This is a genomic window from Variovorax sp. KBS0712 (assembly GCF_006323185.2).
Taxonomy (GTDB): Bacteria; Pseudomonadota; Gammaproteobacteria; order Burkholderiales; family Burkholderiaceae_C; genus Variovorax; species Variovorax boronicumulans.
Map to the genome: position 1 here is coordinate 54,823 of NZ_VCCD02000004.1, position 111,238 is coordinate 166,060.

The following is a 111,238-nucleotide window of genomic DNA, read 5'->3' on the forward strand; positions in this document are numbered from 1 at the left end:
CCAGTCGAACTTTTCTTCCGGGTCGCCCTTGGCTTCTTCCGTGGCAGGCAGCAGCCAGGCCTGCACCACACGCGCCATTTCGCGCTCGTGCACCGGCATCGAGGCGGTGACGTGCATCACATGCTCGGGCTCGCCGTTCTCGCCCGTGACGATGGTGGGGTCGATGCTCGAGATGTCGAGGCTGAAAAGGCCGGGGATGTCGACCGCGCGCGAGAGGTCGCTGCGCTGGCCGGGGCCGCCCTTCTGCGCGACCGCGCCGGAGGTGAGGCTGAGCACCACGGGGCGCGTCTTCTCGGGAATGGGCAGCGGCTCGGACTGGAGGGTGGCGGTGAGGCGCAGCTTGTCGTAGCTGACGGTGAACTTCTCGCTCGCGCACTTGCCCACGCTGAAGATCGAAGTGCCGCAGGCCTGGTCATAGGTCAGCACCAGGCGCTTTTCGAATTCGGCCGTGTTGACCGGGTGCGAGAAGCGCACCTGGAAGAGCGCGCGCCGCACGTTGGCCTGCACCGGGTCCTGGTAGAACTCCGCGCCCGCGATGCGCGCGTTGAACTCGGGCGAGGTGAACTCGTACTTGCGCTGCTCGATCTCGATGTGCGGCGCGAGCGCGTCCTTCGCCAGCTGCACCTTGTAGGGCTGGCCGACCGGCCAATCCTGCGCGGGAAGAAATTCGAGCTTCTTCTGGCTGCTCCACGACCAGCGCCCCGCAATGGCGGGCTCGATGCTGACGCCGGTCGCCTCCTGGCCGATGCGCGCGATGGGCGCGACCGAGGCGGAGAAGTTGATGACGACCGGGTTCGGCCCCTTGTCGTTCTCGATCTGCGTGCGCGGCGGCGGCACGATCTGCGCGGTGGAAACGACGGGCTCGACGCGGTCGGGCGTGAGGCCGTGCCACCACTTCAGCACCTGCGGGCTGGCGAACCAGCCGGCCAGCACCAGCAGCGCCAGCAGCACCACCCAGGCCAGCCGTTGCTGCAACCACTGCAGCCCGAAGAGAAGAAAGGCGCCCACGATGCGCAGCCACCCCGGGGGTCGCCAGGAACCGATGAGTCCGCGTGCCAGCGGACGCAGGAACCCGAGCACACGGCTGAGGCCGGTGAAGAGCACGTCGCTGAGCGACGCGAGTTTTCGATTGGCAACTTGAAGCATGGACGCTCCCCCGATGTTTTTGTTGGCGCCTGACAGTCTCTGCCCGGTCTGTGAAGCCATGGCGCTGTGTGTGAAGTCTGCGTGAAAACCGCACAGGGCCCGCGCACCGGTCCGTCCCGAACGTCAGAACGAAAGTGCGGGCTTGTTCACCATCAACCAGAACACGATGGCCATGGCCACGAAGGCCGGGTAGCCGAGCAGTTCCCAGTAGCGCTGGTAGCGCAGATACAGCGACGGCAGCGCGGCGCCCTCGCGATGCGCCTGTGCCGCCAGGGCCGCCATGCGGATCTGCAGCCACACCACCGGCAGCCAGCACGCCCCCGCGAACGCGAACAGCCCCAGCGACAACGCCAGCCACGGCGTCGACAGCGGCCAGCCCGCCAGGTGCGCCAGCGCGAAGCCGGTGACCGGCTGCAGGATCACCGTGGGCGTGGTGAACCACCAGTCCGCGCGCACCACCAGCCGGCTCACCACCGCCTGCGCCGGCACGCTGCCGCTGCGGTTGGCAAAGAACATGTAGAAGGCCGACCCCAGCCCCGTGCCGACCATCAGCACGCTGGAGACGATGTGCAACCACTTGAGGACGAGGTAGGTGTTCATGGCGTGGCGCGTCGGTACAAGTGCCAGAGCAGCGCGGCAATGGGCAGGTTCTTGAGCAGCGGGCCGAGCGGGTGCAGCCACAGGCTCGGTTGCAGCACGGTCGCCACGAGCGTCATGGCGAGCATCAGGGCGAAGGCGGCCAGGTAGACGGTGCGGCCGGGTCGCAGCCACAGCGCCAGGCCGACCGCCAGATCGGCCGCCGCGCCGCCGACGATCAACGCCTGCACCAGCCACGGCGGCGAGGCGATGCCCGCGTCGGCCAGCACACGGCGGCTCTGGCCGTCGAGTTCGACGATGCTGGCGACGGCGGTGAAGAGCCAGACGGCGACGAGGCTCAGGCGCAGCAGGCGGTCGTCGCCGTCGGCAGCAGCAGGGCGCGTCATGGCGCGGGCGCCCCTTCGTCGACCACATCCGTCACCATGCCCCAGCGCGCGAACTCGGGGTCGAACTCGGGCAGCGTGAGCAGGCCGGCGCAGGCGTGCGCGCCCACCGGCAAGGCCTCGCCGTGCGCGAGGCGGCGGGCCAGCAGGATGGCGGCCATGCAGGGAATCTCGGGGCCGTGGTTGTCGTCGGCCGCGATGTGCCAGGCGCGGCGCGCGATGGCGCCGTGCGCATCGGTGCCTTCGACCCGCACCACCATGCCGCCCAGCGCGGTGCCGAACGCATCGAACACACCGCCCGTCGCGTGCAACAGCGGCGCCAGCTTCTGCGGTGCGCGCAGCAGGCCTGTGCGACGCAGGAAAGCCAGGAAGGCGAAGGCGTGCTGGGTCAGGCCGACTTCGAGTGCGGCGCGGAACATGACCGACTGCACGCCGGCGTAGCGCGCGGGAAAGAGCTCGAGGTCGGGGATGTCGCACAAGGCGCCGCGGCGCGGCTTCATGCGCGCGAACTGCACCTTCGCGGGATGCGCCCAGCCGGGCTGCTCGGTCCAGCGGCCGCCCTGCCAGACGCGGATCGGCGCACCGCAGTAGGCGAGCACGCCCGCGAGCGTGGCTTCGCCGCGCGGCGCGCCCTGTGCCGGCGCGATGCAGATGTCGATGCTGCGGATGCCTTGCCAGCCGGCGGCGAGGTGATCGACCACCGCCGACGACAGCGCGGGCACAGTGCTGGCGCCGGCCACGGCAATGCGGCCTGCGCGGCGGAAGGCCGCGTCCATCGCGGCGGGAAAGTCGCAGACGAAGCGTCGGCCGTCGGCCAGGTCGATGTAGTGCGCGCCGGCGGCTGCCACGGCCTGCGGCACGCGGTAGTCCTGGCCTTGGAACGGGCCGGCGGTGTGGATGGCGAGGTCGACGCCCAGAAAGCCCAGGCCCTGCGCGAGGTCGGGCGACTGCGCATCGACGCGCACACCGCGTGCACTGCCGCCCAGCGATTGCGCAAAGGCCGTGGCCCGTTCGAGGTCGCGCCCGCCGACCCACAGCTCGACGCCCGGGTCCTGCGCCAGCGCGCGGCTGATGCGTGCGCCGAAGTTGCCATAGCCGCCGAGTACCAGCGTCTTCATGCGACGCTGGCTCCGGCGATGTGGCCGCGTGTGAAGGCTTCCTCGAAGATCGAATAGCCCGACCAGTCCGCGTGCGCGAACGACAGCCGGCCCGCGGCCACGCGGTCGCCGTGCGCGCCGATCTGCGCGAGCAGCCCGGGTCGCGGGATCGACATGGCGTGTCCGTAGCGCGTGATCTCGACGCGCGTGGCGAGCGCGGGCAGGTCGGGGTGCGGCACCGACAGCTCGGCCAGCAGCTCGTCGCGCCATGCGGTCCATGGGCGCTCGAGCAGCAACTGCCGGCCGTCGCCGGTGTCGTAGCCGCTCGGGCCCAGCGGGCGGTACCAGCTCAGCACCGTGCCACGCGGCGTGGGGTCGAGCGTCTGGTGGCGCGCATCGACATACCCGAGGCCGCGCGTGCCGTAGATCACGTTGTCCCAGCTCGGCGCGGCGCCGACGCGGTCGGCCAGCGGGCCGCGCAGGTGCACGTTGGCGACCAGCCAGGGGGCGTAGCGCACGTGCGCGGCGGCGCTGGTCAGCAGCGACGGCGGGTTCTCGACCACGCGCGCGGCGATGAACACGGGTAGCGCGACGATGCAGCGCTCGGCCTGCCAGCGCACCATCGATTTCGACGCGGCATCCCACGCATCGACCTCGACACCCGCACGCCCTTCGGCGATGCGCGTGACGACCTGCCCGGTGCGCAGGCGCTCGCCCAGCGGCGCGGCCAGCTGCTTCGTGAGCCAGCCGTTGCCTTCGGGCCAGGTGAGCACGCCGTCGCGGTCGGGGTTGGTGTCGTTGACGCTCCCGCTCGCATCACCGGGCGCATGAAAGCCGTGCCGGCTTGCGAAGTAGTGGATACCGGCCCAGGCCGACACCTGCGCGATGCCGGCACCGTAGTCGTCGCGGCAGCAGTAGTCGAGGTACCAGCGCAGGTGCGCGTCGTCGAAGCCTTCGCGGTCGAGCCAGCCGGCGAAGGGCAGGGCGTCGAGCGCGAGCAGCTCTGGCGTGACGGCGAAGCGCAGCGTGGGAATGGCGAAGTGGGCGGCGTGCTGCAGCGCGTCGATGCGCTGCGCGAAGCGGCGGTACTGCGCCTGCGTGCCGGCGCCGACGTCGTGCACGGGCAGCAGCCCGTCCTGCCACTCGCCGCGGAAGAACAGACGCTCCTGCGGGCTGTGGCAGAGGTGGCGCTCGTCGTAGGTCCAGCGGCCGGCCACGCGGCGGCGCAGGCCGAGTTCTTCGAGCAGGTCCTGCACCTCGTGCGCGTCGTCGCCGGGCGTGGGCAGGTAGTGCGCGCCGAGCGGGCAGGCGATGCCGCCGACCGAGCCGCCGCGCGCGTTGCCGCCGGCGGTGTCCTCGAGTTCGAGCAGCGCGAAGTCGTCGATGCCCGCGAGGCGCAGCGCGCGCGCCGCCGCCAGGCCCGCGACACCGCCGCCCGCGATGACGACGCGCGTGCGCCTGACGGTGGCCGGGGCCTGCGACTTGAGCGCGCCGTCGCGCATCGCGTGGCCGCGCGCGACATCGATGCCGGTGAAGCCGCCTTCAATGACCGGCGGTGGCGCCTCGCAGCCGGCCAACGCCAGAGCGCCTGCACCGGCAGCGACGCCAAGAAAGCCACGACGCCTCATGGCACACGGTTCCTTCGTGGAACACCGCGGAACCGGCTTTGCCGGGCCGCAGGTGTTGCCCCCGGCAGGGGGTTGGCGAAGCGACACGAAGTGCGCGCAGCCTGGGGGCGAGCCATATCAGTGAGCCATGACCTTGCCCCACTCCTGCTCATAAGTGGTGACCAAGGTCTGGTTCGACAGGCGGTTCACTTCGGTCGGCACGCGTGCCATGTCGAGCGGAAAGTCGAACATCAAAGGCAGCGTTGCCGGCGTCAGAAAGCGCATGCCGCCCGGCAGCGCGTCGGGCTGCCGGTAGGGCCGGTGGCTCGCAATGATGTAGCCCCATTCGCCGAAGCTGGGCACGTGCGCGTGGTACGGCGTGGCCTTCAGGCCGACCGACTCGATGGTGCTCGCCACGGTCCAGTAGCTCTTGCGCGCCACCAGCGGCGAGGTGGTCTGGATCACGGCGTAGCCGCTGGCCGACAGGCGCCGGTCGAGCAGCGCGTAGAAGCTGTTGGTGTAGAGCTTGCCGATGGCGAAGTTGGTGGGATCGGGAAAGTCGACCACGATGACGTCGAAGGTGTCGCCCTCCTGCTGCAGCCACTGGAACGCGTCGGTGTTGACGACCTTCACCTTCGGCGACGACAACGCGTGCCCGTTGAGCGCGGCCAGCGTCTCGTGCGTGGTGAAGAGCTGCGTCATGTTCGGATCGAGCTCCACCAGCGTGACCGACTCGACCGAGGGGTACTTGAGGATCTCGCGCACCGCCATGCCGTCGCCGCCGCCGAGCACGGCGACTTTCTTGGGCGCGCCGTGCGCGGCCATCGCGGGGTGCACCAGCGCCTCGTGGTAGCGGTACTCGTCGCGCTCGGCGAACTGCAGGTTGCCGTTGAGGAACAGCCGGTGGCCCAGCGCGCCGCGCGTGACCACGATGCGCTGGTAGGGCGAGCTGGCGCTGAAGACGATGCGGTCCTGGTAGAACTTGTCTTCCGCCAGCGTGGTGATGTGGTCCGCGCCCCAGAAGGCGCCGATGAGCGCGGCCAGCGTGAGAAAGCAGGCCACCGCGTGCGCGCCGGCGCGGCGCAGCTCATGGCGGAACAGCCACAGCGCCCACACGGCCACCGCGGCGTTCATCACGCCGAACAGCAGGCCGGTGCGGATCATGCCCAGCTGCGGCACGAGGATCAGCGGGAACGCGACCGACACGGCGAGCGCGCCCAGGTAGTCGAAGGTCAGCACCTGCGACACGAGGTCCTTGAGCACGATGTTGCGCTTGAGGATGCGCATCACCAGCGGAATCTCGAGCCCCACCAGCGTGCCCACCACCACCACGAGGCCGTACAGCAGCAGCCGGAACGCGCCCGGCACGTAGGCGTTGGCCAGGAACAGGATCGCCGGCAGCGCGCCGCCGATCAGCGCCACGAGCAGTTCGATGCGAAGGAAGTGCGCCGGCAGCTGCCGGTCGAAGTAGCGCGAGAGCCACGAGCCGACGCCCATGGCGAACAGGTAGGTGCCGATGATGGTGCTGAACTGCAGCACCGAGTCGCCGAGCAGGTAGGAGCTCAGCGCGGCCGCGCTCAGTTCGTAGACGAGGCCGCAGGCCGCGACGACGAACACGCTGGCGAGCAGCGCGATCTCCACGGGTTGCGGCCCCCGCGCATCCGGGGTGCGCGCGGGCAGGGCCGCGTCGCTCAATGGATTGCTGCGGCCACGATGACGCTGATGCCGAGGCACATGGCGGCCACGACGAGCGCCAGCGCCCTGTTCTGCTTCTCGACGATCTCGCCCCACAGGTCATAGGGGGTGATCTTGTCGATGATCAAGAAGCAGATCCAGAAGACCACCACGCCGATCAGCGCATACACGAGCGATCCGAGGACCACGCCCGGTTTCAGCCATTCAATTCCCATGGGGACCTCCAGTCGTAGCAATAAAGAGAGAAACAAGAGAGCGCCTGCGCGCGATCTTCGTCATTTGTGGCCGCCGCCGCTCGAGTAGCCGCCGTACGAACCGCCCGAGCTGCGGTACCCGCTCGAGGAGCCGCCGCTGCAGTTGCTCATCATGATCAGCACGAAGAGGATGACCACGATGACGAGGATGATCGTGCCGCAGCCCATGCCCGACGCGGCGCTCACGGGCAGCGCGTCGCCGCGCGAGAACAGGTCCTTCTTGGCGTCGAGCTTGAAGGCCGTGGCCACCGCGCCGCTGTCGATCTTGCTGCCCGAGGACCAGGTCAGCTCGTTGGCCGAGCGCTCCATCGAGAGCAGCGCGCCGCCGCTGGCGAAGTCGCGGTTGAAGGTCTTCTGCCCGCGCTCGACCTGCCAGTAGAACTCGCCGGCCACGTAGGTGGTCTCGGCGTTGTAGGCGTACTGTTGCTGGTAGCGCTTGTTGAGGTAGGTGGCGGTGGTGCCGTTCTCGGCCATCACGGGCGCGCCGGTGGTCGGCTTGACCATGCTCCAGCCGTCTTCGGCATCGACCAGGAAGCTGAAGCCGCGCTTCTTGTTGTACAGCAGGTACTCGTCCCAGCCGAACTGCTCGTCGTCGCCGGGCTCCTGGCCCATGCGGTGCTGGAAGCCCACCACCTGCCACTGCGCGCCCTGCAGCTGGCCCACGCTGCCCAGCGCGATGAGCGGGCGCACCGGCTCGTTCTGCTCGGCGTGCTTGAGTTCGCCGCCGATGCCTTGCGACAGGTCGATGATGCTGTTGCACGAGCCGCAGGTGATGCTCTTGCTGTCGGCCAGATTGACCGTGACGGGCGAGCCGCAATTCGGGCAGTTGAAGCTGCGGCCCTTCTCGTCCTTCGCGGATTCGTCGCGCAGGCCGGTGAGCTGCAGGTCGTCCAGCTGCACCGAGCGCCCGAGGTACGCGGTGGGCGGGGCGGTGCCGTAGTCGATGCTGAGCACCAGCCCCTTGTCGTTGCGCAGCTCGACCATCGCGAACGCTTGGCCGAGCGCGGGCAGGTGCGACAGTTCGCCCTGCGCGGAGGTCAGCGCCACCTGTTCGTTGGACGCGACGGTGTAGCTCTGGCCCGCGAAGGCGGTGGTGGCGCCCACGCGCAGGTCGGCCGGCGGCGGCGCGGCGCGCTGCAGGTCGAAGGGCAGCGCAAAGACGTAGGCGCCGTTGTCCTCGCTGAGGACGCCGGTGCGGTCGCCGTCGAGCGCGGCGATCCACTCGGTCCAGCGCCCGCCGGGGTAGGTGTACTGCAGCCGGCCGATCAGCGTGAAGGGCTTGTCCTGGATGCGGCCGGCGGCGAACAGCTGCAGCGGGCTGAAGTCGTCGAACAGCTCGGCCATCTTGCCGGTGCGCGCGAGCGTGTCGCCCTGGCGCACGACGGTGCTCTGGCAGTACGGGCAGACCGCGTGTGTCGATTGCGCCGAGCGGAATTCGACCGGCGCGCCGCAGCCGGGGCAGGGCGCGCGGTAGTAGCGTTGGGAGCCGGTTTCCTCAGCCATGGCGCACCGGGTGCGATGGCGCGGCCGGCCACGAATGATTCAAGCCAAAAAGGCCTCTGACGCCCGCTGGGCGGGCGTCAGTCGCTATCGAAAACATTGCGACGAATCAGACGAGCTTTTTCAGCAGTTCGGCCTTCTTGGCGTCGAACTCTTCCTGCGTGAGGATGCCCTTGGTCTTGAGTTCGCCGAGCTTCTCGAGCGTGGTCATCACGTCGGCGGCGCTCACCACGGCCACGGCCGGCTGCTGCGTCGTGGCCGCGGCCTGGGCCGCGGCGTTCGGGCTCAGGCCCTGCGCGAGGTTCTGCGCCAGCACCTGGCCGAGCGCCACGCCGGCGCCCAGGCCCATCGCGTCACCCGCGATGCCGCCGCCACCGGCCGCCCCTTCGGCGAACTTGGGGATGGCCTGCGCCGTCTGGTACTGCATGAACTTGCCCATGTCGTTGCCGACCATGCCCATGCCGATCTTCTGGTCGAGGATCTTCTGCAGCTCTTCGGGCAGCGAGACGTTCTGGACCGTGATGTTCTCGAGCTTGATGCCGATCTTCTCGAACTCGGGCACCAGCTGGGTGGCCAGCGCGGTCGCGAACTGGATCTGGTTGGCCGCCAGGTCCAGGAAGGGCAGGCCGCTGGAGGCGATGGCGTTGCTGATGTTCTGCAGCACCAGGCCGCGCAGCTGGCCGTCGAGGTCGGCCACGGAGTAGATGTCGCGCGTGCCGGAGATTTCGGTGTGGAACAGCTTCGGGTCGCCGATGCGGAAGCTGTAGTTGCCGAAGGCGCGCAGGCGCACGGCGCCGAAGTCCTTGTCGCGGATCGTGATCGGCTGGGGCGTGCCCCACTTCTGGTCGACCTGCTGGCGCGTGCTGAAGAAATAGACGTCGCTCTTGAAGGGGGATTCGAAGAGCTTGTCCCAGTTCTTCAGGTACGTGAGCACGGGCAGCGTCTGCGTCGTGAGCTTGTACATGCCGGGGCCGAACACGTCGGCCACCTGGCCTTCGTTGACGAACACCGCCATCTGCGACTCGCGCACGGTGAGCGAGGCGCCGTTCTGGATTTCCATCTCGGCCATCGGGAAACGCCAGGCCAGCGTGCCATCGCCGGACTCGGTCCACTGGATGATGTCGATGAACTGTTTCTTGATGAAATCCATCAGGGCCATGGTCGTTCCTCTCGAGATGTTGTCGGTTTGTGTCCCAGCCACACATATTGCCACAGGGCCTTGACGGTGCCCCGTGCTTTTGGTCATGCCTGCCACCGGCCATGCGGCGTAGGGCGGTATGGACCGAGGTCTACAATCGGCGCCCCCAGAAGAAGCGCCACCAGGAGCAACGGCACATGTCCGATTCGACCGCATCGTCCCCTTCGACCCCCACCCCGGAAGACAAGCGCGCCCTGTTGCGCCGTGCCGCCCTCGAGTACCACGAGTTTCCCGTCCCCGGCAAGATCGCCATCGCGGCGACCAAGCAGATGGTCAACCAGCGCGACCTGTCGCTGGCCTACTCGCCCGGCGTGGCCGCGCCCTGCGAGGAAATCGTCAAGGACCCGGCCAACGCCTTCAAGTACACCTCGCGCGGCAACCTCGTGGGTGTCATTTCCAACGGCACCGCCGTGCTGGGCCTGGGCGACATCGGCCCGCTGGCCTCCAAGCCGGTGATGGAAGGCAAGGGCGTTCTCTTCAAAAAATTCGCCGGTGTCGACGTGTTCGACATCGAGATCGACGAGAAGGACCCGGTCAAGCTGGTCGAGATCATCGCCTCGCTGGAGCCCACCTTCGGCGCCATCAACCTGGAAGACATCAAGGCCCCGGACTGCTTCTACGTCGAGCGCGAGCTGCGCAAGCGCATGAAGATCCCGGTGTTCCACGACGACCAGCACGGCACGGCCATCACGGTGGCGGCCGCCATGCTCAACGGCCTGAAGGTGGCCGGCAAGAACATCGCCGAAGTGAAGCTGGTCACCTCGGGCGCCGGCGCCGCGGCGCTGGCCTGCCTGAACCTGCTGCTCAAGGTGGGTCTGAAGCGCGAAAACGTGTTCGTCACCGACCTGGCCGGCGTGGTCTACGAAGGCCGCGAAGAGCTGATGGACGACGACAAGCGCCAGTACATGCAGAAAACCGACATGCGCAAGCTGTCGGAAGTGATCGCCGGCGCCGACGTGTTCCTCGGCCTGTCGGCCGGCGGCGTGCTCAAGCCTGACATGGTCGCGAAGATGGCGCCCAAGCCGGTGATCTTCGCGCTGGCCAACCCGAACCCCGAGATCGCCCCCGAAGACGCCCATGCGGTGCGCAACGACGTGATCATGGCTACGGGCCGCACCGATTACCCGAACCAGGTCAACAACGTCCTGTGCTTCCCGTACATCTTCCGCGGCGCGCTCGACTCGGGCGCCACCACCATCACCGACGAGATGGAGATTGCCGCGGTGCACGCCATCGCCGAGCTGGCCCAGGCCGAGCAGAGCGAGCGCGTGGCCGCCGCCTACGCCGGTGAAAAGCTGAGCTTCGGCCCCGAATACCTGATTCCCAAGCCCTTCGACCCGCGCCTGATGATGAAGATCGCGCCGGCCGTGGCCAAGGCGGCCGAGGAAAGCGGCGTGGCGCTGCGCCCCATCAAGGACCTGGACGCCTACCGCGACAAGCTGCAGAGCTTCGTCTACGCCTCGGGCACCACCATGAAGCCGATCTTCGACGCCGCCAAGCGCGCGCCGAAGAAGCGCGTGGCGTATTGCGAAGGCGAAGAAGAGCGCGTGCTGCGCGCCGCGCAGATCGTGGTGGACGAAGGCCTGGCGCGCCCGACGCTCATCGGCCGTCCGGCCATCATCGCCCAGCGCATCGAGAAGTTCGGCCTGCGCCTGAAGGAAGAGCTCGACTACGACGTCGTCAACGTCGAGCAGGACCACCGCTACCGCGACTTCTGGCAGACCTACCACCGCATGACCGAGCGCAAGGGCCAGACGGTGCAGACCGCCAAGATCGAGATGCGCCGCCGCCTCACGCTGATCGGCGCCATGCTGCTGCACAAGGGCGAGGTCGACGGCATGATCTGCGGCACCTGGGGCACCACGCTGATCCACCTGCACTACATCGACCAGGTGATCGGCAAGCGCCCCGGCGGCTGCGCCAGCACCCCGCAGGACGTGCCGGTGTACGCCTGCATGAACGGCCTGCTGCTGCCCGACCGCCAGGTGTTCCTGGTCGACACGCACGTCAACTACGACCCGACGCCCGAGGAACTGGCCGAGATCACGACCATGGCGGCCGAGGAAATGATGCGTTTCGGCCTCAAGCCGAAGGCCGCGCTGCTGTCGCACTCCAACTTCGGCACCAGCAACGAGCCCAGCGCCGTCAAGATGCGCAAGACGCTCGACCTGCTGCGCGTGCAGGCGCCCTGGCTCGAAGTGGACGGCGAAATGCACGGCGACGTGGCGCTGGACAGCAAGCAGCGCGCGGTCGTCATGCCGCACAGCGCGCTCGCGGGCGACGCCAACCTGCTGGTGTTCCCCAACATCGACGCCGCCAACATTTCTTACAACCTGCTCAAGACCGCGGCCGGCGGCAACATCGCCATCGGCCCGGTTCTGCTCGGCGCGGCCAAACCTGTGCACATTCTCACGGCGAGCGCGACTGTTCGCCGCATCGTGAACATGACGGCCTTGACAGTGGCCGACGCAAACGCCGAGAGATAGGCCATTTGGCGAGAGTGGACGCCAACTTAAGGCGTCGCTTTCTGCCCCCGCGACTGCTCAAACTTTGGGCAGTCGCTTGCTATTTTCGCCAGCGTGGTGCACACTCGCGGGCTTGAATTTGCGGGTTAACCCCGAGGTTGAGCGCAATTCAAACCCCCCGCTCTTTTCTTGTGGTGCCCCATGGCGGCTTACGCCTCGATCACGTCCTCTGTCACTAAGTTTGCGCTCACCAGCTTGATGCTGGTGGCTCTGACGACGGGGGCCGAGGCCCGCGGATGGTTCGGCGCCGACAAAACGTCCTCCGAGGCATCGATTGCCCTGACCGATCTGCCGGTCCAGGGCCAGCGAACCTACCAGGCCATCCTTGACGGTGGCCCCTTCCGGTACGACAAAGACGGCACGGTATTCGGCAATCGCGAACGCATCCTGCCAGCGGCACGCCGCGGACATTACCGCGAGTACACGGTGCCAACGCCCGGCGCGCGCAACCGCGGTGCCCGGCGGATCGTTTGCGGTGGCGAGCAGCGCACGGCGCCCGAAGCCTGCTGGTACACGGCGGACCACTATGCGAGTTTCAGACGGATTGCGCCATGAGCGATGACAACGACCTGAGCGGCGCCCCGAAGCGCCCCGACGAGATGATGATGACTATGGAAAGACCAGCGGATATGACCTTATCCCTTCGAGCCGTACGCCCGAACATCGTGCAATCGATCCGCGCGTTCCGCGTGAACGATCTGCAGGATGCCGCCAACGCGGCCGGCCAGCACTTCCTGTACGCCAACCTGGGCAACGCCCAGACCAAGCAGGACGTGCTCGACCTGATTGCCCAGCAGTTCACCTTCCCGGCGCACTTCGGCAAGAACTTCGACGCGCTGTACGACTGCATGACCGACCCGTTGCATAAATCGGGCCCGCAGCCTGGTTTCGTCATCGTGCTCGAACAGATCCCGGCCAACGCCAAGTTCGACAAGGAAGCGCGCGAGCAACTGCTCGACATCTTCCGCGACGCTTCGGACTACTGGGGCGATCGCAAGGTCCCGTTCCGCTGCTTCTATTCTTTTCTGTAGCCCGTTCTGCATCCACCAGCCAAGCAGAACGGGCGAACGAGGCTCAGCCGACCGCTGAAACCCTCGATGGCATCGAAGTCAACACCACCGCCACGGCAGCCGCTGCGGCCACGCCGACCGCCAGCACCGAGCCGGCCGGCGAGAAAATGCCGACGGACAAGCTCGTCGACGTGTCGCCCCTGGCGTTGCGCATGAGCAGCCCCTTCAACGCGGGCTACTGGCTGGCAGCTGCGTAACAGCAGCGCTCACCGCCACAAAAAAGCCCGTCGACGACGGGCTTTTTTCATGGGGGAACGGCTTGCGCCAGTGCGACGTATTCGGCCACCGGCACCTCCTCGGCCCGGCGCTGGATGTCGAACTCGCCGGTGAAGCCGTGCTCCCCGAGCCATTTGCCCAGCGTGTGCCGCAGGATCTTGCGCCGCTGGCTGAAAGCGACCTGCACGATCTCGCCGAGCCGCGCCGCATCGACCGCCGGCGGCTGCGCGAGCGGCACCATCCGCACCACGGCGCTGTCCACGCGCGGCGGCGGGTCGAAGCTCTCGGGCGGCACGAACAGCACGTTCTCCATGTCGTAGCGCCACTGCAGCATCACGCTCAGGCGGCTGTAGTCCGAGGTGGCGGGCCGGGCCACCATGCGGTCGATCACTTCCTTTTGCAGCATGAAGTGCTGGTCGGCGATCAGGTGGGCATAGCCCAGCAGGTGGAACAGGATCGGCGTGGAGATGTTGTAGGGCAGGTTGCCCACCACGCGCAGCGGTTTCGGTTCGGCCTTGGCCGCGAGTTCGGCGAAGTCGACCTTGAGCACGTCCGACTCGATGACATCCAGCTGCGGATGTTCGCGCAGCCGCTTGGCCAGGTCGCGGTCGAGCTCGATGACCGTCAGGCGGCCGAGCCGCTCGACCAGCGGCTGCGTGAGCGCCGCCAGCCCCGGCCCGATCTCGACCATCGCGTCGCCGGGCTGCGGCGCGATCGCCTGCACGATCCCGTCGATGATCCCGCCGTCGGACAGGAAGTGCTGTCCGAACCGCTTTCTTGCAATGTGCTGTGCCATCGCGGCCTAAGACGCTGCCGCGGCCATCAGGACTGCGGCGTCTCGCGGTATTCGACGTAGGCGCGCGCGCGCACTTCCTGCACCCAGGTGGCGAAGGCTTCTTCGACGCGCTGTTCGCGCAGCGCGGCACGTGCGGCTTCGCGCTGCTCCGACTGGCTCAGCTTGGCTTCGCGGCGGCCGACCACCTGGATCAGGTGGACGCCGAAGCGCGACACCACGGGGTCGCTGATCTGGCCCGGCGTGAGCCGGTCCATGGCTTCCTCGAACTCGGGCACGAACTGGCCGGGGCGCGACCAGCCGAGGTCGCCGCCTTCCTTGGCGCTCGCGTCCTGCGAGTTGTCGCGCGCCAGGCCGGCGAAGTCGGCGGTGCCGGCCTGCACGCGGCGCTTGAATTCCTGCAGCTGCGCCACCGCCTGCGCGGTCGTGCGCTTGGGGTCATTCAGCAGCAGGATGTGGCGCACCTGGGTCTGGGTGATGGACGCATCCGACGAGCCCACCTGCGCCTTGGTCAGCACCTTGAGCACGTGGAAGCCGGCGCCCGAACGCACGGGTCCGGCGATGCCGTTCACCGCGGTCGATTGCGTGGCCTCGACGAACACGGGCGGATAGCGGTCGGCGCTGCGCAGGCCGAGCGCGCCGCCATTGGCGCGGTCGGGCGAGTCGGAGTTCTCGCGCACCAGCTTGGCGAAGTCTTCGCCGCTGCGCGCGCGCTGTGCAAGGTCGGTGGCCTTCTTCTGCGCGGTCGCGACCTGCGCCTCGGTGGCGTTCTCGGGCACGGCCACCAGCAGCTGGGCGATGTTGAGGTTGAGCAGGGCGTTGTTCTTGACGGCGCTTTCGCGCTGTTCGCGCAGGTACTCGTCGGCCTCGATGTCGCTGATCTTGACCTTGGACTCGACCTCGCGGTCGCGCAGGCGCGTGAGCAGCAGCTGGTCGCGCAGGTCGTTGCGGAATTCGCGCGGCGAGATGCCTTCGGCCGCCACGCGGCTGCGCAGCTCGGTGAGGCTGATCTCGTTCTGGCGGGCCACGGTCTGCTCGGCCTGGTCGATCGCCACGTCATCGACCTTGATGCCGTTTTCCTTCGCCAGCTGCAGCTGCGCGCGCTCGGTGATCAGGCGCTCCAGCACGAGGCGCGTGAGTTCGGCGCGCGGCACGCGCTCGGCGTCCGGGTTCTCGCGGATCAGCCGCGTGACACGCGACTGCACCTCGGTGTTGGTGATCGGCTCGGAGTTGACCAGCGCCACGATGTACTCGGCCGCGCGCTGCACCGGCGCCGCCGCGGGACCGGCCGGGCGCGCCGCCGGCGGCACGATCCGGGGACCGGCACGCATGATGTCCGTGATGCCGCTGCCGGAACGAAAGCCCTGTGCGCCGGCCGTTGCGGCGATGGCCGCAAGGCAACCCAGGGTGATGAGGGAACGGATGTGTTTCATGGCGTGAACGGTCGTCGTTTCAATCGTAATTGGTGAAGCGGCTCGGGGCTTCGGTCGGTTGACGCAGCGGCTGGTAGCGCTGGATGTTCTGTCGCAGCGCCTGCATCGGGCTTGACCCGATGCTGGAGAAACCGACGAATTCGAGCTGGAACATGATGCGGGTGTTGGCCGTCACCTGGCCGGTGGTGATGCGCTGCAGCACCACGCGGCTGATCCAGCAGCAGCCGTCGTACTCGACCCCGAGCACGCCGTCCGTGAGCTTCTTGTCCTGCAGGCTGTAGTTCAGGCGGCCCACGGCGTACCAGCGTCCGCCGCCTTCGCCCTTGCCCGGCCCGAGGTCCTTGCCCTTGTCGCCCCACAGGTCGTTGAGCGGCCATTGCCAGCCGAAGTCGATCGACTTGTTGCCGTCGGTGGCCGTGGGCGTGCTCGGCGCCTGGTAGCGGAAGGCGGCGCTGAGGTTGCGGTACGGGCCTGGGTTGTAGCGCGCGCTGATCGCGCTGCGCGTGGAACGGCGCGAATCGGGGTTGTACTGGAGCAGCGTGTCCAGGCTCCACTTGGGCGTCCAGTTGATCTGGGCGCCCAGCAGCAGGTCACTGGTGCGGTCGGTGACCGGCGCGACGCCCGGCAGCGTGACCTTCTGATCGGCAAAACGGAAGCGCTGCGCGATGCCGAAGCGCACGGCTTCCACGCCGGTGCCCGGATCGATCAGGCGGGACGTGACGCCCAGCGTGAGCGCGTTGGTGTCCGAGATGCGGTCCGCGCCCGAGAAGGCGTTCTCGGTGTAGATGGTCGCAAAGCTGAAGTCGTTGGCGGCCGAATCGTAGTTCGGCAGCATGCTCTGGTTGCGGTACGGCGTGTACACGTAGTACGCGCGCGGCTCCAGCGTCTGGCGGAAGGCGCGGCCGAAGTAGCTGGCGTCGCGCTCGAAGACCAGCCCGCTATCCAGGCTGAAGGTCGGCACGACGCGGTTCGACGAGGTCGGGAAGAAGTACAGCTGGCTCGGGTTGTACGGCATCCCGTTCACGTAGTCGATGCCATTGACCGACACCTTCGGAATGGACGACTGCGGCAGGTAGTAGTTGTACGAGGTCGCGTGCAACTGCAGCTTGGGGATGACGAAGGAGCTCGGCGTGAGGAACGGCCGGCTGATCGCCGCCTGCGCGAACACGCGGTCACCGTCGGGCTGCGACTGCTGGAGCAGATCGAAGCCAGGCTGGCCGGCCAGGATTGTGTTGACGCGAAAGCGCGAGTAGTCGGTGTTCAGCGAAACGTCGAAGCCGTGCCAGTCGTACTTGGCGTAGTTGGCCGTGATCTGCGGCATGCGGTCGTACGACGGCACGACCGGCGACAGGTTGTACTGCAGCGTCTGGTAGCGCAGGGCACGTACGGCGCCGCTCCAGTCGCCCTTGGTCCAACTCACCGCACCCTCATTCGGCAGCTGGCGCTGCGCAAGCGTCGGCGTGCGCGTGAAGTCGCGCCAGTAGTCGTTGTCGCTGACACGGTTGATCGTGAGGCTGGCCGACAGCGAGTCCAGGCCCAGCGCCTTGGCGTCGAAGTCGTGGCGATGGTTGAGCCACAGGCCCCAACGCTTGCTGCTGTCGGGCGGCTTGCCGAAGTTCAGGTCCTTGAGCGCGATCTCGCCGTTGTTCAGCTTCTGCAGCTGCTCGGCACGCGCCTCGTTGTAGCGCTGGCCCACGAGCCGGTCGCTGCCCATCAGGTCCAGGCGGATGCTGCCGCTGTAGTCCTTCTCGAGGTAGCGGAATTCGCTGGCCAGGTTGAGCCCGCGCTTGCTCATCAGCGTGGGCGTGAAGGTGGCGTCGCGGTTGGGCGCGATGTTCCAGTAATACGGCTGTGCGACCTCGAAGCCGTTGGTGTTGTCCAGCCCGATGGTCGGCGGCAGCAGGCCGCTCTTGCGCTCGTTCGACAGCGGGAAGGTCACGCGCGGGATCGGCGGCGTCGTGATGCCCATGAAGCTCATGCGCGCATCGATGGCGACGCCCTCGTTTTCCTCGGTGTCGGTGGTCAGCGTGGCGGCGGTCAGCAGCCAGGCCGGCATCCAGCCGGGAAAGTCTTCGCGGCGGCAGGTGGTGTAGCTGGCGCGCCGCGCGATCGAGACGTTGGAGTCGACGAAGTCGATGCGCTCGGCCTCGCCGTGGCCGCCGGTCGCGAGGAAGCGGTAGCGCACGTTGTTGAAGAAACCCTCGAAGGTCTCGAGCTTGAGTTCCAGCTCCGGACCTTCGTACACGTTGCCGGCCTGGTTGACCCGCACGTTGCCGGTGGCCTTGGCGCGGTCGTCGGGCTGGTAGTACTCGAGGCGGTCGGCCGTGATGGCGACCGGGCCACGGCGCAGCGTGGCGTTGCCCTCGACCACGGTCTCGAGGTCGGGGCGGCCGGAAATGCGGTCGCCGGTGACGAGGCTGGGCAGCTGGCTGCGTTGCACGGGCGTCAGCGTCTCGGTGAGCAGCGGCGTGCGCTTCAGCGTGAGCGGCCCCTCAAGCACACCGGCTTGCTGGGCAAAGGCGCCATGCGCGTGCAGCAGCGCCAGCGACAGCACGGCCAGTGGCAGCGGCGGGCTCGAACGTCGCAAGGCAGCGCGTGGGGTCGTAGGCATCGATTCGGAACGAAAAATCGTCGGGACGGCGCGGCAAGCCGGCGGGTTGCGGGGTCCGGCAGCCACCCCGCCCGGTCGGATCGACCTCGAGCAGGGGTGCCGCGCCAGGCGGATTTGTAGAATTGATTATCCATGACAGCACCTTCGACCCCGGCGTCCACGACCCCACACCCCGCCCAGGCCATTCTCTGGACAGATCCGCAGCGGGCCGAAGCGTTCCGGGGCTGGCTGGCCGGCATTGCCGACACCCGGCAACTGCGCCCGGACACCGTCCGACTGGCGTCGGCCGACGCGAGCTTTCGCCGCTACTTCCGCCTCGACACCACCGACGGCCGCACGCGCATCGTGATGGATGCGCCGCCCGACAAGGAAAACAGCGCCCCCTTCGTGCAGGTGGCACAGCTGATGGCCGAAGCCGGCGTGACGGCGCCGCAGGTGCTCGAATGGGACCGCGACCACGGCTTCCTGCTGCTCGACGACCTGGGCCGCCAGACCATGCTGGACGTGATCGACCCGGCCCGCCCGGACGCCAACCGGCCGCTCTACGACCTGGCCATCGACGCGCTGATCCGCTGGCAGCTGGCCTCCAGGCCCGGCGTGCTGCCGCCCTATGACCGGGCCCTGCTCGAGCGTGAACTGGCGCTCTTCCCCGAGTGGTACATCGGCAAGCACCGCGGCGTGGCCGTGGAAGGCCAGCTGAAAGAGCGCCTGGACCGCGCCTTCGCGCTGATCGTCGAGAACAACCTCGCGTCGCCGAGCGTCTACGTGCACCGCGACTTCATGCCGCGCAACCTGATGGTGGGCGACGATGCCGGCCAGCCGTTGGGCGCGCTCGACTTCCAGGACGCCGTCTACGGCCCGATCACTTACGACATCGCCAGCCTGATGCGCGACGCCTTCCTCAGCTGGGACGAGGAGTTCGTGCTCGACATCACCATCCGCTACTGGACCGCCGCGCGCAAGGCCGGGCTGCCGGTCGACGAGGACTTCGGCGCCTTCTACCGCGCGGTCGAATGGATGGGCCTGCAGCGCCACCTCAAGGTGGCCGGCATCTTCGCGCGCCTCACGCTGCGCGACGGCAAGCCGCGCTACCTGGCCGACACACCTCGCTTCATCGCTTACATCCGCGCCACCGCCAGCCGCTACATCGAGCTGAAGCCGCTGCTGCGCGTGATCGACGAGGTCGAGGGCACCACGGCCGTCACCGGCTTCGCCTACGGCCGAGTCTGAAGAGAAACTGAAAAAAGCCAAAAAAGAAAATCGCTGTAGCGCCCGTACTACGGGCGCCATCAGCTCCTGATCTCATCGCATGCCCCGTTTTCACTGCTCCGTGCCGCTGACCGCCGGCGCCAGCCTGGCGCTGCCGCCGGGCGCCGCGCGCCATGTGCAGGTGCTGCGCATGCAGCCCGGCGACACGCTCACCCTGTTCGACGGCGCGGGCGGCGAGTACGCCGCGACGGTCGATCGCATGGGCCGCAGCGAGGTCGCGGTGACGGTGGGGGCCCACACGCCCATCGAGCGCGAAGCAGCCCGCGCCGTGCACCTGGCGGTCGGCATGCCGGCCAACGAGCGCATGGACTGGCTGGTCGAGAAGGCCACCGAGCTCGGCGTGACCAGCATCCAGCCGCTGGCCACGGCGCACGGCGTGCTCCGCCTGTCGGGCGAGCGCGCCGAGAAGAAACGGGCGCACTGGGAAGCCATCGCCGTTGCGGCCTGCGAGCAATGCGGGCGCAACCGCGTGCCGGTGATCCATCCGGTGCAATCCTTCGCGGGCTGGCTCGGCAGCGCTGCCGCCGCGGATACGACAGCGACGCGCCTGATACTGAGCCTGGCCGAGGGCACGCGCGCCGTCACCGCCGTGGCCGCAGAGACACCCACCACGCAACCGGCGCTCGTGCTCAGCGGCCCCGAAGGCGGCCTCAGCGCCGGCGAGGAACAGGACGCCATCGCGCGCGGCTTCGCACCGGCCACGCTCGGCGCGCGGGTGCTGCGCGCAGAAACCGCGGCGCTCGCGGCGCTGGTGTCGCTCGTCGGCGCCTGAGCGGTTCGGGGGGTGTTTTCCGCGAGGCGCACACCGGGCGCCTGCGGAACAATGGCCGCTTCGTTTTTCCTTGTTCAATCCGCCTCCCGGAAGGACCGCTCCCCCCATGCCTCGTTCATCCCGCGCGTTTCGTCTCGCCCCCCTCGTCCTGGCCGCGCTGTGCGCCATGCCCGCCGTTCACGCCCAAAGCCAGGCCGTTGCGCCCACACCGGCGCAGGTCAGCCCCGCGGTCGACCAGGCCTACACCCAGCTCATGGCGTCGCCCGCGATCCGCAAGCTGCTGGAATCGGTCAAGGCCGACCACGAACGCACGATCGAGGAGTTGAAGACGCTGACCGAGATCGAAGCGCCGCCCTTCAAGGAACAGAAGCGCGCCGAAGCCTTCCTGGCGCGCCTGAAAGCCCTCGGCCTGCCCGACGCGAAGATCGACGCCGAGGGCAACGTGATCGGCCTGCGCAAGGGCACGGGCAACGGCCCCAAGCTGCTCATTTCGGCGCACCTGGACACCGTCTTTCCGGCCGGCACCGACGTCAAGGTGAAGGAGCGCGACGGCAAGCTCTTCGCGCCCGGCATCGGCGACGACACGCGCGGCCTGTCGGTGCTGCTGTCATGGCTCAAGGTGCTCAACGACAACAAGATCCAGACCGTGGGCGACCTGATGATCGTCGCCAACGTCGGCGAGGAAGAGCTGGGCAACCTGCGCGGCATGAAGGCCATCTTCCGCGACCACCTCGACATCGACGGCATGGTCGGCCTGGAGCCCTCGCCCGACGGCCACGTGCTGGTGCTCGGCACCGCGAGCCACCGCTACGAAGTCACCTTCAAGGGCCCGGGTGGCCACAGCTTCGGCGCCTTCGGGCAGGTGCCCAGCGCGATCCACGGCATGGGCCGCGCCATCGCCAAGATCGCCGAGGTGCGCACGCCGAGTTTCCCCAAAACCACCTTCACCGTCGGCACCGTCGGCGGCGGCACCTCAGTAAACACCATCGCGCCCGATGCGCGCATGGCCATCGACATCCGCTCGGACGACATGGCCTCGCTGCTCGAGACCGAGAAGAAGATCCTCGCCACGCTCGACGAGGCCGTGGCGGAAGAGAACAAGCGCTGGAACGTGACCAGCCTGAGCGTGAGCACCAAGCTCATCGGCGACCGCCCGGGCGGCCGCACGCCGCCCGACTCGGTGATCGTCGAGGCCGCCACGCGTGCCAACAGTGCTTTCGGCCACAAGACGCTGCTGCGCGGCGGCAGCACGGATGCGAACGTTCCCATTTCGCTGGGCATCCCGGCCATCATCATCGGCGGCGGCGGCAAGTCGGGCGGATTCCATTCGCTGGCCGAGTCGATTGACGTGACAGATGCATGGAAAGGCGCGCAGAATTCGCTCGTCACCGTGCTCGGTCTGGTCGGCGTGCAGGGCGTCAGCCCCGCGCTCCTGCCGAAACGCGCAGCACGCAGCAAGTAATTTGTCACGTTGCCAGTTCGAAAGTGGCCGCGCCACTTTCGGCAAGCGGGTCGCCACATTGGAAAATGTGAGCGTTTCTGTCACACACCAAGGAATGGTCATGGGGTTGCTCGATTCGGTACTCGGTCAGGTGCTAGGAGGCGCTGCACAGCAGCAGCAACCGCAAGGCGGTGGCCTCGGGGGATTGGGAGATCTCGGAAGCCTCGCCGGCGCCCTGGGCGGCCTGCTTGCCAACAACGGCGGGCAGGGCGGTCTTGGCGGCATGGTCTCGAAATTCGAGCAGGCAGGCATGGGCGACGTGATCGGCTCGTGGATCGGCAACGGTGAAAACAAGCCGGTGTCGGGCGATCAGTTGCAGAACGCGCTGGGCGGCGACACGATCGCCGCCATCGCCTCCAAACTCGGCATCAACGCACAAATGCTGCTGCCGATGCTGGCCACCATGCTGCCGGCCCTCATCAACCAGCTCACGCCGCAGGGCAAGGTGCCCGAGCAAGGCCTCGGCAACCAGGACGACCTGCTGGGCTCGCTCAGCGGACTGCTGCAAGGCAACAAGCCGACCTGACCTGCCACCCGGCGAATTTCATTCTCAGAATTCCGGCGCCCGCGAGGGCGCTTTTTTTTGGCCGGCGCCTTGCCTTCGTCGCCCAATCGCGTAGAACCGCGCCCCATGAATCGCAATCTGTGGCTCCTGGCCATCTGCCAGGGCCTGCTCCTGACCAACAACGTCACCTTCATCGCCATCAACGGTCTCGTCGGCCTGGGCATCGCACCGCAGGGCTGGATGGCCACGCTGCCTGTGATGGGCTACGTGGTGGGCGGCGCGCTGAGCACGGGGCTGGTGGCGCGCACGCAGCAACACTTCGGCCGCCGCGGTTCGTTCCAGATCGGGCTGGCGGTGGCGGTCGGCTCGGCGCTGCTGTGCGCCTACGCGGCGTCCTCGAAGAACTTCTGGCTGCTGTGCTTCGCGACCGTGGTCGCGGGCTACTACAACGCCAACGCCGGGCTCTACCGTTTCGCGGCGGCCGAACTGGCACTGCCGGCCTGGCGCGAGAAGGCCGTGTCGATGGTGATGGCCGGCGGCCTGATCGGCGCGGTGGCGGGGCCGAACCTGGCGACCTTCACGCGCGAGGCGCTCTCCGTGCCCTTCGCCGGCGCCTACATCGCGCTGGCGGCGGTGGCGATGCTCTCGATGGCGGTGATGCATTTCATCGAATTCCCGCCCTCGCCGACCCGCAAGGAAGCCGGCGGCGGCAGGCCGCTGGGCGAGATCATGCGCCAGCCCGTGTTCATCGTGTCGGCCGCCGCAGGCGCGCTGAGCTACGGCGTGATGAACCTGCTGATGGCCGCCACGCCCATCGCGATGCAGATCTGCAGCCTGCCGTTTTCCGACGCAGCGCTGGTGCTCGAATGGCACGTGATCGGCATGTTCGCGCCAGGCTTCTTCACCGGCCACCTGATCCGCCGCTTCGGCGCGCTGCCGGTGATGGGGGTGGGGCTGGCGCTCAACCTCGGCTGCATCGTGGTGGCGCTGTCGGGCGTGGACCTGCACCACTTCCTGGTCGCGCTGTTCCTGCTGGGCGTGGGCTGGAATTTCCTGTTCACCGGCAGCACGACGCTGTCGCTCACGGCCTACACGGCCGAGGAGCGCGACCGCGCCCAGGGCGCGCTCAACTTCTGCGTGTTCGCGACGCTGGCGCTGACCTCGTTCGCGTCGGGCGTGCTGGTGACCACGCAGGGCTGGCAGCTGCTGAACTACGGCTCGCTGGTGCCGGTGGCCCTGACCGGCGCCGCGCTGCTCTGGCTCGCGCAGACGCAACGCCGGCGTGCGCCGGTGGCCAAGGCCTGAGGCTCAGGCCACGCGCGCGGGAACAGCCGCCGCCGGAAACCGCCGGTCGAGCCAGCGCTGCAGCGTGTCGAACACGGGCTCCGCATCGAGCTCGTTGAAGAGTTCGTGGTACAGCGCGTCGAAGCACTTCGCCTCGACGTTGCCGCTGGGCGCCGCGGCGGTCGCGAAGGCGCGACTGGCCGCCGGCCGCACGAGCCGGTCGTCGCCCGCGTAGATCAGCAGCGTGGGCACCGGCCAGCGCGCCGCGTGCTGCTGCACCGTGGCGCCTTCGTACGCAAGAAAACGCGCCAGCCGGCTGCCGATGCGGTCGTGCGTGAGCGGATCGTCGCGGTAGGCCTGCACCACCACCGGGTCGTGCGAGAGGTAGTTGTCGTCGAGCCCGTTGCCCACGCGCAGGTTGGGCGCGATGCGTGGCAGCACCGCCAGCAGCACCTTCTGAAAACCGTTCAGCCCCGGATCGAGCCCCGGCGACGACAGCACCAGCGCATCGACCGGCCGCACGCCGCGCGCCACCAGGCTCGCGGCGACCAGGCCGCCCAGGCTGTGGCCCAGCAGCACCAGCGGCACGCCGGGGTTCTGGCGGCGCGCATCGTCGATCACCAGGGCCAGGTCGTCGAGCAGCCGCAGTTCGCTGGGCAGGCCGCCGCGCGCACCGGTGGATTCGCCGTGCCCGTGGTGGTCGTGCGCCCAGACCGCGAAGCCCCAGCCGTGCAATTGCTTGGCCAGGCCGTGGTAACGCCCCGCGTGCTCGCCCAGCCCGTGCACCACGACCACCACGGCGCGGGGCCTGCCGGCGGCGGGCAGCCGCCGCAGCGCCAGCGTCTCGCCGTCCGGCGTGGACAGCGACACGCGATTTGGCAAGGGCAGCGCGTCGCTCATGGGTGCACCCTTGGCGCTGCGCGCCTTCCCGCCAAGCGGGAGCGAGCTAGCTTGGGGCGGCCCGGCGCGGCGCTCAAGCGGCCACCGGCTCCGCAGCCGCGGCGCGGTGCGCGACGGGCAGGGCGGCGATGACCTCGGCCACGGCGGCCGTCAGCTTCTTGGCGTAGGGCACGTGCAGGAACTCGTTGGGGCCGTGCGCGTTGCTCTTCGGGCCCAGCACGCCGCAGACCATCATCTGCGCCGTCGGGAAACCGGCGCTCAGCATGTTCATCAGCGGGATCGTGCCGCCCTGGCCGATGTAGCCGCAGGAGGCGCCGAAGTGCGCGCGCGAGGCCTTGTTGAGTGCGTCCTCGAACCACGGCGTGATGGTGGGCGCGTTCCAGCCGGTGGCACCGCCGCCGCTTTCGAAGGTCACGCGCGCCTGGTAGGGCGCGTTGTCTTCGAGCAGGGCCTTGAGCTTTTGCACCGTCTCGGCCGCATCGACCAGCGGGGGCAGGCGCAGCGAGAGCTTGAAGGCGGTGTAGGGGCGCAGCACGTTGCCTGCGTCCTTCAGGGCCGGGAAGCCTTCGGCGCCGGTGACCGACAGCGTGGGCTTCCAGGTGCGGTTGAGCAGCGCCTCGACCGGGTCGGTGGTGGTCGGCAGCGCGAACATGGTCGAGCCGCCGCAGTCGTAGTGCGCCCACGGGAAGCGCTTGTAGACCTCGTCGCCGAGGATGGCCGCGGTGGCCTTGGCCTGCGCCAGCCGGTCGGCCGGCACTTCGCAATGGAAGCTGGCGGGCAGCAGGCGGCCGGTGGCGCTGTCTTCGAGGCGGTCGAGCACCTGCCGCATGATGCGGAAGCTCGAGGGCACCAGGCCCGAGGCGTCGCCCGAGTGGATGCCTTCGGTCAGCACCTCGACCTTGAGCGTGCCGCTGGCCATGCCGCGCAGCGAGGTCGTGAGCCACAACTGGTCGTAGTTGCCGGCGCCCGAATCCAGGCAGATCACCAGCTCGACCTCGCCCAGGCGCGGACGCAGCGCGTCGACGTACGGCAGCAGGTCGTAGGAGCCGCTTTCCTCGCAGGTCTCGATGAGGCCGACGATGCGCGGGTGCGCCACGCCCTGGGCCTTGAGCGCCTGCAGCGCGGCCACGCTGGCGTACACGGCGTAGCCGTCGTCGGCGCCGCCGCGGCCGTAGAGCAGGCCGTTCTCGTACTTGGGCGTCCACGGGCCGAGGTCGTTGCGCCAGCCGGTGAATTCAGGTTGCTTGTCGAGGTGGCCGTACATGAGCACGGTCTCGGCCATGTTCGTGCCGGTGGCCGGCACTTCGAAGAACAGCACCGGCGTGCGGCCTTCGAGGCGCACGATCTCCAGCTTCAGGCCTTCGACCTTCTGCGCCTCGACCCAGGCCGCGGCGTTGCGCAGCACGGTCTCCAGGTAGCCGTTGGCCGACCAGTCCTTGTCGAAGCCGGGCGACTTGGCGGGAATGGCGATGTAGTCGGTGAGTTGCTTGACGATGTCGCCGTCCCATCGGGCGGTGACATCAGAGAGGGCGCGCGTCGCGTCGAGCGTGCCGGCGGGCATTTCACGGTGCAGGGGGGCGTTCATCGAGGGATTCTCCGCGGGGACGAAAAAACGCATTTTGCGCCTCGCGGCGAGCGCGCGTAGAGTGCGGGCGATCTCAAAACCCGGAGCGCAATGTGAGCAAGGCAACATCGACGCGGATCAAGGTCGGGATCGGCGGCTGGACCTACGAGCCCTGGCGCGACAACTTCTACCCCAAGGGCCTCGCTCACGCGAAGGAGTTGAACCACGCCAGCCGGCAGGTCAGCGCCATCGAGATCAACGGCACCTACTACAGCACCTTCAAGCCCGAGACCTTCCGCAAGTGGCGCGACGACACGCCCGACGACTTCATGTTCTCGATGAAGGCCTCGCGCTTCACCACCAACCGCAAGGTGCTGGCGACCGCGGGCGAGTCGATCCAGCGTTTCATCGACAGCGGTGTGGCCGAGCTGGGCGACAAGCTCGGGCCGATCGTCTGGCAGTTCATGCCGACCAAGCAGTTCGACCCCGAAGACTTCGAAGCCTTCCTGGAGCTGCTGCCGAAGAAGGAAGGCAGCCGCGTGCTGCGCCACGTGATGGACGTGCGCCACGAGAGCTTCATCACGCCTGCCTACAAGGCGCTCGCGAAGAAGCACAAGGTGTCGACCGTGTTCACCGACGCCGACAAGTTTCCGTCGTTCGAGGAGCCCGAGGGCGACGTCGCCTACGCGCGGCTCATGATGGCCGACGCATCGCTCGCCACCGGCTACGCGCCCAAGGCGCTCGACACCTGGGCCGCGCGCGCGCAAGGCTGGACCACGACGCCGAAGGCGCGCGACGTGTTCGTGTATTTCATCAACGGCGCCAAGGAGAGAGCACCGGCCGCGGCCGGTGCCTTGCTGCAGCGCCTGGGGTGGGCGCCGCCGGCCGCAGACGCAGCAATGGCCGCCGCCGCGGACAAGCCGAAGCCGGCGGCCAAGAAGGCCCCACCGAAAAAGAAAGCGCCCTGATCGACGGTCGTCAGACCGGGCGCGTCAGGTGCCTCAGGCGGCGGCCTGCAGCGACGGCTTGGCGCCGAAGCTGATTTCGCCGGACAGCTGGCCGCCTTCTTCGATCACGATCTTGCCGTAGCGGATCTTGCCGGTGACCTTGCCGGTCGAGTGGATGACGAGCTTTTCGCGCACGGTGAGGTTGCCGTCGAACACGCCGCGGATCTCGGCGATGTCGATCTCGGCCGAGCCCTTGAACTCGCCCTGTTCGGCGATCTGCATCAGGCGCGAATCCATCGTCGCCTCGACCAGGCCTTCGACCACGAGCGTGTCGCAATCGGTGATCTCGACGCCCTTGAGCTTGATGTTCGGGCCGACGGTGAGCTTGCTGCCGCCTTCCTTGACGGGCGCAGCCGCCGGGGCCAGGCCGGCCTGCGCGGTCAACGAGGAGGGATTGACGGGAGTGCCCGAGAGATTGGTGCCCGAACCAACCAGCGGTGCGGGACGGGACGTCAGCGAGTCGGTGTCACGATCACGCTTGCCGAAAAAGGGGGACTGTGTGGCCAATGGGGAGCTCCTCAAGAAAGGGGACTATCGTAAGAACGCACTCACGGCATGCGGCACTTCATTGCGCAATAAGCGTAACTGAATAAGTCGCCCGGGGCCCCTGACAATGCCCCGCATGACCCGCCTGATCCGACCGAACATCGAAGCCCTGTCCACGCCCGCCGCCACCGACTCGCGGTTCGACAAGCCTGCGCGCGGCTGGCGGCGCACGCTGTTCACCGTGGTCTTCGAGGCCGACACGCCCGCCGGCCTGTGGTTCGACCTGACGCTGATCGCGGTGATCGTGATGAGCGTGCTGGTCGTCATCCTGGACAGCGTGCAGTCGATCCGCGACCAGTGGCGGCCTCTGTTCAATGCCCTCGAATGGGTGTTCACGATTCTCTTCACGCTGGAGTACATCGCGCGGCTGTGCTGCGTGAACAAGCCGCTGCGCTACGCGCTGAGCTTCTACGGCGTGATCGATCTGCTCGCGCTGCTGCCGACCTTTCTCGTGGCCTTCGCGCCCGAGCTGGCGTACCTGATCGACGTGCGCATCCTGCGGCTGTTGCGCGTGTTCCGCATCTTCAAGCTGTCGCGCTATTCGGTGGAGTACCGCGCACTGGTGTCGGCGGTGGCATCGAGCCGCCGAAAGATCACGGTGTTCGTGGGCTTCGTGATGCTCGTGGTGCTGGTGATGGGCACGCTGATGTACGTGGTCGAAGGCCCGACGCACGGCTTCACCAGCATTCCGGTGGCGATCTACTGGGCCATCTCCACCATGGCCACGGTCGGCTTCGGCGACCTCGTGCCCAAGACCGACCTGGGCCGCGCGATCGCCTCCGTGATGATGCTGCTGGGCTGGGGCGTGCTGGCCGTGCCCACCGGCATCGTGACCGCCGAGATGACGCGGCGCGGTGTCGACGACGACCTGGCCGAGCCGATCGCGCTCGCATCGCGCGGCGTGCTCGCCCTGGCGGTGGAGCCGGCCCCGGGCAAGGTGCCGGCGAAGCGGCTCACGCCGTCGGCCAGACGACGCGCCCTTGCGCAGCATCGTCGAGGCGCGCGATGAAGGCGTCGGCCTCGGGCGCGGGCAGCGCGAAGGCCAAGCGCACGTCGTCGCCGTGCTGCACGTCTTCGAGCACCGCACCGATGGCGGCCAGCTCGCGCCGCACCAGCCCCTCGAGCGCGTAGGGCACGGCGCACTGCAGGTGACGCTGGCGCACGAGCGGCACCAGCGTGGCGCCGAGCAGGGCCTGCGCCACGGCGTCGGTGTAGGCCCGCACGAGGCCGCCGGCGCCGAGCTTCACGCCGCCGAAGTAGCGCACCACGGTGGCGAGCGCGCCTTCCACCTGCTGGTGGCGCAGCACCTCGAGCATCGGGCGACCGGCCGTGCCGCCGGGTTCGCCGTCGTCGTTCGCGGCCGACTGTCCGCCGGCCATCAGCGCCCAGCACACGTGCGCAGCGCCCGGGTGTTCGGCGCGCAGCGAGGCGACCACGGCCAGCGCGGCCGCACGGTCGGGCACCGGCTGTACGCAGCCGATGAAGCGGCTTTTCTTGATGAGCAGGTCGCTGTGAACCGGCTGCGCGAGCGTGAAGCTCATTCCGACCCGATGTCCGTGCGGTGCGAGGGCGGCGTGCTCAGCCGCCCCGCTCGAACTTGAAGACCGCCGTGCTGGCGCGCGCGTTGGGCAGCCAGCGCACGTCGCGCCCGTTTTGCAGGCCGAAGGCGTCGAGCACGCGCAGGTTGTTCTTGCCGGCCAGCACCTCGAAGTCCTTGTAGGTGCCGACGCGGATGTTGGGCGTGTCGTACCACTGGTAGGGCAGGCGGCGCGTCACGGGCATGCGCCCGCGCGCCACGCTCAGGCGGTTGGGCCAGTGCGCGAAATTGGGAAAGGCGACGATGCCGAAGCGGCCCACACGCGCGGTCTCGCGCAGCATGACCTCGGCATTGCGCAGGTGCTGCAGCGTGTCGATCTGCAGCACCACGTCGAAGGTGGCGTCGTCGAACATCGCCAGGCCTTCGTCGAGGTTGAGCTGGATCACGTCGACGCCGCGGCGGATGCACTGCAGCACGTTGCCGTCGGCGATCTCCACGCCGTAGCCGGTGCAGCCGCGCTCGCGCTGCAGCAGGTCGAGCAGGGCGCCGTCGCCGCAGCCCAGGTCGAGCACGCGCGAGCCTTGGGGCACAAGCTGTGCAATCAGTCGTTGGTGTGCAAGGTCGCTCATTGGAATTCCTTGGCGACGCGTTCGAAGTACGAGCGCACCACGCCCATGTAGCGCACGTCGTCGAGCAGGAAGGCGTCGTGGCCGTGCGGCGCATCGATCTCGGCGTAGCTCACGTTGCGGCGGTTGTCGAGCAGCGCCTTCACGATCTCGCGGCTGCGCGCGGGCGAGAAGCGCCAGTCGGTCTTGAAGCTCACGAGGAGGAACTTGGCCGTGGCCTGCGCGAGCGCCGTGCTGAGCTGGCCGCCGTGGTGGCGCGCGGGGTCGAAGTAGTCGAGCGCGCGGGTGATCAGCAGGTAGGTGTTGGCGTCGAAGTACTCGCTGAACTTGTCGCCCTGGTAGCGCAGGTAGCTTTCGATCTGGAACTCGATGTCCTGCGTGGAATAGCGGTAGTCGAGCCCCGCCACCTCGCCCTCGACGGCGCTGCGCAGGATGCGCCCGAACTTGGCGTTCATCACGTCGTCGCTCAGGTAGGTGATGTGGCCGATCATGCGGGCGATGCGCAGGCCGCGCTTGGGCACCACCCCGTATTCGTAGAAGTGGCCGCCGTGGAAGTCGGGGTCGGTCACGATGGCGCGGCGCGCCACCTCGTTGAAGGCGATGTTCTCGGCCGTGAGGTTGGGCGCGCTGGCCACCACCACGGCGTGCCGCACGCGGTCGGGGTACTGCAGCGTCCACGACAACGCCTGCATGCCGCCGAGGCTGCCGCCCATCACGGCCGCGAGCGTGCGGATGCCGAGCGCATCGAGCAGCGCCGCCTGGGCGTCGACCCAGTCTTCGACCGTGACCACCGGGAAATCGGCGCCGTAGACGCGGCCGTTGGCGGGGTTCACGTGCATCGGACCGGTCGAGCCGAAGCAGGAGCCGAGGTTGTTGACGCCGATCACGAAGAAGCGGTCGGTGTCCAGCGGCTTGCCCGGGCCCACCATGTTGTCCCACCAGCCCTCGGAGCGGGCCTGGCCCTCGTACACGCCCGCGACGTGGTGCGAGGCGTTGAGCGCATGGCACACCAGCACCGCGTTGCTGCGCTCGGCGTTGAGGGTGCCGTAGGTTTCGTAGGCGAGCGTGTAGCCGCTGATCGAGGCGCCGCTGCGCAGGGCCAGCGGGCCTGCGAACTGCATCGACTGCGGGGTGACGACCAAAGGTGACGACGACATGAATGAAAAAACCCGGCCTCGCCAAAAACGAGCCGGGTTCGGCAGCCGTCTTTAGCAGAATTTATAAAGCGCCCGCAAGCTGAAGCAAATCGGCGCAGGGCAAGTATAGCCCCGTGACTTTTTCCTGCTACCAGCCGACGATCATCACGACGCCCAGCACCAGGAAGATCGCCGCCGAGATGCCGTGCACGAGCTTGATCGGCACGCGCCGCACGATCTTGTCGCCCAGCCACACCACCGGCGCATTGGCCAGCATCATGCCCAGCGTGGTGCCGACGACGACCCAGGCGTAGTCCTGCGTGAAGCGGGCGGCCAGCATGACGGTGGCAATCTGGGTCTTGTCGCCCATCTCGGCCAGGAAGAAGGCGATCACCGTGGTGCCGAAGACGCCGAACTTCGAGACGCCGGGGGCGTCGTCTTCATCGAGCTTGTCGGGAATCAGCATCCAGACGGCCATGGCGATGAACGAGCCGCCCAGGATCCAGCGCAGCACCTCGGGGCCGAGCCAGCGCGTGATGTAGTTGCCGACCGCGCCGGCCAGCGCGTGGTTGATGACCGTGGCGACAAAAATGCCGAGCACGATCGGCCAGGGTTTCCTGAAGCGCGCGGCCAGAAGAAGGGCCAGGAGTTGGGTCTTGTCGCCCATTTCGGCGAGCGCGACCACGCCCGTTGCAACGAGAAAAGCTTCCATGATGGATGTGGGGTTCCTTGGGCCGAAGGACGCAATTGACCGCACAACACCTTCGGCCATATTCCCGAAGTTGTGCGGTCAAAGGTCTCGCCAGGTGTGTTCACTGCACGCGCCATGTCCTCGTGGGGCAAGGACAAGTCTGTTGACGCGGGCCCTTCTCGTATGCGGAAGGCGGCTACTCCCCAATGACCCGCAAATTGTAGCCGCATCGTCAATTCCCCCGGCTCAAACAGGTAGGCGTGCGCTAACTTCTACTAGTTTCGAAAGGTGCTACCTCAAGACGCAAATTCCTGCTTGCTTTTTTGATATTTCACCCATAATGCACGAGCATCCCTCTTGATTTTGGGCGGGAGCAATTCGGTGATCGGTCAGTTTCGCGCGGCTCGGCGGCTCTCGTTTGAGTGATGCTTTCGGGACTCCATCGCTTTTCTTGATGTGTTTATAGGAGTCCCTTGATGGGCAACAAACTCTACGTCGGCAACCTGCCTTACTCGGTGCGCGACGGTGATCTCGAGCAGGCCTTCGGCCAGTTCGGCGCAGTGACCAGCGCCAAGGTCATGATGGAGCGCGACACGGGTCGCTCGAAGGGCTTCGGCTTCGTCGAGATGGGCAGTGACGCGGAAGCACAGGCCGCCATCAACGGCATGAACGGCCAACCCCTGGGCGGCCGCAGCGTGGTCGTCAACGAAGCACGTCCCATGGAAGCACGTCCCCCCCGCAGCGGTGGCGGCGGCTACGGCGGCGGCGGTGGTGGTTATGGCGGCGGTGGTGGCGGTGGCTACGGCGGCGGCGGTGGTGGCGGCTACGGTGGTGGCGGCGGTGGCCGCTCCGGCGGTGGCGGCGGCTACGGCGGCGGCGGTGGTGGTCGTTCGGGTGGCGGCGGCGGTGGTGGCGATGGCGGTTTCCGCAGCCCCTACGGCGCAGGTCCCCGTGGCGGCGGCGGTGGTCGCAGCGGCGGTGGCGGCTACGGCGGCGGCGGCAACGGTGGGTACTGAACCCCGTTCACTCCTTCGCATGCCTCACGGCACACAAACACAAAAGGCTCCCTCGGGAGCCTTTTTCTTTGCCTGCGTGCTGTGCCCGCTGTGCAATCGGCAATGAAGCTCAGGCTTCGCCGCTGCGCTTCTTGCGCGCCCGGCCCTGCACCGCGCGGTCGAGCACGGCATTGGGCAGCAGGCGCATGACCTTGGCGACCACGCCCATCTGCCACGGAATCACGCGGTAGCTCGTGCCAGCCTCGATAGCGCGCAGCGCCTGAGCTGCGAAATCCTCGGGCTGCATGAGAAAGGGCATGCCGTAGCGGTTGCCCTGCGTCAGCGGCGTGTCGATGTAGCCCGGGCAGAGCGTGACGACCTTCACCCCGCTGTTGTGCAGTTCCCCGCGCAGGCTTTCGCAGTACGCGACCACGCCGGCCTTGCTCGCGCAGTAGGCGCCGTGCCCCGGCAGCCCGCGGATGGCGGCGACGCTGCCGATGCCCACGAGCCGCCCGCTGCCGCGCTGCACCATGGCCTGCACGAAGGGATGGAAGGTGGCGGCCAGCCCCACGTTGTTGACGGCGAAGGTGCGCGCCAGCACGTCGAGGTCCGAACGCTCGGCCGTGTCGATGCCGATGCTGATGCCTGCGTTGGCGATCACCACGTCGGGCACGCCCTGGCGCGCGATGCAGTCGGAGCCGGCGGCCACGATGCTGTCGGTGTCCGCCACGTCGGCGCCGTAGACCTGGTAGCGGCCCGCGTCCAGCTGGCGGCCCGTCGCCCAGGTGTCGATCTCGCCCGTGCGCCGCGCGACCAGCGCCAACCGGTAGCCCGCGTCGTAGAAGCACGCGGCCAGGGCCTGGCCGATGCCGCTGGAGGCGCCGGTGATGAAGACGAGCGGTGCGGCGGTGGTCATGCGTGGATCGTCTCCCGGGAACTTGTTCTTGTGTGGCAGCCGCTCAGCGCGGCTTGCCTGCGGCGGCCGACGGCACCAGCACGCCGCGCACGCGGCCCGTGAGGTTGGCCACGCCGCTCAGGTTGTCGTAGTCGAGCGTATCGCCCGTGAACTGGTCGCTGCCGCGGATGAGCGTGACCGGCTTGTTCGACTGCACCTTCTCGGTGTCGAGGAACGCATGCAGGAACTCGCCGCGAAACTCCAGCCGCGGCGTGGCCTTGCCGCTGGCGCTCACCGCCGGTTCGCGGATCACGATCGCGTTGCCGAACAGCTGGATCTCGCTGCCGTCGGAATTCGACAGGCCGCGGTTCGCCGACGAGCGCGTGACCAACCCCTCGGGCGACACCGAGCGCATGCGCACCTGGTCGACCTCGATGGTGTCGGTGTCCGGGTAGTGCCGCCCTTCGGTGCCGTGCAGCTCGCTGCGCAGGTCGCCGTTGGGCAGGAAGTTCTTGATGACGAAGTCCCGCATGAAGTAGTCGGGCTCGTGCGTGGGCGCCGCCTTGACGGTGGGCTCCAGCAGCTTGGGCGCATTGCGCACCAGCCAGTAGGTGCCCAGCGCCACGCCCGCCATCAGGATGATCGGCAGGTAGATGGTGGTGCGGTCGAGCACATCGCGCGTCAGGTTCCAGGCGCGTCGCAGCTGCGGGCTCATGGTCGGGGGCCCAAGGCAGCGTCGAGCAGCGTGCGGTACTGGCCGCAAGCCGTCAACAGCAGGTCGCAGAATTCGCGCGCCGCGCCTTCGCCGCCGCGTGCGGTGGTGACGTAGCGCGCCACCGCGCGCACTTCGGCGTGCGCGTTGGCCGGTGCCGCCGCGAAGCCGACGCGGGTCAGCACGGGCAGGTCGGGCCAGTCGTCGCCGATGGCGGCGGCCTGCGCCCAGGTGAAGCCCAGCTGCTTCAGCATGGCTTCGGCGGCGGGCAGCTTGTCTTCGGTGCCGTAGCGCACGTGCTCGATGCCCAGCGCCTCGAGCCGCACGCGCAGCGGCTTGGAGTCCCGTCCGGTGATCACGGCCGGCGTGATGCCGGCCTTGCGCAGCAGCTTGAGGCCGTAGCCGTCGAGGATGCTGAAGCGCTTGAGCGTCTCGCCGTGCTCGGTGAAGTACACGCCGCCGTCGGTCAGCACGCCGTCGATGTCGAAGAAGACGATGCGCACATCTTGCGCGGCCAGCAGAGTCTCGGCCTGGAAATCAAGCGGCATCAGATGACCTTCGCGCGCATCAGGTCGTTGGTGTTCACTGCGCCGACGATCACCCCCGCGCCGTCGATCACGAACAGGCGGGTGATGCCGCATTGCTCCATGAGTTCGGCCGCCTCCACCGCCAGCGCGTCGACGCGGATGGTGCGCGGGTCGCGGTGCATGATGTCGGCCGCCTTGGGCGTGCGCAGGTCGGCGCCGGCCTCGATCAGGCGGCGCAGGTCGCCGTCGGTGAAGATGCCCAGCGCCCGGCCGTCGGGCTCGACCACCGCGGCGGCGCCGAAGCCCTTGATGCTCATCGCGCGCATCAGCTCGCTGACGGTGGCCGTCGGCGGCACGCACGGCACTTCCTCGCCCGAGCGCATGACATCGCTCACGTGCGTGAGCAGCTTGCGGCCCAACGCGCCGCCGGGGTGCGAGCGGGCGAAATCTTCGGAGCCGAAGCCGCGCGCATCGAGCAGGGCCACGGCCAGTGCGTCGCCCATGGCGATCTGCGCGGTGGTGCTCGCGGTGGGCGCGAGGTTCAGCGGGCAGGCTTCCTTGGCAACGCCGGCGTCGATCACGATGTCGGCATGGCGCGCCAGGGTGGAATCGGGGCGGCCGGTCATGGCGATCAGGGGCACGCCCTGGCGCTTGACCACCGGCAGCAGCACGGTGAGTTCGTCGACCTCGCCGCTGTTGGAGATGGCGAGCACGAGGTCGACCGCCTTGATCATGCCCAGGTCGCCGTGGCTGGCCTCGGCCGGGTGCACGAACATCGCGGGCGTGCCGGTGGAGGCGAGGGTGGCAGCGATCTTGCGGCCGACGTGGCCACTCTTGCCCATGCCCATCACGACCACGCGGCCGCGCACTTCAAGAATCTTGCGCACGGCCTCGACGAAACTCGGGCCGACGCGGGCCTTCAGGCCGAGGACGGCTTCGGCTTCGATGTCGAATGTGACGCGTGCCCGGGCCAGGATGGCGTCGGGGTCGACCACGTGGGTCGGGGCGGGGCGGGAGCTCATCGCCGGATTTTACGAGGCGGGCGCGGTCGGCGATCACATGGCCCGGGGAAGCCCGGGGCACGGACATTGCTCTAGCATCGGCGCCTATGTCTTCGTTCGATCTCACGCTGTTGTATCTGTTGGCCGCGGTGATCGGCGTGGTGGCCTGCCGGTCGCTCAAGCTGCCGCCGATGCTCGGCTACCTGACGGCCGGCGTGCTCATCGGTCCGCATGCGCTGGCGCTGGCGCAGAACTCAGAAGGCATCCGCCACCTGGGCGAATTCGGCGTGGTGTTCCTGATGTTCGTGATCGGGCTCGAGTTCAGCCTGCCCAAGCTGCGCGCCATGCGCAAGCACGTGTTCGGGCTGGGTCTGCTGCAGGTGCTGCTGACCATGGCGCTGGCCACCGTCGGCGCGCTGATCATCGCCACGCAGCTGCCGCCGGCCTGGCAGCTGGGGTGGCAGACCACGCTGGCGCTGTCGAGCGCGCTCACCATGAGCAGCACCGCCATCGTCGTCAAGCTGATGGCCGAGCGGCTCGAACTGGAGAGCGAGCACGGCAAGCGCGTGATGGGCGTGCTGCTGTTCCAGGATCTGGCCGTGGTGCCGCTGCTGGTGCTGATTCCCGCGTTGGGCGCGCCGCCCGAGGCGCTGGCCAAGGCGCTGGGCTTCGCGCTGGTGAAGGCCACCTTCCTCATCGGCGTGCTGCTGTACGGCGGGCCGCGCATCATGCGCTGGTGGCTCACGCTCGTGGCGCGGCGGCGCAGCGAGGAGCTGTTCATCCTGAACGTGCTGCTGATCACGCTGGGCCTGGCCTGGCTCACCGAGCTGGCCGGCCTGAGCCTGGCGCTGGGTGCCTTCATCGCCGGCATGCTGGTGTCGGAAACCGAATACAAGCACCAGGTCGAGACCGACATCCGCCCCTTCCACGACGTGCTGCTGGGGCTGTTCTTCATCACCGTGGGCATGTCGCTCGACTGGCACATCGTGGTCGAGCGCTGGCTGCTGGTGGCGGTGCTGCTGCTGGTGCCGCTGCTGTTCAAGCTGGGGCTGGTGACGGTGCTGGCGCGGGTGCTGGGCGCCACCTCGGGCGTGTCGCTGCGCACCGGCCTGTACCTGGCACAGGCCGGCGAGTTCGGCTTCGTGCTGCTGGCGCTCGCGCAGGACCGCAACCTGCTGCCGCCGTGGCTGGCCAACCCGGTGCTGGCGTCGATGGTGCTGTCGATGCTGGCCACGCCCTTCATCATCATGTACAGCAACGCCATCGTGCGAAAGCTGGTGGCCAGCGACTGGCTGCAGCAGTCGCTGCAGATGACGACCATCGCGCGCAAGACCATCAACACCGCGCAGCACGTGATCATCTGCGGCTACGGGCGCTGCGGCCAGAACCTGGCGCGCATCCTGGAGCGCGAAGGCATTCCCTACATGGCGCTCGACCTCGACCCCGACCGCGTGCGCCAGGCCGCCGCCGCCGGCGATTCGGTGGTGTTCGGCGACGCGGCGCGGCTGCAGGCGCTGATGGCCGCGGGCCTGGCGCGCGCCAGCGCGGTGGTCGTCACCTACCTGGACGTGGGCGGCGCGATGAAGGTGCTGGCCAACACCCGCGCCCACGCGCCGCACGTGCCGGTGATCGTGCGCACCCAGGACGACCACGACCTCGAGAAGCTGCAGGCCGCCGGCGCGACCGAGGTGGTGCCCGAGGCCATCGAGGGGTCGCTGATGCTCGCGAGCCATGCGCTGGCGCTGGTCGGCGTGCCGATGCGGCGCGTGATCCGCGTGGTGCAGGACCAGCGCGACGCGCGCTACAACCTGCTGCGCGGCTACTTCCACGGCGCCGACGACGACAACGCCGACGAGATCGACCACGAGCGCCTGAACAGCTTCACGCTCACGCCGGGCGCACGCGCCATCGGCCAGACGCTCGGACGGATTGCGCTGCCGACGCTGGGTGTGCGGGTGGCCAGCCTGCGCCGCCAGGACGGCCAGGCGCGGGTGCCGGCCGACGACACGCTGCTGTCGGACGGCGACACCCTCGTGCTGTCGGGCAAGCCCGCCGCGCTGGCGATTGCCATCGAGCGGCTGCAGAAAGGCTGAGCCCGCAGGCGCGGACTCAGTTCAAGAGCGACGGGTTGCGCTTTTCCTCTTCGATGCGCTGCTGACGGCGCACCGCCTCGCACTGAGCGTGCGACCTGTACTCGGGCTTCACGCACTGGGCCGCCATGCATTGCGCCTTGGCGATGAAGTTGCGGTCGCCGCATTGGGCCTGCGGGTCGGCCGGCGGGGCCGGAGACGCGGGCGCAGGTGCCGGGGCAGCCGCCACGGGCGCCGCGGCTGCTGGAGCCTGGGGCGTCGGCGGGGGAGGCGTCACCGGCTTGCGCGGCTTCGCGACGGGTGTCGGCTTGGGTGCGGCTTCCGCCGGCTCGGTGATCGCTTCCGCGGGCGGCGCTTCGGCCACGGGCGGTGCAGGCTCGGTCGCGACAGGCGGTGCTTCGACCACCGGCGGCGTCGCGGCGGGCGCTGGCACGGCGACAGGAGGCGGTGCCACGGCCGGCTCGGGCGCCTTGCTGCCGGTCCCATAGCCCAGCCAGCCCGCGACGACCAGCAGCAGCGCGACCGCAAGCAGCCCCAGCCACAGCCCGATGCCGCGCGGGCGCAGCACCGGTTCGGGCGGCTTGATGCGCTTGACCTTGATCCGCGTCTTTGGCCGGTCGGCTCGGGGGGAAGGCGGCAAAGACGATGCGGCGCCCCCGCGCCCCGGCGCGACGATCACGGTCTTTTCATCCGCGGGCGGAGGAGGTGGTGGCGGCTCGGGCCTCCAGCCACTGGAGGCCTGCGACGACGCGTGCTTCGACTCGGCAGGATCGAACAGCGGCGCGGGAATGGTCGGCGCGCGCAGCTGGGCCGGCGCGGTGGTGGCCCATTCGCGGTCGGAAGGACTGGGCGCCGGGGGCGGCACGCGGTCGGCGGCCGACAGCCGGCCGCCGCAGTTCCTGCAGAAATTGGCACCCTCGCGGTTGTCCGCGTCACAGACCGGGCAGATCAAGGCCATGGCTCACCAGCAATTCTCGGGATCGAAAACGAAGACTTGTTCTTGTTGTTGCGGCGGCTGGCAGCGCGCGGCGAGCCGGAAGGCTCTGCTCGCTCAGGTGACGGCCACCCGCTTGGAGCGGTGCGCCATGCGCTTGGCGATCACGGCGCCGAGCGCCATCGCGATGTCCAGCGCCATGTTGGGCTGTCGGTTCGACATCTCGGAGAACCGCACGGCGGTGAGGCGCCACACGCGCCCCGCGCCGGTGACCACCACGTTGGCCGCATGCGGCTCGCGCGAGAAGAACGAGCCTTCGCCCACCACCGAGCCCGGCGACAGCACGGCCAGACGCATCTGTTCCTTGCTGCTGACGCGGTGCACGCTGATGGCGCCGCTTTCGACGAAGAACACCGAGCGGTCGTGCGTGCCCTGCGAGATCAGCACGTCGCCGACACCGGTCTCGATGGGCTGCAGATAACCCGCGAGCGTGTCCCACTGCGCGACGCTCAAGGTCAGCGCGAACGCGTCGGCGCTCAGGTTCTCCGCGATGGCGCGGCTCAGGTTCTGGATGGACATGTTTTTCTCGACCCCCGCAAGTGATCCGAAGTATCCGCGAAGGCCCCGAGGTTCGGCTACAACTGTTTACGCTTTCACCGGCGAAGCGCACGCATGTGTCGCTATTTCCCGATACAGAAGCGCGAAAAGATGACCCCCAGCAGGTCGTCCGCGCCGAACTCGCCGGTGATCTCATTGAGCGCGTTCTGCGCCAGCCGCAGCTCCTCGGCCAGCAGGTCGAGCAGCTGGGCCTGCGCCGCCAGGTGGGCGGCCGCCAGCGCGAGGTGCGTCTCGACGCGGGCCAGCGCCTGGACGTGGCGTGCGCGCGCCAGGTAGACGCCCTCGGGCACGGCCTGCCAGCCGGCCATGGCGAGCAGCTGATCGCGCAGCGCCTCGATGCCCGCACCGGTCTTGGCCGACAGGGCGATGCCTTCGGACGGCGGCGCGGCCGACGCCGCCGCGTCCTGCTTGTTCCACACATCGAGCACCGGCACGCTCGCCGGCAGCTTGCGCCGCAGGCCGGCCAGGATCTCGGCGTCGGCAGCGGCGTAGTCGGGCTGGCCGGCGCGCGTGAGGTCGTGCAGGAACAGCACGGCGTCGGCGCTTTCGATCTGCCCCCAGGCGCGCGCCACGCCGATCTGCTCGACCTCGTCGGTGCTGTCGCGCAAGCCCGCGGTGTCGGCCACATGCAGCGGCACGCCGTGGATCTGGATGGTCTGCGAGACCACGTCGCGCGTGGTGCCCGCGATGGCGCTCACGATGGCCAGCTCGGCACCGGCCAGCGCGTTGAGCAGCGAACTCTTGCCGGCGTTGGGCTGGCCCGCGATCACCACCTTGATGCCTTCGCGCAGCAACGCGCCTTGCTTGGCGCGCTGTTGCACGGCGGCCAGCTGCGCCTGAAGCCGTTGCAGCTGGCCGGTCGCGTCGGCTTTCTGGAGGAAGTCGATCTCTTCCTCGGGGAAGTCGAGCGTGGCCTCGACCAGCATGCGCAGGTGGATCAGCGCATCGCGCAGCGTGTGGATCTCGCGCGAGAAGGCGCCCGACAGCGAGCGCCCGGCGCTGCGCGCGGCCGCCTCGGTGCTGGCGTCGATCAGGTCGGCGATGGCCTCGGCCTGGGCCAGGTCGATCTTGCCGTTGAGAAAGGCGCGCTGGCTGAACTCGCCCGGCTCGGCGACGCGCAGGCCGGGCAGGCGCGGGCGGCCGGTGGCCGGATCGATTTCGGCCGCGGCCTCGAGGCAGCGCGACAACAAGAGCTGCAGCACGACCGGGCCGCCGTGCGCCTGCAGTTCGAGCACGTCTTCGCCGGTGTAGGAGTGCGGCGTCGGGAAATGGATCGCCAGGCCGTGGTCGACCGGCTCGCCCTGCGCATCGCGAAAGGGCAGGTAGGTGGCTTCGCGCGGCTTGAGCGCCCGGGCGCACAGCGCCTCGACCAGCGGCGCCAGCCGGGCGCCCGACACGCGAACGATGCCGACCGCCCCGCGCCCCGGGGCGGTGGCGATGGCGACGATGGGATCGGTGGTGCGGGCGAGGGTCATGACAGCGCGATTCTTTCAGCAAAAAGCAAAGGGCCGCGGATGCGGCCCTTTGCGGGTGGCGAAGGCCGGCTGGCTTACTTGCCCAGCACGCCCAGCCGCTTGTTGATGAACCACTGCTGCGCGATCGACAGCACGTTGTTCGTGATCCAGTACAGCACCAGGCCGGCCGGGAAGAAGATGAACATCACGCTGAACGCGAGCGGCATGATCCACATCAGCTTGGCCTGCATCGGATCGGGCGGCGTCGGGTTGAGCCAGGTCTGGAACAGCGAGGTGGCCGTCATCACGATCGGCAGGATGTACCAGGGATCGGGTGCCGACAGGTCGGTGATCCAGCCGATCCACGGGGCGTGGCGCATTTCAACCGACGACAGCAGCACCCAGTACAGCGCGATGAACACCGGGATCTGGATCACGATCGGGAAGCAGCCGCCCATCGGATTGACCTTTTCGGTCTTGTAGATCCGCATCATTTCCTGCTGCATTTCCTGCGGCTTGTCCTTCAGCCGCTCGCGCATTTCCATGATCTTCGGGTTGATGGCCTTCATCTTGGCCATGCTGGCGTAGGCCTTGGCGTTGAGCCAGTAGAAGGCCGCCTTCAGCAGCACCACCAGCGCCACGATCGACCAGCCCCAGTTGCCCAGGATGCCGTGCAGCTGCGTGAGCAGCCAGTACAGCGGCTTGGAGATGATCGCGAAGATGCCGTAGTCCTTCACCAGGTCCAGGCCGGGGGCGATGGCTTCGAGCTTCTTTTCTTCCTCGGGGCCGGCGAACAGCGCGCTGTTCACGACCTGCGTGGCGCCCGGGGCGATCTTCGGCAGCGTGGCCACCATGGCGACGGTGAAGAGGTTGTCACCCAGGTCCTTCACGCGGAATTCGCGGCGCAGCTGTTCGCTGGCCGGGTCGCCCTTGAGCAGCCAGGCCGACGCGAAGTAATGCTGCACCATCGCGATCCAGCCGTCGTTGGCCGGCGGCGGCGGCTCGACCTTGCCCTTGGCGATGTCCTTGAAGTCGAGCTTGTGGAACTTCTTCTCGTTGGTGTACGCGGCCGGGCCGGTGAAGGTGTTGGTGCCGAACATGGTGCCGGCGGCCACGGTGCCGTGGCGCAGCAGCTGCATGTACAGCTGCGCGTCGCGCGGCTGGTCGCTCACGTTGACCACTTCGTGGCGCACGCCGATGACGTAGTCGTCACGCTTGAACACGTAGGTCTTGATGTACTTCAGGCCACCGACCGGGGCGCTTTCGAAGCTCACCTCGAGCGTGTTCTGGCCGTCGGCCATCGCGCGCGGACCGGCCTTGGGCGTCATGGCCGTCAGGTGGTTGGGGAAGGCGTCGCCGGCCACGGGGTTCAGCAGGCCGGTCTGCGCCACGTAACGCGTGGCGGGCGAGCCGTTTTCGAACAGCACGACGCGCTTGGTGCGGTCGGCTTCGTCGTACTTGAGCAGTTCGAGATGGTTGACCGTGGCGCCTTCGCTGTCGATCGTCGCCTTGAACAGGTCGGAGGTCACCACGACCTGCTCGCGCGGCGCGGCCGGGGCCGCCTGCGTGGGCACGGCGCCCGCGGTGCCGCCGGCTGCGGCAGCCGCGGTCGGCACGCCGTTGTTGGCAGCGCTGCCCGTGGCCGGCGCCGTGGCGGCGGGCTTGGTCGACGGCAGGAAGGTCGGCTTGTTGCCGTTGAAGACCTGCCATTGGTCCCACAGCAGCACGAGCGAGAAACCAAAAATCACCCACAGGATCGTGCGGCGGATATCGTTCATGACGAAGACTTCTTGTCGGAGGAGAGAAGAGACGAAAACAGCGATCCTGACTTGTCAGTGCGACGCTGAGATTTCGGTGGAACCGGATCGTGGCCGCCCTGGCACCAGGGCTGGCAGCGCGCGATGCGGTGCAGCGTCAGGTAGCTGCCCTTGAGCGCGCCGTGCACTTCCAGCGCCTCGATCGAATACACCGAGCAGGTCGGCGTGAAGCGGCACGACTGCCCGAGCCAGGGGCTCAGCAGCAGGCGGTAGCCCTTCACGAGGCCGATCAGCAGGCGTTTCATGCGGAGGCAGGAGCGGGGGAGGCGGCGGCCGGTGCCGGCGGACGCCCGGCGCGCGCCAGCAATTGCTGGAGCTCGGCGCGCACGGCGGCCTTGAGCTTGTCCGAGGAGGCGCTCACGAACGCCTTGCGATCGAAACCGGCGCGCAGACGCACCACGTGCGCGGCACGCGGCAACACGACGCCGGGCGCGGCGCTCACGGCGTAGATCTGGCGCTTGATGGCGTTGCGCGTCACCGCGCGGCGTGCCCAGCGCTTGGGCACCATGGCGCCCAGCCAGACCTCATCGGACGGAAACAGCGAAGCGGCGCCCGATGGGGAAACATCGAGCGCACAGCGGTGCAATGCGAAATGGGCAGTGCGCGCCACGGTGGCACCTGCGAGGACGGCCTGGAATTGCGCGCGGGTCTTGAGCCGCTGCAAGGAAGCCGGGCCGCGGACGTCGCTGCTGGCGGGGCCAGGCGCAGAGGCTGCAGGAGCCTGCGCGGACGTGTCGGCGGCTGACAACGGCAGGTGGGGTGCCGTCAGACGGCCAGGCGCTTGCGGCCCTTGGCGCGGCGTGCGTTGATCACGGCGCGGCCGCCACGGGTCTTCATGCGGACCAGAAAGCCGTGGGTACGGGCGCGGCGGACTTTGGATGCTTGGTAAGTGCGTTTCATGATGGTTTCCTGATTCCCTGTTTGCGCCGGTTTCCGCATGAAGGCATGCAAAAACCCGGCGAGCGCTGGGGGAGCGAGTTTCGGATGGCCCCCGAAAGACGCTGTGAAGGCTTTTCAGGGAAACCCGCAATTATCGCAAACATTGGCCGCCGGAACAATCTTCGACTGGATTTGCGGGCCTTTCCATGTGCAGCGCAGCATGTGGATAAGGTTTTGACAAGTTAGAATGCCCAGCGCCTTCCAGCAGAGAATATCCACAATACCTATACAAGAAATGCCCGAGGGTTCCATCACTTTTTCAAGCGCCCATGTCGACTGACGGCATCGGCGAAAGCCTGTGGCAGGCCTGCGTCGACCAGCTCGCGCAGGAGCTGTCCGAGCAGCAGTTCAACACCTGGATCAAGCCCCTCACCGCGCAGGTCGCCGACGACCTTTCGCGCATGACGGTGTTCGTCGCCAACCGCTTCAAGCTCGACTGGATCCGTGCCCAGTACGCGGGCAAGATCGCGGCCATGGCCGAGAAGATGTACGGCCAGCCGGTCACCATCGAGTTAGCGCTCGCTCCGCGAGAAACCCCCGTCCGTGTTGCACCCATGGCCATCATGGCCGAAACGGATGTGCCGCGCGACGTGGCCGGCCCGGGCGAGGAACCGGCGGCCGCCGGCTTCAAGAACCGTCTCAATTCGGGGCTCACTTTCGACACCCTGGTCGAGGGCACGGCCAACCGCATGGCGCGCGCCGCGGCCATGCACGTGGCCGGCATGCCGGGGCACCTGTACAACCCGCTTTTCATCTACGGCGGCGTCGGCCTGGGCAAGACCCACCTGATGCACGCTGTGGGTAACCGGCTGCTGGCCGACCGGCCCGATTCCAAAGTTCTCTACATCCACGCCGAGCAGTTCGTGTCGGATGTGGTCAAGGCCTATCAGCGCAAGACTTTCGATGAGTTCAAGGAACGCTACCACTCGCTCGATCTGCTGCTGATCGACGACGTGCAGTTCTTCGCCAACAAGGACCGCACGCAGGAAGAGTTCTTCAACGCCTTCGAGGCCCTGCTGGCCAAGAAGTCGCACATCGTGATGACCAGCGACACCTACCCCAAGGGGCTGGCCGACATCCACGAGCGGCTGGTGTCGCGCTTCGATTCGGGCCTCACGGTGGCGATCGAGCCGCCCGAGCTCGAGATGCGCGTGGCGATTCTGATCAACAAGGCCCGCGTCGAAGGCACCGAAATGCCCGAGGAAGTCGCCTTCTTCGTGGCCAAGAACGTGCGCTCCAACGTGCGCGAGCTCGAAGGCGCGCTGCGCAAGATCCTGGCGTACTCGCGCTTCAACCAGAAGGAGATCTCGATCGCCCTGGCACGCGAGGCGCTGCGCGACCTGCTGTCGATCCAGAATCGGCAGATATCGGTCGAAAATATCCAGAAGACGGTGGCCGACTACTACAAGATCAAGGTCGCCGACATGTACAGCAAGAAACGCCCGGCCAGCATTGCGCGGCCGCGGCAGATCGCGATGTACCTGGCCAAGGAGCTCACGCAGAAGAGCCTGCCGGAAATCGGCGAGCTGTTCGGCGGTCGCGACCACACGACGGTGCTCCACGCAGTGCGAAAGATTTCGGGCGAGCGCCAGCAGCTCACCGAACTCAACCAGCAGCTGCACGTCCTCGAACAGACCCTCAAAGGCTGAAGCCGAATGTCATCAAGAACGCCCCTCGCGACAGCGGAGAATGGCGTCCTGAAAGCTGATTCAAAGAGATAAGAGAAGAGGAAGAAGACATGATCGTTTTGAAGGCAACCCAAGACAAAGTTCTTGCCGCGCTGCAGTCGGTGGCCGGCATCGTGGAGCGGCGTCACACCCTGCCGATCCTGGCCAATGTGCTGATCCGCAAGACCGGCGGCCAGCTGCAGCTGACCACCAGCGACCTCGAGATCCAGATCCGCACCACCGCCGAGCTCGGTGGCGACGAGGGCAACTTCACGACCACCATCGGTGCGCGCAAGCTGATCGACATCCTGCGCACCATGCCGGCCGACCAGACCGTGAGCCTCGAGTCGAGCGCCAGCAAGCTCGTGCTCAAGGGCGGCAAGAGCCGCTTCACGCTGCAGTCGCTGCCCGCCGAAGACTTCCCGCTGGTGCAGGAAGCCGCCAATTTCGGCCCCGTGTTCAGCGTGCCGCAAAAAACGCTGAAAGACCTGCTCTCGCAGGTCTCGTTCGCGATGGCCGTGCACGACATCCGCTACTACCTGAACGGCATCCTGTTCGTGGCCGAAGGCAAGCAGCTGAGCCTGGTGGCCACCGACGGCCACCGCCTGGCGTTCTCCTCGGCCATGCTCGACGTCGAAGTGCCGCGCCAGGAAGTGATCCTGCCGCGCAAGACCGTGCTCGAAATGCAGCGCCTCCTGTCCGACGCCGAAGGCGCCATCGAGATGCAGTTCGCGAACAACCAGGCCAAGTTCAGCTTCGGCGGCATGGAGTTCGTCACCAAGCTGGTCGAGGGCAAGTTCCCCGACTACAACCGCGTGATTCCCAAGAACCACAAGAACACCGTCACGCTCGGCCGCGCGCCGCTCCTGGCCAGCCTGCAGCGCACCGCCATCCTGACCAGCGAGAAGTTCAAGGGCGTGCGCCTGAACATCGAGCCGGGCACGCTGCGCATCGCGTCGAACAACGCCGAGCAGGAAGAAGCCCAGGACGAGCTCGACATCGACTACGGCGGCGACAGCATCGAGATCGGCTTCAACGTCACCTACCTGATCGACGCGCTGTCGAACATGGACCAGGACATGGTCAAGCTGGACCTGGCCGACTCCAACAGCTCGGCCTTGTTAACCATCCCCGAGAACGCATCTTTCAAGTACGTCGTGATGCCGATGCGCATCTAGACCCTGGAAAACAGAGCGCCTTGCGCACACGACCCGCGGCCCCCCGCGGGTTTGCGCTTTCAAGAGGCGGCGAATTGAGCTTTTGAGAGCCCGAAAAATCACGGGAAACCCGTGAGAGACAGAGGAATATCCGAATGAGTGCAGAAGAGAACAAGCCCGACGTGCCGCACACCGAGCCGGTCTATACCCCCGAAATCCAGATCGTGGCGCCCGAAGGCGTCCCCGCCGACTCCAGCTACGGCGAAGGTGCGATCACGATCCTCGAAGGTCTGGAAGCCGTGCGCAAGCGCCCGGGCATGTACATCGGCGACACCTCCGACGGCACGGGCCTGCACCACCTCGTGTTCGAAGTGGTGGACAACTCCATCGACGAAGCGCTCGCGGGCCATTGCGACGACATCGTCGTCACGATCCACTCCGACAACTCGATCTCCGTCACCGACAACGGCCGCGGCATTCCCACGGGCGTGAAGATGGACGACAAGCACGAGCCCAAGCGCTCGGCTGCTGAAATCGCCCTCACCGAACTGCACGCCGGCGGCAAGTTCAACCAGAACAGCTACAAGGTCTCGGGCGGCCTGCACGGCGTGGGCGTGAGTTGCGTGAACGCGCTGAGCGTGAAGCTGCGCCTCATCGTGCGCCGCGAAGGCAAGATCCACGAGCTCGAATTCAGCCGCGGCTTCGTGCAGAACCGCCTGCTCGAGACCGTGAACGGCTTCGAGGTCTCGCCCATGAAGGTCATCGGCGACACCGACAAGCGCGGCACCGAAGTGCACTTCCTGCCCGACACGGAAATCTTCAAGGAAAACAACGATTTCCACTACGAAATCCTGAGCAAGCGCCTGCGCGAGTTGAGCTTCCTGAACAACGGCGTGCGCATCCGCCTGCTCGACGAGCGCACCGGCAAGGAAGACGACTTCTCCGGCGCCGGCGGCGTGCGCGGCTTCGTGGAATTCATCAACAAGGGCAAGACCGTCCTGCACCCGAACTCGTTCTACGCAGCGGGCGAGAAGCCGGCCGACACCTACGGCGGCATCCCCGGCACGCACATCGGCGTCGAAGTGGCGATGCAGTGGAACAGCGGCTACAACGAGCAGGTCCTCTGTTTCACCAACAACATCCCGCAGCGTGACGGCGGCACCCACCTCACGGGCCTGCGCGCCGCGATGACCCGCGTCATCAACAAGTACATCGAAGAGAACGAGTTCGCGAAAAAAGCGAAGGTCGAGGTCACCGGCGACGACATGCGCGAAGGCCTATGCTGCGTGCTGAGCGTGAAGGTGCCCGAGCCCAAGTTCTCCAGCCAGACCAAGGACAAGCTGGTGTCCAGCGAAGTGCGCGCACCGGTGGAAGACATCGTCGGCCGCCTGCTCACCGACTACCTGCAGGAGCGCCCGAACGACGCCAAGATCATCTGCGGCAAGATCGTGGAAGCCGCCCGCGCCCGCGAAGCCGCCCGCAAGGCCCGCGAAATGACGCGCCGCAAGGGCGTGCTCGACGGCATGGGCCTGCCCGGCAAGCTGGCCGACTGCCAGGAAAAGGACCCCGCCCTGTGCGAGGTCTACCTGGTGGAGGGCGACTCCGCCGGCGGTTCCGCCAAGCAGGGCCGCGACCGGAAGTTCCAGGCCATCCTGCCGCTGCGCGGCAAGATCCTGAACGTCGAGAAGGCCCGCTACGAGAAGCTGCTCACCAGCAACGAAATTCTCACGATGATCACCGCGCTGGGCACCGGCATCGGCCGCGCCGGTGCGACCACCGCGGGCGGCGGCGCGGACGACTTCAACGTCGCCAAGCTGCGTTACCACCGCATCATCATCATGACCGACGCCGACGTGGACGGCGCCCACATCCGCACGCTGCTGCTCACGTTCTTCTACCGCCAGATGCCCGAGCTGGTCGAACGCGGCCACATCTACATCGCGCAACCGCCGCTGTACAAGGTGAAGGTCGGCAAGGAAGAGCAGTACCTGAAGGACGGCCCCGCGCTCGACGCGTTCCTGCTCAAGGTGGCACTGAAGGACGCGAGCATCGAGACCGGCGGTGCCGCCTCGACCACGCTGTCGGGCGACACCCTGGCCGAGCTGGCGCGCAAGCACCAGGTGGCCGAGGCCGTGATTGCGCGCCTGCGCAACTTCATGGACGCCGAAGCGCTGCGCGCCATCGCCGACGGCGTGGCGCTCGACCTCGACACGCCGGCCGCCGCCGAGGCCTCGGCCGTGGCGCTGCAGGCCAAGCTGCGCGAACTCAACACGACCGGCGTGCCGGCCGAGGTGAGCAGCGAGTTCGACGCCCGCACCGACAAGCCGCTGCTGCGCATCAGCCGCCGCCATCACGGCAACATCAAGTCCAGCGTGATCTCGCAGGACTTCGTGCACGGCGCCGACTACGACGCGCTGGCGCAGGCCGCCAACACCTTCCGCGGCCTGCTGAGCGCCGAAGGCGCGCTGGTCAAGCGCGGCGAGGGCGAACGCGGCAAGGAAGAGAAGGTCGACGACTTCCGCCAGGCCATGAAGTGGCTGATCGGCGAAGCCGAACGCGCCACCTCGCGCCAGCGCTACAAGGGCCTGGGCGAGATGAACCCCGAGCAGCTGTGGGAAACCACCATGGACCCGACCGTGCGTCGCCTGCTGCGCGTGCAGATCGACGACGCGATCGAAGCCGACCGCGTGTTCACGATGCTGATGGGCGACGAGGTGGAACCGCGCCGCGAGTTCATCGAGCAGAACGCGCTGCGCGCGGCGAACATCGACGTCTGATCGATCGATCGATGGCGCGGCACCGGCGGTGTCGCGCTGTTCACCAAAGGGCGCCTGCAAGCGCCCTTTTTTTTTGACTCCTCCTACTGCTTGCGCTGCACGAACAGGTTGCGCTTCGCATCCTCCGGGTACGCGAAGGTGATCTGCCCGTTACGCACCACGCCCATCACCAGCATGTTGGGCGACAGCGCGTCCTTGTCGCTTTCCGAGAACGACTTGTCGTAGGTCGTGACCACGCCGTAGTAGGGCCGCTTGGGCTGCTCGAGCGCGGCCTTGATGAACGGGCCTTCGAGCTTGCCGCTGGGCACGTTGAACATCGCGTGGGCCAGCAGGTAGGTGGCGTCGTAGGCCTGCGCGGCGGCCATCGGCACCGGGATGCGCTTGGTGTTGAATTTGCGCGCGTAGTTGGAGAGAAACGACGAGCGGCGTTCGTTGCTCGGCTCGGCGATGAAGCTCTGCGCCATCAGCGCGCCTTCGGACGCTTCGCGGGCGCCCTCGATGAAGGACGGGAAGGACAGCGTCCAGGCACCGACCTGCGGCACCTTCCAGTTCAAGGCCTGCCGGCTGCGCGCGATGACGGCGTTCTCGGGGCCCACGGTGTAGCTGAAGATGATGTCCGCGCCGGCCGCTTTGGCCTCCGACAGCTCTTTCGTCAGGTCTTTCACGCCGAGCGGAAATTTCCCCACGTACACGGGCTTGAGGTGCTTGGCCGCCAGCGCCTTCTCGACGTCCTTGGCGCCCGCCTCGCCGTAGCCGGTGCTGTCGTGCAGCACGGCGACCCGTTTCCAGCCGCGCGCCAGCAGGTCGTCGACCACGAAAGGGGCCTGGATGCTGTCCTTGGGCGAGGTGCGAAATACATAACTCGTGGCCGGCGGATAGGTCGACGTCAATGGCGAGCCGGTGGCGCAAGGCACGATCAGCGGCAATTTCGCGTCATTGAAAACGGCCAATGAATTCATCGCCACGCCGGTGTTGCAGAAGCCGATGGTGGCGACCACTTTTTCATTGACGAGGGCCTGGGATTGCGAGCGGCCGGTGTCCGGATTGGCCTGGTCGTCCTTGATCACCAGTTCGAGCGAGCGGCCCAGATACCCGCCCACGGCATTGATTTCGTCGACGGCCATCTTCACGCCGTTGAGCATGGGCACACCGAAATCGGCCGACGGCCCGGTGAAAGGGCCGATGACGCCGATCCGGATCGGCACCGGCGGCTCTGCGCTTGCCTGGGCGGCCAGTCCCAAACCCATCAGCAAAAAAACGAATCGGCGATTTGAATGAAGCATTTGGTTTGCGCGCTTTGAAAGGAAGCGCCGAGCCTAATTTCTTTGCGCGCCCGCCAATAGCTAGGGAATGCCCAGTCAATTGCGCACCAATTCCGTCTTTTGTTGCCAATTCAGCACAGGCCGCGGGGCCGGCGACGGACCGGAAAGCGCTCGTGCGCGGCGCGCCCGCGAGCCCCGTCTCAGGGTTTCCGATGAAAGACACCCGAAAAGCGGAACTGACGCCCGTCACACGGGCGTCACCAGCTATGAAAACAATAGCATTCACCTGCGCAACGCAGAAGCTTCCTCGTAAACGCTATATCTAGCCCGACTCTTGCTAAGCAAAATTCCTGACGGATTTCCTGTCACGCAAGATCGAGGACACACAGAGCAATGAACCCCAAGCGTTTCCAACAGCCCGTGGCTGCACTGGTTCTGGGCGGCGCATCGATCGCCGCGGCCTTCCTCGTGGCCGTGTCGCCGGCCCATGCGTTCTCGAACCCGCCGATCCAGGTCGCGCAGGGCATCGAATACATGTGCGGCGGCGCCGCCAAGGGCGAAGCCGCCTTCCTGGAAATGGTGGCGCCCCGTTGGGCCGCGACCATCGACTTGCGCGTGAACGACGGCAAGGGCGCGCAGCAGGCGGGCTTCCCGGCCAAAGCGGCGATCCAGATCCGCCAGAAGTACACGGGCCAGACGGTGATGGAAGTGCAGACCCAAGCGCCCTACATGCTCGCGCGGCTCGAACCGGGCGCCTACGACGTCGACGTGACGCTCGGCGGACTCACGCTCACGCAGCAGCTGGTCGTGATCGCCGGCGTCCCGGCGCGGGCCTCGTTCGTCTGGCCGTCGAACTTCGACATGGCCTCGGTCGCGCCACCGCTGCCCCAGGCGCTGGCACAAACCGCCGCGCGCTGACCCGACGCGGGCCACTGCGGCCCGCGCGCAGTTAAGTCTTCCTTAAGTCGTGCCCGGCACAGTGCCTTCCTGCGTGGCGTGTCGCCACTACCGCCCGGAAAGGAAGGCTCCGATGTCTCTCACCACCAACCCCCTGTTTCTGTTCTCGCACGCCCGGCCCGTGGCCGCGGCGGCCGGCGCCGCCTTGCTGGTGCTGCTCGGCGGCGCGCTCTCCGCGCAGCCTGCCCAGGCCGCGATGAACCCGCCGATCCACATGGCGCACGGCGTCGAGTACATGAGCGGCGGCATCGGCCAGGACGAGGCGCAGCTGATGGAAACCGTGTCGCCGCGCTGGCCCGCGAGCTTCGAATTCGCGATCAAGGACGGCCGCCGCGCCGATTTCGCGGCCGGTGTGCACGTCACCGTGCGCGACAGCCACGGCACCGCGCTGCTCGACAACGTGGTCTCGGGCGGACCGTTCATGGTGGCGCGGCTCGAGCCGGGTCGCTATGAAGTGGAGGCTCGCATCGGCGGCCAGACGCTCAAGCAGACGCTGCTGGTGTCGCCCGGTGCGCCGGCCAAGGCGCTCTTCGAATGGCCGGCGGGCACCGACATGGCGTCGGCCGGCACGCGCACGGTGCGGTAAGCGCGGCGCCGCCGCGCCGCAGCCGACACCGAAACGTCACGCCCGCGGCGCCCCAACGCCCGCTATCCGGTTGCCCTGCGCTATAGAAAAAATAGCGACCCAGGCAGCCTTCGACGCCTTGAATGCGCGGCATGCGCCTTGCAGATGACGTGTCCCGGGCAATGCCCGCGTCCCCCCAGTCCTCATGCCGATCCGTCCCCTGAGCGTCCTGACCGCGCTGCTGCACGTCTACATCGCGCTGCGCCTGCTGCCTGCGCTGGCGTCGCTCACGCCTGCGTGGCCGCTGGCGCTCGTGCTGCTGGCGATATCGGCGGTGACGATGCCGCTGCCCTTCGTGTCGCGCAGCCACCGCGCCGACCGCAAGACGAAGCCTGCGGGCGAGACGCTGCACTGGATCGGCCTGATCAGCATGGGCTGGTTCTCCTCGCTGTTCGTGCTCACGCTGGTGCGCGACCTCGGCCTGCTGCTGGCCTGGCTGGCAACCGCGCTCGGCGGCCTGCAGGTGCCGTGGGACACGGTCGCGCCGTGGAGCGCGCTGGCGGTGCTGGCGCTCGCCACGGGCGTGTCGCTGATCGGCTTCATCAACGCGCGCCGCACGGCCGGCGTGAAGCACGTCGACGTGCCCATTCGCGGCCTGCCCGCGGCGCTGGCCGGCTTCACGATCGCCCAGCTCAGCGACATCCACGTGGGCCCGACGATCCGCAACGGCTACATCCAGCGCATCGTCGACGCGGTGAACCGGCTCGGCGCCGACGCCATCGCGATCACCGGCGACCTGGTCGACGGCAGCGTGCCCGAGCTGCGCGATCACATCGCGCCACTGGCAGGGCTGCGCGCGCGCCACGGCACTTTCGTGGTCACGGGCAACCACGAGTACTACGCGGGCGCGCACGCCTGGATCGACGAGCTGCGCCGCCTCGGCCTGAAGGTGCTGCTGAACGAGCACGTGGTGCTGCAGACGCGCAACGTGCGCGGCGCGCAGACCGACGAAGAGCTGTTCGAAAGCGCGCTGGTGCTGGCCGGCGTGACCGACTTCACCGCCGGCCACTTCGACGCCGCGCACGCAAGCGACCCGCACCTGGCGCTGTACGACGCGCCACCGCTGGTCCACACGCGCGTGCTGCTGGCGCACCAGCCGCGCAGCGCGCCGGTGGCGGCCGCGGCCGGCTACCAGCTGCAGCTGTCGGGCCACACGCACGGCGGCCAGTTCTTCCCGTGGAACCTGTTCGTGCCGATGCAGCAGCCGTTCACGGCCGGCCTGCACCGGCTGCACGACATGTGGATCTACGTGAGCCGGGGCACTGGCTACTGGGGGCCGCCGAAGCGTTTCGGCGCGCCGTCGGAAATCACGCTGGTGACGCTGGTCCCGGCGCAGCCCTGAAACGCAGCGGCGTCAGGCCTGCAGTTCGGCCAGCAACCGCCGCGCGTTCGACGTGGCGGCTGCGTGGATCGGCTTGAGGCCTTCGCGCGCAATGCGCGCCGCCACACCCGTGAGCTGACCCATCGTGCTGGCGCCGCGCGCCGTGGCCTGCACGAGCGCATCGCCGTGCGTGGCCGCCTGCGCCGGCGTGAAGCTGCCGGCCAGCGAGAAGAGCGCCGTGGCGCCCTGCAGCCATTGCTGCCATGCGCGCTGGGCCAGCGAGGCCTGGCTGCTGTGCCACTGCCGGGCCATCGCCAGGCCCGACTCGCTCGCCGCGGCGAGCTTTTCGTGGCCCATCAACTGGAACTCCGCAAGGTCGGCCGCGCTGGGCGTGAGCCCGGCTTTGGCGATGCGCTCGGTGCGCATGCGGATCACCGTGCCGGACGACAGCAGGGTCTCGTGGGTCTTGAGGGCCAGGTCGACCCATTGCATCAGCGGGCTGGCCACGCGGGCGGTGGTACTGAAGGACGACATGGGAAGAGGGCACGTAGGGGAACAGAGGGCCACTATAGGCCTGCAAAGTGAAAATTGTTGCAGTGCAACAATTCCTGACCGTCATTTCACCGATCGATTGCTTTCTGCGGGCAATATTTAACGTTTGTTGTGGTTGTTGCCGGCATCCGCGCGCAAACGCCGTGCACGCGCCTCGGTGACGAGGTAGGCGACCAGCGCCACGGCCAGCGGCAGCAGGTAGTACAGCGCGCGGTAGGCCAGCAGCGCGCCCAGCAGCCGGGTGCTGGGCACCTCGTGCGCCAGCAGCGCGACGAACACCGCCTCCAGCACGCCGAGCCCCGCCGGCACGTGCGTGACCACGCCCGCCACGGCGGCGACCAGCAGCACCGCGAGCACCTGCGGATACCCGACCTCGCCCTGCAGCAGCACCCAGATCACGCCGCCGATGAGCGACCAGTTGACGCACGACATCGCCAGCTGCAGCAAGGCCATCGGCAGGCTCGGCGTGCGCAGCGCATGGCCGCGCACGCGCCAGACGTGGCCATCGGAGAACGCACACAGCGCCAGGTAGGCCAGCGACACCATGAGCAGCACCGCGCCCAGCATGCGCAGGCCGCCGCCGTCGATCTTCCAGTCGGGCGGCAGCGCCATCGGCCAGAAGCAGAAGGCCGCGCCGGCCACCACGAGGTAGCCGAGCCAGTTGGTCAGCATGCTGAAGCCCAGCACGCGCGTGATGGTCTCGTTGCCCAGCCCCAGGCGCGAGTACAGCCGGTAGCGGAAGGCCACGCCGCCCACCAGCGAGCCGAAGTTGAGGTTGAAGGCGTAGCTGATGAAAGTCACGCCGACCACGGTGCCCGCGCCGAGCCGGTGCTTCGTGAGGTGGCGCCCGAGCAGGTCGTAGGTGCTGTAGAGCCCGAAGCTGGCGGCGGCCAGCGCGCCGGCCGCGAGCAGCGTGGGCGCCGGCAATGCGCGCAGTGCGGCGAACACCTCGGCCCAGTCGATGGTGCGCGCCTGCTTCAGCAGCAACCAGGCGATGGCGCCGAAGAAGGCCCAGATCGCCACGCGCCGCGCCCACGGCCACCAGGGCCGGTGCGTGAGGGCCAGGGATGCGCTCATGCCGTCTCCGTGCGCGCCGTGCCCTCGTCGCCGCGCTTCTTCTGCTGCGCCATGAGATCGGTCGCCTCGGCCGGCGTCAGGCGCGGCGCGTGACGCGGCAGGCGGTTGAGCCACGACGGGTACCAGCGCAAGAAGTGGAAGACGAAGAAGCTGCGCACCAGCCGCCAGCCACTCCACTCGCTGGCCAGGTCGTGCGTGCCGATCTGCTTGCAGCTGTGCTGCATGAGATGGTCCATGCGCTCCCACAGCACCTTGTTGAACGCGGTGTCGCGCACCACCACGTTGGCCTCGAGGTTGAGCGACAGGCTCAGCGGGTCGAGGTTGCTCGAGCCCACGGTGCTCCAGCGGTCGTCCATGAGCGCGACCTTGCCGTGCAGCGGCCGGTCGCAGTACTCGTAGATGCGCACGCCGGCGTGCAGCAGGTGGTGGTACAGCATGCCGGCGGCCGTCTTCACGATCGGCATGTCGGGCTCGCCCTGCAGGATGAGGCGCACATCGACGCCGCGCCGCGCCGCGCGCCGCAGCTCCTTGATGAGCCGGTAGCCCGGAAAGAAGTACGCGTTGGCGATCACGATGCGCTCGCGCGCGGCGCGGATCGCAGCGCGGTAGTGGCGCTCGATGTCGTTGGTGTGGCGGCGGTTGTCGCGCGTGACGAAGATCGCGTCGGCCTCGCCCGCCGCGGCCTGCAGCTGCGACGCGGGCGGTGCCTTTTTCAGCCTTCGCCGGAACCAGCCCGCGCCCTTGCCGCCGACTGCAATCGCGCGCAGCACGAACTGATGGATCTCGGCCACGATCGGCCCGGCCAGCTCGACCGCGTAGTCCTGCTTGGCCTTGGGCCCAAAGTCGAGCAGGTGGTCCTCGGAGTAGTTGATGCCGCCCACGAAGGCGCGTTCGCCGTCGACCACCACGATCTTGCGGTGCATGCGGCGGAACACGTTGAGCCGCTGGCCCAGGAAGCGCTGGCCCGGGTCGAACACGCGCACCTTGACGCCGGCCGTGGCCAGGCTTTCGAGGTACGCGTGCGAGAGGTCGGGCGAGCCGAAGCCGTCGATCATCAGGTCGACCTTCACGCCGCGCTGCGCCGCCGCGCGCATGGCCGCATGCAGCGCCAGGCCCACCTTGTCCTCGAACAGGATGAAGGTCTCGATGATCACTTCGCGCCGCGCCGCGCCGATGGCCTCGAACACGCGCGGAAAGAATTCCTCGCCGTTCTCCAGCAGGTCGATGCGGTTGCCGCCGGTCCAGTGGCCGGCGCGCTCGGGGGTGTCGCGCATGGGGGCCTCGCTGCTCACAGGTCGATGTCCGCCACCAGCGGGGCATGGTCCGACAGATGCGACCACGGCCGGCGCGGCAGCACCACGGGCGCGTGCGCGCCTGCGTTGCGCACGTAGATGCGGTCCAGCGGCAGCAGCGGCAGGCGCGCCGGAAAGGTGCGCGCGGCGCGGCCGTGGGCATGCACGAACACCTCGCGCAGCGACGCGCCTTCGGCCAGCACGTCGTGCGCTCGGGCGCGCCAGTCGTTGAAGTCGCCCGCCACGATCAGCGGCGCGTCGGCCGGCACCTCGTCGCGCACGATGTGGCACAGCAGCTCCAGCTGCTGCTGGCGGTGCGCCTCGGCCAGCCCCAGGTGCGCGCAGATCGCATGCACGTCGACCGTGCGCCCGGGCAGGCGCAGCACGCAGTGCAGCAGGCCGCGCTTCTCGGGGCCGCTCACCGACACGTCGTGATTGCGGAAATGCACGATCGGAAACTTCGACAACACGGCGTTGCCGTGGTGCCCCTTCGGATACACCGCGTTGCGCCCGTAGGCGAACTGCGGCCACATGGTGTCGGCCAGGAATTCGTAGTGCGGCGCCTCCGGCCAGTTGTTCACCGTGCGCGAATGGCGCGCGTGCGTACCCATCACCTCCTGCAAAAACACCACGTCGGCGCCCACCGTGCGCACCGCGTCGCGCAACTCCGGAAGGATGAAGCGGCGGTTCAGCGCCGTGAAGCCCTTGTGGGTGTTCACGGTCATGACCTTGAGCGAGGCCGGTGCGGCGGCGACGGCGGCCTCGGGCAGCGGGGAAGTGATGGGGGAGGACATCGGTGTTCCCGTTGTACGTGGCCGCGCCCGCGCCGACTGTAGGAACGCGCCACCTTCTTCGCGTGCCTTTCACGCAAGGGCGGCGGGCTCCTACAGGCAGGCCTGCCGCCCCCCCACACAGCGCCCGAAACGAGGCTCCTACGGTGGTTTCAAAGCCAATGCCAACGCGCTCGGCTTTGTGCCTTTTTTCATCTGCAAAGGAGCTTTCCATGATGACCACCCTGCAACGCCTGACGATCCCCACCGCGCTGCTCGCCGCCCTGCTGGGCGCGGGCCTCGCCCAGGCCCAGAAACCGGCGCCCGTCGAACCGATGGCGGGCGACAGCTCGATGCCCGTCTCGCGCGAAGCCGTGAAGGCCGAGGCCCGCGCGCAGAACCGCAACAACGCCAACAGCGTGGTACCCAAGGGCGAGGCCAGCACCACCGTGAACCACCAGCCCAACGCGATGCCGTCGCCCACCGGCGAGCGCTCGCGCGCCGAGGTGCGCGCCGAGACGCAGCACGTGAAGCCGCGCTTCGGCCAGCCGGGCGAACGCCCGGCGGTGCCGACCAACCCGACCGAGAAGACGGGCACGCCGCAGTAACACCGCGCGCCCACGAAAAAGCCCGCGATGCTTCGCGCATCGCGGGCTTTTTCTTGCCCTTTCCTGGAGGCCGGCTCCCTTCAGCCGGCCGCCTGGTCAGCCTCAGCTCTTGGCAGGCGCTGCACCGTGGTGGCCTTCATGCCCACCGCGATGGAAGCGATGGCCGTGGCCCGCGAACTTCGCGGTCTCGGCGTCGAAGGTCTTCTGCTGCTCGGGCGTCAGCGCGGCGTAGAAGGTCTTGGTCGCTTCGGCGCGCTTGGCGAACCGGGCGCTGCGCTCGGCTTGGCGGGCCTGCATGTGCTCCAGGCGCTGCGGCGTGGTCAGCTTGGCGAACTCGGCGCGGTCCATGCGCTGCGGGCGGGCGGCACCGGCCGGCGGCTGGCTGGCTTCGGTGAAGCTGCTCCACGCGCCTTCCTGGGCGCTGGTGAGCTTGAGCTTGTCCTTCAGCGCGGCCAGGCGCTTGGCACGGTGCTCCTTCATGCGCTCCATGCGCTGGGCCGGGTCCATGCGCTTGTGCTGCGCCTTGGGTGCGGCGGTGGCATCGGCGGGGGCCGTGGCGGCCGTGGGCGCGGCGGTCGACGGCGCGGTGGCGGCCGGCGCCTGAGCGAAGGCACCCGAAGAGGCGAGGGCGGCCGAACCCAGCAGGCTGGCCCAGACGATGCGTTGGCGAAGAGAGATCATGAGAGTCGCTTCCTTTCGAAGAAGTCCGCCACCAAAGGGCAGCGGGTGAGACGAAGTGTGGAGCGCCTCTGTAACGCGTCCGTGAGCCGAACGTGAGCGTGCGTAAAGAAGCATGAACCGCAGCGCGGGCCTGCCGCCTGCAGCGTGACTTATTTGGGCCGGGGCGCCTTCAACCCGCGGTCGGGCACCTGCAGCTTGCCGGCGCGCAACGCGGCCACCGCGAGCACCACGGCGCGCGCGACGTTGCGCACCTCTTCCTGCACGTCGGCATCGGCGTCCAGCGCCTCGTGGCTGGTGGCGTAGGGCGCGTAGTAGCCGATGTAGCGATCGAGCCGCGCCTGGGCGCCCGCGTCGACCAGGCCCATCCAGTCGAGCCAGTCCGTGAGGTTGCGGCGCAGGCCCTCGGGGCCGGCCACGTCGCCGTGCACCACCACGCCGTAGACGCGGCCTTCCAGGTGCTTGGGGTAGCCCCAGCCTTCGAGCTCCAGGGCCTTGGCCTCGTCGGGCTTCTTGCCGTGCGTGCTGGTGGGGTCGGGATTGCCGCCGTCCGCGCACACGAGGCGATCGATCATGAGCTTCAGCGGGCTCGCGGCCTGGTACCAGTGCGTGGGCGTGAGCACGATCACGCCGTGCGCGGCCACCCAGCGTTCGTAGATCTCGTTCATCCAGTCGCCGGTCTGGCGCAGCGCGTGGTTGGGGTAGCAGCTGCAGGGCCAGTGGCATAGCGGCATCGCGGTCGAGACGCAGCCCTTGCACGGGTGGATGTGGCGGCCGTAGTCCGACGTGAGCCGGCTCAGGTCGAGCACGTCGACCTCGATGCCGCCGCCTTCGAGCACCTCGCGCGCGCACTGCGTGAGGCGCCAGGTCTTGGAGATTTCGCCGGGGCAGGTGCCGTCGTTGCGCGGCGAGCCGTTGACGAGCAGCACGCGCGAGCGCGTCTCGGGCCGGCCCCAGGCGTCCTGCGCCGCGTCGATGCGCGCGCGGGCGTCGAGCCAGTCGACCGAGAGTTCGTAGTCGGGGTCGGCATAGCCGGGCCCGGCGCGGCGCGTCACGGGCGCCTTGCGGCCTTCGTCGTAGGCTTGCCAGGCGATGTCTTCCAGGCGCTGCAGCGCCTCGGTCTCGGCCCGGAACGCCGGGTCGTGGAAGCTCTGCATGAAGCGGTCGTGGAACTCGGCGCGCTGCAGCATCGGCGGCGCCTGTCCCTTGCGTATCGTGGGAGGCATGACCGCAATTTAGGCCGCGCACCGGCCGGCGCGAACCGCACGCGACGCCGACTTGCGGTAGGCGAGCGACTACAGGCTCAGCCCAGCTTGCCGTTCTGGAAGTCGTGCACCGCCTGCTTGATCTGCTCGGGCGTGTTCATCACGAAGGGCCCGTACTGCGCGATGGGCTCGTTCAGCGGACGGCCCGCGATGAGCAGCGCGCGCGCCGGGCTGTGGTTGCTGGCGCCGGCGCGCAACACCGTGCCGTCGCTGCCGGGGTCGTTCGCCAGGATGGCCATGCGCCGCGTCGGCACCTCGCTGCCCGCGATCCACAGCGATTCGCGGAACACGTAGACCAGCGCGTTGTGGTCAGGCGGCAGCGGCTGCGCGAACTCGGCGCCGGGCGGCAGCGTGATGTCCAGGTACAGCGGTTGGGTGTGCGCGCGCTGCTCCGCGCCCACGACGCCGTGGCTGGTGCCGGCGATCACGCGCACGTGGGCGCCGCTGGCGGTGGTGAACTCGGGGATCTCGCTGCTGCGGATGTCGCGGTACCAGGGCTCGCGCATCTTGTCCTTGGCGGGCAGGTTGAGCCAGAGTTGAAAGCCTTCCATCAGACCTTCTTCCTGCTCGGGCAGCTCGCTGTGCACGAGGCCGCGGCCGGCCGTCATCCATTGCACGCCGCCGTTCTCGAGCAGGCCTTCGTGGCCCGCGCTGTCGCGGTGGCGCATGCGCCCGGCGATCATGTAGGTGACCGTCTCGAAGCCCCGGTGCGGGTGGTTCGGAAAGCCGCCGATGTAGTCGCCCGGGTTGTCGCTGCCGAAGGCATCGAGCATCAGGTAGGGGTCGAGCCGCTTCTGCAGCGGCTGCTGCAGCACGCGGGTGAGTTTGACGCCGTCGCCGTCACTGGTGGAAACACCGGCCACGATGTGGTCGATGCCGCGCGGGGTGGCGACGGGATCGGTGGGGTGGTGGTGGGCGTGGACGTTCGTCATGCCGCCCATGGTGGCACCAAAGGCCCGACCGCGCCACCGGTGGGGATGCCCGCCGCCCGGAGCCGTTCAGCTCAGCGCGGCCACTGCTGGCGCTGCCAATAGCAGTACTGCCAGCGCGTCTCGAAGCCCGCGCGGCGGTACAGCGCCAGCGCCGGCTGGTTCTGCGCATCGACCTGCAGGAACACCCGTTCGACGCCGCGTGCCAGCGCCGCCTGCGCCAGGCCGGCGAGCACGCGCCCGGCCAGGCCGCGCCCTCGCTGCGACTGTTCAGTGCGCATGCCATGCACGCTGGCCCAGCCGTGGCCGAAGGCCATGGCGCCGGCCGCCACGGTGGCGCCGTTTTCGCGCACGCTCGCAAAGAGCGAGCCCGTGGCGCGCGACAGCGAGCGCACGCGGTGCACGCCGTCGACCGGGTCGAAGCCTTCGCCCAGGAACAGCGCGGCCCAGTCCGGGTCGGGCGTCGCGTCGACGTCGGCCAGCCGCACGTCCGCCGCGACGAGGCCGCGCATGCGCCGCGCCGAGCCGGTCTGCACGCAGGTCGGGCTGTCGGCCATGTAGTGCCGGCGCGCGAGTTCGGCGCGCAGCGTGTCGAAGCAGGCGGCGTCGGCCAGCCGCAGCGCGGGCGCGACCTGGCGGCTGTCGCAGCGGTCTTCGATGCGGTCAAGCGTGGCGGCTTCCACCGGGTCGCGGTGCAGCGGCACGGCCGAGCGGGCGCGCTTGACAGTGCCGCGGTCGAAGGGCAGCAGCCAGCCGTCGAGTTCCTCGCAGGCCTCGGGAGCTACCGCCGCCACGGTGGCGCGTTCGATGGCCTCGATGTCGGGCGGGGCCACGCTCGTCGTCACTGCACGGCCTCCGGTGGCGCGTACTTGGCGGCGGCCACGCTCTTGAGCAGCGCCTCGCGCTGGTTGCGGCTGATGCCGCGCACGCTCTCGGCCACCCACTTGGTGCGGTCGGGATCGATCTGGCCGTCGCGCCGCCATTGCTCCAGCACGGCCTGCGGCTTGTGCAGCATGGCCGCGAGCCAGACGGCCTGCGCCGGTTCGAGCGTGCGTGCGCTGCGCTTGAAATAGCGCCGCGCCGCGGCCTCGCCGCCGCAGAGGTTGCCACCCCACGGGGCGTTGTCCAGGTACAGCTGCAGGATGCGGGCCTTGCCCAGCGTCTGCTCCATCTCGACCGCGTAGAGCAGCTCGCGCAGCTTGCGCTCGGCCGTGCGGTCGCTGCCGGTGACCAGCAGCTTGGCCAGCTGCTGCGTGAGCGTGCTGCCGCCGCGCCGGGTCTGGCCGGGCTTCTGGTTGTGGTCGATCGAGGCCAGGATCTCGGTCAGGTCGTAGCCGGCGTGGCTGAAGAAGCGCTGGTCTTCCGCCGCGATGACCGCGCGCGCCAGCCAGCTGTCGTTGGCCAGCTTGGCCGACGGGCCGCAGCTGGTGCGCGCGCCCAGCATGGCCTCGGTGCCCAGCCCTTCGACCGTGAACTGGCCGATGGTCGGCTGCACCGCGAAGGTGGCGTCGGGCAGCAGCAGCTGCGCCTGCAGCGCCAGCGTGCCGCCGATGCGGGCGCGCTGCAGCTCGGGCAGCGCCGGCACCAGCACCGCGTACCAGCGGGCGATGGGCGCGTCCTGCACGCGAACGTCCAGCTGCAGGTTCTTCGGCGCGAGGCGGCCGGTCCAGGTGCCCTGCAGCAGGGCGTTGCTGTCGGCCGCCTGGGGCGTGGCCTCGAAGGTGCCGGCCAGCGTGTTGCCGTCGCGCCGCACGGTGGCCACCAGCCGCTCGACCTTGATGGGCTGCGTGCCCAGCGCCGGCACGTCGGCGCTGCACGGCGCGCAGCGCATCTGCTGCTGGCCGGTTTTCTCGTCCCAGGTGAAATGCACGGTGCCGAAGCGGGTGTCGAGCGCGTGGCCGTTCAGCCGCGGCGCGAACCAGGACGAGGTCGCCAGGCGCACCGCGGTGGGCACGCCGATCTCGAACGAGAGCGGGCCGGCCTTCACCGTGGTGCTCCATTCGCCCGCCGCCGGCGCAAGGGCGATCTTGGCGATCAGGAAGATGGCCACCAGGGCGGTCAGGACGAGGGCCAGCAGCCCGAAAAGCACGAATCGCAGGGTCTTCTTCACAAACACGTTCTCATCACATCGGTCTTGCCACGGTGACAGCTTGCCACGGACCGTGCGACTGGCCGCTGGCCGCCGCCCAGTACCAAGCCGAAGTGTCGGTGAAAGCCGTGCCTTGGGCGTCGACGATGCGCTCGCAGACGCGGAAATTTGCCGTACCGTGCCGTTGCGCCACAAAACAGCGCCACATCCGCGCTTGCGCGTCGCGTTCCAGCCGCGCCTGCTCGATGCGGTAGCCCAGCGCGCGGTAGCAGTCGGCGGCCGGATGCAGCATGCGCGTGGGCCGGTTCACGGCGCGCATCACCAGCGTCTGCTGGCCGTCGGTCATGCGGCCGATGGCGCCCGGGAAGCGATCGGCAAAGCGCTGCTCGACCTCGCTCAGCGCCAGCGGGCGCAGCGGCACGCCGTCCCACTGGCTCGGCCATTCGTGGGAACCCACGGCGTCGGCCTCTTCAGCGGGCGCGCGCAGCGCCGCGGCGGCCGACCAGAGCACGCACAGCAGCATCGCCAGCGCGAAGGCGCTCTTGTGGCCCACGCGGTTGATGAAATGGTTGGCGAACCAGCGCTCAACGAACGGTATCGACACGGCGGCCTCCTTCGGCGGTGATCAGGCCCGGCAGCGGGCGGTCGAGTTCGATGCGCGGCGCCGCGCGCGCCGGCACCATCAGGCGCGCGATGGCGCCGCACACCACGGCCAGCAGCACCAGCCCCAGCGCGTTGTGCGCCCACGGCGCGAGCGCGTGGCCGGCGCCTTCAAAAGCGATCAGCACGCTGTTGCGCACGATGTTGCCGGCCAGCACCAGCAGGCCGACGGCCGGCAGGCGGCGCAGGAAGGCGTGGTCGCCGCGCCGCGCCCACAGCGCGACCGCGCAGGCCGTGAAGTAGCCCAGCCACACCATCTGCACGCCCGAGCAGGGCGCGTCGACGATCACCAGGCGCCCGTCGACCATCAGCGTCGCGCCTTCGCGCGCCACCTCGAAGCCCGGCGCGAGCAGCCAGCGGCTGGCCTCGGCCGTCACCACGCGCAGCGGGTAGCCGGCGTAGAACTGCAGCGACGACAGCAGCGGCAGCGCCAGCACCGACAGCCCGGCCACCGGCAGCGCCGCCACGCCGCGCGGCAAAAAGGCCAGCAGCCCGGCCGCGAGCGACAGCACCGCCACCAGCCCCGAGGCCAGCGGCGGCAGCGCGGGCATGCCACCGAGCCCCGTGCGCAGCAGCGTGGCGAGCACGGTGCCCACGCCGGCCAGCGCCAGCCAGCCCAGGCGCGGCGAGGCCCGCAGCTCGCGCCGGCACTGCCAGGCGAGCGCCGCCAGGGCGACCAGCGCCACGAGGCCCAGCGGATCGTCGGAACCGTCCTGCAGGCGGCGGGCCATCCAGGCCCAGGTGGGCGCGAGCGCGGCGCACTGCAGCGCCAGCCAGCCGAAGGCCGGCGTGCGGTCGATGCGGATGGCCCAGTCCACGACGCGCGGATGGTGGTGGGCCAGGGTTGCCAGAGACATGGTCGTGCGTCCTGTGTTCAGGCGGTGAAACGACGGGGGTCGTTGCGGCGTGCGCGGCGGCGCAGCATGGCCAGCATCGACAGCACGACGGCGATCGCGCCCAGCGTTTCCGGCTCCGGCGTGCTCGGCACCTCGGCGCCCAGTGCCAGGTCGCTCACGCCTTGCGGCATCGGCAGCGGCTGGTTCACGTCCACGCTGTTCTGCGGCGCGACGTTGCGCACCACCTTGTCCACCGCGATGAAGCTGGTGTACTGCGTGAGCAGGCTGTACTTCAGGCCCAGCTCGGTGATGCGGTCCTTGAAGGCGGCGCTGCCTTCGAGCGCTTCCTGGTCGCTCAGGCTCTGGATGCGGTGGCGTGCCCACAGCGTGCGCAGCGCGGCGGTGTCCTGGCGCGTCTGCGGCGTGATGCGCACTTCCTCGCGGTACGGGCCGGTGGCGGCCTGGCCTTCGATGATCACGCGGCCCTTGGCCTCACCGCGCCACTTGCCGAACACGATCACGGGGCGCTCGCCCAGCACGTCGGGCAGCGCCTGCGGCTCCACGTCGTACACGTCCAGGCCGCCGAAGGTGGCCTTCACGTTCGTCAGCACGGGCGACTCCACCATGCGGCGAAAGCGCGCGGCCTGCTCGGGTGCCTGCACCGGGTCGGTGATGATGAAGGGCTCGCCCATGCCGGCGCGTGCGATGCCTTCCATGAGGCTGCGGTTCACCGACGAGCCGATGCCGAAGGCGAACACGTTGGCCTTCGACAGGTTGTTGCGCACCAGCTCGAAGGCTTCGCGCTCGACCGTCACGTAGCCGTCGGTCACCACCACCACGGTGCGCGACACGTTCGCGGCCTTGGGTTCGGCGTACACGCGCTTGAGCGCCGGAATCAGCTCGGTGCTGCCGCTGCCGCTGTAGTTCTTGATCGTGGCGAGCGCCTGCTCGATGTTGGCGCGCGTGGCCGGCACCGACTGCGGCGACAGCATCTTGTTGCTGCCCGAGAACAGCAGCACGTTGAAGGTGTCGCTGGGGCGCAGGCCGCCGATCAGGCGTTCGAGCACGGTCTTGGCGGTGTCCAGCGGAAAGCCGTGCATCGAGCCCGAGATGTCGACCACGAAGATGTAGTCGCGCGGCGAGATGGCGCTGGCGGTCACGGCCTTGGGCGGCTCGACCATGGCGAGGAAGAAGTTCTCGGCGTTGTCTCCCTGGCCCTTGTAGAGCATGAGGCCCGACTCGATCTTCTCGCCCGCCAGGCGGTAGTCGAGCACGAAGTCGCGGTTGTCGGCGGGGCGGCCGTCGGCACCGAGCGTGATGTCCGCGTGCTGGTCTTCGTCGCGCTTCTTCACGTCGATGGTGTGCGTGGCGGAGCGGATTTCCTTCAGGCCCATCGGCGTGTCGATGCTCGCGGTGAGCTTGAAGCTGGTGGCCGGCGCCACGCCGGCGCGCAGCGTGGGTTGCGCCGGCCACTTCGCCTGTGCGTTCTCCGACTGCGGGCTGTTGTAGCGCGGCCCGACCACGGTCGGGAACACGAACTGGTAGTTGCCCGACTGCGGCACCAGCAGCTCGGTGTAGCGCAGCTCGACCTTCACGTCGTCGCCCGGCAGGATGTTGGCGACGTTCATCTGGAACACGTTGGGCAGGTGCTGCTCGAGCAGCGCGGCGGTCTTGCCTTCCTTCTTGGCGGTGTCGTATTCGATCTTGGCCTGCTGCTTCTCGCGGATCTGCGCCGTGATGAGCCGGTCGGCCAGGCGCACGTTGAGGCCGCTCACGGCCGCCTTGGTGGAACCGGGGAACACGTACTTCGCCTCGATGGCGCGCTGGCCTTCGTTGCGGTAGGTCTGCGTGACCGTGACGTCGGCGATCACGCCCGAAATCTTGACCGAGACCTCGGTGCCCTTCAGCGGCAGGCGGTCGACCGAGGGGTCGTCGCTCTTGACGAAGAAATACGGGCTCTCGGTCTTCAGGCGCGGACCGGCAGGCGCTTCCTGCGCGTGGACCGGGCGGGCGCCCATGGCGATGAAACCCACGGTGGCCAGGCTCACGGTGGCGAGCCAGAGCCAACGGCCGGGGCGTGGGGTGGTGGGGGTGTCCATGGCGGGTGTCCTTCTGCGTGCGAACTTGCACGGCCCTCACTGTCGTGAGCGTGCGAGAAGGCAGTTGGAAGGCGCGTTGAAGTCGCCACAACCGGAGGCGCCGCTGTGTGAAGTCTGTGTGAAGTGCGCGGCGCAGCGGCTTCATACGGCCTTCGGATCGGCCGGAGAGCATCGGCGCCTCATCACGAAAAAACCCGCAAAAGAGGGGAGAAACCCATGCTTCAACTGTTGAAGGCCCTGCAGGCTTCGGTGCTGGTCAAGGTGGCCGGCCTGTTCTTCCTGCTGCTGGTGCTGTGCATTCCGCTGGCGCGCATCGACGACCTGAACCGCGCCCGCGGCGAAAGCCAGCAGGAGGCCGCGCGCGAGCTCGCCGAGTCTTATGCCGGGCCGCAGGCCATGGTCGGCCCGCTGCTGCTGGTGCCGTACGTGGAGCGCTGGATGGAGCCGCTGCGCAACGCGCAGGGCAAGGTGATCGGGCAGGCCCCGCAGAGCAAAGAGATGGTGCACGCCGTGTTCCCCGACAAGCTGCACATCGAGGGCGACATGGCGCCGCAGGAGCGCTACCGCGGCATCTTCCGCATTCCGTTCTACACGCTCACGGCCGCGCTCGGCGGCGGCTTCGCGGGCTTCGACCCGCAGGCCGTGCCGCACAGCGAAAGCGGCTCGTCGATCGAGTTCCGCCCGCCGTTCGTCGCCTTCCACGTGAGCGACCTGCGCGGCCTCGACGGCTCGCCCGCGCTCACCGTCAACGGCGAGGCGCTGCGCTTTCGCCAGCGCGTGCCGGGCCTGCCCGACAACGCGACGTACGCCGACGGCATCCACGCGCCGCTCACGGGCGCCGCGCTCGCCGCCTGGCAGACGGGCAAGCCGCTGGCCTTCGACATGAAGCTCTCGCTGGTGGGCCAGGACACGCTCTCGATGGTGCCGATCGCCGAGGAAACCACCGCGCACCTGCGTTCGCCGTGGGCGCACCCCAGCTTCGGCGGTCGCTTCCTGGCCACGCAGCGCGAGGTGACGCCGCAGGGCTTCGACGCGCACTGGCGCGTGTCCTCGCTCGTGACCACGGCGCGCGAGCAGGTGCGTGCCGGCCTGTGGGGCAGCGAAGGCGATGCCGCGCAGAACGCCGCGGCGGCCGTCGTGCGCACAGCGCCCTCGGCGTCCATGTCGCGCCATGTCTCGGGCCCGCTGCAGACCTTCGACGTGTCGCTCGCACAGCCCGTCAACGTGTATTCGATGAGCACGCGGGCCGGCAAGTACGGCGCGCTCTTCATCGGCCTGGTGCTGATGGCGGCCTTCATGTTCGAGCTGTTCCGCAAGCTGCGCCTGCATCCGGTGCAGTACGGGCTGGTGGGCCTGTCGATCGCGCTGTTCTTCCTGTTGCTGCTCGCGCTGTCGGAGAAGTTCGCCTTCTGGATGGCCTACGCGGGCGCGGCCGCAGCCAGCGTGGCGCTGCTGGCCGTGTACTTCAGCGCGGTGCTCGGCGGCTGGCAACGCGGCCTGTCGTTCGCCGCCTTCGTGGCGCTGCTGTACGGCGCGCTCTACGGCCTGCTGGCCTCGGAAAGCAATGCGCTGCTGCTGGGCGCGCTGCTGATCTTCGGCATGCTGGCCGCGCTGATGCTGGTGACGCGCAAGGTCGACTGGTATGCGCTGTCGCGCCGCAGCGACCCCGCCCCGGCCACCCCGGCGGCCACGGTGGACGCATGAGACTGCTGCGCGCCATCCCCGGCGTGCTCGGCTGGCTGTTGCTGGCCGTGCTGTGCGCCTGGGCCTGGCACCTGAAGGACCCGCACCTGCGCTTCCTGCGCGAGGAAGAGCTGCCACTGCTCCTCGCCGCGCTGTGCGCCGCCGCCGCGATCGCCTGGCGCAGCGCGCGCGGTGCGCGCCGTGTCGTGGCGCTGGCCCTGACGGTGGGCGCGACGCTGACGGCGCTGGGCCACGAGCTGGCCTCGCGCCAGCACCGACTGGAAGTGAACGCGGCCTCGGGCCCGGTGGCGCAGGCACTCGGCGCGCGCTTCATCGTCGGTTATGACGACGCGAACGACCTGCGCGAGCTGGCCCGCCGGGGCCTGATCGGCGGCATCTTCGTCACCGGCCGCAACGTGAAGGGCCGCAGCGCCGACACCTTGCGCGCGGAAATTGCCAGCCTGCAGGCGCTGCGGCTCGCGGCCGGCTTGCCGCCGCTGGTGGTGGCGACCGACCAGGAGGGCGGCGGCGTCTCGCGCCTGTCGCCGATGGTGCCCCGCCAGCCGGCACTCGCCAGCCTGCTCGAGGCCGACGTGCCCGCACACGAACTGTTGCAACGTGCCCGCGCCTACGGCGCGCAGCAGGGCGGGGCGCTCGCCGCGCTGGGCATCACGCTGAACTTCAGCCCGGTGGTCGACCTGCGCCCCGGCCGCGCCCCGGGCCGCTGGGACCTGCACACCCGCATCGAGGAACGCGCCATTTCCAGCGACCCCGACGTCACCGCGCAGGTGGCGCTCGCTTACGAGCAAGGCCTTGAATCGGCTGGCGTGCGCGGCACGCTCAAGCACTTTCCCGGCCTGGCCGGCGTGACCGAGGACACGCACCACATGGGTGCCGAACTGCGCACGCCCGTGGCCCGGCTGGCCGCGCACGACTGGAAGCCGTTTCAAGACGTGTCGAAACATTCGGATGCCGCGATCATGCTCGGCCATGTCATCCTTCGGGAACTCGACGCGGACGCGCCGGTCTCTTTCTCACGCAAAATCGTGCGGCAGGTGATTCGAGGCGAATGGGGCTTTCAGGGCCTGCTCGTCACCGACGACCTCACGATGGGCGGGGCCTACAACCGAGGTCTTTGCAACGCCACGCTGGGCGCACTCGACGCCGGGGTGGACCTGCTGCTCATCGCCTACGACCACGACAAGTATTTCGATGCCATGCACTGCGCGCTGGAAGGCGTGCGGCGCGGCGCGCTCGATCCCCGGGTGACGGAACGCCCGCGCGCGCCACGGCTCCAACCTCTTCGCTAGCCCCCATCCCATGTCCCAAGAACCTCGCCCTTCCCAACCCGCCGGTGCGCTGCGCCAGCTCCCGTGGAAACGCATCGCCGGCTGGAGCGCCATCGCGGCCGGTGCCGGCGCCGTCGCGCTGCTGGGCGCCGCCATCGTGGGGGTGGTCGCCATCTACCCGAAGCTGCCCGACATTTCCGAGCTGGCCGACTACCGGCCCAAGCTGCCGCTGCGCGTGTACACGGCCGAGGGTTCGCTGATCGGCGAGTTCGGCGAGGAGCGCCGCAACCTCACGCCCTTCGCCAACATTCCGAAGGTCATGAAGGACGCCGTGCTGGCCGTGGAAGACGCGCGCTTCTACGACCACGGCGGCGTGGACTACAAGGGCTTCGCGCGCGCGGCCGTGGCCAGCTTCAAGGGCGGGCGCAAGCAGGGCGCCTCGACCATCACGATGCAGGTGGCGCGCAACGTCTACCTGAGCTCGGAGCGCACGCTCAGCCGCAAGGCCTCGGAGATCGTGCTGGCCTTCCGGCTCGAGCAGCAGCTCAGCAAAGACCAGATCCTCGAGATCTACCTGAACCAGATCTACCTGGGCAACCGCGCCTACGGTTTCGCCGCCGCCTCCGAGGCCTACTTCGGCAAGCCGCTGCAGCAAGTGACCATCGCCGAGGCCGCCATGCTGGCCGGCCTGCCGAAGGCGCCCGGCGCCAACAACCCGGTGGCCAACCCGCGTCGCGCGCGGGCGCGCCAGCTCTACGTGATCGACCGCATGCACGAGACCGGCTTCATCACCGCCGAACAGGCGGCCGAAGCCAAGAAGGAGGAGCTGCACCTGCGCGACGCCGCCGACCCGAACCGCCTGCACGCCGAGTACGTGGCCGAGACGGTGCGCCAGATGATGTACGCGCAGTACGGCGACAGCATCTACACCAGCGGCATGAAGGTCTACACCTCGCTCGTGGCGGCCGACCAGGCCGCGGCGTACAAGTCGCTGCGCAAGGGCATCATGGATTACGAGCGCCGTCAGGTGTACCGCGGCCCCGAGAAGTTCGTCGACCTGCCGGCCAGCGGCCAGAAGGAGATCGACGAGGCGGTCGACGAAGCCCTGGCCGAGCACCCCGACAACGGCGACGTGATCTCGGCCGTGGTGCTGGAAGCCAGCGCCAAGGAAGTGACCGCGGTGCGCGCCAACGGCGAAGCCTTCGAGATCTCCGGCGAGGGCCTCAAGCCCGCGCAGTCCGGCCTGGCCGCGAAGGCGCCGCCGAACATCAAGATCCGCCGCGGCGCCGTGATCCGCGTCGCGAAGACGCCGAAGAACACCTGGGAAATCACGCAGCTGCCCGAAGTGGAGGGCGCCTTCATCGGCATGGACCCGCGCACGGGCGCCATCACGGCGCTGGTCGGAGGCTTCGACTTCGGCAAGAACAAGTTCAACCACGTCTCGCAGGCCTGGCGCCAGCCGGGCTCGAGCTTCAAGCCCTTCATCTATTCGGCCGCGCTCGAAAAGGGTTTCACGCCCGCCACCGTGGTGAACGACGCGCCGCTGGTGTTCGATGCCGCCGCCAACGGCGGCCAACCCTGGGACCCGAAGAACTTCGACGGCGGCTTCGAAGGCCCGATGCCGCTGCGCAACGCGCTCATGAAGTCGAAGAACCTGGTCACGCTGCGCGTGCTGCAGTCGATCGGCGCGCCCTACGCGCAAGACTGGGTCACCAAGTTCGGCTTCGACAAGGACAAGCACCCGGCCAACCTGCCGATGGGCCTGGGCGCCGGCTCGGTCACGCCGATGCAGATGGCGGTGGGCTATTCGGTGTTCGCCAACGGCGGCTACCGCGTGAACCCGTACCTCGTGACGCGCGTCACCAACCTCAAGGACAAGGTGCTGATGGAAACCGAGCCCCCGGTGCTCGACGAAAGCCGCCGCGCCATTCCCGCGCGCAACGCCTTCATCATGGAATCGCTGCTGCAGAGCGTGGTCAAGGGCGGCTCCGGCTTCAAGGCCTACCAGGCGCTCAAGCGCGACGACCTGTACGGCAAGACCGGCACCACCAACGACTCCTTCGACACCTGGTTCGCGGGCTTCCAGCCCACGCGCGTGGGCATCGCCTGGGTCGGCTACGACACGCCGCGCCAGCTCGGCGTGCGCGGCGAGACCGGCGGCAGCCTGAGCCTGCCGATCTGGATCGGCTACATGCAGTCGGCGCTGCGCGGCGTGCCCGTGACCCTGCCGGCCGAACCGCCCGGCGTGGTGAGCATCGACGGCGAGTGGTACTTCGACGACTTCACGCCGGGCCACAACGTGGCGAGCCTGGGCCTGGAAAGCGCCGAGCAGCCGATCCAGCCGGTGGAAGTGCTGACGGGCGCGCCGGTCGGCGCGCCGCCGCCGCCTGAAGAGCGCAACCGCATCCTTGATTTCTTCAGGTAACGGCACTCCCCCAGGCTACGCGCACTTCGTGTCGCTACGCCAACCCCCTCGCCGGGGGCAACACCAGCGGCCCGGCAAAGCCGGTTCCGCGGTGTTTCACGAAAAGACGATCCAGCAGAAGGAAAACGCGGGCGGTCTGCGGTGCCTACACTCGGTGCCGCGGCCCCCGCGTTTTTTCGTCTCTTCTCTTTTCTCCCCTTTTCTCGCATCCATGGAAATCCTCACCCTGGTGGCCCTGATCGCCGCCGGCTTCTACATCCTCAAGTCCAAGGAACAGCACCAGCGCATCGCGCTGCTCGGTCGCCATCTGGGCCGCTACCAGATCGAGAAGCTGATGGAGAGCCTGACCCAGGGCTACCTGCGCTGCCTCGGCGAAGACGACGCCGAGCGCCGCCAGCAGATCTGGCACCTGCTCGACGCCACCGAGGAAAAGCTCGCCGCCCAGTTCGAGACCTTCGCCGCCGAACTGGCGCGCGAACCCGAAGCCGACACGCGCGTGAGCCGCTTGCCGGTGGCCTTGCCGTTCGCCACCACGCTGTTCCCCGCCGCCAGCTTCGACCTGCGCGAAGCACTGCGCATTCATGCGCGCGGCATCGCGGGCGTGGCGAAGAACGCCGCCGGCCGCTCGCCGAAATCGAAGGCCTTCACGATGTCGGCCGAGCTGTTCCTGATGCAGCACACCTGCCACTGGTTCTGCAAGTCGAAGGCCGTGGCCTCGGCGCGCATGCTGGCGCGGCACCAGACCTCGTACGAGCAGCTGCTCGACGCCGTGAGCCCCGAGACGCGCGAGGCGTATCGCGCTCTCGTGGGTCAGTGATGGGTTGACAGCAGCGGCAGCGTGAGCGTCGCCACGGCGCCGCCGCGCGTCGCGTTGCCCAGGTCGATGCGGCCGCGGTGCAGGGTCGCGATTTCCTTCACGAACGCCAGGCCCAGCCCCGTGCTCTTCTTCTGGCTGTGCGGCCGGGCGAGCGAATAGAACTTCTCGAAGACTTTTTCCTGCGCGTAGTCCGGAATGCCCGGGCCGTGGTCGCGCACGTTGATGCGCGCCAGGCGCGAGGTGGTTTCCAGCGTCAGCAGCACCTCGCTGTCGGGCGGTGAAAAGTCGAGGGCGTTGTCGAGCAGGTTGCTGATCGCGCGGCGCAGCAGGAACGGATCGCCCTCGACACGCGCAGGCTCTCGAATGTTCACGATCAACCGGATGTTGCGTCGAGACGCAGCGGGTTGCGCGCTGGCGGCAATGTCTTCGATGAGCGGCCCCAGCGCCACGGGTTCGGTGCGGTCGAGCGTGCGCCGCGTCTCGAGCGCGGTGAGCTCCATCATGCGGTCGACGATTTCCTGGATGCGCTGGGTTTCGCGTTCGATGTTCTTCAGGAAACGTTCGCGCTGGTCGTGCGGCATCTGCGGCTCCTGCAGCAGCTCGGCCGCGCCGCGGATGGCCGAGAGCGGGCTCTTCACTTCGTGCGTGAAGGTCTGCACGTAGTCGGCCACGTAGTTGCGCCCGGTGAGCGCGTCGCGCATCTCGCCGAAGCCGGTGCGCACCGCGTCGACCGCGCGCCGCGCCATGCGCGACAGGCTCAGGCTGCGCTGCGCGCGCACCCAGGTCCAGTAGTCGCGGATCAGGCCGAAGGGCCGCACGAGCCACACCGAGACGATCACGGTGAGCAGCAGCAGCGCCAGCGCCGAACCCACGCCGACCCAGATGGTGCGCACGCGCGCGTCCTCGACGAACTGGCCGAAGCTCTGCACCGGCTTGCCGACGCTGACCACGCCGACGATCTCGTCGTTCCAGCGAATGGGTGCGCCGACGTACATCACGGAAGTGCGCGGGTCGCCGTCGACATCGCGCGAAGTGCGCGCGCCGTACAGGCCGCCGAGCGTGCGCTTCACGTCGCTCCACTGCGAGTAGTCGTTGCCCAGGTGGCGGCCGAGCGAATCGAACATCACGCGGCCGGTGCGGTCGGTGACGTACACGCGCAGCTCGACCCGGCTCTTGTGCAGGTTGTAGATCTGGGCCGAAAACTCGCGCGTGTAGACGCTGCGAAAAAGCGGCTCCAGCCGCGCCGTGTTGATGGCGCCGGCGATCACGTCCTGCTCGACCAGGCTGGCCATGAGCTGCGAGGTCTCGACCAGCGATTCCTCGGCCGACTCGCGGTAGCGCGGGTCGATGTCGGAAACGACGCGGTACAGCAGGAAGGCGATGCCCGCCGTGTAGATCAGCAGGATGCCGATGAAGATCCGGGTCCGGCGCGTCATTCCCTGCTGGCGGGCAGATCTTCGTGCAGCGCGTAGCCGGTGCCGCGCAGCGTGCGGATCGGCTCCACCTCCGGCGCGATGGTCTTGAGCTTGGCGCGCAGCGTCTTGATGTGCGCGTCGACCGTGCGGTCGAAGCTGTCGCTGGCGTCGTCCCAGACGAGTTGCAGCAGTTCGTCGCGCGTGAACACGCGCCCCGGGCGCTGGACCATGAGTTTCAGCAGGCCGTATTCATAGCGCGAGAGTTCGAGCAGCCGTCCGTAATACCGGATCTGCATGCGCTCGCTGTCGAGCGCAAAGGGGGTTGCGGGGGTCTGTGGCGCCGCTGAAGGCGGCGCCGGCGCGTTTTGATGGGGTACCCCATGAATCGGCGCTGCGGCCGCTGGCGGGCTTCCTGGGCCGTTTCTGGCGCTGCGCCGCAGGATGGTGCGCACGCGGGCGACCAGCTCACGGGGTGAAAACGGCTTGGCAATGTAGTCGTCCGCACCCAGTTCGAGGCCCACCACGCGGTCTATTTCGTCGCTGCGGGCCGTCAAAAACACCATCGGTACCTCCGGGCCGCCCATCGACTGGTTCAGCGCCTGAAGGCGTTTGAAGAGCTCGAAGCCGTTCAGGTCGGGCAATCCGATGTCCAGGATGGCGAGCGCGGGGCGCTCCTGTGCGAACTGCGCGATGGCTTCTTCGGCCGTGGCGCACCAGATCGGCTGGAAACCATCGCTGCTCAGAACGTACTGGAGCGTGTCGGCGATGCCCGATTCGTCTTCGGCAATCAGGATCCGGGGTTTGAAGCTCATCCGGCGATGTTAGCGAGGGCCACGGACGACCCGTGCCCGGTTTTCCGCCCGAGGCGCCGGGGACCGGCGCGGCCTTTCGCGGCTTTTTTTTCGGGCGCGGCTTTTCCTCTTCCTGTCTTCTTATTCTTCTTATTCAAATTAGTAGTAGTAGATAAGGGTCGCACCCGTCTGTGGAAAGGTCGCTTTTTCCTTGACGTGACAACGACTTGTCATGCCCGCGTCACTGTGCGCACCCGCGCTTCCGTGGTGTACCCGCAACTTGGACAACATGGGGTAACCCGCCGGCCCTGTGGATAACCGATGGCTTGTGCAAAAACTCTCCCCAGAGTTGTCCTTTGACAGCCTTCGCCAATTCTGCGAAAGACGGTTTTCGGGTCGAGAAATTCATTGCCTGTTAATTGAGCAGGTTGTAGATTTCCTTTGTAAATCAATGACTTGCAACGCCCCTACAGAGCAGTGCCGGGGTTATCCACAGAGTTGCCCCAGTTTTGTGGGGAGAACGCGTGGAGGAACCTTCGGGCGCCGCGCGGACCCAATCCGCTCCTTCACATGACGAAAAAACTCGAACATGACACCTTCTGAAACAAAAGCGATCGTCACCCTGAGCCTGCTGGCGGCCTTCGTCGACGGCGAGAAGCACGAACGCGAGCGCGCCGAGATCAAGCGCATCGCCGAGGGCCTGTCGCAGGCCGACGGCGTGAACCTGCCGACGATCTACCAGGACGTGCTGATGAAGCGGGTGTCGCTGGCCTCGGTGGCCGGCGAGCTGAAAAGCGCCGAGTCGCGCCAGCTGGCGTACGAGATGGCGGTGTGCATGTGCGACGCCGACGGCGTGCAGTCGGAGCCGGAGCGGCTCTTTTTGATGGACGTGCGCAGCTCGCTCGGCCTGGACGCCTCGGCGGCGCAGTTTTCGCAGCGGGCGGAAGACATTGCCGCCGCGGTGCCAGCGGCGGTCGCGGTGACGGCCGGAGCGGCCGCAGCCCCTGCGGCGCCGCAGGCCCCCGACAGCACCGAGCTCGACCGGGCGATCCTCAACGCCGCCATCCTCAACGGCGCGCTCGAGCTGCTGCCCGAGACGCTGTCGACCATGGCGATCATTCCGCTGCAGATGAAGCTGGTCTACCGCATCGGGCAGGCGCACGGCTACCAGCTGGACACCGGCCACATCAAGGATTTCCTGGCCACCGTGGGCGTGGGCCTGACCTCGCAGTACCTGGAGCAGGCCGGGCGCAAGCTGCTCGGCGGCCTGCTGGGCAAGGTCGGCGGCGGTTTGCTGGGCGGCCTCGGCAAGCAGGCCGTGAGCTCGGGCATGAGCTTCGCGTCGACCTATGCACTGGGCCACGTGGCCAAGCGCTACTACGCGGGCGGGCGCACGCTCTCCACGCAGATGCTGAAGGACGCGTTCTCCAGCGTGGTGAAGGAAGGGCAGGGCCTGCAGACGCAGTACCTGCCGGCGATCCAGGAACGGGCGCGCACGCTGGACACGAGCCAGGTGCTGTCGCTGGTCAAGAACGCCTGATCACAGGCTCGCCCCCAGGCTTCGCGCACTTCGTGTCGCTTCTCCAACCCCCTACCGGGGGCAACACCTGAGGCCCGGCAAAGCCGGTTCCTCGGTGTTCCACGAAGGGACCGCCGGCTAGACCTGGCTGAGGTCGTCGAGGATCGGGCAGTCGGGCCGCGCATCGCCGTGGCAGCAATGCACGAGGTGCGCGAGCGTGCTGCGCATCGACTGCATGTCGGCGATGCGCTGTTCCAGTTCCCCTAGATGCTTTTGCGCGATGCGCTTGACGCTCGAGCTGGCGCGGCGGCGGTTGTGCCACAGGCCGACCAGTTCGGCGATTTCCTCCATCGAGAACCCCAGGTCGCGCGAGCGCTTGATGAAGCGCAGCGTGTGGATGTCGGCGTCGTTGTACTGGCGGTAGCCGCTCTCGGTGCGCGCCACCGCGGGCAGCAGGCCCAGGCCTTCGTAGTGGCGCACCATGCGCGCCGACACGCCCGACAGCCGTGCGGCCTCGCCGATGGCGACCTGGCGGCCGTGGGCGGAGGTCGCCGTCATCATTGAACGGTGTAGCCGGCGTTCTCGATCGCGACCACGATGTCCTGGCGCGGCTGCTGGCTCAACACGTCCACATGGCCGGTTTCGAGATCGACCGTGACCTGCGCGTGCGGGTCGACCGTCTGTACCGCGTCCTGCACCGCCTCCACGCAGTGGTTGCAGCTCATGCCGGAGACCTGGAATTTCTGGCTCATCGTCGTTGCTCCTTGTCGGAATGAATGAAGGGTGGAAGGATTGAACACCCGAATCGGGGACAACGCCAGTTTCAACCCTCTCACGATGTCAACGTCCGGCCAAGGGCTTTGAAGTCACCGCGCTTGACCTTGCCATGGTGTCAGGCTTTAGCCTCGGGACCATGGAACACATTCAGCCTCAACCTTCCGCGGCCGCCGCCACGCTGGACCTCTCGGTCGGCGGCATGACCTGCGCCTCGTGCGTGATGCGCGTGGAGCGCGCGCTCAAGAACGTGCCCGGCGTGCAGAACGTGAGCGTCAACCTCGCGACCGAGTCGGCCCGCATCGTGGCCACCGGCGGCGAGGACATGGCCCTGCTGCTGCGCCGCGCCGTGCGCGCCGCCGGCTACGAGCCGCGCGCCGAAAGCACCGCGCAGGACGAGGCCGCCGCGCTGTCGCCCTGGCACGGCTTCATGCCCGTGGCCATCGGCCTGGCGCTGTCGATCCCGCTGATGGCGCCGATGCTGGGCGACCTGGTCGGCCAGAGCTGGATGCTGCCGCCCTGGGTGCAGCTGCTTCTGGCGACGCCGGTGCAGTTCTGGCTCGGCGCGCGCTTCTACCGCGCGGGCTGGCATGCGGCCAAGGCCCGCACCGGCAACATGGACCTGCTCGTGGCGCTGGGCACCAGCGCGGCCTTCGGCCTGTCGCTGTGGCTGTGGTGGCGCGCCGCCACCGGCGAGCATGCGGGGCACGGCATGGTGCCGCACCTGTACTTCGAAGCCTCGGCGGTGGTGATCACGCTGGTGCTGCTGGGCAAGTGGCTCGAGGCGCGTGCCAAGCGCCAGGCCACCTCGGCGATCCGCGCGCTGCAGCAGCTGCGGCCCGAAGTGGCGCACCTGATCAATGCACGCGGCAAGGAAAGCGACGTGCCGCTGGCCGAGGTGATGGTCGGCGACCGCCTCGCCGTGCGTCCCGGCGAACGTGTGCCGGCCGATGCGCGCGTGCTCGAAGGGCAGTCCGAAGTCGACGAATCGATGCTCACGGGCGAACCGCTGCCCGTGGCCAAGAACCCCGGTGACGCGCTGACCGGCGGCGCCGTGAACGGCGACGGCCGCATGGTCATCGAGGTGCGCGCGGTCGGCGCCGAGAGCGTGCTGGCACGGATCATCCGGCTGGTCGAGGACGCGCAGGCCGCGAAGGCGCCGATCCAGCGCATGGTCGACCAGGTGGCGGCGGTGTTCGTGCCGGTGGTGCTGGTGATTGCGCTGGTCACCTTCGCGGGCTGGATGGTCGCGGGTGCCGGCGTTGAGACCGCGCTGATCCATGCGGTGGCGGTGCTGGTCATCGCCTGTCCCTGTGCGCTGGGCCTGGCGACGCCGGTGGCGGTGATGGCGGGCACCGGTGTGGCCGCGAAGCACGGCATCCTCATCAAGGACGCGCGGGCTTTGGAAATTGCACACCGCGTCGACACCGTGGCCTTCGACAAGACCGGCACGCTGACGGTGGGCCGCCCCGTGCTCACGGCGCTGCTGCCCGCGGCCGGTGCGCTGGCCAACGAGAACGACCTGCTCGCCACGGCCGCCAGCCTGCAAGGCGGCAGCGAACATCCGCTCGCACGCGCCGTGTTGTCTGCCGCTGCCGAACGCGGCGTACAGGCGCCGCCGCTCGGTGCGATGCAGGCGATGCCGGGGCGCGGCGTGCGCGGCGAAGTGAACGGCGCGACCTGGGCCATCGCGAGCCTGCGCTGGTGCCGCGAACTCGATGCGATGCCCGCCGAGGCCGACATCGAGCGCCTGCAGTCGCAGGGCGCCACGGTCTCCGCATTGCTGTGCTTCGACGATGCCGGCTCCGCGCATGTGCAGGCACTGTTGGCCTTCGCCGACGAGCCGAAGCCGCAAGCCGCCGAAGCGATCCGCACCTTGCGTGCGCGCGGCCTGCGCGTGGTGATGATCTCGGGCGACAACCTGCGCGCGGCGCAGGCGATGGCGGCGCGCCTGGGCATTCCGGCCGAGGACGTGCGCGCCGACGTGCTGCCGGCCGACAAGGCCGAGCAGGTGAGTGCATTGCGCAAGAACGGCCATGTGGTCGCGATGGTCGGCGACGGCGCGAACGACGCGCCCGCGCTGGCCGCGGCCGACGTGGGCATCGCGATGGCGCCGTCGGGTGGCGGCACCGACGTGGCGATGGAAGCGGCCGGCATCACGCTGATGCGTGGCGACCTCGCGCTCGTGGCCGAAGCGCTCGAGCTCTCGGGCCGCACGGTGGCGAAGATCCGGCAGAACCTGTTCTGGGCCTTTGCCTACAACGTGGCCGGCATTCCGCTCGCGGCTTTCGGTTTGCTGAGCCCGGTGGTGGCCGGCGCGGCGATGGCGTTGTCGAGCGTGAGCGTGATGGCCAATGCGCTGTTGCTGCGGCGCTGGAAGCCGAAGCACCAACAACATTGATCCGACAGCGGATCAGTCGAACAGCAGCGCCATCAGGTGCTCGTCGATGAAGTCCGCTTCGCCGGCCCGGCGGTAGAACTGGCGCAGCGTGCCTTCCTGCACGAAGCCCAGTCGGGCATAGAAACGAAGGGCCGTGGCGTTGTCGCTTTCGGCCATCAGCTCGACGCGGCGAACGCCTTCGGCCTTCAGCCGCGCGAGCACGTCGGTCACCATGGTCTGCGCGATGCCGCGGCCGTGGAATGCGGGATCGACCGCGAGCGTGCCCAGGCTCGCCACATGCTGCGCGCGGCCCGGGTAGCGTGTGACGCGGTAGAAGCCGGCGAGCTGCCCATCGACTTCGAAGATGAAGAACGCACCGCTGTCGAGCAGGCCCTGGAAGATCGGGCGAAAGTCATCGCGCGGCATCGGGTCGTAGCCCAGGTAGGGCACGACCCGCTCGTGCATGTAGAGATCGAAGACGGCGTCGAAGTCCGAGGGGGCGGCAGGGCGGTGCAGGGGCATGTCGCGCTTCTTCCGTGAGGTCTGCGGGGCAGGATGCGGCCGAGCATAGCAAGGCGGTGCCGACGCCCGCACCGCCTTTTTCTTCCCCCGAAGCTCAATCCTCCGAGATGCGCCGGCTTGCCACGATCACCGCGTTGGTGCCGCCGAAGGCGAAGGAATTCGACAGCACATGGCGCAGCCCCCGCGCCTCGCGTGCCGCGCCGCGCACGAAGTCGACGTTGCCGAACGCGGCGTCCGGCGTGTGCAGGTGGGCGATGGGCGGCAAGGTCTCGCGGGCCAGCGCGCGCAGCGCGGCCACGAGTTCGATAGCACCGCCGCCGCCGAGCACATGGCCGTGGATCGCCTTGGTCGCGCTGACGGGCGCGGCGTTGCCGAACAGTTCGCCGATCGACGCGGCCTCGGCCGCATCGCCCGCGCTCGTGGCCGTGCCGTGGGCGTTGATGTGGCCGATGTCCGAGGGCACGAGCCCGGCGTCGCGCAGCGCGGCACGCATCGCGCGCACCTGGCCGGCCGGGTCGGGGTGGGTGATGTGCGTGCCGTCGCAGTTGCTCGCGTAGCCGCTGAGCACGAAGGGCTGGGCGCCGGCGCCACGGGCGCGCGCATGGGCTTCCGACTCGAGCACCAGTGCCGCCGCGCCCTCGCCGATGGCGAAGCCCGCGCGGTCGCCCGAGAACGGACGGCAGGCGGTGGCGGGCGCATCGGCCGGCGGTGGCGCCATGACGCGCATCGCGTGCCAGCTGGCCATCACGCCGGGCGTGAGCATGGCGTCGTGGCCGCCGACGATGGCGATGTCGATCCAGCCGCCGCGGATGGCGCGCATGGCTTCGCCGATGGCCACGGCCGATGAAGCGCAGGCGCAGGCATAGGCCAGCGCCGCGCCGCGCGCGCCGAAGTGCAGCGCCAGTTCGGCGACCGCCGCGTTGGGCATCACGGTGAGCACGGTGGTGGGGCGCATGCGGCGCTGTTCGCCGTAGAGCGCGCGCGTGGTGGCGTCGAAAGTGCCGGCGCCGGCCAGGCCGCTGCCCCAGAAGACGCCGAGGCGGTCGCGGTCGATGGTGTCGAGGTCGAGCCCGGCATCGACCGCGGCGTCTTGTGCGGCGGCCAGGGCCATCGCGGTGCCGCGGTCCAGCGGCAGGCGCGAGGCGCTGCGCACGCTGCTGGCGTCGAAGTCGCAGGTGGCGGCGGCGATCGCCATCGGGTCCATGCCCGGGATCTCGAGGGTCTGCGCGCGCACCGCGGAGCGGCCGGCGAACAGCGCGTCGTCGAAGGCCTCGATGCTGCGTCCGAGCGGCGTGACGAAGCCGAGGCCGCTCACGTGCACGGGTGCGGCGGCGGTGTGGGCCGTGGCGGTGGCCGCCAGCACGGCATGGGCGGCGCCGCTGCTCATGCGGCGGCTGCCATGGGCTCGGCGCGTGCAGCGACGGCCTCGCCTTCGGCATCGATCACTTCGCACAGCCGTTGCAGCGTGATGCCTGCTTCGCGCGGGTCGAGCCGGTCTTCGGGAATGCGCAGGTGGAAGGCGTCTTCCACCGCGAAGACGAACTCCATGAGCGCCAGCGAATCGAGACCGAGGTCCGACAGCGCGGTGGCCGGCGAGATGTTCGCGCGTTCCACACGGAAATCGGTCTCGAGGATGGTGGCGATGCTGTTGAAGGTGGGAGAGGAAGACATGAGGAGGTTCCTTTCTTTCAGGCGTGAAGGGCAAGTCCGCGGACGCGGAACACGGGTTCGGGCACCGGGCCGTGGGCCACGGTCTCGGCGAAGGCGAGGGTCTCGCGCACGACCTGCTGGCGGTCGTTGTCGATGCTGATCATGTGGTAGCTGTTGTTCAACACCACGGTACGCAGCGAGGCGCAGCGCAGCCCGCGCACCAGCAGGTCGAGGTTGGACAGGCTGGCCACCTCGTCCTCGCGCGCATGCAGCGCCAGCACCTGCTCGCACTGCACGTCGTTCAGGCGGCGCCGCACGTGGCGGATGAGCCGGTCGTGCTCGCGCAGGTGGCTCACGCCGATCACTGCGCTGCCGGCGCGCGAGACCTGGCGATGCCGCAGCTCGCGCTCGATCCAGGTGCGCACGCGCTCGTTCTTCACGCCGTAGGGCGGGCGCTCGCGGTACTGCCAGAGGCGGCCCAGCGGCGTGTAGAAAGCCAGCGGCAGCAAGAAGCGCGTGCGCGGCACGGCCCAGCCGTCGAAGCGCAGCGTGGTCGACATGAGCACCAGCGCGTCCACCTCGCGCCCGCAGCGGATGGCGCCGCCCAGGGCCAGCGAGGCGCCGGCCGAGATGCCGACCAGCATCACGCGGTCGTGCGTGCGGCGCAGCGCCTTCACGTGCGCCTCGAGGGTGTCGAGCCAGCGTTCGAAAGGCACGGCCTGCTGCAGCGGCGCGGCGGCGTCGAACGAGTAGCCGGCGATGCAGAGCGGCTGCACCGCATACCCGTGGCGCTGCAGGGTCGATTGCACGGTCAGCAGCTCGTCAGGCGTGCTGCATAAACCATGCAGCAGAACCACCGCGGTGCGCTGCACGGCGGGGGACACCAGGCTCAAGGGATCGGAGGGATCGCGTGCACTCATCGGAAGGTGTGTCGTATGCTCATGTCGCGTTTATCGCGGTGAGCGACTGACCGGCCGCTGACGCGTCCATCGCCAGGGCAGACCCACAAATCACCCACCACTCATTCACTCACCATGCGAATCCTGCTTGTGGAAGATGACACCGTGCTGCGCGACGTGATGCTGCGCAGCCTCGCCGACGCGGGCCACCGGGTCGACGTGTCGACCAACGTCGAAGATGCCGACCACCTGTGGCGCGTGCAGCCCTTCGATGCCGTGCTGCTCGACCTCAACCTGCCCGCCACCGCCAGCCCCACCAGCGGCCTGGCGAGCGGCCTCACGGCCTTGCGACAGGCGCGTGCGCGTGGCGACCGCACGCCGGTGCTCGTGCTCACGGCGCGCGGGCGCACCGAAGAACGCATCGCCGGGCTCGACGCCGGCGCCGACGACTACCTGGGCAAGCCCTTCGACCTCGCCGAGGTGGAGGCGCGGCTGCGCGCCCTGGTGCGGCGCGCCAAGGGCACCGAAGACATCGTGGTGCTCGGCCAGCTCAAGCTCGACCGCAAGGCGCGGCGCTTCGCGGTCGCGAACGCACCGCTCGATCTGCCGGCGCGCGAGTTCGAGGTGTTGTGGGAACTCATGAGCCCGCCGGGCCGCACGGTGAGCAAGCGGGCGCTGTCGGACAAGCTCTCGGGCTTTGACGAATCGCTGGGCGACAACGCGCTCGAGGCCTTCATCTCGCGCCTGCGCAAGAAGCTGCTCGGCTCGGGCGCGGGCATCCGCACGCTGCGCGGCATCGGCTACCTGCTCGAAGCCGAGGTGTGAGGCCGCCCGTGAGCGAGGCCACCACCCCACCGGTCACGCGCACTGCACCTTCGCTCACGCGGCGCGTGCTGCGCAACGTGCTGGTGCCGCTGGCGCTGACCTGGATGGCTGGTGCGGTGATCGCACTCGTCATCGCCAACTATTTTTCGGAACAGGCCTTCGACCGCGGCATGCTCGACGACGCCTATGCGCTGTCGGCCAACGTGCAGGCCGGCGAACGCGGCATCGAGCTGCTGCTCACGCCGCGCGAGGTGGCGACCGTGCTGTTCGACCAGACCGACAAGGTCTACTTCTCGGTGCAGCGGCTCGACGGCACGCTCATCTCCGGCAGGGGCGACCTGAAGGCGCCGTTGCCCGACGAAGGTTCGCGCTACCGTTTTTCCGACGTCGACTACGACGGCAATGTGCTGCGTGCCGTCGTGCTCGATCATGACGCCGAGCCCGGCCTGCACATGCCCTACCGCGTGATCGTGGCCCAGACCACGCTGAGCCGCGCCGCACTGGTGCAGCGGCTGCTGTTCTATGCCATGGCGCCGCAGGTGCTGCTGCTCGTGCTGCTGGCCGTGTGGCTCTGGCATGGCATCCGACGCGACTTGCGCCCGCTCGGCGAGCTGCAGCGCGCACTCGACACCCGCGACGTGCGCGACCTCTCGCCGGTGACCGTGGCGCAGACCTCGAAAGAGTTGCAGCGCCTGGGCGATGCCGTCAACGCGCTGTTCGACCGCCTGCGCTACAGCGTGCGCGCGCAGCGCGAGTTCGTGGGCAACGTGGCGCACGAACTGCGCACGCCCCTCGCAGGCATTCGCGCGCTGGCCGAGTACGGGCTCGCGCAGCACGACACCGAGGTGTGGCGCGAACAGCTCACGCGTGTGTCCGAACGGCAGGCGCGCGCGAGCCACCTCATCGACCAACTGCTCGCGCTGGCATTGGCCGACGAGGCGCGCACCGACCTGCAGCGCACGCCCGTGTCGCTCGACATGCTGGCCGAGCAGACCGTGCTGCGCCACCTCGCGCGCGCCGATGCACGCGGCGTCGACCTGGGCGCGCGTGGCCTCGACGACGGCGTGACGGTGCTTGCAAACGAAGCGCTGGTGGAGGGCATCCTCGACAACCTGATCGACAACGCGCTGCGCTACGGCGGCCGCACCATCACCGTCGAACTTGCGGGCCGCACGCTGAGCGTGATCGACGACGGACCCGGCATTCCGCTCGAGGCCCAGCGCGACCTCATGCAACGCTGGGCGCAAGGCCCCGCGGGCCAGAAGCTGGGGCAGGGCGCGGGGCTGGGGCTGTCGATCGTGGCGCGCTATGCCGAGCTGCTGGGGGCCGAGCTGCGGCTCGATGCCGCCGAGCCGACCGGCCTGCGCGTGAGCGTGACCTTCGGGGACGACGCCTGATCGTTCACGTGCGTGTCAGTGGCTTGCGCAGATAGACGCGTGTGCGCCCGTCGAGGGATTCGCGCCGGAACTCGACATAGCCGATGCGCTGGTAGAGCGCGAGGTTCTCGGTCATCTTCTCGTTCGTGAACAGGTAGATCGATGCGTGGCCCTGGCGCAGTGCCTCGCGCTCGGCCAGTTCGAGCAGCGCGCGGCCCGCGCCGCTGCCCTGGTGGTCGGGGTGCACGGCGATGACATCAATCAGGAAGCCTTCGTCTGTGACATCGAGCAGCAGTGCGGCGCCGATCTGTTGCTCCGGTCGCTCGGCCACCCACACCTGCAGGTGCGCGATGGCCTGCGCGTAGTCGCGCGTCATCGGCCGCGGCGTGAGGCCCAGGCGCGGGATGTAGGTGCGGAAGGCCTCGACCGCGCATGCTGTGACAGTCGCCACGTCGTCGGCGGTGGCGCGGCGCAGTTGCCAGGGTGCTGCTTTGTCGCTCACGCGTCGAACTCGACCTCGCCCTCGATCTCCACCGGGATGCCGAAAGGCAGCTCCGCCATGCCCACGGCGCTGCGCGCATGGGCGCCGACCTCGGGACCGAAGAGTTCGAGGATCAGGTCGGAAAACCCGTTGATGACCGCCGGCTGCTGCTGAAAGCCGGGTGCCGAAGCGACCATGCCGAACACGCGCGTCCATGCGGTGATGCGGTCCAGATCGCCCAGCGCACGCTGCAGGCTGCCGAGCATCGCGAGGCCGGTGAGGCGCGCGGCAGCGTAGCCCTGCTCGACGGTCAGTTCAGCACCGAGCTTGCCGAGTGGTGCGGCGATGCTGCCATCGGCATTCAACGGACCATGGCCCGAGATCATGGCGCGTCGGCCGATGAGACGGACGAACTGGAAGGGAAGGACGACGCCGGGTGGTGGCGTGACAGGAGGAGGAAGGGCGAGGCCCAACGCAGTGAGGCGATCGGTGATGCGAGGCATGGCGATGGTCGGAGGCGCGTGATGGACAGGCGCAGAGGGTATGCGCGGACGTCCTGGGTGGCAATCCGGAATGAGGACTTCAGCGCTGGGCGCGAGGCTCTAACTCGATGTTCGAGCCATCCATCTGATCGACGCGTCCGAGGGTACTGCCAGCGCGCAAATCGACTTTCTGCTTCACGGCCTGGGTTCCACGCAAATCGAGTTTGCCGGTGATGCTGGTGCTGGAAACCTCCAGATTTCCAATGCGACTGTTTGAAATGTTGGCACGCATGATCTGGTTGTTTGTCAGCACGAAACGCTGGGTGTTGAGGTAGCTTGCGTCAAGCGTGGGGATGGTCGAATTCCTGATGTCGATCGATTGACTGACATTCGAAATCCGGTCGGCGCTCTTGAGCGAGAAGCCACCCGCAATCATCACCGGCTCGGAGGAGAGGTCGCCGCCAAAGACGACCCCGTCGATTTCGATCGACAGAATCCCTCCGGCATAGGCCTCGAAGATCTTCTTGCCGTTGCCCTGAATCTGGCTGTTGCGTACGCGAAGGCTGCGAGCTTGTTTGACATAGGCGTTGATGTAGCCGCCTTTAACTCGCTCCACAACCAAGTCGCCTTTGATGGTGGTGTCGCTCAGGTCCAGACGTTCCAGCAAGGTGTCGCGAACAGTGAGTGAATGCAAAAGTGAGCCGGCCCCCGATAGATCGACGAGGCCCTTCAGTTTGCACTTGTCGATAAGTACGTGGGAGCCGCCATGTTCATGCCAAGGCGCTGCATTCACATCCTCAATGTTGCAATCGACGAGATCGAGCTTTGTGTGACCACGCAAGTTGAACCACTTTGCCTTGCAGGCCAAAAACATGGCTTGGGCATAGCTCCCGACAGAACCCCATTCATTGGGCTCAGCGGAGTTCCCCATGAAGGAACACTCTTCGAAGACGAGATTCTTGCTATCGGATTGCCCTTGTAGAAAGGTGCGCCCCCGGACCTGACATCGCAAAAATTTGACGTCGACCATGTTGCCGAAACTGTGAATTCCGACGAATCGACAATTCTCGAGGAGGGCCTGCTCCAAGCGTTCGAGTTTGGTTTCATAGGCCCCGATGAAATCGCAGTTCACCAGCCTGACTTTTCGCCAGGTCAAGTCCATGAAGTTAACGTCGCTGAACTCCGCGTTCTCGATAGTGAGCACGCTGTCACCGATTTCTCTGGCGCGCAACGTTGGGTCTGCCAAGTAACTGTAGCTCTTGCCAAAGCGCTTGATGTTTGGGTTTTTCATAGAACAAAACCCAGGTGACACAGATGCTCCTCCGGCAAGGGCGGCCGCACTCTCGAGAAAAAAACGACGTTGCATGGCTGCCTCCTCATTGTTTTTTCTCGCTTGCTTTGGCGGGATCGATAGCCTCATCCGCCGGTGTATATCCCTTGCCCGCGTAGTACTTCGCCAAGAACTTCCAATCGGGAACTTCCCCTCGTTCTTCCGCGGGTCTGCGGAAGAACCACTTCGAGCTCCCCGTTGCTCCGTAGGTCATGCCTCCGCCCTTGAGCGCCGTGCCGAAAACGCCGATCTCGAGTGGAAACATCCAAGGGTCGGTGCAGTCCATGTCCTTGCTCCAATCGTCCTTGCCGACCTTAGGTTGCTTGAGCAGCACTTCGCAAAAGGCCTGCGTGGTGATCGAGCCTTCGCCTAGAGCTCGGATCAGCACGGCATGATCTTCCGCTGTGAATGCGATGGAGGGCGCTTTGGTGTCCGGGTTGAATGTGGTTGTCAGCATGTTCCATTGCTTCACGACGCGCTTCTCTTCATCTTTGCCACTTTCGAAAACCCAAAACCTGATCCCCGAAATGCACTCCAGCTTGGCCACGGTTCCACTCAACGTTATCGGCACCTTCCACCCTGCCTGTATGAGCGGTGTGGGCGCAAAGGCCAAGGGCGGATCAATGCCTTTTTCTGGATGCCGGCTCATCACGGCCATGTAGTCGAGTGCCACCGCGAGGCGCGGCTTCTCGTTCAGTGGGGCGCCGGCGCTCTTGCATGAGCGTTGCGTCATGACCTGGGTGATGACGCCCGTCGCAGGGTCCAGGAGCGTGCCCGAGGGCGGACGCAAGGTCCAGCTGTCGAGTTCTCGGTCGAGGTTCTGCTTGCCGACCGGACCGCCGCTGCTGCTGACGATGAAGCGCGTGCGCTGGCGTGCCGGCGCTTTCACGGTCTCCTTGCGGATGCCGGGGTCGACAGCACTGGTGACCTGGACCATGCGCGCGCCACTGGACGGCTGGCACCACGCGACGTCGTAAACGCCGCTGCGATGGCTGTGGCCACTGAAGTGCCAATCCACCGCGGTCTCGGGTGTTGCCTTGCCCGTGCTGCCACCGTCGACGCACACGAAGCGCTCGAAATAGACGTCCTGGTTGACTTCGCACGTGCCGGTGTTGACGTGATTGAATCCGGGTTGCCCGCGAAGAGGGGCGCCCAAGGGACTGCTCGAAGGAATAAAGCGTGCCTGTTCGGGCGTGGCCGAGTAGGGCAGCGGTTCGTCGTAGTTGATGATGGTGAAGTGCGTCGCCACCGTGAGGCTGGCACCCGGGCTTGCGCGTTTGTGGCTCTGGGCCTGCCCCAGCAACTGCAGCTGCTTGTTGCTGAAGGATTGGGTTGCGCGGGGCAGGATGCCGGTTCCCTGGCGGTCGGTCGAGGTGATCAGCAGGCCACTCACCGTGAGGTTCTTGAAGTTCTCCCCTTGCCCCCAGCCCAGCGCCGCGATCACCTGGGTGGTCGGTCCGGGCCGGTCGGGTTCAACGCCCAGCGCGATCAGCACGTCCTCGAGCGGCGTGAAGAGGGCGTAGAACCAGTCGTAATTCTCGGTCCTGTAGTTGTTGCCGGTCAGGGCCTGTGCATAGGTGGGGCCATATGCCAGCGTGGTCTCGTAGATGCTCATGTTGTGGTCGGCCGAGATGCCTTCGTTGGCCTTGTTGTTGTGCCATTGGCTGGCCTTGTCGAAGTCCCGATAGGTTTCCGCCAGATCCCCGATATGGAGGTTCTTGTTGCTGTTGACGACGCGTCGACCGATCTCGGCCTTGATTCCGATCCGGCGGGCTTGGTGCGTACCTGCGTGCGTAGCGACGGTGGTGGTGGGCTCGAAGGTGCGTTCCCTGCCCCAGCCATCGGTGTCGAGTGTGTCGGTGGTGTCCTCGAGCACGCCCATGGCGGCTCCCCAGTCATTGATGCGCGGGCTGATGCCGTAGGGCACCGTGTATGCCTCGTGGTTGCCGCTGGTCATGAACACAGGCAGCTTGAGTTCGTTGTAGGCGTAGCGAACGAGGCTGAAGGCGAGCATGTCGTCCTGCCCGCGTGGGTACAGGCCTGGCGTGTTGAAGTGGTTCAACACGTTGAACTTCTTCCATTGCTCGCCGATGCCGTCGCCGACCTGCCGGGGATCGATGTTGCGATTGAAATCGATCAGGTCGCCGGTGAAGAGCAGGGCCGTGTCGGGCTTCTTGCCGGCACCGATCTTGTCGAAGAGCTCCTTGAGCGCGTTGAAGCTGTTGCACACGCGTGCGCCCACTGCAGGGCCGTCGAAGCTGCTGTTGTCTTCGATGATGCGCGCTGGTGACTTGGCCAGCGCGTTGTGCCGCACGTTGATGTGAACGTCGCTCAGGTGCCCGAGCTTCAGTGGTCCGTCACTGGCCAGTCGGATGACGGGGTGCCACGCCGCCAAGCGCTGGGAGTCGTCGAGGGCCAGCGTGCGGGCTTTCTGTGCCGTTTGTGCGACGTCGTATTCCATCAGGTTGGTTTCCTTCCCTTTGGGCGCGCCGTCGGTGTTGGTGGGCTGGTGCCGGTGCCGCAGGTCGTTGACCTGGGCGGCAAGGAAGGACTCGACCAGCAGGTCTTGAGAATGCACCGTGCTGGCAGCACACAGCGTGGGAAAGCTTTCCTTTTGCTGGCGGGTAGGTTCGACCATCCAGGCGAAGCTCTTGAAGCTGTCGGTCTCGGGCTGGACGGTCAGTTTTTCGATGTCGAGCTCCACTTCGTAGATGTGCCCGCCCGCGAAGCCCGAGGCGGTGTACGCGCTCGCAGCCTGCGGACTGAGGGTGGCGAAGATTTCGCCTTTCTGGTTGTAGATGAGCGCGCCGGCTTCGAACTTGGCGACGCGCCAGACCTTGATGGCGCCCTTGGCCTTGGCGCAGTCTGCGCCGTCTCCGGTCAGTCCACCCACGCGGATGTCGGCGTCGGGTTTGGTGCCCTTCATGCCGACGAGGCGCAGGTGACGCGCCACGGTGGCCGCGGCGGCCTGCTCTTCGTCGCCATCCATGGAGACGACCTCCGCGCGTTTGTCATGCGTGGTTCGTCGGCCAGCGCTGTTGGCCACACCGAGCGTCGCGGTGGCGATGAAGAGGCTGCACTTTTTCTGGCTGGAAGAGATCAGCATCGGCGTGCCGAGGCTGGGATAGAGGATCACGGCCACTTGCTGCGCCGGGTCGCTGCAATCGCACACCGATGCGCCGGTCTTGGGTTCGTTTGCCATGGATCAGAAGGTCTTGGTGTCGGACATGAAGCCACCGCCCGTCGTGTTGAAGGCAGACAGAAGGGCGTTGGACTGTTCGTCGCAGAGGCGAACCAGCATCGCGTCGCGGTCGCACGCCCAGCCTTGCTGCACTGCCGATGGCGTGTGCGCCAAGACATCACGGAGATTCAGCGGAGTGCGTGCAACCGACAAAGCGTCGAGGAAGCCGGGGTGGGCGTGGAAGCGCGCGTGCTTGAGCAAGGCAAGGCGGCATGCGTGTGCCTTGTTGTCCCAACCCGCCAGGCCTGCACGACGGGCGAATGCCAGCGCGGCTTGTGCGATCTTCCGGCGAAGCAATGGATGCATCTGTGCGAGCAGATCGGCCGCGGGGGGATTCGATGTTTCCAGTTCTTCGCAGAGCAGGGCGATGACAAGATTCGCTTCCCCTGCCTTGTCGATGGCCTGGACCCATTCGGCAGTAAGTTCGACTCCCTCGTTCGACGGCGTGATCTCCGTGTCTGCGCCACCCTTGATGTACCGAATGCGAAGGTCACCGTCCCAGCCTGCCCACCAGGCGAGCGGACGGCTGAATTTGCGCTGCACGGGGTCTGACCAGTGCGCGAACATGTCGAAGCCGATGCGGGGATCGAAGTAGCGCAACAGAACGGACGATCCGTCGAGCAATGTGCCGGACAGGAAACCGCGCAGATGCGCGGAAAGCTTCTGCAAGCGCAGCGGGCTGGCCATCAGGGTGAGCGCTTCGGCCGCAGCCTGATGCGCGAGCGCATAGCGCAGCGACTCGGAAGATGAGGTGGGGATCTCGACGAGCCAGGGGCCGATGTCGGCCATCTCCGCTTCGGGTGTCTGCATGAACAAGCGTTCGCAGGCGAGCTCTTGCATCGCGACCATGCGAGCGACGACGCCTTCTTCGCATTGCCCCGCACTGACGAGTGCGTAGCGGTGCATGGGCGTGGCGGTCGCAGCGCCTTCGGCACTGAGCCAGTGTTCGATCTGCGTCGACATGGCTCGATGCAGCGCCACATCGAGTCTGGTTCGTGCAGCGTGTGTGAGGTCGGATGACTGTTGCGCGGTGTGGTTCGGCATGTCACTCCCGAGGTGCAGCCGCGGTCGCGCGGCGCATGGCGCGTTGCATGCACTCCCAGCACACGGTCTGTGCGGTGGGGCCTGGCTTCTTGTCCGGCCCCGGCGTCCCATGCGTCGCGGCATGTTCGATCCATGTGCCCATCGTGCCGTGCCGGATGCCGCCTTCGCTCCATTCGCTGAAGCTGGTGCCGCCGTTGATCGTGACCTTCTTCTTGGCGGTGATGTAGACCGTGTCTTCGGTGCTCACGACGTCGATGTCTTTCAAGGCCGTGGCCTCGATGGCGTCGCTTTGGGCTTCGATGTGGATGTCGCCCTGCGACGCGAAGGCCTTGATGCCGTTCTTGAGCGTAAAGATGCGCATGCCTTCCGCCACGCTGGCGAGGATGCGCTGGGCGGCGCTTAAGGAGGTGTGGCCGGCACTGGTGAGCTGGATATGCGCGCCGGTGTGCGCATGCAGGTGAGTGGTCGCCGTGGCTGCAATGCCTGCGGGGCTGGCGAGCACGAGATGCGGTGTGGCCAGTTCGGGAAAGCGGCCTTCGGTCGATGGGCTGCCGTGGCCTCGCAGGTCTTCGTTCTGCTGCTTGATGGCATGGGCGACGGTGGACTGGTCGTCGTTGCCGTTCTGGGCCTCGGCGGTGCGGGCCGCTTCGGCCAGGCCTTCGATCTGGTCGCGTGCGCTTGTCAGGCGCTGGATGGTCTCGCCCATGTCCTTGGCGTGGCGAGCGGCATCGGGGCGGCCTTCAGTGGTGATGAGCATGCCGTCCTGCGCCCTGAGCACCCCATGGGCGTCAGTCCTCAGCTCGAAGCCCTCACCCCTGGGGTCTTTCCTGCCCGCGTTGTCCTCGATGCGCGTGATCGCCCCCAGGCTCAGGCTGCTGGATTGGTGATCGCTCTTGAGCTGCGCCTGGATTTTTTCGGCCGTGTCATCCAGGATCAGGTGGTTCGACCTGCCCGCCGCACCGTTGCCTCCGCCCTCGGTCAGCTCCCGGCTCCTGAACCCGCTCAATGCGCTCTGGCCAGGGAGTTGCCACGGCGGCAGGTTCACTTGGTTGTGCACTCTTCCCATGCAGATGGGCAGGTCCGCATCTCCCGCGATGAAGCCCACGATGACTTCCTGCCCGATGCGCGGGATCTGGATGCCCCCGAGCTGGTTGCCCGCCCAGGGCGAGCTCACCCGCACCCAGCAGCTGCTGTGCTGGTTCTTCTGTCCCTGCCGGTCCCAAGGGAACTGCACCTTGATGCGCCCCAGCTCGTCCGTCCACAGGTTCTGGCCCTCGGGGCCCACCACCAGCGCCACCTGCGGGCCGACCATGGCGGGCTTGGGCTGGGTCGGCTCTGGGCGTAATGGTTCGTTCACCGGGTGGGCCGTGAAGTCCACCTGCACGCGCCATTGCTGCTTGCGGTCGACAGTGGCTTCTCGGTTCTGGCTGTCTTCGGCCACGTCCTCGATGAGCAAGCGGGTGTCCAGGATCAGGTATTCGGCGTTGGCCGACTCCCTGGGGTGCTTCTTCAGCTGGAAGGTGCACCCGGGCACCATGCCCCGCAGGTTGCCGCTGGCCTGGGCTCTGGCGCCATGGGTGCGCAGTGCCTGCATGCGCAGCAGGGAGAGCAAGTGGCCTTCGCTGTGAGGATCGGCGCTTGCATCTGCACCCGCGTTGGGCTGGGCGTAGTGACTGCCCCCAGCTCCCGATGAATGCCACTGGTAAACCTCGCCCTCTGCCTGTCCAGTGGGGCGCGGATCGCTTCTCGAGACACTCAGATCAGCCCTGGGCCGGGTGTAGTCGTAGTCCCGGGTGGCGTACTTCCCGCTGGTGAGCTGGTGCTGGGGAACGAAGCTGTGGATGTACTCGGCATCGATCTTCCAGCCCGGGGCGTGGTATTCCACATGCTCGTACAGCGGATCGCCAGCCGCATAGGCGCCCATGGCGTCCGAGAGCACCAGGCGGTGCTTACCGTCCGAATGTTCGAAGTGGTAGCTGATGCCCCATTCCTGGCACAGGCGGGAGAAGAAGGCGAAGTCGCTCTCGTTGAACTGGGTCTGGTAGTCGCGCACGGGGTAGTGCTCGATCAGGCGCTTGTCCACGGGGAAGGCGTAGCCGCCCAGCAGTTCGTCCAGGATCTGGACGACGCTGAGGTTCTGGAAGATCCTGCAGTCGGTGCGCAGGGTGGCCAGGTGCAGCCAGGGACGCAGGGTGAGCTTGTACTGGGCGTGGCGCCCTTCCTCGCCCCACAGGGCTGCGTCGGTGATCAGGGCGTTGAGCTGGCGAGGGGAAGAGCCATCGAGCTCGATCTCGCAGCTGATCTCCTGGCCGATGAAGGCATCCAGGTCGAAGTCGGCGCCGGAGGAGACGCCGGACAGAGCCAGCGCATCCGGGGTCTTGAGAAAGAGTTCGTAGGCAAAGAGGCTGTTGACCCCTTCATGCCCCGACAGCCGCACGGGCTCCAGTGCAGCCTGACCAAGAACAACAGGGATCGCAGCAGAAGAAACAGACAGCGTGCGCGGCATCGACGACTTCCTTGAGAGAAGGAGGAGAGGTCGGCGCAGTCTGCAGGGACTGCGCGGCGCACACTGCGAACAATCGTCACCTCACGCGCTGCCCGTCAAAAAGGGCGAAGCAAGCGCGAAGAAGTTGACGCTGGAAGGCTGGCTCAGCCCAACGCCGGATAGTCCGTATACCCCTTCACCCCACCCCCATACATCGTCGCTTTGTCGAGCTCGTTGAGCGGCGCGTGCTCACGCAGGCGGCGCACCAGGTCGGGGTTCGAGATGAAGGGCTTGCCGAAGGCCACGAGGTCGTCGCCTTCCTTCACGGCTTCTTCGGCCAGGGGGCGGTCGTAGCCGTTGTTGACCATCCAGGCGGCCTTGCCGCCGGCGGCGCGGTAGGCAGCCTTGAGGGCTTCGTAGTCGAAGGGGCGGTCGGCGATTTCGCGCGGGCCGCCGGTGGCGCCTTCGATGATGTGGAGATAGGCCAGGTTCAGCGGCGCGAGCTGCTGCACGACGTAGGTGAACAGCGGCTGCGGGTCGCTGTCGTGCGCGTCGTTGGCGGGCGTGACGGGCGACAGGCGGATGCCGGTCTTGCCGCCGCCGACGGCGTCGACCACGGCGCGCGTGGACTCCAGCAGCAGGCGCGCGCGATTCTTGATGGAGCCGCCGTAGTCGTCGGTGCGCTTGTTGCTGCCGTCCTTGAGGAACTGGTCGAGCAGGTAGCCGTTGGCGCCGTGCAGCTCCACGCCGTCGAAGCCCGCGGTCTCGACGGCGTTGCGTGCGGCCGCGGCATAGGCGTGGACGATGCCGGGCAACTCAGCCGCGTCGAGCGCGCGCGGCTCCGACGTTTCGACGAAGGTGGGCACGCCGTCCTTGATGAGCACGGTCTTGGTCTTGGCGGTGATGGCCGAGGGCGCGACGGGCTTGCCGCCACCGGGTTGCAGTTCGGTGTGCGAGACGCGGCCCACGTGCCACAGCTGCACGACGATCTTGCCGCCCTCGGCGTGCACGGCGTCGGTCACGCGCTTCCAGGCGTCGAGTTGCTCGGTGCCGTAGAGGCCGGGCACGTCGGCATAGCCCTGGCCCTGGTGGCTGATGGCGGTGGCTTCGGTGATGAGCAGGCCGGCGCTGGCGCGCTGGGCGTAGTAGGTGGCGGCGATGTCGGGCGGAATCGCGTTGGGCGAGCGGTTGCGCGTGAGCGGCGCCATCACGATGCGGTTGGCGAGCTGGAGGTCGCCGGCCTGGACGGGGTCGAAAAGGGTGGACATCGCGGATTGAGGGGGCAGAGTTGAAACAGGCGCAAGGCTAAGCCGCCCGTCTCAACCCTGCTGTCGCACGGTTGTCCCGATTGGTGCTAAGGAAGCAACCGCGCCAGCAGCGCCGGGCTCACGCGCACGGGCAGCGCGAGCAGGATCTGTCCCATGCCCTTGCCGAGCGGGTCGTTGCGCAGCGAGGCCATGCCGCCGCCGCCCAGCGCCTGCTCGCAGACGAAGTTGAAGGCGTGGATGCCGGGCACCTCGTGGCGCGTGACGTGGCCCTGCACCAGGTGCGCGAGCCATGCGGCCACGCGCGCCTCGGTGAGTTGCGCGCGCAGCAGCGGCAGCAGTTCGGGATGGCGCGCAATGACGCCGATGTTCGAGGTGTCGCCCTTGTCGCCGCTGCGGGCCCACGCGAGGCGGATCAGCGGGACCTCGATGGCGTCGTCGCCGGGCGTGGCCAGGGGCAGTTCATCGTTGGTGCCCACGGCGGGCGGGTCGTCGCTGGTGGCGTGCGTCGCGGGCACGTCGACGGCCTGCCCGTCGACGCGCACCTGTGGGCTCACGCGCGCCTTGTCGAGCAGGAACGCGTACTGCCGGATCGACGGCGACACCGAGGCGCGCCCGCCGCCCGCGCCCGTGGTGCCGGGCGCCCACGAGGTGCCGGCCGGCGCGACCTCGCGCGCGAACAGCTCCAGCGCGTCCTTGCGCGGATGCGTCACGGCGAGCCGCAGCACGGCCTCGCGGATCTGCTGCGCCTGCGTCTGCGCGTGCGGGCCGTAGCAGGACTCGGCGCCGAGCACTTCGAGCTGCGTGCCGCTGTAGGGCCCGAGGCCCTGTTGCGCGAAGAGGGCGCCGGTGCGCGCGAGGATCGCTTCGCCGGTGCGCCGCGCCTTGGCCACCGCGTCGAAGCCGACGATCGTGAGCTGCGCCGCGGTCTTGAAGCCGTCGACATGCGTGGCGCAGACCTTGTAGCGGCCGGTGGGTGCGCGGCCGCGCGCGCCGTGCACGCGCACGCGGTGTTCGCCCGCCTGTTCGATGCGCACCTGCGTGAAGTCGGCCACCACGTCGGGCAACAGGTAGGCGGCGGGGTCGCCGATTTCGTAGAGCATCTGCTCGCCGACCACGGCGGGCGTGAGCTTGCCGCCGGTGCCCGCGGGCTTGGTGACGACGAAGCTGCCGTCCGCGCTGCATTCGACGATGGGATAGCCGATGTTCGGCCAGTCGGGCACGGTGTCCCAGTCGGTGTGCAGGCCGCCGGTGGCCTGGCAGCCGCACTCGATGATGTGGCCCGCGAGGCTGCCCGCGGCGAGCAGGTCGTGGTCGCCGGGCTGCCATTGGAATTCGTGCATGAGCACGCCGAGCGTGACGGCCGAGTCGACGCAGCGGCCGGTGATGACGACCTGCGCGCCCGCGTCGAGCGCGGCCTGGACCGGGCGCGCGCCCAGGTAGGCATTGGCGCTGAGCACGCGCTCGGGCAGCGGTGCGCCGCTCTGCAGTTCGCGCACGGGCGGTTGCGAAGCGCGCAGTCCGGGCAGCAGCGGCGACACGTCGTCGCCGCTGACCACGGCGATCTTCAGCGAGACGCCTTGCTCGGCGGCCAGTGCCGTGAGCGCATCGGCGCAGCCTTGCGGGTTGACGCCGCCCGCGTTGCTCACGACGCGGATGCCTTGTTTCACGACGTCTTTCAGCACGGCCTTCATCGCGACCGAGACGAAGTCGGTCGCGTAGCCCAGCTCGGACTTCTTCAGCCGCGCGCCCGCGAGGATCGACATGGTGAGCTCGGCGAGGTAGTCGAACACGAGGTAGTCGATCTGCCCGCTGGCCACGAGCTGCGGCGCGCCCACGCTGCTGTCACCCCAGAAGCCGGAGGCGCCGCCGATGCGGACGACGCGATTGCTGTTGTGGTTGCTGCTGTTCATCGTCCGCTCCATTGCGGCTTGCGCTTCTCGCGGAAGGCGAGCTGGCCTTCGGCCGCGTCTTCGGTGAGCGCGAACAGGCCGATCTGGCTTTCGGTGAAGGCCATCGATTCCTCGAAGGCCATGGCCTCGATCTTCTTCATCGTGTACAGGCCGCGGCGGATGGCGGCGGGCGACTTGTCGAGCAGGCGACCCAGCAGCCAGTCGACGCTCTCGTCGACGTCGTCGCTCACGCGGTTGATGAGCTTCAGCTCGAGCGCCTGCGCGGCGTCGATCGGTTCGCCGGTGATGCACATCTCGGCCAGCACGCGGCGCGGCAGCAGGCCGCCGAGCACGCTGAGCACCTGCGCGGGAAACACGCCGACCTTCACTTCGGGCAGGCCGAACACGGCCTGGCGGCTGGCCACGGCCAGGTCGCACATCGCCATGAGGCCCATGCCGCCCGCCATGCAGGCGCCGTTGACGCGCGCGATCAGCGGCACGGTCGATTGCCGCGCCTGGCGAAAGAGGTTGGCGATGCCCTGGTAGGGCGCGGCGTAGTCGAACTTGAAGGAGGTGCCGCTTTGCAGGTCGGCGCCGGCGCAGAAGGCGCGCGTGCCGGCGCCGGTGAGGACCACGGCGCGCACGGCAGTGTCGCGGTTGGCGCGGGCCAGTGCATCGGAGAGGCCCTCGAGCACGGCCGCGTTGATGGCGTTGCGGCGTTCCTGGCGATCGATGGTGAGCCACATGACGGGCCCGCGCATCTCTTCGCGCAGCTCGACGGGGGACGGGGAAGAAGGGGGAGGGGATTCGGACATGGGCGGCTCGGCTTCCTGGTGACGGATGCCGTAGCGTCGCCCGAAAAAAAAGCCGCGGCATGCGGCTTGTGGCTGCGGCGATCCGGGTTTTCCCTGGGGTGGTCCGGATCGTCGCTGGCGTCGCGTTCTGCGCGCTTCGGCTTACTTCAGCAGGCCTTCGGCCTTCATCGCTTCCTGAACGGCGGGGCGGGCGGCCACGCGGGCGTGCCAGGCCAGCACGTTGGGGAAGTCCGAGATGTCCACGCCGGTGGGCTTGGTCCAGTTGGTGACGGTGAACAGGTAGCCGTCGGCCACGCTGAAATGCTCGCCCATCAGGTACTGCTTGGCGGCGAGTTCGCTGTCGAGCCACTGGAAGCGGGCCTTGAGCTTGTCCTTGGAGATGGTCTTGGCTTCCTCGGGCATGGCCGGGTTGAACAGCGGGCTGAAGCCCTTGTGCATCTCGGTGCCGATGAAGGTCAGCCACTCCTGCAGGCGGTAGCGCGGCATGGTGCCGTTGGCGGGCGCGAGGTTCTTGGTGGGCGCGAGGTCGGCGATGTATTGCACGATGGCCGGGCCTTCGCGCAGGCGGGTGCCGTCGTCGAGCTCGAGCATCGGCACGTAGCCCAGCGGGTTGATGCCGTAGTAGTCGGTGCCGTCCTGCAGCTTGTGGCTCTTGGTGCTGGCCAGCACCGGCTCGAAGGCGATGCCCGCTTCGTGCAGCGCGATGTGGGGGGAGAGCGAGCAGGCGCCGGGCGAGTAGTACAGCTTCATTCGAAAAAACTCCAATGGATAGAAGGAAAAGATCTGTGCGACCGAAAGGGATGCTAGCGGGTTTGGCTGCATCGCGTTTTTGTCCTACGGCGGCTCGCGCGTGCCGACTATCGGGCGGCGCGGCGGGGCTTCCTACAGTCCGGACACGGTGGCGCATGCCCGCCGCAAAGCAACCAAGGAGTGGTTCACCATGCTCAAGTACGCGATCATTTTTGCGGTCATCTCGCTCGTGGCGGGTCTGCTGGGCTTCGGCGGCGTGGCGGCCGGCGCGGCGGGCATCGCCAAGCTGCTGTTCGGCCTGTTCCTCGTGCTGGCGGTGCTGTTCGTGGTGCTGGCCGCACTTGGCGTGGGCGCGGTGAAGAAGGCGCTCGATTGACCGCCTTGCCCCATGCCATGCACCTGTCGCACGTCGATCTGCGCCTGGACTACGAGGTGGACGCCCCGGCGCACCTGCGGCTGAACATCGAGGCCGCGCGCACGGGTGCGCAGGCGGTGCTGGCCGAGACGCTCACCATCGAGCCGCCCGTGCGGCTGCGGGTGGGCTGCGAGGCCGACAGCGGCAACCGCTTCGTGCGTTTCGACGCGGCGCCCGGGCCACTGACCATCGCCTACCGCGCGACGGTGCGGCGCCCGGTGGTGCATGTGCCGGCCACCTTGCCCGAGGTGCCGGTGAGCCAGCTGCCCGACGCGGTGCTGGGCGACCTGCTGCCCACGCGCTACTGCGAGTCGGACCTGCTGGCTCGCTGCGCGCAGCAGCTCTTCGGCGACCTGCCGCCGGGCATCGGGCGCGTGCAGGCGATTGCCGACTGGATCCACGACAGCATCGTCTACGTGCCGGGCAGCAGCGACTCGACCACCACGGCGCGCGAGGTGTTCGTGCAGCGCGCGGGCGTGTGCCGCGACTTCGCGCACCTGGGCATCACCTTCTGCCGCGCGCTCAACATTCCGGCGCGGCTGGTGGTGGGCTATGTGTGGTTCGACGAACCGCCGCAGGACTTCCATGCCGTGTTCGAAGCGTGGCTGGGCGGGCAGTGGGTGCTGTTCGATCCGACGCGCATGGCGCCCGTCGACCGGCTGGTGCGCGTGGGCACGGGGCGCGACGCGAAGGACGTGGCCTTCTCCACAATCTTCGGCGCGGTGCGCATGACCGACAAGAAGCTCGCCGTGCGCGAATTGCAGGACGAGCGGGTCATTGCGCCGCGCACGCCGGCACCCAGTGGCGAGCTGCGGGGCATCGAGAAGCCCGAACCGGTGCTCTGACCCTCCGAAGTGACCGCCCGATGCGGGTTGTTTGCTATTAAATATATAGCATTCTGCGCAATGCCGACAAGGCTCCGGGCCGATTTTGGCGCGGCTCCCTAGCTTGTCCACACAGGGGTTGCGGCAGGGCATCGCCGCTTAAAATTAGTGCCCTTTTTTGCGCCGCGCACGCGTCTGTGGTGCGCCCCCTTTTTCCAATGCTGTACCCCGAAGAATTCGATGTGATCGTCGTCGGCGGTGGCCATGCCGGCACCGAAGCCGCGCTCGCTTCCGCACGCATGGGCGCCAAGACGCTGCTGCTCTCCCACAACATCGAGACGCTGGGGCAGATGAGCTGCAACCCGTCGATCGGCGGCATCGGCAAGGGCCACCTCGTGAAGGAGGTCGATGCGCTCGGCGGCGCGATGGCCATTGCCACCGACGAGGCGGGCATCCAGTTCCGCATCCTCAACTCGAGCAAGGGCCCGGCCGTGCGCGCCACGCGGGCGCAGGCCGACCGCGTGCTGTACAAGGCCGCGATCCGCCACCGCCTGGAAAACCAGCCGAACCTCAGCCTGTTCCAGCAAGCCGTCGACGACCTGATGATCGAAGGCGATCGCGTGGTCGGCGCCGTCACGCAGGTGGGCATTTCTTTCCGCGCGCGCACCGTGGTGCTGACCGCGGGCACGTTCCTCGACGGCCGCATCCACGTCGGCCTCGACAACTACCAGGCCGGCCGCGCGGGCGACCCGCCGGCCATCAGCCTGTCGGCGCGCCTGAAGGAACTCAAGCTGCCACAGGGCCGCCTCAAGACCGGCACGCCGCCGCGCCTGGACGGCCGCAGCATCGACTTCTCGAAGTGCACCGAACAACCCGGCGACGGCATGCCCGGTGGGGCAGGGCCGATGCCCGTGTTCAGCTTCATGGGCAAGGTCGAGATGCACCCGCAGCAAATGCCGTGCTGGGTGACGCACACCAACCAGCGCACGCACGACATCATCCGCTCGGGCTTCGACCGCAGCCCGATGTTCACCGGCAAGATCGACGGCGTCGGTCCGCGCTACTGCCCGAGCGTCGAAGACAAGATCAACCGCTTCGCCGACAAGGACAGCCATCAGATCTTTCTCGAGCCCGAAGGCCTGACGACCAACGAGTACTACCCGAACGGGATCTCGACCAGCCTGCCGTTCGACATCCAGTACCAGCTGGTGCGCTCGATGCCGGGCCTGGAAAACGCCCACATCCTGCGCCCGGGCTACGCCATCGAGTACGACTACTTCGATCCGCGCGAGCTCAAGAGCAGCTTCGAGACCCGTGCGATTCGCGGCCTATTCTTTGCCGGACAGATCAACGGCACCACCGGCTACGAAGAAGCCGCGGCCCAGGGCCTGTTCGCCGGCATCAATGCCGCGCTGCAATGCCGGGGCGAAGACGCCTGGCTGCCGCGCCGCGACGAGGCCTACCTCGGTGTGCTGGTCGACGACCTGATCACCAAGGGCGTGACCGAGCCGTACCGCATGTTCACCAGCCGCGCCGAGTTCCGGCTGCAGCTGCGCGAGGACAACGCCGACATGCGCCTGACCGAAGCAGGGCGCAAGCTGGGCCTCGTGGACGACGCACGCTGGGGCGCTTTCAGCCGCAAGCGCGACGCTGTTTCACGTGAAACAGAGCGACTCAAGTCGATCTGGGTGAACCCGCGCAATCTGCCGGCGACCGAGTCGGCCCGGGTGCTGGGCAAGGCCATCGAGCACGAATACAACCTGGCCGACCTGCTGCGCCGGCCCGACGTGAACTACGAAACCCTGATGTCGCTGGACGGTGGCAAGTACGGCCCGTCGTCGGCGCTGAGCGCTTCCGAGATCGAGCAGATCGAGATCTCGGCCAAGTACTCCGGCTACATCGAGCGCCAGCACGACGAAGTGGAGCGCGCCGCCCACTTCGAGAACCTGAAGCTGCCGGCCGACTTCGACTACGGCCAGGTCAAGGCCCTGAGCTTCGAGGTGCGCCAGAAGCTGGACAAGCACCGGCCTGAAACGCTGGGGCTGGCATCGCGCATCTCGGGCGTGACGCCCGCCGCGATCTCGCTGCTGATGATTCACCTGCGCAAGGGCGGGCACAAGGCCTTCGCCCGCGACGCCGCCGATACCGCCACGACCACAGAAACCATCGAAGCTGCTGCCACCGAGCCGCACACCGCACCATGAGCGCGACGCCCCTCGACACGCTGCGCGCAGGCGCAGCCGCCCTGGGCGTGGCCCTGTCCGACACGCAGGGCGAACAGCTGCTGGCCTACGGCACGCTGATGCTCAAGTGGAACAAGGTCTACAACCTGACGGCCGTGCGCGACCCGGCCGGCGTCATGACGCACCACCTGCTCGACAGCCTCGCGGCCGTCGCACCGCTGCAGCGCGAGTGGGCAGGGAAGGGCAGGCTGCTCGACGTCGGCTCCGGCGGCGGTCTGCCGGGCGTGGTGATCGCCATCATGCGGCCCGACATCGAAGTCAGCTGCCTCGACGCCGTCGCCAAGAAGGCCGCCTTTGTGCAACAGGTGGCGGCCGAACTGGAGCTGCCGAACCTGCGCGGCCTGCATGCGCGGGTCGAATCGCTGGCCGGCAGCTACGAGGTGATCAGCTCGCGCGCCTTCGCGTCGCTGCCCGATTTCTTCAACGGCTCGGTGCATCTGCTGGCACCGGGCGGCGTCTGGCTGGCCATGAAGGGCAAGGTGCCGACCGACGAACTGGCCGTCTTGCCGGCCGGCGTTGCAGTGTTTCACGTGGAACAACTGACGGTGCCGGGCCTGGACGCCGAGCGCTGCATCGTCTGGGCGCGCAAAGAGGCCGCCTGATTTCGTAAAAGATGCGACGGCGCCGGCAAAAGCCGGTGCCGGAGCAATCTTCCCGGCGCTGGCCTGCCTTAGACTCGAAGCCTCCCCCTGGCTCTCTTTTTCGAGGCAAATCCCATGTTCGGCATCGCTGACTACGGCGCATTCGTCGCCGCCATCGTCCTGTTCCTTCTGATTCCCGGTCCGGGCAATCTGGCGCTGATCACTTCGACCAGCAAAGGCGGCATTCGTGGCGGCCTGGCAGCGACCTTCGGCGTGATCCTGGGAGACCAGGTCCTGATGTGGGCGGCGGTGGCGGGCGTGTCCGCCGTGCTGGCTGCCTACCCGGCCGCCTTCAAGGCGGTGCAATGGCTGGGCGCCGCCTACCTGGCGTGGCTCGGCCTCAAGATGCTCCTGGCCAAGCCCGGCGCGGCACCGATCCTGAACATCCGCCCGAGCCATTTCCTGCGCCAGGCGCTGACGATCACCTTGCTGAACCCCAAGGCGATCGTGTTCTACATGGCCTTCTTCCCGCTGTTCGTCGATCCGGCGCGTCACCAGGGTGTCATCACCTTCGGCGCCATGGCCGTGACCATCGCCGCGCTGACCTTCCTGTACGGCCTGACCTCGACGCTGCTCACGCACTTCCTGGCCGAGCGCATCCGCGCCAATCCCCGCATCTCGGCCACGCTCGAAAAGCTGGCCGGCACCTTCCTGATTGCCTTCGGCATCAAGCTCGCGATCTCGCGCTGACCGACCCCGACGACCCGCACTGACGACACATGGCCAAGATTTTCTGCATCGCCAACCAGAAGGGCGGCGTCGGCAAGACCACCACCACTGTCAATCTCGCCGCCGGCCTGGCCAAGGTGGGCCAGCGCGTGCTGATGATCGACCTCGATCCCCAGGGCAACGCCACCATGGGCTCGGGCATCGACAAGCGCCAGCTGGAACTCACGGTGTACGACGTGCTGCTCGAATCGGCCTCGGTGGCCGAGGCGCGGGTGAAGTCCGACAAGCTCGTGGAGGCCGAAGCCAGCTACGACGTGCTGGGCGCCAACCGTGAACTGGCCGGTGCCGAAGTCGAAATGGTGGCGCTCGACCGCCGCGAAAAACGCCTGCGCACCGCGCTGGCCGCCGTTGGCGCCGAGTACGACTTCGTGCTGATCGACTGCCCGCCGAGCCTGAGCCTGCTGACGCTCAACGGCCTGTGCGCGGCCCACGGCGTGATCGTGCCGATGCAGTGCGAGTACTTCGCGCTCGAAGGGCTCACGGACCTGGTCAACACCATCAAGCAGGTGCACGCCAACCTCAACAAGAACCTGCAGATCATCGGCCTGCTGCGTGTGATGTTCGATCCGCGCATCACGCTGCAGCAGCAGGTGAGCGAGCAGCTCAAGTCCCACTTCGGCGACAAGGTGTTCGACACCGTGATCCCGCGCAATGTTCGTCTGGCCGAAGCCCCGAGCTACGGCCTGCCGGGCGTGGTGTTCGACCCATCCGCCCGCGGCAGTCAGGCTTTCATCGCCTTCGCCGAAGAGCTGGTCGCCAAGATGCCGCCCGCGAGCGCCTTCGCCTCGGGCGCGGTGGCACCGCCGGTCACGCCCCCGCCGCGCGTGGTGCCCGACCTGCCGATTCCCGACGATGTGCTGGCCGCCGCGCCTTCTGCTTCCGTCGCCGATACCGATCAAAACCCCGTCTGACGCCCGCCCGAAGGGCGGCAGGCGCTATCAAGTTCGTAGCAACCAGCCATGAGTGAACCCCGCATCCTGCTGCTGCCCGGATGGCAGAACAGCGGCCCCGGCCATTGGCAGACCCGCTGGGAGTCGGTCTACGGCGACCGCCGCGTCGACCAGCACGAGTGGATGCGCCCGCTGCGCGGCGATTGGTCGATCCGCCTCGAAGAAGAAGTGCTGGCCGCGCCGGGCCAAGTGGTGCTGGCTGCGCACAGCCTCGGCTGCATCCTCACCGCCGCCTGGGCGGCCCACTCGCGCAACACGCACAAGGTGCGCGGCGCGCTGCTGGTGGCGCCCGGCGACCTGGAGCGCGACGACCTGCGCCAACTGATTCCCGGCTGGGCACCCATCGTGCGCCAGCCGCTGCCGTTCCCGGCCGTGCTGATCGCCGCCAACGACGACCCGTACTGCGAAGCCTCGCGCTCGAAGCAGCTGGCCCGCGACTGGGGCGCACGCTTCATCGATGCCGGCACCGGCGGCCACCTGAACGCCGAATCCGGCCTGGGCGACTGGCCCGAAGGCCGGAAACTCCTGAACGACCTCTCGAAAGACACGCACTGATGGCGACCAAGAAACCCAAGGGCCTGGGCCGCGGCCTCGAAGCGCTGCTCGGCCCGACGGCCGCACCCTCCGCCGATCCGCTCGGCAATGGCGGCGACCGGGCCACGGAAGAGGGCGGCGTCCCGCAGAACCCCAACACCCTGAAGCTCGACCAGATGGTGGCCGGCGTCTACCAGCCGCGCACCCGCATGGACGAGGGCGCGCTGTACGAGCTGGCCGAGAGCATCAAGGTGCAGGGCATCATGCAGCCGATCCTGGTGCGCCGGCTCGATGCCGAATCGGCCGCGGCCAAGAACGCCGAGTACGAAATCATCGCCGGTGAGCGGCGCTTCCGGGCCGCCCGGCTTGCGGGCCTGGACACCGTGCCGGTGCTGGTGCGCGACGTGCCCAACGAGGCCGCGGCGGCCATGTCGCTCATCGAGAACATCCAGCGCGAAGACCTCAACCCGCTGGAGGAGGCCCAAGGCCTGCAACGCCTGGTGACCGAGTTTGGGCTCACTCACGAAATGGCGGCCCAGGCCGTCGGCCGTTCACGCAGCGCTGCCAGCAACCTGCTGCGCCTGCTGAACCTCGCCGAGCCCGCGCAGCTGATGCTGATGGCCGGCGACATCGACATGGGCCACGCGCGCGCGCTGCTGTCGCTCGACCGCGGCACGCAGATCACCGCCGCCAACCAGATCGCCGCCAAGAAGATGTCGGTGCGCGAGGCCGAGGCGCTGGTGAAGAAGCTCGCGGCCGAGTTCACGCTCACGCCCTCGCGGCGCGGCAATGCCGGCGAGAAGTCGCGCGACCTGCAGCGCGTGGAAGAAGAGCTGGCCGACCTGCTCACGGCCGAGGTCGAGGTGCGCATCAAGAAGCGCACGAAGCGCGGCGAAAGCGGCGAGCTGGCGATCCACTTCGGCTCCATCGAAGCACTCAACGGGCTCATCGAACGCATCCGCCGAACGGCCTAGTTCGGCCTGTGTTGCGAAGACGGACCCCTGCGTTCGTTTGATTGATTCCTGCAATCCTTTGCGCGTATCCTCGATCGCGGTTTTTCTTTCAGCCCTGCAAGACCACCACCATCGAAACGAGGGAGTCGACCATGCCGTTCTTCGCCACCAAGTTCCCGCTCGCCGCAGTCGCCGTCGGCGCACTGCTGCTCACGGGCTGCGCCACCACCGACATGCAGATGGGCAGCCAGTCGGCCAAGACCATGGCCACGGGCAGCGCCGCCGGCGGTGCCACCTCGGGCGAGAGCAGCCAGCTCGAACGCTGCGAATCGCCGCTCGGGACCGTGTCGCTGGTCGAGAACGTCAACGCCGGCTGGTACACCATCCTCACGGGCGAGTACCGCCTGCCGCCTACTGCAAATCTGTTGCGTTTGCTGGTGCAGCAGTCGAACTGCTTCATCGTGGTCGAGCGCGGCGCGGCCGGCATGAACGCGATGACGCGTGAACGTGCGCTGCAGCAGTCGGGCGAGATGCGCGGCGGCAGCAACTTCGGCCGCGGCCAGATGGTGGCGTCCGACTACGGCCTGTCGCCTGAGATCGTGTTCAGCAACAGCGATGCCGGCGGTATCGGTGGTGCGCTCGGCGGCCTTGTGGGGGGCGGCCGTGGCCGTGCCATCGCAGCCGTCGGCGGCAGCCTGCAGACCAAGGAAGCCAGCGCCTTGCTGACGCTCATCGACAACCGCTCGGGCGTGCAGGTCGCAGCAGCCGAAGGCAGCGCCTCCAAGACCGACTTCGGCGCCTTCGGCGGCCTGGCCGGCCGCAGCGGTGCCGGTGGCCTCGGCGGCTACACGAACACCGCGCAGGGCAAGGTGATTGCGGCAGCTTTCATGGACGCCTTCAACCAGATGGTCCGTTCGCTGCGCAACTACAAGGCGCAGACGGTGCGCGGCCAGGGCCTGGGCGGCGGTGGCCGCTTGGGTGTCGATGGCGGCGCCGCGCCTTCGCAGACCTACGTGCCGCCGGAGCCGGCACCGGCACGTCGCCGCAGGTAAGAACAGGACGCGGGCCTTCGGGCCACGAAAAAGCCCGGCGCTCTTGCGAGCCGCCGGGCTTTTTCATTGATGTGTGATCGCGAGGGATCAGAGGCTGAAGATCTTGCCCGGGTTCATGATGTTCTTCGGATCGAGCGCGCGCTTGATCGTGCGCATCATGTCGATCGCGCCCACGCCGGCTTCGGTCACCAGGAAGTCCATCTTGTGCAGGCCCACGCCGTGCTCACCGGTGCAGGTGCCTTCGAGCGCCAGCGCGCGGCTCACCAGTGCGTGGTTCAGCTCTTCGGCCTTCACGCGCTCTTCGGGAATGTTCGGGTCGAGCAGGTAGCCGAAGTGGAAGTTGCCGTCGCCCACGTGGCCGACGAGGAAGTAGGGGATGCCGCTGGCATCGGCTTCGGCCACCGAGTCGAGCAGGCAGTCGGCCAGGCGCGAGATCGGCACGCAGGTGTCGGTCGAGATCACGCGGCAGCCCGGACGCGACTGCACGGCCGCGAAGTAGCTGTTGTGCCGCGCGGTCCACAGGCGCGTGCGTTCTTCCGGCGTGCTGGCCCATTCGAAGGCGTTGCCGCCGTGCCCGCTCGCAAGCTCCTGCACCGTCTCGGCCTGCTCCTTCACGCCCGCGGGCGAGCCGTGGAATTCCATCAGCAGCATCGGCTCTTCGCGCAGGTTGAGCTTGGCGTAGGCGTTCACCATGCGCACCGTGTTCACGTCGATCAGTTCCACGCGCGCGATCGGCACGCCGAGCTGGATGGTCTCGATGGTGGTGCGCACCGCGGCCTCGATGCTCGGGAACGAGCAGATCGCCGCCGACACCGCCTCGGGCAGCGGGTAGATGCGCAGCGTGACCTCGGTGACCACGCCCAGCGTGCCTTCGCTGCCCACCATGAGGCGCGTGAGGTCGTAGCCGGCCGACGACTTCTTGGCGCGCGTGCCGGTGCGGATGATGTCGCCGCTGGCCGTGACCACCTCGAGCGCCAGCACGTTCTCGCGCATCGTGCCGTAGCGCACCGCGTTCGTGCCGCTGGCGCGCGTGGCCGTCATACCGCCGATGGAGGCGTCGGCGCCCGGGTCGATGGGGAAAAACAGGCCCGTGCTCTTGATCTCTTCGTTGAGCTGCTTGCGCGTGACGCCCGGCTGCACCGTCACCGTGAGGTCGTCGGCGTTGATCGACAGCACCTGGTTCATGCGCGACACGTCGATGCTGATGCCGCCTTGCACCGCGAGCAGGTGGCCTTCGAGCGAAGAACCCACGCCGAAGGGAATGACCGGCACGCTGTGCTCGCTGGCGAGCTTCACGGCATCGGCAACATCCTGCGTGCTTTCGGCGAACACCACGGCCGCGGGCGGCGGTGCGTCGAACGACGACTCGTCGCGTCCGTGCTGCGTGCGCACCGCCATCGCCGTGGAACAGTTGTCGCCGAAGCGCGCCTTCAGCCCGTCGATCAGGGCTGTGGGGACATCGCGCAGATGAAGCGCCGGCATCAGGTGCGAGGTGGAAGTCGGGGCGTTCATCGGGCGTCTCCTGGAGGGGCTGAGGGGGATCGGCCATTTTACGGAGCGCGCACCATAATGCGCTTCGGTAAAAGACATGAACCCCACGACCCTTGCAGCCCTCGCGGCCTTTCCCTCGCAGCTCGAAGCCCACTACGCGGCCATTCCCAAAGCCTTCCGGCATTGGGCGCCGCCTTCATGGGAGGGCGTGCCCAGCGAAGCCTTCACCGCCATCGAGCAGCTGTGCCATGTGCGCGACATCGAGATCGAGGGCTACCACGTGCGCTTTCGCCGCACGCTCGCCGAGACCCATCCGACGCTCGCATCGATCGACAGCGGGCCGCTGGCCATCGAGCGCCACTACGGCGCGGCCGACCCTGCAGCGGTGCTCGCCGAGTTCCGCCAGGCGCGCGTGCAGACGATGGAAATCATCTCGCAGCTGAGCGACGCGCAGCTGGCGCGCACGGCCGTGTTCGAGGGCTACGGCCCGCTCACGATGCGCAGCCTCATCCACTACCTGTGCAGCCACGACCATCAGCATCTGGCCGGACTGCAATGGCTGGCCGGCAAGATCGACGCCGCCGGCCTTTCGACCTGAACCGAGAGGAGCGCCCATGGGCAACCGACTTTCCCAGATCGCCACCCGCACCGGCGACGATGGCACCACCGGCCTGGGCGACAACACCCGCGTGCCCAAGGACCACCTGCGCGTGCACGCGATGGGCGACGTGGACGAACTCAACTCGCACATCGGCGTGCTGCTGTGCGAACCGCTGCCAGAGCCCGTGCGCGAGCTGCTGGTCGATGTGCAGCACCAGCTCTTCAACCTCGGCGGCGAACTCTCGATGCCGGGTTTCACGCTGCTCAAGCCCGAGGCGCTGCTGCAGATCGACAACGCACTGGCCGACCACAACGCCGCCTTGCCGCGCCTGGCCGAATTCATCCTGCCCGCCGGCACGCGCGCCGCCTCGCTCGCGCACGTGTGCCGTACCGTGGCGCGGCGTGCCGAGCGCGCCGTGGTGTCGCTGGGCGCCACCACCGAACTCAACGACGCGCCGCGCCAGTACCTCAACCGGCTCAGCGATCTGCTCTTCGTGCTCGCACGCGTGCTCAACCGCATGAACGGCGGCGACGACGTGTACTGGAAGAGCGAACGCATGGCCCGCGCGGCCGCCGCCGAATCCGAAGACCACTCCCAGGGGACGACGCCATGAAGAAGCTTCACACCACCGCCGCATCGCTCGCCGCCATCGCGGCCGCGCTCTGCCTGCCCGTCACCGCGCAGGCGCAGAGCGCCGACAACCCGCCCCAGGCCGAACGCGCCCACACGATCAAGTCGCCCTCGCGCAGCGGCAAGGTCGTGGGTAGCGTGCAACGCGGCACCAACGCCGCCGGCCGCGGCGTCAACCGCGCCGATGCGGCCACGCGGCGCGGTGTGAGCAACGTGTCGGAAAAAGCCAGCCGGCCCGTGCGCAACGTGGGCGAGTCCTTCGGACGCAAGCTGGCACCGGGCTCGAGTGGGCGCGCGGCGCCACCGCCTGTGGGGCCGCAGGGCAACGCGCCCTGAGTCGTTGCTGCTGCCCTGTTGTCCAGGGCGGCGCTCCCGCCGACGCGGTACCTTGCTCCGCGAATGTCCCCCGGCCTGCGGCCTCCTCCTTGATTTCGCTGCGCAAGGCACCGCATCGACGTGAGCGCTGGGCAGTGCGGTCGTTGATCGGCTGCACACCAGCGCCGCGTCCTGTGCGCAGGACACCGGGTGCTTCCCGCAGCGAAATCAAGGAGGAGGGCGAAGCCCGGGGGACATTCGCGGAGGGAAGTACCCGGTGGCCTGTGCACGCGCCCCGAATCCCATCTCACAGAAGCCCACAGACATGGCAAGAAACATAGAGATCAAGGCCCGCATCGACAGCGTGGACCGCATCGCAGAAATCGCCGCAACGCTCGCCGACCAGGGCCCCATCGAGATCGCCCAGGACGACACCTTCTTCCGCTGCGAGCACAGCGCCGACCGCCTCAAGCTGCGCACCTTCGCCCCCGACCGCGCCGAACTCATCTTCTACCGCCGCGCCGACAGCACCGGCCCGAAGGAATCGTTCTACCTGATCACGCCCGTCACCACGCCCGACGCGCTGCGCGAATCGCTCACGCTTGCCTGGGGCCTGGCCGGCCGCGTGCGCAAGCAGCGCCGCCTGTTCCTCGTGGGCCGCACACGCGTGCACCTCGACCGCGTTGAAGGGCTCGGTGAATTCCTCGAACTCGAGGTGGTACTGCAAGAGGGCGAGCCCGCCGACGCCGGCGTAGCCGAAGCCCATGCACTCATGGCCCGGCTCGGCGTGGCCGAGAGCCAGCTGGTGCAGGGCGCCTACGTCGACCTGTTGCGCGCGCAGGCCGCGCCTTCCAAGGCAGGAGCAACTGCGATGGAGCGTCTCGAGAAATGGCTCGAGATCAATCTTCAGGAGGTGCACGCAGACCTGGCACCAGGATGCACAGAGGCGGCCATCGCTGAGTTCGAGTGCGAAGTCGGCAGGAGCTTTCCCGCGTCGCTGAAAGACTTGTACAGAGCACACGACGGGCAGGCAGGGACTGCCAACACCGGGCCGTTCTATGGCTTGTCGTTCTTGTCGATGGCGCAGGCGAAGGGCCACTGGATCGACTGGAAGAAGATCGCCGACGAGACCTCGCCTGAGGTCATGGAGGGAGCAAGCATGTTCTCGAAGTCGGCATCGGCGGGCACCGTCAAGGAGATCTACGCGAACGCGTACTGGATTCCGTTCGCGTACGACCACGGTGGCAACTACCTCGGAGTTGATCTGGACCCGGGACCACGTGGAACGATCGGGCAAGTCATCAACTTCGGGCGAGACGAAGACGAGAAGTTCGTCGTCGCGAGTTCTGTTGCGGCCTTTCTGGAGTGGCTGGTGGACCAATTGGAATCGGGCAACTCAACGGTCAGACTCGAAGACGATGGCGGACGAAGCCTCAACACGAAGGAGCCCGAGATGTCTCATTTCCTGGACGCCATCAAGATTCTCTTTGCTTCACAGCGTGGTGCCTGAACGACTGGAGACACGCTGCGCTGAGCAAGCCGAAAGCCAACTGGTGCAGGGCGCCTACGTCGACCTGTTGCGCGCGCAGGCCGCCTGAGCCATCGGGCAGCCGGCGGGCACGCGTGCCAGCAGGTCTTGCCGCA

At 68.0% G+C, this 111,238-nt stretch carries 103 protein-coding genes, 1 pseudogene and 1 riboswitch (2 of these 105 running past the window's edge); of the genes and pseudogenes, 41 read left to right on the top strand and 63 right to left on the bottom strand.

Annotation, left to right across the window (positions count from 1 at the left end; translation table 11 throughout):
- The 9 genes from FFI97_RS28465 to FFI97_RS28505 form a co-directional block, all read right to left on the bottom strand.
- On the bottom strand, positions 1 to 1,146 hold the start of the coding sequence (locus tag FFI97_RS28465) for an alpha-2-macroglobulin (RefSeq protein ID WP_139702936.1). 4,863 nt of this gene lie to the left of the window's left edge; 1,146 of the gene's 6,009 nt are visible here — the first part of the coding sequence; the start codon lies at positions 1,144 to 1,146; its stop codon lies beyond the left edge, outside the window.
- Positions 1,147 to 1,269: 123 nt separating this feature from the next.
- On the bottom strand, positions 1,270 to 1,746 hold the full coding sequence (locus tag FFI97_RS28470; protein WP_139702937.1) for a DUF2269 family protein: 477 nt from the start codon (positions 1,744 to 1,746) through the stop codon (positions 1,270 to 1,272).
- Positions 1,743 to 2,129: a DoxX-like family protein gene (locus FFI97_RS28475; protein WP_139702938.1), complete on the bottom strand. Its 387-nt coding sequence runs from the start codon at positions 2,127 to 2,129 to the stop codon at positions 1,743 to 1,745. Before FFI97_RS28475 ends, FFI97_RS28470 begins: the two co-directional genes overlap by 4 nt.
- A complete protein-coding gene (locus tag FFI97_RS28480) occupies positions 2,126 to 3,244 on the bottom strand; it encodes a saccharopine dehydrogenase family protein (RefSeq protein WP_139702939.1) in 1,119 nt (372 codons plus the stop codon). The genes FFI97_RS28475 and FFI97_RS28480 overlap by 4 nt, the downstream gene beginning before the upstream one ends.
- Positions 3,241 to 4,851: an FAD-dependent oxidoreductase gene (locus FFI97_RS28485; protein ID WP_139702940.1), complete on the bottom strand. Its 1,611-nt coding sequence runs from the start codon at positions 4,849 to 4,851 to the stop codon at positions 3,241 to 3,243. The genes FFI97_RS28480 and FFI97_RS28485 overlap by 4 nt, the downstream gene beginning before the upstream one ends.
- 117 nt (positions 4,852 to 4,968) lie before the next feature.
- A complete protein-coding gene (locus tag FFI97_RS28490; RefSeq protein ID WP_370680733.1) occupies positions 4,969 to 6,525 on the bottom strand; it encodes a polyamine aminopropyltransferase in 1,557 nt (518 codons plus the stop codon).
- The gene (locus FFI97_RS28495) at positions 6,522 to 6,740 is read right to left on the bottom strand and encodes a DUF350 domain-containing protein (protein ID WP_062473571.1); all 219 of its coding nucleotides are present in this window, start codon (positions 6,738 to 6,740) and stop codon (positions 6,522 to 6,524) included. The genes FFI97_RS28490 and FFI97_RS28495 overlap by 4 nt, the downstream gene beginning before the upstream one ends.
- Before the next feature lie 60 nt (positions 6,741 to 6,800).
- A complete protein-coding gene (locus FFI97_RS28500; protein WP_139702941.1) occupies positions 6,801 to 8,282 on the bottom strand; it encodes a DUF4178 domain-containing protein in 1,482 nt (493 codons plus the stop codon).
- A gap of 106 nt (positions 8,283 to 8,388) precedes the next feature.
- Positions 8,389 to 9,438: an SPFH domain-containing protein gene (locus FFI97_RS28505; protein ID WP_101490731.1), complete on the bottom strand. Its 1,050-nt coding sequence runs from the start codon at positions 9,436 to 9,438 to the stop codon at positions 8,389 to 8,391.
- Positions 9,439 to 9,614: 176 nt separating this feature from the next.
- On the opposite strand from FFI97_RS28505, the gene FFI97_RS28510 reads away from it, so the two are divergent.
- The 3 genes from FFI97_RS28510 (at position 9,615) to FFI97_RS28520 (ending at position 13,033) form a co-directional block, all read left to right on the top strand.
- Positions 9,615 to 11,963 (top strand): NADP-dependent malic enzyme, encoded by a 2,349-nt coding sequence (locus FFI97_RS28510; protein WP_070063343.1) that lies wholly within the window; start codon positions 9,615 to 9,617, stop codon positions 11,961 to 11,963.
- A gap of 180 nt (positions 11,964 to 12,143) precedes the next feature.
- Complete coding sequence (locus FFI97_RS28515; protein WP_056574987.1) at positions 12,144 to 12,557, top strand: ribonuclease domain-containing protein; 414 nt, start codon at positions 12,144 to 12,146, stop codon at positions 12,555 to 12,557.
- A 50-nt stretch (positions 12,558 to 12,607) separates the two neighbouring features.
- The gene (locus tag FFI97_RS28520; RefSeq protein ID WP_095747788.1) at positions 12,608 to 13,033 is read left to right on the top strand and encodes a barstar family protein; all 426 of its coding nucleotides are present in this window, start codon (positions 12,608 to 12,610) and stop codon (positions 13,031 to 13,033) included.
- Positions 13,034 to 13,316: 283 nt separating this feature from the next.
- On the opposite strand, the gene rsmA is transcribed toward FFI97_RS28520, so the two are convergent.
- Genes rsmA through FFI97_RS28535 form a run of 3 tightly spaced genes read right to left on the bottom strand, consistent with a single transcriptional unit; the run spans position 13,317 to position 18,125 of the window.
- Entirely contained in the window at positions 13,317 to 14,084 is a 768-nt protein-coding gene (gene rsmA, locus FFI97_RS28525) for a 16S rRNA (adenine(1518)-N(6)/adenine(1519)-N(6))-dimethyltransferase RsmA (protein ID WP_139702942.1), read from the bottom strand.
- Between the two features lie 26 nt (positions 14,085 to 14,110).
- Positions 14,111 to 15,514 (bottom strand): peptidylprolyl isomerase, encoded by a 1,404-nt coding sequence (locus FFI97_RS28530; RefSeq protein ID WP_070063345.1) that lies wholly within the window; start codon positions 15,512 to 15,514, stop codon positions 14,111 to 14,113.
- A 19-nt stretch (positions 15,515 to 15,533) separates the two neighbouring features.
- Positions 15,534 to 18,125 carry an LPS-assembly protein LptD gene (locus FFI97_RS28535; RefSeq protein WP_095948387.1) on the bottom strand — a complete coding sequence of 864 codons (2,592 nt, stop codon included), beginning with the start codon at positions 18,123 to 18,125 and terminating at the stop codon, positions 15,534 to 15,536.
- Between the two features lie 132 nt (positions 18,126 to 18,257).
- Between FFI97_RS28535 and FFI97_RS28540 the strand changes: the two genes are divergently transcribed.
- From FFI97_RS28540 to FFI97_RS28560, 5 genes are all read left to right on the top strand, one after another.
- Complete coding sequence (locus FFI97_RS28540; RefSeq protein WP_139702943.1) at positions 18,258 to 19,355, top strand: aminoglycoside phosphotransferase family protein; 1,098 nt, start codon at positions 18,258 to 18,260, stop codon at positions 19,353 to 19,355.
- Positions 19,356 to 19,434: 79 nt separating this feature from the next.
- Positions 19,435 to 20,166 (top strand): 16S rRNA (uracil(1498)-N(3))-methyltransferase, encoded by a 732-nt coding sequence (locus tag FFI97_RS28545; RefSeq protein ID WP_139702944.1) that lies wholly within the window; start codon positions 19,435 to 19,437, stop codon positions 20,164 to 20,166.
- 106 nt (positions 20,167 to 20,272) lie between these two features.
- Positions 20,273 to 21,628: a M20/M25/M40 family metallo-hydrolase gene (locus FFI97_RS28550; RefSeq protein ID WP_139702945.1), complete on the top strand. Its 1,356-nt coding sequence runs from the start codon at positions 20,273 to 20,275 to the stop codon at positions 21,626 to 21,628.
- Positions 21,629 to 21,728: 100 nt separating this feature from the next.
- Positions 21,729 to 22,193, top strand: coding sequence for a YidB family protein (locus FFI97_RS28555; protein WP_095948391.1), 465 nt, complete (start codon positions 21,729 to 21,731; stop codon positions 22,191 to 22,193).
- A 105-nt stretch (positions 22,194 to 22,298) separates the two neighbouring features.
- Positions 22,299 to 23,477, top strand: coding sequence for an MFS transporter (locus FFI97_RS28560; RefSeq protein ID WP_139702946.1), 1,179 nt, complete (start codon positions 22,299 to 22,301; stop codon positions 23,475 to 23,477).
- 3 nt (positions 23,478 to 23,480) lie between these two features.
- Here the strand turns inward: FFI97_RS28560 and FFI97_RS28565 are convergent, their stop codons facing one another.
- A complete protein-coding gene (locus FFI97_RS28565; RefSeq protein WP_139702947.1) occupies positions 23,481 to 24,356 on the bottom strand; it encodes an alpha/beta hydrolase in 876 nt (291 codons plus the stop codon).
- Between the two features lie 73 nt (positions 24,357 to 24,429).
- Positions 24,430 to 25,941, bottom strand: a complete 1,512-nt coding sequence (locus tag FFI97_RS28570) for a M20 family metallopeptidase (protein ID WP_139702948.1) — start codon at positions 25,939 to 25,941, stop codon at positions 24,430 to 24,432.
- 92 nt (positions 25,942 to 26,033) lie between these two features.
- Here FFI97_RS28570 and FFI97_RS28575 point away from each other — a divergent pair, with 92 nt between their 5' ends.
- Positions 26,034 to 26,888: a DUF72 domain-containing protein gene (locus FFI97_RS28575; protein ID WP_260685215.1), complete on the top strand. Its 855-nt coding sequence runs from the start codon at positions 26,034 to 26,036 to the stop codon at positions 26,886 to 26,888.
- Between the two features lie 33 nt (positions 26,889 to 26,921).
- Here the strand turns inward: FFI97_RS28575 and FFI97_RS28580 are convergent, their stop codons facing one another.
- On the bottom strand, positions 26,922 to 27,434 hold the full coding sequence (locus FFI97_RS28580; RefSeq protein WP_095948395.1) for a polymer-forming cytoskeletal protein: 513 nt from the start codon (positions 27,432 to 27,434) through the stop codon (positions 26,922 to 26,924).
- 115 nt (positions 27,435 to 27,549) lie between these two features.
- Between FFI97_RS28580 and FFI97_RS28585 the strand changes: the two genes are divergently transcribed.
- Positions 27,550 to 28,482, top strand: coding sequence for an ion transporter (locus FFI97_RS28585; protein ID WP_139702949.1), 933 nt, complete (start codon positions 27,550 to 27,552; stop codon positions 28,480 to 28,482).
- Here FFI97_RS28585 and FFI97_RS28590 read toward each other — a convergent pair.
- From FFI97_RS28590 to FFI97_RS28605, 4 genes are all read right to left on the bottom strand, one after another.
- Positions 28,427 to 29,014 carry an IMPACT family protein gene (locus tag FFI97_RS28590; RefSeq protein WP_139702950.1) on the bottom strand — a complete coding sequence of 196 codons (588 nt, stop codon included), beginning with the start codon at positions 29,012 to 29,014 and terminating at the stop codon, positions 28,427 to 28,429. The genes FFI97_RS28585 and FFI97_RS28590 overlap by 56 nt on opposite strands.
- A 37-nt stretch (positions 29,015 to 29,051) precedes the next feature.
- Positions 29,052 to 29,639: a methionine biosynthesis protein MetW gene (gene metW / locus FFI97_RS28595; protein ID WP_070063357.1), complete on the bottom strand. Its 588-nt coding sequence runs from the start codon at positions 29,637 to 29,639 to the stop codon at positions 29,052 to 29,054.
- Positions 29,636 to 30,793: a homoserine O-acetyltransferase gene (locus FFI97_RS28600; protein ID WP_070063358.1), complete on the bottom strand. Its 1,158-nt coding sequence runs from the start codon at positions 30,791 to 30,793 to the stop codon at positions 29,636 to 29,638. The genes metW and FFI97_RS28600 overlap by 4 nt, the downstream gene beginning before the upstream one ends.
- Positions 30,794 to 30,920: 127 nt before the next feature.
- Positions 30,921 to 31,484, bottom strand: coding sequence for a TMEM165/GDT1 family protein (locus FFI97_RS28605; RefSeq protein WP_095747370.1), 564 nt, complete (start codon positions 31,482 to 31,484; stop codon positions 30,921 to 30,923).
- A 17-nt stretch (positions 31,485 to 31,501) separates the two neighbouring features.
- A riboswitch (yybP-ykoY riboswitch) is annotated at positions 31,502 to 31,680 on the bottom strand.
- 259 nt (positions 31,681 to 31,939) lie between these two features.
- Here FFI97_RS28605 and FFI97_RS28610 point away from each other — a divergent pair.
- Positions 31,940 to 32,479 (top strand): RNA recognition motif domain-containing protein, encoded by a 540-nt coding sequence (locus FFI97_RS28610; protein WP_144004541.1) that lies wholly within the window; start codon positions 31,940 to 31,942, stop codon positions 32,477 to 32,479.
- 109 nt (positions 32,480 to 32,588) lie between these two features.
- Here the strand turns inward: FFI97_RS28610 and FFI97_RS28615 are convergent, their stop codons facing one another.
- From FFI97_RS28615 to FFI97_RS28630, 4 genes are read right to left on the bottom strand one after another with little or no spacing between them, the layout of a single operon-like run.
- Complete coding sequence (locus FFI97_RS28615; protein WP_139702952.1) at positions 32,589 to 33,374, bottom strand: SDR family oxidoreductase; 786 nt, start codon at positions 33,372 to 33,374, stop codon at positions 32,589 to 32,591.
- Positions 33,375 to 33,417: 43 nt separating this feature from the next.
- Positions 33,418 to 34,068 carry an LPS export ABC transporter periplasmic protein LptC gene (lptC, locus tag FFI97_RS28620; RefSeq protein WP_070063362.1) on the bottom strand — a complete coding sequence of 217 codons (651 nt, stop codon included), beginning with the start codon at positions 34,066 to 34,068 and terminating at the stop codon, positions 33,418 to 33,420.
- A complete protein-coding gene (locus FFI97_RS28625) occupies positions 34,065 to 34,613 on the bottom strand; it encodes a KdsC family phosphatase (RefSeq protein ID WP_139702953.1) in 549 nt (182 codons plus the stop codon). The genes lptC and FFI97_RS28625 overlap by 4 nt, the downstream gene beginning before the upstream one ends.
- A complete protein-coding gene (locus FFI97_RS28630; RefSeq protein ID WP_144004542.1) occupies positions 34,613 to 35,614 on the bottom strand; it encodes an SIS domain-containing protein in 1,002 nt (333 codons plus the stop codon). Before FFI97_RS28630 ends, FFI97_RS28625 begins: the two co-directional genes overlap by 1 nt.
- An 86-nt stretch (positions 35,615 to 35,700) precedes the next feature.
- On the opposite strand from FFI97_RS28630, the gene FFI97_RS28635 reads away from it, so the two are divergent.
- A complete protein-coding gene (locus FFI97_RS28635; protein WP_139702954.1) occupies positions 35,701 to 37,686 on the top strand; it encodes a monovalent cation:proton antiporter family protein in 1,986 nt (661 codons plus the stop codon).
- Between the two features lie 16 nt (positions 37,687 to 37,702).
- Here the strand turns inward: FFI97_RS28635 and FFI97_RS28640 are convergent, their stop codons facing one another.
- The 7 genes from FFI97_RS28640 to rpmH form a co-directional block, all read right to left on the bottom strand.
- Positions 37,703 to 38,641 carry a zinc ribbon domain-containing protein gene (locus tag FFI97_RS28640; protein ID WP_139702955.1) on the bottom strand — a complete coding sequence of 313 codons (939 nt, stop codon included), beginning with the start codon at positions 38,639 to 38,641 and terminating at the stop codon, positions 37,703 to 37,705.
- Positions 38,642 to 38,734: 93 nt separating this feature from the next.
- Entirely contained in the window at positions 38,735 to 39,196 is a 462-nt protein-coding gene (locus FFI97_RS28645; RefSeq protein ID WP_062482896.1) for a Crp/Fnr family transcriptional regulator, read from the bottom strand.
- Positions 39,197 to 39,297: 101 nt separating this feature from the next.
- Complete coding sequence (mnmE, locus tag FFI97_RS28650) at positions 39,298 to 40,710, bottom strand: tRNA uridine-5-carboxymethylaminomethyl(34) synthesis GTPase MnmE (protein ID WP_139702956.1); 1,413 nt, start codon at positions 40,708 to 40,710, stop codon at positions 39,298 to 39,300.
- 74 nt (positions 40,711 to 40,784) lie between these two features.
- Entirely contained in the window at positions 40,785 to 42,467 is a 1,683-nt protein-coding gene (gene yidC, locus FFI97_RS28655) for a membrane protein insertase YidC (protein WP_139702957.1), read from the bottom strand.
- On the bottom strand, positions 42,464 to 42,751 hold the full coding sequence (yidD, locus tag FFI97_RS28660; protein ID WP_056574909.1) for a membrane protein insertion efficiency factor YidD: 288 nt from the start codon (positions 42,749 to 42,751) through the stop codon (positions 42,464 to 42,466). Before yidD ends, yidC begins: the two co-directional genes overlap by 4 nt.
- Entirely contained in the window at positions 42,748 to 43,170 is a 423-nt protein-coding gene (locus FFI97_RS28665; protein WP_062480416.1) for a ribonuclease P protein component, read from the bottom strand. Before FFI97_RS28665 ends, yidD begins: the two co-directional genes overlap by 4 nt.
- A gap of 101 nt (positions 43,171 to 43,271) precedes the next feature.
- Positions 43,272 to 43,406 carry a 50S ribosomal protein L34 gene (gene rpmH / locus FFI97_RS28670; RefSeq protein WP_007834827.1) on the bottom strand — a complete coding sequence of 45 codons (135 nt, stop codon included), beginning with the start codon at positions 43,404 to 43,406 and terminating at the stop codon, positions 43,272 to 43,274.
- Positions 43,407 to 43,714: 308 nt separating this feature from the next.
- On the opposite strand from rpmH, the gene dnaA reads away from it, so the two are divergent.
- From dnaA to gyrB, 3 genes are all read left to right on the top strand, one after another.
- Positions 43,715 to 45,094: a chromosomal replication initiator protein DnaA gene (gene dnaA, locus FFI97_RS28675; RefSeq protein ID WP_062480418.1), complete on the top strand. Its 1,380-nt coding sequence runs from the start codon at positions 43,715 to 43,717 to the stop codon at positions 45,092 to 45,094.
- Positions 45,095 to 45,183: 89 nt separating this feature from the next.
- A complete protein-coding gene (gene dnaN / locus FFI97_RS28680) occupies positions 45,184 to 46,290 on the top strand; it encodes a DNA polymerase III subunit beta (protein ID WP_056574900.1) in 1,107 nt (368 codons plus the stop codon).
- Between the two features lie 134 nt (positions 46,291 to 46,424).
- Complete coding sequence (gyrB, locus tag FFI97_RS28685) at positions 46,425 to 49,046, top strand: DNA topoisomerase (ATP-hydrolyzing) subunit B (protein WP_062480420.1); 2,622 nt, start codon at positions 46,425 to 46,427, stop codon at positions 49,044 to 49,046.
- Positions 49,047 to 49,129: 83 nt separating this feature from the next.
- Here the strand turns inward: gyrB and FFI97_RS28690 are convergent, their stop codons facing one another.
- Positions 49,130 to 50,293, bottom strand: coding sequence for an ABC transporter substrate-binding protein (locus FFI97_RS28690; protein ID WP_139702958.1), 1,164 nt, complete (start codon positions 50,291 to 50,293; stop codon positions 49,130 to 49,132).
- A 408-nt stretch (positions 50,294 to 50,701) separates the two neighbouring features.
- Here FFI97_RS28690 and FFI97_RS28695 point away from each other — a divergent pair, with 408 nt between their 5' ends.
- The 3 genes from FFI97_RS28695 to FFI97_RS28705 all read left to right on the top strand — a co-directional run bounded on the left by FFI97_RS28695 (position 50,702) and on the right by FFI97_RS28705 (position 53,232).
- Positions 50,702 to 51,226: a hypothetical protein gene (locus tag FFI97_RS28695; RefSeq protein ID WP_139702959.1), complete on the top strand. Its 525-nt coding sequence runs from the start codon at positions 50,702 to 50,704 to the stop codon at positions 51,224 to 51,226.
- A 112-nt stretch (positions 51,227 to 51,338) separates the two neighbouring features.
- The gene (locus FFI97_RS28700; protein ID WP_139702960.1) at positions 51,339 to 51,851 is read left to right on the top strand and encodes a hypothetical protein; all 513 of its coding nucleotides are present in this window, start codon (positions 51,339 to 51,341) and stop codon (positions 51,849 to 51,851) included.
- Positions 51,852 to 52,035: 184 nt separating this feature from the next.
- Complete coding sequence (locus FFI97_RS28705; RefSeq protein WP_185993747.1) at positions 52,036 to 53,232, top strand: metallophosphoesterase; 1,197 nt, start codon at positions 52,036 to 52,038, stop codon at positions 53,230 to 53,232.
- 12 nt (positions 53,233 to 53,244) lie between these two features.
- Here the strand turns inward: FFI97_RS28705 and FFI97_RS28710 are convergent, their stop codons facing one another.
- The 4 genes from FFI97_RS28710 to FFI97_RS28725 form a co-directional block, all read right to left on the bottom strand.
- A complete protein-coding gene (locus FFI97_RS28710) occupies positions 53,245 to 53,745 on the bottom strand; it encodes a polyhydroxyalkanoate granule-associated phasin (protein ID WP_139702961.1) in 501 nt (166 codons plus the stop codon).
- 117 nt (positions 53,746 to 53,862) lie between these two features.
- The gene (locus FFI97_RS28715) at positions 53,863 to 54,840 is read right to left on the bottom strand and encodes a lysylphosphatidylglycerol synthase domain-containing protein (RefSeq protein WP_139702962.1); all 978 of its coding nucleotides are present in this window, start codon (positions 54,838 to 54,840) and stop codon (positions 53,863 to 53,865) included.
- Positions 54,837 to 56,114, bottom strand: a complete 1,278-nt coding sequence (clsB, locus tag FFI97_RS28720) for a cardiolipin synthase ClsB (RefSeq protein WP_139702963.1) — start codon at positions 56,112 to 56,114, stop codon at positions 54,837 to 54,839. Before clsB ends, FFI97_RS28715 begins: the two co-directional genes overlap by 4 nt.
- A 14-nt stretch (positions 56,115 to 56,128) precedes the next feature.
- Positions 56,129 to 56,926 (bottom strand): endonuclease/exonuclease/phosphatase family protein, encoded by a 798-nt coding sequence (locus FFI97_RS28725; RefSeq protein ID WP_062480435.1) that lies wholly within the window; start codon positions 56,924 to 56,926, stop codon positions 56,129 to 56,131.
- A 209-nt stretch (positions 56,927 to 57,135) separates the two neighbouring features.
- On the opposite strand from FFI97_RS28725, the gene FFI97_RS28730 reads away from it, so the two are divergent.
- Positions 57,136 to 57,510: a serine/threonine protein kinase gene (locus tag FFI97_RS28730; RefSeq protein WP_235944255.1), complete on the top strand. Its 375-nt coding sequence runs from the start codon at positions 57,136 to 57,138 to the stop codon at positions 57,508 to 57,510.
- Positions 57,511 to 57,612: 102 nt separating this feature from the next.
- Here FFI97_RS28730 and FFI97_RS28735 read toward each other — a convergent pair whose 3' ends face one another.
- The 8 genes from FFI97_RS28735 to FFI97_RS28770 all read right to left on the bottom strand — a co-directional run bounded on the left by FFI97_RS28735 (position 57,613) and on the right by FFI97_RS28770 (position 66,066).
- Positions 57,613 to 58,191 carry a Spy/CpxP family protein refolding chaperone gene (locus tag FFI97_RS28735; RefSeq protein ID WP_095743018.1) on the bottom strand — a complete coding sequence of 193 codons (579 nt, stop codon included), beginning with the start codon at positions 58,189 to 58,191 and terminating at the stop codon, positions 57,613 to 57,615.
- Positions 58,192 to 58,340: 149 nt separating this feature from the next.
- Complete coding sequence (locus FFI97_RS28740) at positions 58,341 to 59,414, bottom strand: flavodoxin family protein (protein WP_139702964.1); 1,074 nt, start codon at positions 59,412 to 59,414, stop codon at positions 58,341 to 58,343.
- Positions 59,415 to 59,491: 77 nt separating this feature from the next.
- Positions 59,492 to 60,385 (bottom strand): pirin family protein, encoded by an 894-nt coding sequence (locus FFI97_RS28745; RefSeq protein WP_139702965.1) that lies wholly within the window; start codon positions 60,383 to 60,385, stop codon positions 59,492 to 59,494.
- Positions 60,386 to 60,456: 71 nt separating this feature from the next.
- Positions 60,457 to 61,227, bottom strand: a complete 771-nt coding sequence (locus tag FFI97_RS28750) for a GNAT family N-acetyltransferase (RefSeq protein WP_139702966.1) — start codon at positions 61,225 to 61,227, stop codon at positions 60,457 to 60,459.
- Positions 61,224 to 62,492, bottom strand: a complete 1,269-nt coding sequence (locus tag FFI97_RS28755) for a biosynthetic peptidoglycan transglycosylase (protein ID WP_139702967.1) — start codon at positions 62,490 to 62,492, stop codon at positions 61,224 to 61,226. Before FFI97_RS28755 ends, FFI97_RS28750 begins: the two co-directional genes overlap by 4 nt.
- Positions 62,493 to 62,505: 13 nt before the next feature.
- Positions 62,506 to 63,075 carry a hypothetical protein gene (locus FFI97_RS28760; protein ID WP_062480445.1) on the bottom strand — a complete coding sequence of 190 codons (570 nt, stop codon included), beginning with the start codon at positions 63,073 to 63,075 and terminating at the stop codon, positions 62,506 to 62,508.
- Positions 63,056 to 63,988: an exosortase Q gene (gene xrtQ, locus FFI97_RS28765; RefSeq protein WP_139702968.1), complete on the bottom strand. Its 933-nt coding sequence runs from the start codon at positions 63,986 to 63,988 to the stop codon at positions 63,056 to 63,058. Before xrtQ ends, FFI97_RS28760 begins: the two co-directional genes overlap by 20 nt.
- 17 nt (positions 63,989 to 64,005) lie before the next feature.
- Entirely contained in the window at positions 64,006 to 66,066 is a 2,061-nt protein-coding gene (locus FFI97_RS28770) for a VIT and vWA domain-containing protein (RefSeq protein ID WP_139702969.1), read from the bottom strand.
- Positions 66,067 to 66,282: 216 nt separating this feature from the next.
- On the opposite strand from FFI97_RS28770, the gene creD reads away from it, so the two are divergent.
- From creD to FFI97_RS28795, 4 genes are all read left to right on the top strand, one after another.
- Entirely contained in the window at positions 66,283 to 67,770 is a 1,488-nt protein-coding gene (creD, locus tag FFI97_RS28775) for a cell envelope integrity protein CreD (protein ID WP_139702970.1), read from the top strand.
- Positions 67,767 to 69,059, top strand: coding sequence for a glycoside hydrolase family 3 N-terminal domain-containing protein (locus FFI97_RS28780; RefSeq protein ID WP_139702971.1), 1,293 nt, complete (start codon positions 67,767 to 67,769; stop codon positions 69,057 to 69,059). Before creD ends, FFI97_RS28780 begins: the two co-directional genes overlap by 4 nt.
- A gap of 10 nt (positions 69,060 to 69,069) precedes the next feature.
- Positions 69,070 to 71,463, top strand: a complete 2,394-nt coding sequence (locus FFI97_RS28785; RefSeq protein WP_139702972.1) for a penicillin-binding protein 1A — start codon at positions 69,070 to 69,072, stop codon at positions 71,461 to 71,463.
- 211 nt (positions 71,464 to 71,674) lie between these two features.
- Entirely contained in the window at positions 71,675 to 72,280 is a 606-nt protein-coding gene (locus FFI97_RS28795; RefSeq protein ID WP_139702973.1) for a hypothetical protein, read from the top strand.
- Here FFI97_RS28795 and creC read toward each other — a convergent pair.
- A complete protein-coding gene (gene creC / locus FFI97_RS28800; RefSeq protein ID WP_062473809.1) occupies positions 72,274 to 73,716 on the bottom strand; it encodes a two-component system sensor histidine kinase CreC in 1,443 nt (480 codons plus the stop codon). The two genes, FFI97_RS28795 and creC, sit on opposite strands and share 7 nt — an antisense overlap.
- Positions 73,713 to 74,507 (bottom strand): two-component system response regulator CreB, encoded by a 795-nt coding sequence (creB, locus tag FFI97_RS28805; RefSeq protein WP_062473807.1) that lies wholly within the window; start codon positions 74,505 to 74,507, stop codon positions 73,713 to 73,715. Before creB ends, creC begins: the two co-directional genes overlap by 4 nt.
- Before the next feature lie 568 nt (positions 74,508 to 75,075).
- Here creB and FFI97_RS28810 point away from each other — a divergent pair.
- The gene (locus tag FFI97_RS28810; RefSeq protein WP_070063948.1) at positions 75,076 to 76,026 is read left to right on the top strand and encodes a YcjF family protein; all 951 of its coding nucleotides are present in this window, start codon (positions 75,076 to 75,078) and stop codon (positions 76,024 to 76,026) included.
- Positions 76,027 to 76,143: 117 nt separating this feature from the next.
- Here FFI97_RS28810 and cueR read toward each other — a convergent pair whose 3' ends face one another.
- Together cueR and FFI97_RS28820 are read right to left on the bottom strand one after the other, a co-directional pair.
- Positions 76,144 to 76,563, bottom strand: a complete 420-nt coding sequence (gene cueR / locus FFI97_RS28815) for a Cu(I)-responsive transcriptional regulator (protein WP_062473804.1) — start codon at positions 76,561 to 76,563, stop codon at positions 76,144 to 76,146.
- Positions 76,563 to 76,757 carry a heavy-metal-associated domain-containing protein gene (locus tag FFI97_RS28820; RefSeq protein WP_062473802.1) on the bottom strand — a complete coding sequence of 65 codons (195 nt, stop codon included), beginning with the start codon at positions 76,755 to 76,757 and terminating at the stop codon, positions 76,563 to 76,565. Before FFI97_RS28820 ends, cueR begins: the two co-directional genes overlap by 1 nt.
- Before the next feature lie 161 nt (positions 76,758 to 76,918).
- On the opposite strand from FFI97_RS28820, the gene FFI97_RS28825 reads away from it, so the two are divergent.
- Positions 76,919 to 79,180: a heavy metal translocating P-type ATPase gene (locus tag FFI97_RS28825; RefSeq protein ID WP_139702974.1), complete on the top strand. Its 2,262-nt coding sequence runs from the start codon at positions 76,919 to 76,921 to the stop codon at positions 79,178 to 79,180.
- Positions 79,181 to 79,192: 12 nt separating this feature from the next.
- On the opposite strand, the gene FFI97_RS28830 is transcribed toward FFI97_RS28825, so the two are convergent.
- From FFI97_RS28830 to FFI97_RS28845, 4 genes are all read right to left on the bottom strand, one after another.
- Positions 79,193 to 79,681, bottom strand: a complete 489-nt coding sequence (locus FFI97_RS28830; protein WP_260685216.1) for a GNAT family N-acetyltransferase — start codon at positions 79,679 to 79,681, stop codon at positions 79,193 to 79,195.
- A gap of 94 nt (positions 79,682 to 79,775) precedes the next feature.
- On the bottom strand, positions 79,776 to 81,068 hold the full coding sequence (locus tag FFI97_RS28835; protein ID WP_144004543.1) for a beta-ketoacyl-[acyl-carrier-protein] synthase family protein: 1,293 nt from the start codon (positions 81,066 to 81,068) through the stop codon (positions 79,776 to 79,778).
- Positions 81,065 to 81,352, bottom strand: coding sequence for a phosphopantetheine-binding protein (locus FFI97_RS28840; RefSeq protein ID WP_139704684.1), 288 nt, complete (start codon positions 81,350 to 81,352; stop codon positions 81,065 to 81,067). Before FFI97_RS28840 ends, FFI97_RS28835 begins: the two co-directional genes overlap by 4 nt.
- Before the next feature lie 17 nt (positions 81,353 to 81,369).
- Positions 81,370 to 82,251, bottom strand: a complete 882-nt coding sequence (locus tag FFI97_RS28845; RefSeq protein ID WP_139704686.1) for an alpha/beta hydrolase — start codon at positions 82,249 to 82,251, stop codon at positions 81,370 to 81,372.
- Positions 82,252 to 82,365: 114 nt separating this feature from the next.
- Between FFI97_RS28845 and FFI97_RS28850 the strand changes: the two genes are divergently transcribed.
- Positions 82,366 to 83,055: a response regulator transcription factor gene (locus FFI97_RS28850; RefSeq protein WP_056574813.1), complete on the top strand. Its 690-nt coding sequence runs from the start codon at positions 82,366 to 82,368 to the stop codon at positions 83,053 to 83,055.
- 8 nt (positions 83,056 to 83,063) lie between these two features.
- The gene (locus FFI97_RS28855; protein WP_139704688.1) at positions 83,064 to 84,452 is read left to right on the top strand and encodes a sensor histidine kinase; all 1,389 of its coding nucleotides are present in this window, start codon (positions 83,064 to 83,066) and stop codon (positions 84,450 to 84,452) included.
- A gap of 4 nt (positions 84,453 to 84,456) precedes the next feature.
- Here FFI97_RS28855 and FFI97_RS28860 read toward each other — a convergent pair whose 3' ends face one another.
- The 10 genes from FFI97_RS28860 to gstA form a co-directional block, all read right to left on the bottom strand.
- A complete protein-coding gene (locus FFI97_RS28860; RefSeq protein WP_139704690.1) occupies positions 84,457 to 84,933 on the bottom strand; it encodes a GNAT family N-acetyltransferase in 477 nt (158 codons plus the stop codon).
- On the bottom strand, positions 84,930 to 85,415 hold the full coding sequence (locus FFI97_RS28865; RefSeq protein WP_139704691.1) for a RidA family protein: 486 nt from the start codon (positions 85,413 to 85,415) through the stop codon (positions 84,930 to 84,932). Before FFI97_RS28865 ends, FFI97_RS28860 begins: the two co-directional genes overlap by 4 nt.
- Before the next feature lie 79 nt (positions 85,416 to 85,494).
- Complete coding sequence (locus tag FFI97_RS28870) at positions 85,495 to 86,760, bottom strand: pentapeptide repeat-containing protein (RefSeq protein ID WP_139704693.1); 1,266 nt, start codon at positions 86,758 to 86,760, stop codon at positions 85,495 to 85,497.
- A gap of 10 nt (positions 86,761 to 86,770) precedes the next feature.
- Positions 86,771 to 89,926, bottom strand: a complete 3,156-nt coding sequence (locus FFI97_RS28875) for a metallophosphoesterase (protein WP_139704695.1) — start codon at positions 89,924 to 89,926, stop codon at positions 86,771 to 86,773.
- A 3-nt stretch (positions 89,927 to 89,929) separates the two neighbouring features.
- Positions 89,930 to 91,009 carry a DUF4123 domain-containing protein gene (locus FFI97_RS28880; protein ID WP_185993748.1) on the bottom strand — a complete coding sequence of 360 codons (1,080 nt, stop codon included), beginning with the start codon at positions 91,007 to 91,009 and terminating at the stop codon, positions 89,930 to 89,932.
- Position 91,010: 1 nt separating this feature from the next.
- Positions 91,011 to 93,515 (bottom strand): type VI secretion system Vgr family protein, encoded by a 2,505-nt coding sequence (locus FFI97_RS28885; protein WP_139704699.1) that lies wholly within the window; start codon positions 93,513 to 93,515, stop codon positions 91,011 to 91,013.
- Between the two features lie 143 nt (positions 93,516 to 93,658).
- A complete protein-coding gene (locus tag FFI97_RS28890) occupies positions 93,659 to 94,762 on the bottom strand; it encodes an alkene reductase (protein WP_139704701.1) in 1,104 nt (367 codons plus the stop codon).
- 86 nt (positions 94,763 to 94,848) lie between these two features.
- Positions 94,849 to 96,672 carry an acyclic terpene utilization AtuA family protein gene (locus FFI97_RS28895; protein ID WP_139704703.1) on the bottom strand — a complete coding sequence of 608 codons (1,824 nt, stop codon included), beginning with the start codon at positions 96,670 to 96,672 and terminating at the stop codon, positions 94,849 to 94,851.
- On the bottom strand, positions 96,669 to 97,466 hold the full coding sequence (locus FFI97_RS28900; protein ID WP_185993749.1) for an enoyl-CoA hydratase/isomerase family protein: 798 nt from the start codon (positions 97,464 to 97,466) through the stop codon (positions 96,669 to 96,671). The genes FFI97_RS28895 and FFI97_RS28900 overlap by 4 nt, the downstream gene beginning before the upstream one ends.
- Before the next feature lie 141 nt (positions 97,467 to 97,607).
- A complete protein-coding gene (gstA, locus tag FFI97_RS28905) occupies positions 97,608 to 98,216 on the bottom strand; it encodes a glutathione transferase GstA (protein ID WP_139704705.1) in 609 nt (202 codons plus the stop codon).
- 190 nt (positions 98,217 to 98,406) lie between these two features.
- Between gstA and FFI97_RS28910 the strand changes: the two genes are divergently transcribed.
- The 9 genes from FFI97_RS28910 to FFI97_RS28950 all read left to right on the top strand — a co-directional run bounded on the left by FFI97_RS28910 (position 98,407) and on the right by FFI97_RS28950 (position 106,557).
- On the top strand, positions 98,407 to 98,592 hold the full coding sequence (locus FFI97_RS28910) for a DUF1328 family protein (RefSeq protein WP_013538518.1): 186 nt from the start codon (positions 98,407 to 98,409) through the stop codon (positions 98,590 to 98,592).
- On the top strand, positions 98,589 to 99,476 hold the full coding sequence (locus tag FFI97_RS28915; RefSeq protein ID WP_409574657.1) for a transglutaminase-like domain-containing protein: 888 nt from the start codon (positions 98,589 to 98,591) through the stop codon (positions 99,474 to 99,476). Before FFI97_RS28910 ends, FFI97_RS28915 begins: the two co-directional genes overlap by 4 nt.
- A gap of 197 nt (positions 99,477 to 99,673) precedes the next feature.
- The gene (mnmG, locus tag FFI97_RS28920) at positions 99,674 to 101,659 is read left to right on the top strand and encodes a tRNA uridine-5-carboxymethylaminomethyl(34) synthesis enzyme MnmG (protein ID WP_139704707.1); all 1,986 of its coding nucleotides are present in this window, start codon (positions 99,674 to 99,676) and stop codon (positions 101,657 to 101,659) included.
- Positions 101,656 to 102,300, top strand: a complete 645-nt coding sequence (rsmG, locus tag FFI97_RS28925; RefSeq protein ID WP_095948434.1) for a 16S rRNA (guanine(527)-N(7))-methyltransferase RsmG — start codon at positions 101,656 to 101,658, stop codon at positions 102,298 to 102,300. The genes mnmG and rsmG overlap by 4 nt, the downstream gene beginning before the upstream one ends.
- Before the next feature lie 114 nt (positions 102,301 to 102,414).
- Positions 102,415 to 103,029, top strand: a complete 615-nt coding sequence (locus FFI97_RS28930; protein ID WP_095743039.1) for a LysE family transporter — start codon at positions 102,415 to 102,417, stop codon at positions 103,027 to 103,029.
- 29 nt (positions 103,030 to 103,058) lie between these two features.
- Complete coding sequence (locus FFI97_RS28935; RefSeq protein ID WP_062473764.1) at positions 103,059 to 103,979, top strand: ParA family protein; 921 nt, start codon at positions 103,059 to 103,061, stop codon at positions 103,977 to 103,979.
- 48 nt (positions 103,980 to 104,027) lie between these two features.
- Positions 104,028 to 104,573: an RBBP9/YdeN family alpha/beta hydrolase gene (locus FFI97_RS28940; RefSeq protein ID WP_070061441.1), complete on the top strand. Its 546-nt coding sequence runs from the start codon at positions 104,028 to 104,030 to the stop codon at positions 104,571 to 104,573.
- Positions 104,573 to 105,526: a ParB/RepB/Spo0J family partition protein gene (locus tag FFI97_RS28945; protein ID WP_070061440.1), complete on the top strand. Its 954-nt coding sequence runs from the start codon at positions 104,573 to 104,575 to the stop codon at positions 105,524 to 105,526. The genes FFI97_RS28940 and FFI97_RS28945 overlap by 1 nt, the downstream gene beginning before the upstream one ends.
- A 131-nt stretch (positions 105,527 to 105,657) precedes the next feature.
- Positions 105,658 to 106,557, top strand: a complete 900-nt coding sequence (locus FFI97_RS28950; RefSeq protein WP_070061439.1) for a CsgG/HfaB family protein — start codon at positions 105,658 to 105,660, stop codon at positions 106,555 to 106,557.
- Positions 106,558 to 106,644: 87 nt separating this feature from the next.
- Here FFI97_RS28950 and FFI97_RS28955 read toward each other — a convergent pair whose 3' ends face one another.
- A complete protein-coding gene (locus FFI97_RS28955) occupies positions 106,645 to 108,069 on the bottom strand; it encodes an FAD-binding oxidoreductase (RefSeq protein WP_139704709.1) in 1,425 nt (474 codons plus the stop codon).
- 76 nt (positions 108,070 to 108,145) lie between these two features.
- Between FFI97_RS28955 and FFI97_RS28960 the strand changes: the two genes are divergently transcribed.
- From FFI97_RS28960 to FFI97_RS34185, 5 genes and pseudogenes are all read left to right on the top strand, one after another.
- A complete protein-coding gene (locus FFI97_RS28960) occupies positions 108,146 to 108,646 on the top strand; it encodes a DinB family protein (protein ID WP_139704710.1) in 501 nt (166 codons plus the stop codon).
- A 16-nt stretch (positions 108,647 to 108,662) separates the two neighbouring features.
- Entirely contained in the window at positions 108,663 to 109,262 is a 600-nt protein-coding gene (locus FFI97_RS28965; protein WP_062473752.1) for a cob(I)yrinic acid a,c-diamide adenosyltransferase, read from the top strand.
- A complete protein-coding gene (locus FFI97_RS28970; RefSeq protein WP_139704712.1) occupies positions 109,259 to 109,615 on the top strand; it encodes a hypothetical protein in 357 nt (118 codons plus the stop codon). Before FFI97_RS28965 ends, FFI97_RS28970 begins: the two co-directional genes overlap by 4 nt.
- A 304-nt stretch (positions 109,616 to 109,919) precedes the next feature.
- Positions 109,920 to 110,432: pseudogene (locus FFI97_RS34180) on the top strand (class IV adenylate cyclase); the annotation flags it as partial.
- A 33-nt stretch (positions 110,433 to 110,465) separates the two neighbouring features.
- Complete coding sequence (locus FFI97_RS34185) at positions 110,466 to 111,104, top strand: SMI1/KNR4 family protein (protein ID WP_260685223.1); 639 nt, start codon at positions 110,466 to 110,468, stop codon at positions 111,102 to 111,104.
- Positions 111,105 to 111,158: 54 nt separating this feature from the next.
- On the opposite strand, the gene FFI97_RS28980 is transcribed toward FFI97_RS34185, so the two are convergent.
- Positions 111,159 to 111,238: the 3' end of a MerR family transcriptional regulator gene (locus tag FFI97_RS28980; protein ID WP_095743046.1), read on the bottom strand. Its footprint extends 298 nt past the window's final position; only the last 80 of its 378 coding nucleotides appear in the window; its start codon lies off the right edge, out of view; its stop codon occupies positions 111,159 to 111,161.

Excerpts from the sequence above, each read along its gene's own strand:
- FFI97_RS28470 (WP_139702937.1), bottom strand. The coding sequence starts at position 1,746 with ATGAACACCTACCTCGTCCTCAAGTGGTTGCACATCGTCTCCAGCGTG.
- FFI97_RS28475 (WP_139702938.1), bottom strand. The coding sequence starts at position 2,129 with ATGACGCGCCCTGCTGCTGCCGACGGCGACGACCGCCTGCTGCGCCTG.
- FFI97_RS28480 (WP_139702939.1), bottom strand. The coding sequence starts at position 3,244 with ATGAAGACGCTGGTACTCGGCGGCTATGGCAACTTCGGCGCACGCATC.
- FFI97_RS28485 (WP_139702940.1), bottom strand. The coding sequence starts at position 4,851 with ATGAGGCGTCGTGGCTTTCTTGGCGTCGCTGCCGGTGCAGGCGCTCTG.
- FFI97_RS28495 (WP_062473571.1), bottom strand. The coding sequence starts at position 6,740 with ATGGGAATTGAATGGCTGAAACCGGGCGTGGTCCTCGGATCGCTCGTG.
- FFI97_RS28500 (WP_139702941.1), bottom strand. The coding sequence starts at position 8,282 with ATGGCTGAGGAAACCGGCTCCCAACGCTACTACCGCGCGCCCTGCCCC.
- FFI97_RS28505 (WP_101490731.1), bottom strand. The coding sequence starts at position 9,438 with ATGGCCCTGATGGATTTCATCAAGAAACAGTTCATCGACATCATCCAG.
- FFI97_RS28510 (WP_070063343.1), top strand. The coding sequence starts at position 9,615 with ATGTCCGATTCGACCGCATCGTCCCCTTCGACCCCCACCCCGGAAGAC.
- FFI97_RS28515 (WP_056574987.1), top strand. The coding sequence starts at position 12,144 with ATGGCGGCTTACGCCTCGATCACGTCCTCTGTCACTAAGTTTGCGCTC.
- FFI97_RS28520 (WP_095747788.1), top strand. The coding sequence starts at position 12,608 with ATGACTATGGAAAGACCAGCGGATATGACCTTATCCCTTCGAGCCGTA.
- rsmA (WP_139702942.1), bottom strand. The coding sequence starts at position 14,084 with ATGGCACAGCACATTGCAAGAAAGCGGTTCGGACAGCACTTCCTGTCC.
- FFI97_RS28530 (WP_070063345.1), bottom strand. The coding sequence starts at position 15,514 with ATGAAACACATCCGTTCCCTCATCACCCTGGGTTGCCTTGCGGCCATC.
- FFI97_RS28535 (WP_095948387.1), bottom strand. The coding sequence starts at position 18,125 with ATGCCTACGACCCCACGCGCTGCCTTGCGACGTTCGAGCCCGCCGCTG.
- FFI97_RS28540 (WP_139702943.1), top strand. The coding sequence starts at position 18,258 with ATGACAGCACCTTCGACCCCGGCGTCCACGACCCCACACCCCGCCCAG.
- FFI97_RS28545 (WP_139702944.1), top strand. The coding sequence starts at position 19,435 with ATGCCCCGTTTTCACTGCTCCGTGCCGCTGACCGCCGGCGCCAGCCTG.
- FFI97_RS28550 (WP_139702945.1), top strand. The coding sequence starts at position 20,273 with ATGCCTCGTTCATCCCGCGCGTTTCGTCTCGCCCCCCTCGTCCTGGCC.
- FFI97_RS28555 (WP_095948391.1), top strand. The coding sequence starts at position 21,729 with ATGGGGTTGCTCGATTCGGTACTCGGTCAGGTGCTAGGAGGCGCTGCA.
- FFI97_RS28560 (WP_139702946.1), top strand. The coding sequence starts at position 22,299 with ATGAATCGCAATCTGTGGCTCCTGGCCATCTGCCAGGGCCTGCTCCTG.
- FFI97_RS28565 (WP_139702947.1), bottom strand. The coding sequence starts at position 24,356 with ATGAGCGACGCGCTGCCCTTGCCAAATCGCGTGTCGCTGTCCACGCCG.
- FFI97_RS28570 (WP_139702948.1), bottom strand. The coding sequence starts at position 25,941 with ATGAACGCCCCCCTGCACCGTGAAATGCCCGCCGGCACGCTCGACGCG.
- FFI97_RS28585 (WP_139702949.1), top strand. The coding sequence starts at position 27,550 with ATGACCCGCCTGATCCGACCGAACATCGAAGCCCTGTCCACGCCCGCC.
- FFI97_RS28590 (WP_139702950.1), bottom strand. The coding sequence starts at position 29,014 with ATGAGCTTCACGCTCGCGCAGCCGGTTCACAGCGACCTGCTCATCAAG.
- metW (WP_070063357.1), bottom strand. The coding sequence starts at position 29,639 with ATGAGCGACCTTGCACACCAACGACTGATTGCACAGCTTGTGCCCCAA.
- FFI97_RS28600 (WP_070063358.1), bottom strand. The coding sequence starts at position 30,793 with ATGTCGTCGTCACCTTTGGTCGTCACCCCGCAGTCGATGCAGTTCGCA.
- FFI97_RS28605 (WP_095747370.1), bottom strand. The coding sequence starts at position 31,484 with ATGGAAGCTTTTCTCGTTGCAACGGGCGTGGTCGCGCTCGCCGAAATG.
- FFI97_RS28610 (WP_144004541.1), top strand. The coding sequence starts at position 31,940 with ATGGGCAACAAACTCTACGTCGGCAACCTGCCTTACTCGGTGCGCGAC.
- FFI97_RS28615 (WP_139702952.1), bottom strand. The coding sequence starts at position 33,374 with ATGACCACCGCCGCACCGCTCGTCTTCATCACCGGCGCCTCCAGCGGC.
- lptC (WP_070063362.1), bottom strand. The coding sequence starts at position 34,068 with ATGAGCCCGCAGCTGCGACGCGCCTGGAACCTGACGCGCGATGTGCTC.
- FFI97_RS28625 (WP_139702953.1), bottom strand. The coding sequence starts at position 34,613 with ATGCCGCTTGATTTCCAGGCCGAGACTCTGCTGGCCGCGCAAGATGTG.
- FFI97_RS28630 (WP_144004542.1), bottom strand. The coding sequence starts at position 35,614 with ATGAGCTCCCGCCCCGCCCCGACCCACGTGGTCGACCCCGACGCCATC.
- FFI97_RS28635 (WP_139702954.1), top strand. The coding sequence starts at position 35,701 with ATGTCTTCGTTCGATCTCACGCTGTTGTATCTGTTGGCCGCGGTGATC.
- FFI97_RS28640 (WP_139702955.1), bottom strand. The coding sequence starts at position 38,641 with ATGGCCTTGATCTGCCCGGTCTGTGACGCGGACAACCGCGAGGGTGCC.
- FFI97_RS28645 (WP_062482896.1), bottom strand. The coding sequence starts at position 39,196 with ATGTCCATCCAGAACCTGAGCCGCGCCATCGCGGAGAACCTGAGCGCC.
- mnmE (WP_139702956.1), bottom strand. The coding sequence starts at position 40,710 with ATGACCCTCGCCCGCACCACCGATCCCATCGTCGCCATCGCCACCGCC.
- yidC (WP_139702957.1), bottom strand. The coding sequence starts at position 42,467 with ATGAACGATATCCGCCGCACGATCCTGTGGGTGATTTTTGGTTTCTCG.
- yidD (WP_056574909.1), bottom strand. The coding sequence starts at position 42,751 with ATGAAACGCCTGCTGATCGGCCTCGTGAAGGGCTACCGCCTGCTGCTG.
- rpmH (WP_007834827.1), bottom strand. The coding sequence starts at position 43,406 with ATGAAACGCACTTACCAAGCATCCAAAGTCCGCCGCGCCCGTACCCAC.
- dnaA (WP_062480418.1), top strand. The coding sequence starts at position 43,715 with ATGTCGACTGACGGCATCGGCGAAAGCCTGTGGCAGGCCTGCGTCGAC.
- dnaN (WP_056574900.1), top strand. The coding sequence starts at position 45,184 with ATGATCGTTTTGAAGGCAACCCAAGACAAAGTTCTTGCCGCGCTGCAG.
- gyrB (WP_062480420.1), top strand. The coding sequence starts at position 46,425 with ATGAGTGCAGAAGAGAACAAGCCCGACGTGCCGCACACCGAGCCGGTC.
- FFI97_RS28690 (WP_139702958.1), bottom strand. The coding sequence starts at position 50,293 with ATGGGTTTGGGACTGGCCGCCCAGGCAAGCGCAGAGCCGCCGGTGCCG.
- FFI97_RS28695 (WP_139702959.1), top strand. The coding sequence starts at position 50,702 with ATGAACCCCAAGCGTTTCCAACAGCCCGTGGCTGCACTGGTTCTGGGC.
- FFI97_RS28700 (WP_139702960.1), top strand. The coding sequence starts at position 51,339 with ATGTCTCTCACCACCAACCCCCTGTTTCTGTTCTCGCACGCCCGGCCC.
- FFI97_RS28705 (WP_185993747.1), top strand. The coding sequence starts at position 52,036 with ATGCCGATCCGTCCCCTGAGCGTCCTGACCGCGCTGCTGCACGTCTAC.
- FFI97_RS28710 (WP_139702961.1), bottom strand. The coding sequence starts at position 53,745 with ATGTCGTCCTTCAGTACCACCGCCCGCGTGGCCAGCCCGCTGATGCAA.
- FFI97_RS28715 (WP_139702962.1), bottom strand. The coding sequence starts at position 54,840 with ATGAGCGCATCCCTGGCCCTCACGCACCGGCCCTGGTGGCCGTGGGCG.
- clsB (WP_139702963.1), bottom strand. The coding sequence starts at position 56,114 with ATGCGCGACACCCCCGAGCGCGCCGGCCACTGGACCGGCGGCAACCGC.
- FFI97_RS28725 (WP_062480435.1), bottom strand. The coding sequence starts at position 56,926 with ATGTCCTCCCCCATCACTTCCCCGCTGCCCGAGGCCGCCGTCGCCGCC.
- FFI97_RS28730 (WP_235944255.1), top strand. The coding sequence starts at position 57,136 with ATGATGACCACCCTGCAACGCCTGACGATCCCCACCGCGCTGCTCGCC.
- FFI97_RS28735 (WP_095743018.1), bottom strand. The coding sequence starts at position 58,191 with ATGATCTCTCTTCGCCAACGCATCGTCTGGGCCAGCCTGCTGGGTTCG.
- FFI97_RS28740 (WP_139702964.1), bottom strand. The coding sequence starts at position 59,414 with ATGCCTCCCACGATACGCAAGGGACAGGCGCCGCCGATGCTGCAGCGC.
- FFI97_RS28745 (WP_139702965.1), bottom strand. The coding sequence starts at position 60,385 with ATGACGAACGTCCACGCCCACCACCACCCCACCGATCCCGTCGCCACC.
- xrtQ (WP_139702968.1), bottom strand. The coding sequence starts at position 63,988 with ATGTCTCTGGCAACCCTGGCCCACCACCATCCGCGCGTCGTGGACTGG.
- FFI97_RS28770 (WP_139702969.1), bottom strand. The coding sequence starts at position 66,066 with ATGGACACCCCCACCACCCCACGCCCCGGCCGTTGGCTCTGGCTCGCC.
- creD (WP_139702970.1), top strand. The coding sequence starts at position 66,283 with ATGCTTCAACTGTTGAAGGCCCTGCAGGCTTCGGTGCTGGTCAAGGTG.
- FFI97_RS28780 (WP_139702971.1), top strand. The coding sequence starts at position 67,767 with ATGAGACTGCTGCGCGCCATCCCCGGCGTGCTCGGCTGGCTGTTGCTG.
- FFI97_RS28785 (WP_139702972.1), top strand. The coding sequence starts at position 69,070 with ATGTCCCAAGAACCTCGCCCTTCCCAACCCGCCGGTGCGCTGCGCCAG.
- FFI97_RS28795 (WP_139702973.1), top strand. The coding sequence starts at position 71,675 with ATGGAAATCCTCACCCTGGTGGCCCTGATCGCCGCCGGCTTCTACATC.
- creC (WP_062473809.1), bottom strand. The coding sequence starts at position 73,716 with ATGACGCGCCGGACCCGGATCTTCATCGGCATCCTGCTGATCTACACG.
- creB (WP_062473807.1), bottom strand. The coding sequence starts at position 74,507 with ATGAGCTTCAAACCCCGGATCCTGATTGCCGAAGACGAATCGGGCATC.
- FFI97_RS28810 (WP_070063948.1), top strand. The coding sequence starts at position 75,076 with ATGACACCTTCTGAAACAAAAGCGATCGTCACCCTGAGCCTGCTGGCG.
- cueR (WP_062473804.1), bottom strand. The coding sequence starts at position 76,563 with ATGACGGCGACCTCCGCCCACGGCCGCCAGGTCGCCATCGGCGAGGCC.
- FFI97_RS28820 (WP_062473802.1), bottom strand. The coding sequence starts at position 76,757 with ATGAGCCAGAAATTCCAGGTCTCCGGCATGAGCTGCAACCACTGCGTG.
- FFI97_RS28825 (WP_139702974.1), top strand. The coding sequence starts at position 76,919 with ATGGAACACATTCAGCCTCAACCTTCCGCGGCCGCCGCCACGCTGGAC.
- FFI97_RS28830 (WP_260685216.1), bottom strand. The coding sequence starts at position 79,681 with ATGCCCCTGCACCGCCCTGCCGCCCCCTCGGACTTCGACGCCGTCTTC.
- FFI97_RS28835 (WP_144004543.1), bottom strand. The coding sequence starts at position 81,068 with ATGAGCAGCGGCGCCGCCCATGCCGTGCTGGCGGCCACCGCCACGGCC.
- FFI97_RS28840 (WP_139704684.1), bottom strand. The coding sequence starts at position 81,352 with ATGTCTTCCTCTCCCACCTTCAACAGCATCGCCACCATCCTCGAGACC.
- FFI97_RS28845 (WP_139704686.1), bottom strand. The coding sequence starts at position 82,251 with ATGAGTGCACGCGATCCCTCCGATCCCTTGAGCCTGGTGTCCCCCGCC.
- FFI97_RS28850 (WP_056574813.1), top strand. The coding sequence starts at position 82,366 with ATGCGAATCCTGCTTGTGGAAGATGACACCGTGCTGCGCGACGTGATG.
- FFI97_RS28865 (WP_139704691.1), bottom strand. The coding sequence starts at position 85,415 with ATGCCTCGCATCACCGATCGCCTCACTGCGTTGGGCCTCGCCCTTCCT.
- FFI97_RS28870 (WP_139704693.1), bottom strand. The coding sequence starts at position 86,760 with ATGCAACGTCGTTTTTTTCTCGAGAGTGCGGCCGCCCTTGCCGGAGGA.
- FFI97_RS28875 (WP_139704695.1), bottom strand. The coding sequence starts at position 89,926 with ATGGCAAACGAACCCAAGACCGGCGCATCGGTGTGCGATTGCAGCGAC.
- FFI97_RS28880 (WP_185993748.1), bottom strand. The coding sequence starts at position 91,009 with ATGCCGAACCACACCGCGCAACAGTCATCCGACCTCACACACGCTGCA.
- FFI97_RS28885 (WP_139704699.1), bottom strand. The coding sequence starts at position 93,515 with ATGCCGCGCACGCTGTCTGTTTCTTCTGCTGCGATCCCTGTTGTTCTT.
- FFI97_RS28890 (WP_139704701.1), bottom strand. The coding sequence starts at position 94,762 with ATGTCCACCCTTTTCGACCCCGTCCAGGCCGGCGACCTCCAGCTCGCC.
- FFI97_RS28895 (WP_139704703.1), bottom strand. The coding sequence starts at position 96,672 with ATGAACAGCAGCAACCACAACAGCAATCGCGTCGTCCGCATCGGCGGC.
- FFI97_RS28900 (WP_185993749.1), bottom strand. The coding sequence starts at position 97,466 with ATGTCCGAATCCCCTCCCCCTTCTTCCCCGTCCCCCGTCGAGCTGCGC.
- gstA (WP_139704705.1), bottom strand. The coding sequence starts at position 98,216 with ATGAAGCTGTACTACTCGCCCGGCGCCTGCTCGCTCTCCCCCCACATC.
- FFI97_RS28910 (WP_013538518.1), top strand. The coding sequence starts at position 98,407 with ATGCTCAAGTACGCGATCATTTTTGCGGTCATCTCGCTCGTGGCGGGT.
- mnmG (WP_139704707.1), top strand. The coding sequence starts at position 99,674 with ATGCTGTACCCCGAAGAATTCGATGTGATCGTCGTCGGCGGTGGCCAT.
- rsmG (WP_095948434.1), top strand. The coding sequence starts at position 101,656 with ATGAGCGCGACGCCCCTCGACACGCTGCGCGCAGGCGCAGCCGCCCTG.
- FFI97_RS28930 (WP_095743039.1), top strand. The coding sequence starts at position 102,415 with ATGTTCGGCATCGCTGACTACGGCGCATTCGTCGCCGCCATCGTCCTG.
- FFI97_RS28935 (WP_062473764.1), top strand. The coding sequence starts at position 103,059 with ATGGCCAAGATTTTCTGCATCGCCAACCAGAAGGGCGGCGTCGGCAAG.
- FFI97_RS28940 (WP_070061441.1), top strand. The coding sequence starts at position 104,028 with ATGAGTGAACCCCGCATCCTGCTGCTGCCCGGATGGCAGAACAGCGGC.
- FFI97_RS28945 (WP_070061440.1), top strand. The coding sequence starts at position 104,573 with ATGGCGACCAAGAAACCCAAGGGCCTGGGCCGCGGCCTCGAAGCGCTG.
- FFI97_RS28950 (WP_070061439.1), top strand. The coding sequence starts at position 105,658 with ATGCCGTTCTTCGCCACCAAGTTCCCGCTCGCCGCAGTCGCCGTCGGC.
- FFI97_RS28955 (WP_139704709.1), bottom strand. The coding sequence starts at position 108,069 with ATGAACGCCCCGACTTCCACCTCGCACCTGATGCCGGCGCTTCATCTG.
- FFI97_RS28960 (WP_139704710.1), top strand. The coding sequence starts at position 108,146 with ATGAACCCCACGACCCTTGCAGCCCTCGCGGCCTTTCCCTCGCAGCTC.
- FFI97_RS28965 (WP_062473752.1), top strand. The coding sequence starts at position 108,663 with ATGGGCAACCGACTTTCCCAGATCGCCACCCGCACCGGCGACGATGGC.
- FFI97_RS28970 (WP_139704712.1), top strand. The coding sequence starts at position 109,259 with ATGAAGAAGCTTCACACCACCGCCGCATCGCTCGCCGCCATCGCGGCC.
- FFI97_RS34185 (WP_260685223.1), top strand. The coding sequence starts at position 110,466 with ATGGAGCGTCTCGAGAAATGGCTCGAGATCAATCTTCAGGAGGTGCAC.